This window comes from Ruegeria sp. A4 (assembly GCF_056543025.1).
Genome location: NZ_JBQGAW010000002.1, coordinates 113076 through 227899 on the forward strand (window position 1 = coordinate 113076; position 114824 = coordinate 227899).

The following is a 114824-nucleotide window of genomic DNA, read 5'->3' on the forward strand; positions in this document are numbered from 1 at the left end:
AACGCGGTGGCGCTGCCGTCGATTGTCCGGTCTCGGGGGGGTGTCATCGGGCGGATACCGGCAACATTTCGATTTTTGCCGGATGTGATCGCGCCGCGTTCGAACGTATTCTGCCCTTTCTGACCACGATGGGGCGTCGCATCCTTCATACCGGTGAACTGGGATCTGCTTCGGTACTGAAAGTGCTGACCAACTATCTGGCCACTGCAAACCTGATCACCTGTTCAGAGGCGCTTGTGGTCGCCAAGGCCGCCGGAATGGATTTGAATACGGCGTATGAGGCAATGAAGATCAGTTCGGGAACATCCTTCGTGCATGAAACCGAAAGTCAGGTCATCCTAAACGGGTCTCGCGATATCTCGTTCACGATGGACCTGGTGTTGAAGGATATCGGCCTGTTTCAGGAGGTGGCGGATCGCGCCGGGGTGCCGCTGGAGGTCAATCCGCTGATGATCGAGATTTTCAAGGACGGGATCGAGAAATACGGCCCTCGTGAGTTTTCCCCCAACATCATCCGCCGGCTCGAAGACAAAACCGGGCTGGATATCCGCGCGCCGGGGTTCCCATCGGAAATGCTGGACGATGAACCCGAAGAGCCCGGTTACGAAGTGATCCCGCAAGGATCTGACCTGAAGGCCGCCGAATAGGGCGGTGCGCGGCGGGCAGGTAACGGATCTACAGCATGGCGGATCATCATTCTTGCGCCGTTGCATTCGCCGACATGGGGGGATCCTGCATCACGCCTGAAGCAAATCGGCTGAAACTTCTGGCCGTCTTTCGTGCCGCCGTTTCTGAGCGGAACGGTTCGCTTTCCGCTGCCGGTGTCCGCAAGAAACCGGATGGGCGGGGCAGGTTGCGCAAGGTGCTCGATAACCGCCGCCCGTTCCACGAATAGGTCACATCATGTATCGCCGGCCATCACGCAAATATCCTTACGAGCCGCCTCCGGCCTGGTCCTGAAAAAGGCGACTTTATTCAGGAAAGGACAATCACGTGACGACCCAAGATGCGAACCTTCAGGGCACCACCAAGGCACGCCCCGCGCCCGGCCCCATGAGCCGCGAATGGCATTGGCACCCGGACTTGCCGGTGATATACGCCCCGTACTGGAACTGGCCGCCGAAAATCGGCGTCCTGGCGAAATGGGTTTGGCAGAACTGGCTTCAGTTCTCGGACCGCTCGATCTTTCTGGCCTTGGCCTTCCTAGTGGCCTTCTGGGTACAACCCGTCGATGCCGGGCAGGCCTCGTTTGCCTCGGGCTGGATGTCATGGGTATTCATTCGGAACTGGGTGCTGCTGTTGATCGTCGCCGGTGGTCTGCACATGTGGTTCTACGGCGTTGACGGGCAGGGAAAGCTGCTGAAATACGACCCACGGCCTTACATGAAGCGCCAGAACGCTTTGTACAAGTTCGGCTATCAGACCTGGGACAACATCTACCATTCGATGGTCTTTGGCGCGACATTCCTGTCGATGCTGGAGTGCTTTCTGCGCTGGATGTATGCCAACGACTATATCGCCACGCTCAGCTTCACGGCGCATCCGGTCTGGTTCGTGCTGCTGTTTCCGATCCTGGCGATCTGGCAGAGCTTTCATTTCTACGTGGTGCATCTATTTCTGCATCAGCCATTCATCTACAGACATGTTCACGCCGTGCATCACCGCAACGTCAACACCGGCCCATGGTCGGGCATGTCGATGCATCCGGTCGAGGCTTTGGGGTATCTCAGTGCCATCCTGATCGTGCTGGTGCTGCCCAGCAACCCGGTGCACATGATCTTTCTGGGGTATTGGCTGATGTTGGGTGCCGCCTCGTCTCATTCCGGGTACGAGGCCATCTGGGCGCGCGACCGTCAGGCGTTGTTGATCGGGGCGTTTTTCCACCAGTTGCATCACCGGTATTACGAATGCAATTACGGCAACGCGGAAATGCCCTGGGACAAGTGGTTCGGAACCTATCACGATGGCTCGGAAGAGGCCACGAAACGAACTCGCAACCGCAAACGTGACATGCACGCCAAATAGAGCGGCAGGCAACGCGGCGCGCGCAGGTGGCGCTGCCTCGGCCGATCATTTGTCTTGCCCGACAACGCTTGACTGAACCGACCCCGTTGGCGCAATCCTGACCCTGTACGAAACCGGGCGCGCGGGGCCGGATGGCATTTCCTTCGGGCCCGATTATACTGGGCAAATGAAAGATACCGCTCCAGACTGGTTTGAAACCTGTGTCAGCCGGCTGACCACGACAAGCACCCAGCGGGTGTGGTCTGTTCTGGTCACGATTTTCGGCGATCTGGCGCAGGATGGATCAGATCAGATCAGCGGATCACTCATCACCGCGCTTACGCGTCTGGCGGGGATCAGGGCCGAGGCCACGCGGGTTGCGTTGCATCGGTTGCGCAAGGAAGGCTGGATTGAAAGCACGCGGGTTGGTCGGAACAGTGTGCACAGGCTGACCAGCTTTGGCCGCCGTCAAAGCGTTGCAGCCGCACCGCGTATCTATTCCCGCGACCCGAACATGCCGGATATCTGGCATGTCCTCATCGCGAGCAACTCGGAAAGTTCCCGAAAGGAACTGTCGGACCTGATGCTGACAGGGGATTACTTCTCGTTGAATGCGACTACGGCCATGGCGCCCGGGCCGATGCCGGATGATCTTGAGGAGCTTCTGGGTTTCGAGAGCGACACGATGTCCGTCCCGAACTGGCTTCGCGACCTGTGCGGGCCGGAGCCGTTGAAAACCGCCTATGATCAGTTCTGGGATGCCATTCAGGTGGTTGAGCGGCTTTTGCCCGCAGAGGGGGCGGGCGATCCGATGCGGTCGGCGGTTCTGCGCGTACTGGTGGTGCATGCCTGGCGACGTATCGTTCTGCGCCATCCAAGCCTGCCGCCGGTTTTCCTGCCGGACGACTGGAAAGGCGCCGCATGCAGAGAAGCTGTCTCGCACTTGTTGGACAGGCTGCCGCGCCCTTCGCTATCGAGCTTGGAAGCCGAGCTGATGGACTGACCCACAGCGGGGCAAAGTTCGGGCGAGCTGTTGGATGTCCTGCCATCGCGAAGGGCTGCGTCGTCTTTTTTGCGGTCAAGAAAACCTCTTTGGTCAGCAGTCACCTTTAATGTTACAAGATGTGCGGCGCATGGGAAGATTGAGTAACATAAGACTTGCATCGAATCAGGGGAAGATTTATTAACCGACCAGACGGTTGATATTGTTCCACGGGAACAGGAGTACTCTAAGATGGACGCTTTCATTTGTGACGCGACGCGCACTCCGATCGGACGCTACGGAGGGGCGCTATCGTCGGTCCGCACTGATGATCTGGCTGCTCTGCCGTTGGCGGCATTGAAGGCGCGCAACCCTCAGGTCGACTGGGCCAGTGTTGACGACGTGATCTATGGCGATGCCAATCAGGCGGGCGAGAGCAACCGAAACGTTGCGCGTATGGCGGCACTGCTGGCGGGTTTGCCGATTGATGTGCCGGGAACGACGGTGAACCGTCTGTGTGCCAGCGGCATGGATGCCGTGGGAATGGCGGCGCGCGGCATCAAGGCGGGCGACTATGATTTGGTCATTGCGGGTGGCGTGGAAAGCATGTCACGCGCGCCGTTCGTGATGCCCAAGGCAAGTTCGGCGTTCACCCGCAGCAACGCGGTGTACGACACGACGATCGGATGGCGTTTCGTGAACCCGAAGATGAAGCAGGCATACGGCGTCGACTCCATGCCGCAAACGGCCGACAATGTCGCCGAAGATTATGGTATCAGCCGGGAAGACCAGGATGCCTTTGCCGCGCGCAGCCAGTCCCGCTGGGCCGCCGCGCATGCGGCTGGAGTGTTCAAGGATGAAATCACCCCGGTTTCGGTTCCCCAGCGCAAGGGCGATCCGATTGTCGTTGATACGGACGAGCACCCGCGCCCGGGAACTACGGCAGAAAAACTCGCGGGTCTGAAAGGTGTGAACGGGCCCGACAAAACCGTGACGGCGGGAAATGCGTCCGGTGTGAATGATGGCGCGGCGGCGATCCTGATGGCGAATGAGGCCACGACAGCCCAGAACGGTCTGACCCCGATGGCCCGTGTGGTCGGCATGTCGGTTGCGGGTGTTGCGCCACGTGTGATGGGCATCGGCCCGGTGCCGGCCAGCCGCAAGGTGTTGGCCCGGGCAGGGCTGAGCGTGGATCAGATGGACGTGATCGAACTGAACGAGGCGTTTGCGTCTCAGGGCCTTGCCACCTTGCGCGAGCTGGGTCTTCCCGACGACGCGCCTCACGTGAACCCCAACGGTGGCGCAATAGCGCTGGGCCATCCCCTTGGCATGAGCGGTGCGCGTCTTGTGCTGACTGCGGCCTATCAATTGAAACGTACCGGCGGGCGCTATGCCCTGTGCACCATGTGTGTGGGTGTCGGGCAGGGTGCGGCCCTTATACTTGAACGCGTGTAACGGAGGAGACGGGACATGTATGCTCAGATGGTAGAATCCGAAGCGTCGAATGAAGATCCGGACAAGCTAGCTGAATTCCAGGCGCGGATCGACGCGGATATCAAGATCGAGCCAAAGGACTGGATGCCGCACGGGTATCGGAAGACGCTGATCCGTCAGATTGGACAGCACGCTCATTCCGAGATTGTGGGCCAATTGCCCGAAGGCAACTGGATCACGCGCGCGCCGACGCTGGAGCGGAAGGCGATCCTTCTCGCCAAGGTGCAGGACGAGGCCGGGCACGGTCTTTACCTGTATTGTGCCGCCGAAACGTTGGGTGTCAGCCGCGATGAACTGACCGAGATGCTGCTGGATGGCCGCATGAAATATTCGTCGATCTTCAATTACCCGACCTTGAACTGGGCCGATATCGGTGCCGTCGGGTGGCTGGTTGACGGGGCGGCGATCATGAACCAGGTGCCGCTGCAAAGAACGTCCTACGGGCCGTATTCGCGCGCCATGATCCGCATCTGCAAGGAAGAAAGCTTTCACCAGCGTCAGGGTTACGATGCCATTCGCAAAATGGCCGAAGGTACGCCCGAGCAACGCAAGATGGCGCAGGATGCGATGAACCGCTTCTGGTACCCGTCACTGATGATGTTCGGCCCCTCCGACAAGGACTCGGTGCATTCGGCCCAGTCGATGGCGTGGAAGATCAAGATCAACACCAATGACGAGCTGCGCCAGAAATTCGTCGACCAGACCGTGCCGCAGGCTGAGTATCTGGGTCTGACAATCCCTGATCCGGATCTGAAGTGGAACGAAGAGCGGGGGCATTACGACTTTACGGAACCCGACTGGTCGGAATTCTTTGACGTGATCAAGGGCAACGGCCCCTGCAACGTGGATCGGCTGGCCGCGCGCAACAAGGCTTGGGACGACGGCAAGTGGGTCCGTGACGGGCTGCTGGCCCACGCCCGCAAGAAACAGGCCGGCAATCTGGCTGCTGAATAAGCTTACCCTGAGGAGGATACCCGATGAATACCGAATGGCCCCTGTGGGAAATCTTCATCCGCGGTCAGCATGGGATGAGCCACCGACATGTCGGTTCGCTACATGCCCCTGACGCGGAAATGGCAATCAAGAACGCGCGCGATGTCTACACCCGCCGCAACGAAGGCGTCTCGATCTGGGTGGTCGAAGCCAACAACATCTCGGCGTCGTCGCCCAGCGACAAAGGCCCGCTGTACGAACCGAGCCAAAGCAAAGTTTACCGCCACCCGACTTTCTTCGACATTCCCGATGAAGTGGGGGCAATGTGATGACCCGGGACGAGGCATTTCTGCAATTCCTGCTGCGGATGGGGGACAACACCCTGATCCTCGGCCATCGTGTCAGTGAGTGGTGCGGCCATGCGCCGGTTCTGGAAGAAGACATAGCGCTGGCCAACACCGCGCTGGACCTGATTGGCCAGACCCAGATGTGGCTGGGCCTTGCGGGAGAGGCCGATGGTGGCAAAAGCGCCGACGAGCTGGCTTTCCTGCGCGACGCCTGGGATTTCCGCAACGTGTTGCTGGTCGAAGTGCCGAACGGCGATTTCGGCCGTACGCTGATGCGTCAATTCCTGTTCGATGCGTGGCACTCGATCATGCTGGGGCGCCTGATGGCTTCCTCGGACGAGCGGGTCGCGGCAATCGCCGCCAAGGCCAGCAAGGAAGTGACCTACCATCTGGAACGTTCGGGCGACACGGTTGTCGGGCTTGGTGATGGAACCGAGGAAAGCCATGCCCGGATGCAGGATGCTCTGGATTACCTGTGGCCCTATGTGGGCGAGATGTTTGCCAGCGACGAGGTGGACGCCCAGATGGTCGCCGCAGGGATCGCTCCGAATCCGGCGGATTTGCGAGAGGAATACGACGCTCTGGTTGAGCGGGTCCTCAATCAGGCAACTCTGACCATTCCGGAAAGCCGTTTTGCCCATAAAGGCGGCCGCGACGGGCGCATGCATACCGAACATCTGGGCCATCTGCTGACGCAGATGCAATGGCTGCAACGCGCCTATCCCGGAGCAAAGTGGTAAAAGCGGATGCGGGTCTCGACTGACCAGATATGGAGCTGGCTGGATGCCGTGCCCGATCCCGAAATCCCGGTGATCTCCGTCGTGGATTTGGGCATTGTGCGCGATGTGCGCTGGGACGCTGACACGCTGGTCGTAACCGTCACGCCAACGTATTCCGGTTGCCCGGCGACATCCATCATTAGTATGGATATCGAAACCGCCCTGCGCGATCACGGCATCGGGGATCTGCTCATAGAAACCAGCATTTCACCCGCCTGGACCACCGATTGGCTCAGCGAAAAAGGCCGCGCCAAGCTGGAAGATTATGGCATTGCGCCGCCGCAACCCGCGGGCGGCCCGGATCGCTGTCCCCATTGCGGCAGTAAAGCAGTCGAAAAGGTCAGCCAGTTCGGCTCGACCCCGTGCAAGGCCCATTGGCGCTGCGCGGACTGTCTGGAACCCTTTGACTATTTCAAGTGCATCTGAGGAGGAGCACCGGATGGCACGTTTTCACGACCTGAAAGTCACCGACATCCACAAAACCATCCGCGATGCGGTTGTCGTTACGCTTGAGCCCGTTAACGGCGCAGCGGAACAGTTCGACTTCGCCGCCGGCCAGTACCTGACGTTCCGGCGCGAATTCGACGGTGAAGAACTGCGCCGCTCCTACTCCATCTGTGCCGGCAAGGATGACGGTGTTCTTCAGGTTGGCATAAAACGTGTCGAGGGTGGCGCATTCTCAAGCTGGGCAAATGAAGAGCTCAACATAGGTGACGTCGTGCAGGCGATGCCGCCAATGGGCAATTTCCACGTACCCATCGATGCGGATGCGGAAAAACAATACCTTGGCTTCGCCGGCGGATCGGGGATCACGCCTGTTCTGTCGATCCTCAAAACCACATTGGCGCGCGAACCCAAATCCCGATTTACGCTGATCTATGCCAACAAGGGCATCAACACGATCATGTTCCGCGAGGAACTGGAGGATCTGAAGAACCTATATATGGGTCGGCTGAACGTCATCCACATTCTGGAAACCGACGCGCAGGAGATTGACCTGTTTACCGGTCTGGTAACGCAGGAAAAATGCCGCGAGCTGTTCAAGCACTGGATCGATGTCAAGAATGCAGACACCGCATTCATCTGCGGACCAGAGCCGATGATGCTGGGTATTGCCGCCGCTCTGCGGGAACACGGACTTGAGGACAGCCAGATCAAGTTCGAACTCTTCGCAAGCGCCCAGCCGGGTCGGGCCAGGCGCAAGACAGACGCCGCCGACGCAGGCACGCAGGCAAACCAGACCAGTGCTTCGATCACACTGGACGGCGCGACGCAGACCGTCACCTTGCCGAAGGATCAGTCCATTCTGGATGCCGCCCTGGAAAATGCCATGGACGCGCCTTACGCCTGCAAGGCCGGGGTCTGTTCAACCTGCCGCTGCCGTGTTCTTGAGGGCGAAGTCGAGATGCTCGCCAATCACGCGCTGGAAGACTACGAGGTCGAAAAAGGTTACGTGCTGAGTTGTCAGGCTTACCCGGTTACCGACCGCGTGGTCGTGGACTACGACCAGTAAAGGGAGAGGATCAATGACCGACGCCATGACACTTGACAGCTACCTGGCCGCAGGCGGAGTGCTGACCAATCCGACCAACGTACCGCCGCGTTACCGCGCCGAACTGATGAAACTGATGGCTACGTTTGTGGACAGCGAACTCGCAGGTGCCGCGGGCTTTGCTGATGTCATCAACCAGGGCCCCGGCATAAAGGAACGCATCGCGGCGGCGAAGATCGTGTTGGAAAAGACGGACCATGCGGATCGGGTTCTGAAAATCATGGGTGAGTTCGGCGCCGACACGGATCGTTATGCCACGCATCACCCGTGGACTGCCCGGTTGGATCGAAAAGCGGATATCGGCGCGACCCGCAGCGAACATGACATGCGGCTTGCGGTGTTCAATTATCCGATTTCCGGTTGGACTGATGCCGTCGTCATGAACCTGCTGATGAGCCGTGCCGTGGCAGAGCAACTGGCGGAGTTCTCGACCGTCTCTTACCAGCCACTGGCCGAGGCTTTCCGGCAGATCGCACCGATCGAGGCGCATCACGGCGAACTGGCGTTGGAAGGCGCTGTGAAGCTGGTTGAAAACGGAGCGTCGCAAGACATGCAAGACGCTGTGGACTATTGGTGGCCACGCGTAGCAGTGTCTTTCGGGAGGGATGACCCGAACCGATTTGAGCATCTGAGATCACTTGGTTTGCGCCATAGTACCAACGCTGCCCTTCGGGAACGTTGGGCTCGGTCAGCGGACAAAGCTCTGAATAGGCTGGGTTTGAAATCACCTTCATAGAGCCACGATGCATCCATTTTCACGGCACTTCAGGGTACACGTCCTAGAAAACAGAGCGGTGAAACGGGTGATCCTTTCTGGTTGACCGACGAGCAGGTGGCCAGGCTCGCTCCCTTCTTAGCGGAGTCGCTTGGCACGCCTCGGGTTGATGACAAACGGGTATTAAGCGGGATTATTTCCATCAACCGCAATGGTTCGCGGTGGCGCAACGTTCCCGATAAATACAGAGCGCACTACGCGCTTCACAGCCGGAGAAAGCGTTGGTGCGAGAAAGGTATCTTCGCCGGAATGCTGGCCGACCTTGTTGCCGGGCAGGGCGAGAAGAAGACTGTGATGATCCCTCTCGTGACATCATTGGCGTGCTACCCTGTTGGGCAATAGGCGCGACCTGTTCCAGGATCTTTCAATCAGCGATCGCACCCGCAGCAACAGTCGTTTACTGGTTAGGAATCGCGACCCCAGAGCCTGTTTTGAAGTTCATGGTTTTCTTTTCGTCGGTCGCTCCATTCTGATAGTTCTGTTTACATTTGCGCATCACCTTGCATACGATCCGGTTGAATTCTTTCGATTGTTCTAACGCAAAGGTTTGATGCCATGGCAGAAACGCTGGACCTGCATAAGTTCGAGAACCTAAGTCCTTTCCAGATCAAAGACGAACTCATAAAGCTGGCGCAGAGGGAGTCGCGCCAAATGGCACTGCCATATTTGAACGCAGGGCGCGGCAACCCGAATTGGATCGCTACCAAGGCACGAGAGGCGTTCTTCCTTTTGGGTCAGTTCGCGATGACCGAGGCACAGCGACATCGCAATGAACCACAAGTTGGACTAGCCGGTATGCCACAAGGGCCGGGATGTTACGAACGGCTCAAGGCATACTGCGCCGACACGTCGAAAAAAAACGGTCCTCCAGGCGCAGATACTTTGGTGGCCGTGGTGGATTTTGCGATTGAAAAATTTGGTTTCACAGCAGACGATTTCGTACTCGAATTGACCGACGGTATCATTGGCGACCACTACCCGATGCCGGACAGGTGCTTGGAACACAATGAGGCGATCGTCCACGAATACGTGATGTGGGCGATGTGCGCAGGCCATCGGCCCGACGCAAAGTTCGATATCTACGCAGTAGAGGGCGGAACTGCTGCGATGTGCTATATTTTCAAGGCGCTCAAGAACCAGCGGCTGCTTAATGCAGGCGACACAATTGCATTGGGCACGCCGATCTTCACGCCTTATCTGGAGATGCCAGTGCTTGAAGATTACGGGTTGAATACTGTGGATGTGTCTTCTGCTGAAGAAGATCATTTTCAACTTAACGACAACGATTTTGAACTGTTGGCCGATCCCAAAGTCAAAGCGCTGTTCTTGGTCAACCCAGGGAATCCATCCTCTGTCGCGATCAGCCCCGAAGTCATGACCCGACTTGTGGACTTCGTTAAAACCCGCCGTCCTGACCTGATCATATTGACAGATGATGTCTACGGCACCTTCGTACCTGACTTTCAATCGGTGATGGGGCATCTTCCTGAAAACACGATCGGGGTTTACTCCTACTCGAAGTATTTCGGTTGCACGGGCTGGCGTCTGGGCGCAATTCTGGTGGCCGAGAACAACATCTTCGACAAGATGATTGCTGAGGCACCGGACGAGACCAAAGCTGTGGTGAACGCCCGGTATGAATCGCTGACCCCCGACCCGTCCTCGTTCAAGTTCATTGATCGGATTGTCGCCGACAGCCGGGATGTCGCACTAAATCACACTGCGGGTCTGTCGGTGCCACAACAAGTGATGATGACATTGTTCTCGCTTGTTGAATTGATGGACCAAGAGAAAGTTTATCAGAAATTCTGTTGGGGTATCTTGAAGCACCGTTTTGATGAACTGGTCGACGGATTGGGCGTTGAAGTCGCCGACAACCCGTTGTTCGACAAGTATTATGGCATCATAGATTTCGAGTTCTGGCTGCGGAAATACGTCGGCGAAGATGTGGTCGAATGGATCAAGGAAAACGTTCACCCGTTGGATATCTCGTTCAAACTGGCGCAGGACCACGGAATCGTGCTGTTGAACGGGTCCGGTTTTGATGCGCCCAACTGGTCTGCACGCGTGTCTTTCGCCAATTTGGACGACAGTGCCTATCGCCAGATCGGTCGCGCTGTACGGGCTGTGGCCGTTGGATATGTGCAGGCTTATCGCGCGTCAAAAGGATTGCCGTTGCACGGTTAAAAACATGGCCGCTGAGGACGCAGGCGACCCAAACTATCAGCCTGTCTTCTCAGCGGGTCATGCCCTAGCCGCATGCCACATAGTCGCGATCGAAAGTTGAGGTAATTCTGAAGCGACTTACGGTACGAACGCCACAACGAGCGGGCCCCAGAGCGTCAAAAAGATATTTGCAACCGCATAGGTCATGGTGAACGCTGGCGTGGGGGTGGAGTTCCCTGCCTTTTCAAGCAACGTGGCAAACCCCGGGTTCCCGGACCGGGACCCGGTAACAACCGCGCAGGCTTCGACCGGGTTTTTGATGCGCAAGACATAGTAGTTAATAGGGAATTGAACAATCATTGGCATCATTGTGACCAGGACTCCCAACAGAAGCAGGGTAACGCCGTACTGTTGAATTGCTTCCAGAGCAGGTTTACCGGCATTCAAACCAACAACCCCGACGAATACCGCCAATCCGAAACTCTGCAGAAAATTTGCGGCCCCATGGTTGATCCCGCCGATCTTTGGTCGGCGAATACGCAAATACCCGATTATCAACCCTGTCACGAGGCACCCAAGGCCCGAGCCGAGCGACACTTTGGTTCCAGCGATCACGAAGCTGATTTCGCCAATCAAATAGCCAATTGCCACACCAATCCCCAGCGCGATGAAATTTGTGGCCGAAGCCAATGGCGGTACGTATCCCGCCTCTTTTGCCGCACGGTTCAAATCGTCTTTGTGGCCGACGATGCAGATCTCATCGCCTGCATGAATTTCGGTATTTTGCAACACCGGCACTTCGTGACCCATTCGGGTAATCTTTGAGATGTGAACGCCGCGTCGTTGATCGTCTGTCAGGGATTCGCGTAATTCGGCAAGAGTTTTACCTGTCAGTTTCCGATTAGTGACAACAACATTTCGACGTTCTTCCACCACCGTCAATTCAGGTGGGTACTCACCAATTTCTCCGCTTGCACTACCTTCGAACCGGGTCAGGGTTGTAACAAGCCCCGATACAACGATGACGTCTCCTGGGCTGATAACCATGTCCGGTTTCGGATCTAACGGGGCACCTTCATGCAGAATTTTCTCGACGATCAGGTCGCCGTCGTAAGTGTTTTCGATGGATTTAACTGACTTTCCTGCAATCGAGGCGTCGGAACCTACCTGATAGGCGCGGGCGTTAAAGCGGTTCATTGGGAGGAACTCACCTTCTTCCAGTTTGCGGCCACCTCCGCTGAGTTTTTGGGCCAGCTTAATCGCCTCTTTGCGCAGATCCACGCGCATTATGATTGGAATAACACTCACCGCCAAAATTGGCCCGATCGAGCCGAAGATGTAAGTGACTGAATATCCCACGGCGATGTTGGTTTTGAGCTTTTCCGCTTCGTCAGCGGCCAGCCCAAGCAGGTCGATGGCATTTCCAGCGGTACCAATGATTGCGGATTGCGTAAGCCCTCCTGCAGCCAGCCCAGCGGCCAACCCTTTGTCCAACCCAGCCAAACGGGCGACGACCACCACAAAGAAAAGTCCCCAGACAGTCATCATAAATGCAGCCAGTAACTTGGTAAGTGCGGTTCGGTTCAGAGCTGCAAAAAATTGAGGGCCACCATTATAGCCGACCATAAAAATGAAGAGAGAGAAGAAAATATTCTGGACATCGGTGCTTAGGTTAATGCCCCCGATTTGACCTACAAGAACGGCCACCAAAAGGGTTCCGGCGATGCCACCAAGTTCGAACTTGCCGACCCTGAACTTTCCAACGCCATAACCTAAGCCCAGACAAAGAAACAGCGCCATAATCGGGAAGGTACGAAGCTGCTCAGAAATCAATTCCATTTTGAAATCTCCTGCGTCTCTCTTCAGGGTCGTTCCGATCAAGATACAGTGACTAACTATATTGAAAACAAAAAAACAATGTGACTGACGTAGCGCGAGGATTTAAGAGCACAGCGCTTCGCATCTCTATTCCGGCGGAAAGGTTTCGAAAAAGAGCTAATGTACATGGGCGAAGATTCCCAGTCAGTGGATGACGGTTTCTTTGAGTGCGGTCGCTGATTGGAAGACCCCGGATCAACGGTGATGGCGGGTTGCCGCACGCCTCCAATTCTTAAGCCCGCCAAACATAGTCTCGATGCAGTTGCGGCGCTTGTCTTCCTTGACCTGGCATCACGGCCACGTTCCCCAAGCAGCCAATCCACAGTTGGGATGCTACTGAGCAGAGCCCGGGCGTCGATGCAATCACTGTCGCTCCCGCCGGTCACGAACAGGTTGAGCGGGCGACCCTGGCCATCGCAGGCGGGCATCAGCTTGGTATTCATGCCGCCCTTGGTGCGCCCGATCAGGCGGCCACGCCCCCCTTTTTTCGGCCATACTGGTCTCGGTGCCGTTTGCCATGAGATAGGTCGCGTCCATTGCCCGGCAGGGGATCGTGGTCTTCCTTTCGCCGTGCCCGGCAACCAGTTCGGCCAACATCCGGGCGGAGATACCCTTCTTGCACCGACGCTTCCACCGGCTGTTAAGCGTCTTGTGAGTTCTGTATTCCTCGGGAGTGTCGCGCCACCGCGAAACATTGCAGTTGATGAAGATAATCCCGCGTAACACCGGTTTGTCATCAACCCGAGGCTTGCCGTGCGACTTCACGAAGAAGGGGGCGTGCCTAGCCATCTGCGCGCCGGTCAACCAGAAAAAATGACGTGTGTCACCGCTTCGTTTTTCAAGCCGTGAACCGTGCCGCGCAGTGAATACGGATGCTTCATGGCATTATATGTGAAGTAGCTGCCGATTTTTTCGGTCTGCGAGTTGATCCGCCCTGTCTTCTGGATGATTGAACCCGGCCAGTTTCTCAAACTGAACCGGGCTTGCGACAGGGTTAGAGACACTCGGCCAGAGTTTTTGCCATGTTGAGAATAACTTGCGGGTAGAGACCGGCTCCGGGTTCCAGATCAGAGCCCAGCGGATCGATTACGCCCGTTTTCGCCTCGGTCCCGTCCAGCACGGTTTTGACGATACCGGGGTTGAATTGCGGCTCGGCGAGAACGCAGTTGATACCTTCTTCGCGGATACGGGTTTGAATCTCGGCGATACGAGCCGGGCTCGGGTCCGAGGCGTCGGCGATGGAAATCGCACCTGCGGCCGGAAAGTCAAATGCATCCTCGAAATACTGGTAGGCGTCGTGGAACACGACGAAGCTTCCTCCGCGAACCGGTCCAAGTGTCTCGGCCACATGTTCAGACAGCGCGGCCATTTCAGCGCGCGCGGCTGCGGCATTGGCAAAATATGCACCTGCATTGTCCGGGTCGGCAGACGACAGCTGCGCGGCGATCAGATTCAGCCAGGTTTCTGCATTTGCCGGTGAAAGCCACGCATGTGGGTCGTGCGCGCCATGCGCGTGATCATGATGCTCATCATGCTTGTCTTGATCGGCATGTTCTTCGTGATCGTGATCATCATCCTTGGCGTGGTCGTCGTGATCATGCTCGTGATCATCATCCTTGGCGTGGTCTTCGTGATCATGCTCGTGGTCATCATCCTTTGCATGGTCGTCGTGACCATGTTCATGATCATCGTGATCGTGCCCGTCGTCTTCGATGTGCTCATCATCATGATCATGTTCGTCTTCGCCGCCATGATCGTGTGCCTCGAAAACAGCGCTTTCGCGGAACTCCAGAAGAACGGTTCCATCCGCATCAAGAAGGGACGTGACAGTCGCACCGTCGGCAAGGGTTTCGATGGCACTTTCCATCCAAGGTGTCAGGTCTTCTCCTACCCAGAACACCAGATCGGCATCCTGCAATGCGGCCGCCTCGGACGGGCGCAGGTTGTATTCATGGGGCGAGGCACCGGGTGCGACGATCAGGGCCGGTGTTCCGACGCCGTCCATAACCCGGGAAACGAGCGAGTGGATCGGCGCGATATCGACCGCGACGTTCGGAACGTCTGCGATGGCCGTTCCTCCCATCAATGCAACCGTGATCGAAACTGGAAGAAGCTTTCTGGACATCAGACCCTCTGTGTGATTTTATAACGTTACGAGTGGCAATACATGATATGAAATAACATGACAAGCGATACGAACCCTGTCTCTGGCGATGAGGCGGCCCCGGTCGGGTTTCAGGAACATGACCATCAGAGTTGCGTCAAAACTGCGTTGGTATCCGCCGAGGCGCGCTGCAAGGGCGAGGGGCTGCGCCTGACGCCGGTTCGCCGCAAGGTCTTGGAAATGCTGCTGCAAGAGCATCGGGCCCTTGGTGCCTATGCAATTCTTGACCGCCTGCGAGAGGAAGGGTTCGGGTCTCAACCTCCGGTCGCCTATCGGGCGCTTGATTTCCTTGTTCAAAACGGCTTCGTTCACAAGATCGAGCGGCTGAATGCATTCGTTGCCTGCTCTCACCCCGGCGCGTCGCATTCGCCGGCATTCATGATTTGCAGAAAGTGCGATGCCGTTGCCGAGGCGCAGTCCATGCCGGCCAAAGGTGTTCTGGGTGCCGCTGCGCGCGCAGCGGGTTTCGAGATCGAGCGAACGGTTGTAGAAGCCGAGGGACTTTGCCCCGACTGCACCGAAAAGGCCTGAAAATGACGCTCGTCTCGGTCGAGAATCTCAGTGTTCGCTATGGTTCAAACACTGTTCTGAGCCATGTGGACATGGCTGTCGAACCCGGCGAGATCGTCACCATCGTCGGGCCGAACGGGTCGGGCAAAACCAGCCTGTTGCGCGCCATCATCGGTGCGACCAGGCCAAGTGCCGGGCATGTATCGCTGAAACCCGGATTGAAGATCGGGTACGTGCCGCAGAAACTGCACGTGGATCCCACGTTGCCAATCTCGGTCGAGCGATTCATGCGACTGACCGACCGTGTCTCCGGCCGTCAGTGTGTCGAGGCATTGGAAAAAGCGGGCGTCCCGGATCTGTTGAAACGTCAGATGTCGCAACTGTCCGGCGGGCAGTTTCAGCGTGTGTTGCTGGCGCGGGCGCTGATCAACCAGCCTGACCTTCTGCTGCTGGATGAGGCAACCCAGGGGCTGGACCAGCGCGGATCAGCGAGTTTCTATCAGCAGATTGAGGCCGTGCGCCGCGAAACCGGATGTGCAATCCTGATGATCAGTCACGAATTGCACGTGGTCATGAGCGCCTCGGACCGGGTGATTTGTCTGAACGGCCATGTGTGCTGTGAAGGATCGCCGGCGGTGGTCGCTTCGGCACCGGAATACCGGGCCTTGTTCGGAACGGGAACAGGCGGAGCGCTTGCCCTGTACCGGCACGAGCATGATCACCATCACGACCATGATGCAAATCCTCAGGAAGCGGCGGAATGATGCTTGACGATTTCATGATGCGTGCAACGCTTGCAGGTATTGGCGTTGCGTTTGCGGCGGCGCCTCTTGGATGTTTCGTGGTGTGGCGCCGCATGGCGTATTTCGGTGACGCAACCGCACATGCCGCGATTCTGGGCGTGGCCCTGTCACTGACCTTTCAGATGTCGATCTTCACCGGTGCGCTGGCTGTTGCGTTGATTATGGCGCTGACGGTCACTTTGTTGGCGGGTCGTGGCTATGCGATGGACACGCTGCTGGGGGTCCTGGCGCATTCCGCTTTGGCTTTCGGTCTGGTTGCCGTTTCGTTTTTGTCCGGCGTCCGCATTGATTTGATGGCATATCTGTTCGGCGATATTCTTGCGGTATCCCGTTCGGATCTGCTTGTGATCTGGGGCGGCGCGGCGCTTGTCGTGGCGCTGATCGCCTGGCGATGGGCTCAGCTTTTGACGGCTACATTGAACGAGGAACTGGCCTATGCCAGTGGGTTCGACCCGAGGCGGGAACAGTTGATTCTGACTCTGTCTCTGGCGGTGACCGTGGCTGTTGCGATCAAGGTCGTGGGGGTATTGCTGATCGCGGCGATGCTGATCATTCCCGCGGCGGCGGCACGAAATCTGGCCCGCTCGCCCGAATCAATGGCGTTGATAGCGGCAGCAATAGGCGCGATGTCCTCGATTGCGGGGTTACGGGCAGCTTATGTGTTCGATACTCCGGCGGGGCCATCAATTGTCTGCGTCGCCGCAGTCTTGTTTGCCTGTCTCAGCGTGGTGGGGTGGCGAAGACAGGGCAGGGCGTGATGGATCTGAGCTTGATTGCGCTGACCAGGTAAACTCATTCGTTGTTCGGCACCTCAGGTGAGCACAGCACAAAAAAGGGCCCGCACACGGATTGCGGGCCCTTTCCGTTCCTTGACGATACAGCTTACTGCGGAATTTCGCCTTCCAGCCCTTCAACATAGAAGTTCATGCCTGCCAGCGTGCCATCGTCAGCGGTTTCGCCTTCAGCCAGCCAGTCGCTGCCGTCCTGCTTCTTCAGCGGACCGGTGAACGCGTGATAGCTGCCATCTGCAAGCGCCGCCTTCAGGGCCAGAGCCTCTTCCTTGACATCTGCGGGAACCGCGTCCGAAATCTCGCCGATTTCAACCATTCCTGCTCCGATACCGTCCCAGGTGTTGGAAGACGTCCAGGTTCCGTCCATTACCGCTTTTGTACGCGCGATGTAATAGGGGGCCCAGTTGTCGATGATCGATGACACACGCGGAAGCGGTGCGTACTCGCTCATGTCCGACGCCTGACCGAAGGTGATCACATTGCCGGCCTCTTGCGCTGCTGCTTGCGGCGCTGTCGAATCGGTGTGTTGCAGGATTACGTCCGCACCCTGTTCGATCAAAACGGTGGCGGCGTCAGCTTCTTTCGCCGGGTCGAACCACGTATAGGCCCAGACGATCTTGAACTCGACATCCGGGTTCACCTTCTTGGCGTGGATATAGGCCGAGTTGATGCCGCGGATCACCTCAGGGATCGGGTAGGAGCCGATATAGCCGATGATGTTCGACTTGGTCATTTTACCGGCGATGTGGCCCTGAACCGCGCGACCTTCGTAGAAACGGGCCGAGTAGACCGAGACGTTGTCGGCGGTTTTATAGCCGGTTGCGTGCTCGAACTTCACGTCCGGGAATTTCTTGGCCACGTTGATGGTCGGGTCCATGTAGCCAAACGAGGTGGTAAAGATCAGATCCGCGCCTTCCAGCGCCATCTGAGTCATCACGCGCTCGGCATCCGGGCCTTCGGGAACGGATTCAACGAATACGGTTTCAACCTTGTCGCCAAACTCTTTTTCAACGGCCTGCCGGCCCTTGTCATGTTCATAGGTCCAGCCGCCATCGCCGACCGGGCCGACATAGACGAAACCGACCTTGGTCTTGTCTTCGGCCATGGCCCCCGAGGCCAGACCCAGCGCCATGGCGGCGCTCGTCAGAAGTGTAGTGAATTTCATGTGTTACTCCCCAAGTTGGTACTGTTGGCCCCTAGTGTGAGGCATGGAAGGTCCGGCCCAGCGAGGCAGGTGCGCTGCTCTTGTCGGCCGAAAGGATCACAAGCACAAGGATCGTGATGATATAGGGCGACATTGCCAGATACTCGACGGGAATGGCAACGCCCGCTGCCTGCAAATTAAGCTGCAAAACGGTAATGCCGCCGAACAAATAGGCACCCAGCAGGACACGCCACGGCTTCCAGCTTGCAAAGACAACAAGGGCCAATGCGATCCAGCCGACACCGGCGGTCATGCCCTCGGTCCACTGCGGCACGCGGATCAGGCTGATATAGGCCCCGCCCAGACCAGCGCAGGCGCCGCCGAACATGATGGCCAGAATGCGGATCTTGATCACCTTGTAGCCCAGCGCATGCGCGGCATCGTGGTTTTCACCGACTGCCCGCAGGATCAGACCAAGACGGGTGTATTTCAGCACCGCCCAGACGGCCGCCGTGATCGCGATGCCCACGTACAGGATCGGGTCATGTTGAAACAGGATCGGACCGACAACCGGAATATCGCTGATCAGCGGAATATGGATGTCGCCCATACTGGGGGGTTTGATCCCCACATAGCTTTGCCCCATCAACGCGCTGAACCCCAGACCAAACAGGGTCAGCGCCAGACCACTGGCCACCTGATTGGCCAGCGCAAACTGCGTCAGCAGGACGAACAGCAGCGATAGAACAGCGCCGCCGATCGCGGCAGCAACAAAGCCCAGCCAGGGCGAGCCGGTCTCGACCGAAATCGCGAAGCCGCTGATCGCACCGACAATCATCATGCCTTCGACGCCGAGGTTCAGAACGCCTGCTTTCTCTACGACTAGCTCTCCGATCGCGGCCAGCAGCAAGGGGGTCGCGGCCACCATCAGTGAAGCGACCAGAAGTACGGGATTGATTTCACCAAGGTCCATGGGTCACGCCACCTCGTTACGGGCCGCACGGATGCGGTAGTTGGTCAATAGGTCGAAGGCCAGCAGGAAGAACAGCAGCATGCCCTGGAACACCTGAATGGCAGCGGCAGGCAGGCCCAGCTGCGACTGCGCGATTTCACCGCCGATATAGGTCAGCGCCATCAGGCCACCGGCCAGCAGAATGCCCACAGGGTGCAGACGGCCCAAAAAGGCCACGATGATGGCAGTGAAACCGTAGCCCACGTTGAAATCGATGCTGACAACGCCTGAAGGGCCGGAAACCTCGAACATGCCTGCAAGTCCTGCAAGCGCGCCGGACAGACCCAGACAGAACAGGATCAACCGGGCCGGGTTCACACCCGCAAATTTCGCGGCGCGTGGTGCTTCACCGGTCAGGCGGATGTGAAAGCCCAGCATGTGCCGGTTCAGCAGGACATAGGCAGAGATCACTGCTATCAACGCGGTCACAACACCCCAGTGCATACCGGATCCGGCGATCAGTTCGGCATTGTGCGCACTGTCATAGGATTGCAAATTGCGGGACCCCGGAAAGCCGAACCCCTCGGGGTTTTTCAGCAAACCCAGAGAAACCGAGGCCAGCATCTGCTCGGCCACATAGACCAGCATCAACGAGACGAGAATCTCGTTGGTGCCGAAACGCACCTTCAGGAAGGCGGGGATCATGGCCCACAACCAGCCGCCGAAGGCGCCGGCAATCACCATAATCGGAAAGATATAGAAGGCATCCAAAGGATAAAAGGCCAGCCCGGCACCCGCACCGAAGATGGCGCCCATGATATACTGTCCCTCGGCCCCGATGTTCCAGATGCCTGCACGAAAGCCCAGCGACAGACCGATGGCGATAAGCACCAGCGGAGCGCCTTTCACCAGCAGCTGTGGGCGATAATAAAAGGCGAATTCACCAAAAAGAGGTTCCCAGAAGATGGTGCCGATGGCCTCAACCGGATTCTTGCCCAGTATGGCAAACAATAACCCGCCAAAAAACATCGTCGCCAAAACTGCAACCAACGGCGTCGCATAAGACCAGACCCTGGAAGGCTGAGGACGTTTCTCCAGCAAAATCATCAGCTCGTTCCCCTGACTTCTTCATCTTTTTTCAAATGCTCTCGCCGAAGGCGGCCCAACAGATCACACATGCGCCACCTCCATTCCGTGGGCACCGCCCATCATCAGCCCGATTTCGTCCACTGTCAGTCCGGTTGTCGGACGTGGCGCGCTCAGGCGGCCCTCGTTCAGCGCAGCAAAGCTGTCCGAGATTTCCATCAACTCATCCAGATCCTGAGAGATGCAGACAACTGCCGTTCCCTTTGCCGCCAGGTCGAGGATTGCCTGCCGGATGGCCGCCGCCGCCGCAGCATCCACGCCCCAGGTTGGCTGGTTCACCACCAGCACATCCGGGTTTTGCAGCACTTCGCGTCCGATCACGAATTTCTGCAGGTTCCCCCCGGACAAGGACCGCGCCGCGTTGTCCGGGCCGGGTGTCCTGACGTCAAAAATCTCGATGATCTTCTCCGCAAAGCTCTTGGTCTCGGTCCATTTGAGAAAGCCGTTGCTTTCCAGACCCTCTCGAACCGACCCGGTCAACAGGGCGTTTTCGGTCAGGCTCATGTTCGGGGCAGCGGCATGGCCCAGCCGCTCTTCGGGCGCGGTCAACACGCCAAGTTTGCGTCGCGCGGTCGGACCCAGCTTGCCGATCGCCTGACCGTTGAACTTGATCGCGTCGGCAGATGTCAGGATTTCACCGGACAGAACGCCCAGCAACTCATCCTGCCCGTTGCCCGCAACGCCGCCAATGCCCAGAACCTCGCCCTTGCGGACAGTCAAATGCACGTTGCGCAATGCAGTACCGAATTCTGACGGAGAAGGCACCGACAGCCCGCTGACATCCAGCGTCACTGCGCCAAAATCACGCCCCGAACGTTCCGGGGTTTGCAGGGTCGTTCCCACCATCAGTTCGGCCATGTCGCGGGCCGAGGTCTCAGAGGGGACACACTCGCCCACATTCTTGCCCAGACGCAGGATCGTGGCGTGATCACACAGGGTCCGTATCTCTTCCAGCTTGTGCGAGATATACAGGATCGATGTGCCCTCGGACCGCAACTTGTTCAGCGTCTCGAACAGGATCTCGACCTCCTGCGGGGTCAGTACCGAGGTCGGTTCGTCCATGATCAGCAGTTTCGGGTCTTGCAGCAGGCAACGGATGATTTCAACACGCTGGCGTTCCCCGGCGGACAGATCGCCGACAGTGCGGAACGGATCCAGCGGCAGGCCGTAGGTTTCCGACACTTCGCGGATGCGCGAGGCCAGATCACCCATGGCGGGCGGGTTTTCCATCCCCAAGGCGATGTTCTCGGCCACGTTCAGCGCGTCAAACAGCGAAAAATGCTGGAACACCATCGCAATCCCGTCGGCCCGCGCGGCGCGGGGCTCGGGCGGCGCAAAAGGCTGACCGCGCAACAGCATGGTGCCACTGTCAGGTTTCACCAGCCCATAGATCATCTTGACCAGTGTGGATTTCCCGGCCCCGTTTTCCCCCAACAGGGCGTGAACTTCGCCCTCTCCGATGTCAAAGGACACCTGATCATTGGCCACGACACCGGGATAGGCTTTGGTCAACCCTTGCAGGCTCAGCAATGGAGTGGTCACGCGCTCAGGTCCTTCTTCAACTCATTCTGCCGGGCCGGACGCAGCAGGTGCGCTGCGACGCCCACGGCGATCATCTGCGGGTGTTTGCCCAGCGACGGGTCACCAATCGGGCAGGTAATCCGGCTTATCCGGTCGGGCGGATGCCCAAGGGCCGCCAGCCGCGATCGGAACCGCGCCCATTTGGTAGCCGAGCCGATCAGTCCCGCAAAGCGGAAATCGTGCAAAAGCAGCCTGTTGCACAGTTCTAAATCCAGATTGTGTGAATAAGTCAGCACAAGGTGCTCGGCATTGGGCGGTGCATGTCGCACAAGTTCGGCCGGTTTCGTCGCGGGCAGATCGGTCACGCCTGCGGGAATCACGTCCGGAAAGCGCTCGGGGCCGGTATCGACCCAAGTGATCGCAAGATCGGGCAGGGGGGACAGAACATCCACCAGCGCCCGTCCGACGTGACCTGCGCCCCAGATCCACAGGTTTCGTGCCGGTTTATGCACCGGTTCGATCATCCAGCCGTCGATCAGGCGTGGTTCGGGCGCGATGCCTTGATTGCGTACTGCCGTCAGCACTCGCTTGACCGAAAGAGGCATGGTGCCACCGGATGCTGATCGTGCAATGATCGTATCATCCAGCGTTTCAACCTTCATGAGATCATAGACTTCGCTGAACAACGAGACCGCTCCACCGCAACATTGGCCCATGTCCGGTCCCAGCGTGTGATGCGTCAGGCGCGTGGCCACTGTTTGCGATCGTGCGGCCTCTGCGGCCTGGTATTCCAGCGTACCACCGCCGATGGTTCCGCTTTGCCCGTCCTTCCAGACCAGCATCGCAGCACCCACCTCGCGAGGGGACGATCCTTTGATCCCGGCGATGACCACCCGAACCACTTTCCCGTGGGTTTTGACCGTCTCCCTCAAAGCCTCAAGGTCAACTCCCATCAGATGCCTCCCTTCATCCTCTGGACACCGCGCCAAACCTCTTCGGCCGTGGCCGGAGCGTTCAGGGCCGGGTATCTGTCTCCGCAGGCGGCAACTGCGTTCGACAGCGCCAGCCAGGCCGAGATCCCCAGCATGAAAGGCGGCTCGCCCACAGCTTTCGAACGATAGATGGTGTCCTCGCGATTTTCGCCATCCCAAAGCGTGACGTTGAAGATGTCCGGCCGGTCCGAGCAGGCCGGAATCTTGTAGGTCGAGGGCGTGTGCGTGCGCAGGTTGCCCGTGTCATCCCAGACCAGCTCTTCGGTCGTCAGCCACCCTGCACCCTGTACATAGCCGCCCTCAACCTGACCTATGTCCAAAGCCGGATTCAGCGACGCGCCCGCGTCATGCAGGATATCCGTTCGCAGAATGCGGTTTTCACCGGTCAGAGTGTCCACCGCCACCTCGGTAACGGAAGCGCCGTAGGCAAAGTAGAAGAAAGGGCGACCGCGCCCGGCGATCCGGTCCCATTCGATCTTGGGCGTCTTGTAGAACCCGGTCGCCGACAGGCTGACGCGCCCCTGATAGGCCAGTGCGGCGGCTTCGGCGAAGGTGTAGCGTTCTTCTGAAACCGAGACCTGCCCATCCGAGAACGTGACCGTCGATGGATCGGCCTGATGACGTTCCGCAAGATAGGCGGCCATCCGGTCGCGGATCGTGTCGCAAGCGGCCTTCACCGCCATACCGTTCAGGTCACTGCCCGAAGATGCCGCCGTCGCAGACGTGTTCGGTACTTTCGCCGTGTCGGTTGCGGTGATTTTCACCATCTCCAGCGGTATGCCAAAGCGCGACGCGGCGACCTGTGCGACCTTCTGGAACAGGCCCTGGCCCATCTCGGTGCCGCCATGATTCAAGTGGACTGATCCGTCCTGATAGACATGCACCAGCGCACCCGCCTGATTGAGGTGGGTCAGCGTGAACGAGATACCAAACTTGACCGGGGAAAAGGCGATGCCCTTTTTGATTACACTGTTCTCGGCATTCCATTTCGCGACAGCCGTCTTGCGCGCGGCATAGTCGCTGGATTTCAGCAACGCCTCGGTCATGCCGTGCAGTTCGAAATCGCTGACCTCCATCCCATAGGGTGTGGTGTTCCCGCCGGCGGGCAGAGGACGCACCGGTGCGTCACCCATTTCAACGGCGCCGCGGCTGGTCAGGTCTTCGTGCGGATCGGGATGCCCCAGTGGTTTTTCTGTCGGTGTGCTCTCGGTCACGGCGTGCGCGGGTGCGTAGTAATTCCGGCGGCGCAGCTCGACGGGATCCAAACCCAGCGCATGCGCGGCATGGTACATGACCCGTTCGATGCCGACCATGCCCTGCGGGCCGCCGAACCCGCGATAGGCGGTGGCAGATTGGGTGTTGGTCTTCAAGCGGTGGCTTTCGATCCGGGCGTTCGGCAAAAGGTAGGCGTTGTCCGAGTGCAGCATCGCCCGGTCGGCCACGGGCAAGGACAGGTCCTGCGCCCAGCCGCAGATCGCATAGTGGAGGAATGAGACGCCCTGTATATGGCCATGCTCATCGAACCCGGCCTTGTACGAAATGCGGAAAGCGTGGCGTTTGCCCGTGATGATCATGTCATCGTCACGGTCATAGCGCATCTTGCAGGCCTTGCCGGTTGCGCGGGCGGCCACGGCGCAGGCCACTGCCAAAGCGTTGCCCTGACTTTCCTTGCCGCCAAACCCTCCGCCCATGCGGCGGGTCTCGACCCGGACGGCGTGCATCGGAACACCCAGAGCGTCGGCCACTTTGTGCTGAATCTCGGTCGGGTGCTGGGTCGAGCTGTGCACCAGCATATCCGCACCTTCATTCGGCACGGCCAGCGCGGCCTGACCTTCCAGATAGAAATGCTCCTGCCCGCCCAATTCAAACGAACCTTCGATCACATGCGGCGCACTGGCAATGGCCGCATCCGCATCGCCCTTGGCATAGATGCGTGGACCATCTTCAAACCGGCTGTTGGCAGCCAGCGCTTCTTCGATCGTCAGGATCGGCGTTTCCTCGGCATAGTCGACCTTGCCCAATCGCGCCGCTTTGCGGGCGGCCAGATGGCTGGTGGCAACGACCAGGAACACGGGCTGACCGATATAATGCACCGTGCCGTCCGACAGCAGCGGCTCATCGTGGATCGAGGGCGAGACATCGTTGGCAAACGGCAGATCCTCTGCCGTCATGACCATCACGACACCCTCGGCGTTTTTGACAGCCGACAGATCCATTGCGGTGATCTTGCCCTTGGCGATCTGGCTCAGGCCAAAGGCCAGGTGCAGCGTGCCCTTGGGTGTCGGGATGTCATCCACGTACCGTGCCGCGCCCGAAACGTGCAAAGGGGCGGCGTCGTGGGGCAGGGCTTGCGTCACACTCATGCTGACACCTCCAGCACATTGGTGATCTCGCCCTGATCTTCCAGGAAATACCGTTGAAGCATCGCCTTGGCGGTTTCCAGTCGATACAGGGCCGAGGCGCGCATATCCGTGAGTGGCGAAAAGTCGTCGGCAAAGGATGGCAGCGCGGCGTCAACGGTCTTGCGCGTCCACGGTTTGCCGATCAAAGCGGCCTCGACATGGGTTGCCCGTTTCGGAACAGCAGCCATGCCACCATAGGCGATGCGCGCCTGTGTGACGCTGCCCTCCGAAACGGTTATGTTGAAACAGCCGCAGACGGCCGAGATATCCTGATCGAACCGTTTGCTGAGCTTGTAAGCCTTCAGGCGATCTGGCTGGCGGGGGAAGCTGACGGCTTCCACAAACTCGCCCGGAACCCGATCCTGTTTGCCGTAGTCGATGAAGAACTCTTCCAGCGGGATCGACCGCCGCTCGTCGCCCTTGCGCAGGTGCAGTGTCGCGTTCAATGCGATCAGCACGGGCGGGTTGTCCCCGATAGGCGAACCGTTTGCGATATTGCCGCCCACGGTGGCCGCATGGCGGACCTGAACGCTGGCATAGCGGCGGATCATCTCGGCATAGGACGGATGCAGATCGGCCAATGCTTCTGCCATGCGATTCATGTCGACCATTGCGCCAAAGCGGACTTCTTCACTGCCGAGCGTAATCTTCTTCAAATCATCACAGCGGTTGAGGAAGATCACCGGGTCCAGTTCGCGCAGTTGCTTGGTGACCCAAAGGCCCACATCGGTCGCACCAGCGACCAGAGTCGCATTCGGGTTCTCGGCATACACGGCGGCCAATTCGTCGGATGAAGTTGGCAGCATGCGCGAAGCGGCAATCGTTGCAGGTGGTTTATCTTTGACCCAAACCGGAACGGGCTGTTCCTCGGCCGCTTTCGCCGCGCGAATGATCGGCGCATAGCCGGTGCAGCGGCACAGGTTGCCTGCAAGCAAAGTGTCATGGTCCGTTGCACCGTTCGTGTGCCCGGCCACCATCGACATCACGAAACCGGGTGTGCAGAAGCCGCATTGCGAGCCGTGCAGATCAACCATTGCCTGCTGAACCGGGTGCGCTTCGCCATTCGGGCCGCTGGCACCTTCGACCGTGCGCACCGCTTTGCCATGCAGTTGCGGCAGAAACAGAATGCACGAGTTCAGTGCCTTGGCGCCTTCGTCATCCGTCACCATCACGGTGCAAGCCCCGCAATCGCCTTCGTTGCAGCCTTCCTTGGTGCCGGTCAGGCCGCGATCTTCGCGCAGCCAATCCAGCAGGGTGGCTGTCGGATCGATATCAGCCAACTCCACTGTCTCTCCGTTCAGAAGAAACGTGATGTTCATTAGAGAAACCCATCGCCTTACCCGGTTGCGCCCTTGTGGCCCTCCTTCGATGCGACGTAGAAAGAGTGGCGGGCGAATTGCTTGCCATGAGATGTTAGAAACAGCGCGGCTTGTCTGGCAAGAAAAACCGCCTCTGTTATACACCATTAGACGTATACGGCCTGTGACCGTCTTTTCTGATTAATGAGCAGCCACTTGTAAATAAAGCGGTTTTTGATTGCGACGCCCAGTTAATCCCGAAGCACCTTCTGAAAAAGCCGAATAATCAATGGCGATTTTTTTGCGGCAAACGCGACGCGGTTCAGCCTTTTGCCGCGCAGCCGGCTGGGGTAGCTTGGGCGTCATGAGCAGTTCTCCACGATTCATCCACCTCCGCGTTCACACTGAATATTCCCTTCTGGAAGGCGCCGTGCGGCTGAAAAAGCTGCCGGGCCTGTGCGAGAAGATGGAAATGCCGGCGGTCGCCGTGACGGATACCAATTCGATGTTTTCGGCGCTGGAATTCTCGGTCACCGCAAGCGGCGCCGGGGTACAGCCGATCATGGGGTGCCAGGTCGATCTGACCTATGTCCAGGCCCAGCCGGGCGAGAAGCCGAAGATGCCCGTGCCTCTGGTGCTGCTGGCGCAGTCCGAGACCGGGTACGAAAACCTGATGAAACTCAGTACGTGTCTCTACGTGGACAAGGGCGGGCAACTGCCTCAGGTCACTTTGGAAGAACTGGCCGACCGATCTGAAGGGTTGATCTGCCTGTCCGGTGGACCTGACGGCCCGGTCGGAATGCTGTTGCAACAGGGTCAGCGCCCGGCGGCCGAAGCGTTGGTCGATCGGCTGGCGGCAATGTTCCCCAACCGGTTTTATATCGAGCTTCAGCGCCATCCGGGTGAAGATGGCCAACCCGAGGCCGAGCGCCTGACAGAACGCGGCCATGTCGAGATGGCCTATGCCAAGAACCTGCCGCTGGTCGCAACGAATGACGTCTATTTCCCGACGCCGGACATGTACGAAGCGCATGACGCGCTGATCTGCATATCGGAAGGGGCCTATGTCGACCAGCAGGAAGGCCGCCGTCGGCTGACGGCTCAGCACTACTTCAAGTCACAACAAGAGATGGCGACCCTGTTCGCCGACTTGCCCGAGGCCATCGAAAACACCGTCGAGATCGCCAGACGCTGCGCGTTCATGGCCTATCGACGCGACCCGATCCTGCCAAAATTTGCGGATGACGAGGTGGCCGAGCTGCGGCGCATCGCCAATGAAGGCTTGCAGAAACGTCTGGCCGTGATCCCGCATGCCGTGACGCCCGAGGAATACCAGGAACGTCTGGATTTCGAACTGGGCATCATCGAAAGCATGGGTTTCCCCGGCTACTTTCTGATCGTCGCGGATTTCATCCAATGGGCCAAGGATCACGACATTCCGGTCGGGCCGGGGCGGGGCTCGGGCGCGGGCTCGCTGGTGGCCTATGCGCTGACGATCACCGACCTTGACCCGCTGCGCTACAGCCTGCTGTTCGAACGGTTCCTGAACCCCGAACGGGTCTCGATGCCCGACTTCGACATCGACTTTTGCATGGACCGCCGCGAAGAGGTGATCCGCTATGTTCAGCAGAAATACGGCCGCGACAAGGTGGGTCAGATCATCACCTTCGGTGCCTTGCTGTCCAAGGCCGCCGTGCGCGACATCGGGCGGGTGCTGCAAATGCCCTATGGGCAGGTGGACCGCCTGTCCAAGATGATCCCGGTTGAGGGGGTGAAACCTGTTTCCATCGAAAAGGCGCTGAAAGACGAACCCCGCCTGCGCGAGGCCGCGCGCGAGGAAGAGGTGGTCAACCGCCTGCTGACCTATGGCCAGCAGGTCGAGGGGCTGTTGCGGAATGCTTCGACCCACGCGGCGGGGGTGGTGATCGGCGACCGGCCTCTGGACGCGCTGGTGCCGATCTATCAGGACCCGCGTTCGGACATGCCCGCGACCCAGTTCAACATGAAATGGGTGGAACAGGCCGGGTTGGTAAAGTTCGACTTTCTGGGCCTGAAGACCCTGACCGTGATCCAGAACGCGATGGACCTGATTTTCAAATCCGGGCGCCCGTTGCACATCGCCGCCGATGGCACCGAACTTTATGAGCCCGCCGAGGGGGCTGAGAACCAGATCAACGCCATCCCGCTGGATGATGAGGCGACGTACAAGCTTTATTCCGCGGCCAAGACCGTGGCGGTGTTCCAGGTTGAAAGCTCGGGCATGATGGACGCGCTCAAGCGCATGAAACCCACCTGCATCGAGGATATCGTGGCTCTCGTGGCGCTCTACCGCCCCGGCCCGATGGAGAACATCCCCACCTATTGCGAGGTCAAGAACGGCCAGCGCGAGATCACCTCGGTCCACCCGCTGATCGACCATATCCTCGAGGAAACCCAGGGCATCATCGTCTACCAGGAGCAGGTGATGCAGATCGCGCAGGTCATGGCGGGCTACAGCCTTGGCGGCGCCGACCTGCTGCGCCGTGCGATGGGCAAGAAGATCAAAGAGGCGATGGACGCCGAACGCCCGAAATTCGAGGCCGGCGCGGCCAAGAACGGGGTGGACGCCAAGAAGGCCTCCGAAGTGTTCGACCTCTTGGAAAAATTCGCCAACTACGGCTTCAACAAGTCCCACGCGGCGGCCTACGCGGTGGTCAGCTACCAGACCGGCTGGCTCAAGGCGAACCACCCGGTCGAATTCATGGCGGGCGTCATGAACTGCGATATCCACCTGACCGACAAGCTGGCGGTGTATTTCGAAGAGGTACGAAAGGGTCTGGGCCTGCCTTACGTGCCGCCCTGCGTGAACCGCTCGCTGGCGACCTTCGACGTGGTGGACGGCCAACTGGTCTATGCGCTGGGCGCGCTCAAGAATGTCGGCGTCGAGGCGATGAATCTGGTCGTGCAGGGCAGGGGCGACAAGCCTTTCGTCAACCTCTTTGACTTCGCCCGCCGGGTCGATCTGAAAAAGGTCGGCAAACGTCCGCTGGAAATGCTGGCGCGTGCGGGCGCTTTTGATGAGCTCGACAAGAACCGTCGCCGCGTGTTCGAAAGCCTTGACCGTCTGGTACAGTATTCGGCGGCGATCCATGAACAGAAGAACTCCAATCAGGTGTCTCTGTTCGGCGAGGCAGGCGACGACCTGCCCGAACCGCGCCTGTCGCCGACACCCGACTGGCTGCCGGCGGAGCGCCTCAGCGAAGAATTCAAGGCCATCGGCTTCTACCTGTCCGGCCACCCGCTGGACGATTACATGCCTGCGCTGAAACGCAAACAGGTGATGACGCTGGACGAGGTGACGGAAAGGGCCCGGTCTGGCCCGTTCATCGCCAAGATGGCCGGTGTGGTCGCCGGGCGGCAGGAGCGGAAATCGGCCAAGGGCAACCGCTTTGCTTTCGTTCAAATGTCTGATCCCACTGGCGCCTATGAGGTCACGCTGTTTTCAGACACGCTGGAGAAGTGTCGCGAGTTTCTGGAAACCGGCGCGCAGGTGGTTCTGAACGCCGAGGCAACGATGGAAGCCGATCAGCTCAAGCTGCTGGGCCGCTCGGTTGGCCCTGCGGATTCCCTCGTGGCCGAGGCCGGTGCGACCGGGTTGCGCATCTTTGTGGACGAAGCGCAGGTCGTACCAACGGTCGCCAAGGTGCTCGAGGACGCCGCCTCTGCCGCGAAAGGGGCTGCACGGGGACCAGTCCAGTTCATGTTGCTGGACCCCAGCCTGCCCGGCGATGTTGAGATGGAGCTGGGACGTGAATTCCCAATCAACCCGCAGATCAAGGGCGCGATCAAATCCCTGGAAGGCGTCATGACCGTCGAAGAGATATGATGCCACTTTGTTGCCAGACTGTTGGTGGCCCGCTAGGCTGACTTGACAGAGATGTCTTTAGGTCATGCCACGGGAGGGCGTTGTTATGACAATAGCAGGTCTCAAGTCCAGAAAGATATTATTCGGCGCAGCAGCGACGCTGGCTTTGGTTTCGGCCTCAGCTGGTCTGGCGGATGACAAGAAAAAAGAAAACACGATCAAAGGCGCCGTGATTGGCGCGGGTGTCGGCGCGCTGATCGGCGACGGCAAAGGTGCCGCCGCCGGAGCGGTGGCCGGTGCGCTGATCGGCGCGAATTCCAAGTAAGCGGAGGAGCACCCGGATGAGGACGAATTTGCTTATGCCAGCCGCCACCGCCTTAATGCTTGCAGCGCCCGGATTGGCCCTTGCCGACGAGGAAGCCGAGCAGATGATGCAGGACGCGCTGCCGCTGATGTATCACACCTGCACCTCTGTTATCGAAGAGGCTGATGGTAACGAAGAGTACATTCTGGACGTCGTTGGGAAGATGACGGCCCTTTCGCTTTACAACCGTCAGGTTGACATCGAAGCCCACGCGACTTCGGATGAGCAAAAGGCGGCTCTGAGAGAAACATTTGTGGCCGCCTTGAAAGAGGGCTGCACCGGGGACGAAAACGCCCTGTTGGGAGGTGTTGTGGACAACGCGGTAAAATCGACGCTTGGGCTTTAATTCATCAATAGTGAGGCGGTCGTTCGTCACCAAAGACAACGCCGCCTGAACCTTCCTGCGCCCGTTCTGCTTCGCGCTGCAACAGCATTTCAACCCGTTGGGTCAGCCGGTCGATTTCCGACTGTTGTCTGGTGACGACCGTGTTCAGCTCGTCCACGGTGCGGGTCAGATGGGCGATCTCTTCTTCCAGATGCTGCATGGGGGACTCCTGTCTTGCGCTGGTCATAGCGACACAGTCGGCCCAAGGCCAGAGAAAGCGCGCCTTGCCCCGATGCGGACCATGGGATAGACCGCGCGCGGAACAAGGACACTCCCAAGGACGCCCCACATGGCCAAGCCCAAGAAACAGCCCCGCCCCAAGGCCGTCACGCCGAAAGGGTTCCGTGACTATTTCGGCGAGGAAGTCACGCAGCGCACCGAGATGCTGCGGACGATTGCGGGCGTGTATCATCGTTACGGGTTCGACGCGCTGGAAAGCAGTGCGGTCGAGACCGTCGAGGCGCTGGGCAAGTTTCTGCCCGACGTGGATCGCCCGAACGAAGGCGTGTTCGCCTGGCAGGAGTTTGACGAGGGCGGCAACGGCGATTGGATGGCGCTGCGCTATGATCTGACAGCACCTTTGGCCCGGGTCTATGCCCAGCACCGCAACGATCTGCCCACGCCCTATCGCCGCTATGCGATGGGTCCGGTCTGGCGCAACGAAAAGCCGGGGCCGGGGCGGTACCGTCAGTTCTATCAATGTGATGCGGATACGGTGGGGACGGCCAGCATGGCCGCCGATGCCGAGATCTGCGCGATGCTGTCGGATACGCTGGAAACCGTGGGCATCCCGCGCGGCGACTATCTGGTGCGGGTCAACAACCGCAAGGTTCTGAACGGCGTGCTCGAAGTGATGGGTTTGGGCGAAGACGCAGCCGCCCGCGACGACGTTCTGCGCACCATCGACAAGTTCGACAAGGTGGGTGAGCAGGGCGTGCGCGAGTTGCTGACCAAGGGCCGGCTGGATGCCTCGGGCGCGTTCATCGATGGCGTTGGTCTGAGTGACGATCAGGCAGAGATTTGTATTCAGTTTCTGACAACGAAAGCAATGCTAGCGAATGCTGTAGAATTCCAACAGGATTTCATAAAGGCAGGCAAAGCAGGCACGCCAAATGCCATCAATTCAGCGGTAACTAAAAATCTTCGACGATTGGTACTGAATTCGGCTGTGGGGCTCGAAGGTGTTCAGGAGTTGGAGCAGATTGCAGAGCTACTTGAGCGGCAGGGCTACAACACCGATAGAATAACTCTTGACCCCTCGGTTGTGCGGGGGCTGGGATACTACACCGGGCCGGTCTATGAGGCCGAGCTGACCTTCGAGATCTTCGACGAAAAGGGCCGAAAGCGGCAGTTCGGGTCCGTCTCGGGCGGCGGGCGCTATGATGATCTGGTCAAGCGCTTCACCGGGCAGGAAGTGCCCGCGACAGGCATTTCTATCGGCGTTGACCGTCTGCTGGCCGCTTTGCGCGAAAAGGGCCGGATCAGTGCGCAGGCAACTGGCCCGGTCGTCGTCACTGTCATGGACCGCGACCGCATGGCCGATTATCAGGCGATGGTGGCCGAGCTGCGCAATGCCGGCATCCGGGCCGAGGTCTATCTGGGCAATCCCAAGAATTTTGGCAACCAGCTGAAATATGCGGACAAGCGGAATTCTCCGATTGCGGTGATCGAGGGCGGCGACGAAAAAGCCAAAGGCATCGTACAGATCAAGGACCTGATCCTGGGTGCCAAGATCGCCGAAAGCGCCACGCTCGAGGAATGGAAGGAACGCCCCAGCCAGTTCGAGGTGCCGCGCGGCGATCTGGTCGCCAAGGTGCGCGAGATTCTGGACAGTCAGGACTGAGTCATGCCCAACCGATCCCAGATTCAGGCCCGGGCCGCGATGATGCGCGTGCGCTTCGAGGCCGCCGGAGCGCAGGTCGTCGACCCGCCGCTGCTGCAATCGGCCGAGACGCTGCTGGACCTCTACGGCGAGGATATCCGCGCGCGCGCCTATGTCACCTCGGACGCGCTGCGCGGCGAACAGATGCTGCGCCCGGATTTCACCCTGCCGGTGGTGCAGATGCACATGCGCGACGGGGCCGAACCGGCGCGCTATACCTATTCGGGAGAGGTCTTCCGCCGTCAAGAGCATGACCCCGACCGCGCCAATGAATACATCCAGGTGGGCTATGAGGTCTTTGACCGCGACGATCCGGCAGGCGCCGATGCCGAGGTGTTTTCGCTGATGGCGCTTCAGCTGCGTGGGTTGCCCCTGCGTGCGGCGACCGGGGATATCGGTATCCTCACCGCCGCGGTCGAAGGGCTGCGCACGACCGAGCGCCGCAAGGCCGCCCTGATGCGGCATCTGTGGAGACCGCGCCGGTTCCGTATCTTGCTGGATCGGTTTGCAGGTCGCAAGGCGCCCTCGGAAGGGCGCGCCGCGCTGCTGGACGCAGCTGACCCGATGGCCTTTGACGCCCCCATGATCGGCAAGCGCCGCAAGGCCGAAATCGCAGCGCGCATCGAAGCCCTGCGCGAAGACCGCGATACGCCGCCGATTTCCGACAATGAGCTGGCCGGGCTGGAAACGTTGCTGAATGTGCGCGAGACCATGCCATTTGCGCTGGAACAGCTGCGCGACGTGGCGGTGGATCTGCCGCAGATCACGCCCGCCCTGGACCGGCTGGAGGCGCGCGTGGCTGCGCTGCAAGCGCGCGGCGTCGATGTCGAGCGGTTGGATTTCGAGGCCGCCTATGGCCGGACATCAATGGAATATTACGATGGTTTCGTTTTTGGGTTTTACGCGGAAGGTCGGCCTGACCTGCCTCCGATCGCCACGGGCGGGCGCTATGACGCGCTGACACGGCAATTGGGCCGCGGAGACGAAATCCCGGCTGTCGGCGGCGTGTTGCGCCCCGACCTGATGCTGGAGATCGAGGAGGGTGCTGTATGAGCCTGAAACTGGGTGTGCCCTCGAAGGGCCGGTTGATGGAAAAGACCTTCTCGTGGTTCGAAAAACGCGGCATCACCTTGTCACGCAGCGGGTCGGACCGGGAATATGCGGGCAAGGTCGAAGGGATCGACGGTGTCTCTCTGATCTTGCTGTCGGCGGGGGAAATCCCGCGTGAACTGGCGGCGGGGCGGATTCATCTGGGCGTCACCGGGATCGATCTGGTGCACGAGAAACTGCCGCGCTGGGAACAGCAGGTTGAAGAGGTTTCGCAGCTTGGATTCGGCAAGGCTGATCTGATCATCGCAATCCCGGCATGTTGGGTCGATGTCGATACGCTTGATGATCTGGACGCGGCAGCAGCTGCGTTTCGCAAAACCCATGGCCACCGGCTGCGGATCGCCACCAAGTACCACCGTCTGGTTCGGGAATTCCTGACAGACGCGGGCGTGGCCGATTACACGCTGGTCGACAGTCAGGGCGCGACTGAAGGCACGGTGATGAATGAAACCGCTGAAGCAATTGCCGACATCACCTCGACCGGAGAGACCCTGCGCGCGAATCACCTGAAGATCCTCTCGGACGGTCTGATCCTGCAATCACAGGCCACGCTGTGGCGCAGTCGGGTGGCAAAATATGATCCGACAGAAAAAGCGGTTCTATCCGAACTGCTGGATCGGTTGCGGTAACTACAGCACACCTATTTCTGCCAGGGCGCGGTTCAGATCATCGGGCAGGGCATCGTCCTGCTCGCGGTTTTTGGGCAAATCGGCAGGAGTATCTTCAGGCTTGAGATAACGCCATCCCTGAAACGGGCGTTTCAGGGCGTTCTGTGTGCGGTGCGGCTTGGGGTCCAGTACAATGGCACAGCGGCGGATGCCATCGTCTCCGATCACTTCATCCAGCCGCAGGATCCGCTGGCGGCACTGGATTACGCCCTTGATGACCCAATAGATCGATCCGCCGTTCAGAATTTCGGCTTCGCGCTTGGGCCACATGCGGGTGACGTGGCGTGGCAGGCCATCTGCGAACCGCTGGCGATAGCTGTCCTGCCAAGCCATCAGCGTGTCGACGCTTTCCGACCCGACCGAAAGTTTTATGAGGTTTACGTAATTATCCACAGCTTTCCCACAGAGTCGTCCCGAGGATCATCTTTATATTGTAGCTTGGTTCCAGTTGTCATCAAGGTGTTGTGGTGCGCATGTGATTTGAGGTAGTCTGGATACCTCTTTCAGCACAGGGAATCACCAATGAGCCGCTTTGCCGCCCCCATCGCCGAGCAGATCTGGGATATGAAGTACCGCTTTAAACAGGCGGATGGCACCCCCATCGATCAAACGGTTGAAGACAGTTGGCGGCGCATCGCCCGTGATCTGGCGCGGGCGGAAAACAACCCGGGGCACTGGGAAGAGAAATTCTATGAGGCGCTGGAAGATTTCAAATACCTGCCTGCCGGGCGGATCACAGCAGGTGCCGGCACCGCGCGTCAGGTGACCTTGTTCAACTGTTTTGTCATGGGCACGATACCCGACAGCATGGGCGGCATTTTCGACATGCTGAAAGAGGCCGCGCTGACCATGCAGCAGGGCGGGGGGATCGGCTATGATTTCTCGACCATCCGCCCGCGTGGCGCTGACGTGAAAGGCGTCGCGGCGGATGCGTCGGGGCCGCTGAGCTTTATGGATGTCTGGGACGCCATGTGCCGCACGATCATGTCGGCGGGCTCGCGCCGGGGCGCGATGATGGCGACCATGCGCTGTGACCACCCGGATATCGAACAGTTCATCACCGCCAAATCTGACCCGGCCCGCCTGCGCATGTTCAACATGTCGGTTCTGGTGACCGATCCGTTCATGGAAGCGGTCAAGGCCGATGCCTCGTGGGATCTGATCTTTGACGGCAAGGTCTATCACACGGTTCAGGCACGTGATCTGTGGAACAAGATCATGCAGGCCACCTATGACTATGCCGAACCGGGCGTGATCTTCATCGACCGTATCAACCAGGCCAACAACCTGAGCTATGTTGAAACAATCGCGGCCACGAACCCGTGCGGCGAACAGCCATTGCCGCCCTATGGCGCCTGCCTGTTGGGTTCGATCAATCTGGCGCGTTTGGTGGTTGAACCGTTTGAGGCAAAAGCCCGTTTGAATGAAGAGGCCCTGCAAGAACTTGTCGCCACGGCTGTCCGGATGATGGACAATGTCGTTGATGTGTCAAAATTCCCACTGGCCGAACAAGAGGCTGAAGCGCAGGACAAACGCCGCATCGGGCTGGGCGTGACCGGACTGGCGGATGCGCTGTTGATGCTGGGTCTGCGTTACGGGTCCGACGAGGCGGCGCGTCAGACCGATCGCTGGTTGCACGCGATCGCCCGCGCCGCGTATCTGGCGTCGGTCGACTTGGCCAAGGAAAAAGGGGCGTTTCCCCTGTTCGATGCCGAGAAATACCTGGCCAGCGGCACCATGCAGCAGATGGATGACGATGTTCGCGAGGCCATTCGCGAGCATGGCATCCGCAATGCTCTGCTGACCTCGATTGCACCCACGGGGACGATCTCGCTGTACGCGGGCAACGTGTCGTCGGGGATCGAGCCGGTTTTTGCCTATGCTTACACCCGCAAGGTCTTGCAGAAGGACGGCTCGCGCACCGAGGAAGAGGTGGTGGACTATGCCGTTCAGATGTGGCGCGACAAGTTCGGCGATGTCGAGCTGCCCGACTATTTCGTGAACGCCCAGACCCTGACGCCGGCCGAGCATGTCAAGATGCAGGCGGCTGCGCAGAAATGGATCGACAGCTCGATCTCGAAAACCATCAACTGCCCCGAGGACATCTCGTTCGACGCCTTCAAGGACGTGTATATGCAGGCCTGGGATCAGGGCTGCAAAGGCTGCACCACCTATCGCCCGAACGACGTGACCGGCTCGGTGCTGACCGTCTCGGAAAGCGACGACAAGGTGCCGGGTGAAAGTGCGGATGCGCCGCACGAGGTGGATGGCGGCGATGTCATCTACATGTCCGAACCGCTGGACCGGCCGCAATCGCTTGAGGGTTCGACCTACAAGCTGAAATGGCCCGACAGCGAACACGCGATCTATCTGACCATCAACGATATCGTCATCGGCGGCCGGCGTCGTCCGTTCGAGGTGTTCATCAACTCGAAGAACATGGAGCATTACGCCTGGACGCTGGCCTTGACCCGGATGATCTCGGCCGTGTTCCGGCGCGGTGGTGACGTGTCTTTCGTGGTCGAGGAGCTCAAGGCCGTGTTCGATCCGCGCGGCGGGGCTTGGGTGCAGGGCAAGTATATCCCCTCGATCCTGGCGGCGATCGGTGGTGTGATCGAGCAGCACATGATCGCGATTGGGTTTCTTGAGGGCGAAGGGATGGGGCTGAAATCCGACCCGCAAGCGCAAGTGGTCAACATGGACGCCCCCCGCGGGAAGGCCTGCCCGTCCTGCGGCCAGTATGACATGGTGATGATCGAGGGCTGCATGACCTGCCGCAGCTGCGGGCATTCGAAATGTGGCTGAGACGGGGGGTGGGGTTTCGCTGTGAAAACCAGCAACAGCCTGCAATTTAACCAGCTCAAACTGCATCGTTGACCACCAGAACTTTGCCATCGCGTTTCGAGGTGCTGGCTTTTTTTGATTTGGATTGTGTCGAGAGAGTTGTCAGCGCTTTAGCACGCTCCCGATAAAGTTGGCGGGTGCCAAACCGCATTGGTCCGCTTGGACCAATCAAAGCTTCGTTAGCCTGGTTGTGGTCTTCTGGCCATGCAGTGAAAAAAAGCAGGTGCCAAATTTAGAATGCAAGCGAAGACTGCAGAGAGTATTTGTTTGAAAGTGATTGATAAGTTTCAGAGATGGGCGGGGCCAGATGAGGCTATCCAGTCGAGAAATGCTTCAACAAGTTGAAGAATGCCAGCCGAGTTGCAACACGCTGCGACGTGCCCACCGAAAGCTCTTCGGATTCGTCGATTTCGCATCAACCCGTCTCTGGCTCAGCCATTAGTCAACATGAGCTAAATGATGTGAGAGATGGCTAAGGAGTAAATCCTTTCGGCACACCGAATATCGGCGAGTCCACGCTGCGACCTGTCAACGAATTCAGAAAAGCAATCAGGTTTTCTATTTCTAATTCCGTGAGTTGGATCGGATCGATATCAATTTTCTTGCGTTGACGTGCCATTTCATATCGGTCCTGCCAAACTAGGAAATCCGTTTTTTGCAACCATGGCACCTCGGGTAAGGCAGCCATTTGGGGGGTCCATTTGTCCAGGCTGGCCTGCGGATCCAAATGATGGCGAATGACGCTTTCAAGATCGGGGAAGGCGCCATTGTGACCGTATGGTGCGGTCAGGGCAACGTTACGGAGCATCGGGGTGCGGAACCTGTAGGCATCCTCAAGGCGGTTGCTTTCACCCATGCGGCCGACATCCCGGACGAAGGGATCCCACTGCCGGGTGCGACCCGGCCCAAAGGGAGGCAAGCCCAGTGCATGGAACTTCTGATCTGACATGAGCGGACCGGTGTGGCAGGCGGAGCAGCGGGCTTTGCCGTAGAACAGCTTCATCCCCTCGATTTGCGCAGGTGAAAGGGCATTCATGTCGCCCGCAAGATAGTGGTCAAACGGGCTGTCGGTGCTGCGCCACTCGATCGCCATGAAAGCGGCCAGAGCGTTGGCGACTTGCGCGATCGTGATGTCCTCGGTCGTCTCGACCTCATCAAAGACGGCGACGATGGCCGGACCATAGCGCGAATCGGTGCGGACGCGTTTCGCCAGAATGGGCCAGCCCTTGTCGATACGATCATGCACCGCGCCTGTGACTTCATTTTCGGCCACATTGCCCGCCATCTCGAATTGTGAGGTCAGGGGAAACAGAGCCTGTGCTGCCAGCAGGGAGTTCAGACCCTCGGGCAGCCACTCCTGCGCCGGGGAATTGAAGCCGTTGCCGTAGACGTCGGAAATGCTCAGCCTGCCGTCGTGAAAGACGGTGTGTATGTCCTTGGCCCCAAGATTCCACAGGCCCGGAGAGTTACGAGGGATGCGTTTGCGTATTCTGTTGGCCCCGGTGCCGGGTGTGCGGTCCGGCCCCAACCCCTGTCCGCCTTCTCCTATGCCCAGCGAAAACCCGTCCGAAGTGCCGAAATCCGGGTGGTGACAATGGGCGCAGGCGATGTTGCGGTTGCCTGACAGGATCGGGTCGTAAAACAGTTGATGACCGATGGCGGCCTGTTCCATATCAAAGGGGATAAAGTCATCATCGGTCAGCGGGCGCGGCAAATCCTGTGCCACAGCGGGCCCGACCCAGAAGAAGGCAACCATCCCATGCGCCAGCTTGTTTTTGCCCTTTGCGTATTTGCGTCTCCGGCTCTGGCTGAACTGGAACAAGCCCGCGATATGATGGAAGCCGGACAGTTTGCTGCCGCGCGTGAGGAACTTCTTCCAGCCGCGCGCTCGGGCAACGCCGAGGCTGAAGAGTTGATCGGCGTGATGTACGGGCTGGGTTTGGGGGTCGAGCAGGATTACGAACGGGCCTTTGAATGGTATCTGCGCGCCTCGATGAAGGGGCATCCGGGGGCGCAGTCGGGCGTTGGCTGGTATTACGAATTGGGTCTGGGCATGCCTGCGCCCGATCTGGTGCGCGCGTATATGTGGTACACGCTCAGCGCTATTGGCGGCGACCCCGATGCGGCAATCAGCCTTGAGGAAGTGGTCAAGAAAATGTCGCCGGAGCAGATTGAAAAGGCGCATGTTCTGGTCAACGACTACAAAGGGTGGATGTACCCGTTTCGGTGAGGGCCAGGCCGCAAAGCCCGGCCCAACCGTTCACTTCAGGTCCGCATCACGAGCAGCGTTGACGTCCGCCTCAGCCGCCGCGACCGCCTCGGTCAGTGCAGCAAAGATCTCGTCGCCTCGCGCAACGTTGGACTGGAACCAATCATAGACTGGCGTTGCGGCCTCTTTGAACGCAGCCTTCTGATCGGGTGTCAGCACATAGAGGTCTCCGCCACCGGCGACGAAATCCTCATAGGCTTGGATCGACTTGCGCTTGGGGGAGGCGAAAGTGGCCTGTTGCAGGGCATAGAACCCGTCGACCACGACGCGGCGCAGATCCTCGGGCATCTCCTGGAACTTGGCGTTGTTCATCCACCACAATGCGCCCATATAGGCGTGGCCGTCCAGCGTTACGTATTGCAGGCCCGCATCCGGGAATTTCATGCCCATGATGTCGGTGATGCCGTTCTTGGATCCTTCAACGACACCGGTCTGGAAGCTGGTGAACAGTTCCGGCCACGGGATTGGGGTGGGCGACGCACCTAGCGCCTTGACCAGTTCCTGCGGCAGGTCGGCGACGACGGTGCGGATTTTCAGACCTTCCATATCCGCAGGCTCGGCAATGCGGCGCTGTGTGTTGGCAAAGTTGCGCCAGCCGCCGGTGTTGCCGATGGTCATCAGACGGATCGCGCCGCCCGAGTCCTCAAGCGCCATGTCGCGCATTGTGCGGGTGAAATCGCCCGACAGGACATGCTCGGCAATGCGGTCATCGGCCATCAGATAAGGCAGGTCCAGAACCTGCACGTAAGGAAAGATGCCTGAGGCACCGCCCGAGGTCGAGATGTAGATGTCGATGGTACCGTCTGCCACACCCTGCAAGCACTCGGCCCCGTTCGAGCACAGTTGTGTACCGATGAACAATTCGACTTCAATCGCGCCGTTCGAGGCGGCCTCGACATAGTTCTTGAAGACGATCAGGCCGTCATAGTCCTCGTCGTTTTCGTTCGAATTGGCAGTGGCGCGCAGCGTGTAGTCGGCAGCTGTTGCCGCGATGGCAGACGCGGCCACAAGCGAAGTGGCCACCGCTGCGGTTTTGATGAAGTTTCTGAGCATGCGTTTCCTCCCTGTGGAACTCAGTTAGTTGGCAAATCCCGTTATCCTCGGGATCGTCATGGATAGTGCGGGGATATAGGTGATCAGGAAGATCACGATGATTTCGACCGCCAGGAACGGCAGGATCGCTTTGGCGATGGTTTCGACCCGTTCGCGCGAGACAGCAGCAGCGACAAACAAGACCAGGCCCATTGGCGGGGTGGCGAGGCCGACGGTCAGGTTGACGCTCATGATGATGGCGAAGTGGATCGGGTCAACACCGAGGCTGGTGAAGATCGGGCCAAGGATGGGACCAAGGATGATGATCGCAGGGCCTGCGTCCAGGAACATGCCAACGATGAACAGTAGCAGGTTGATCAGGAACAAAAGGATCAGCGGGTTTTCCGACAGGCTGAGGATCAGCGAGGCCAGTTGTTCCGGCGCATGGCTGAGGCTGACGACCGTCTTGAACGCCATCGCAGCACCAACCAGCAGCAGAACAACGGCTGAAGTCATGCCTGCATTGCTGAGCACCTCGGGGACCTCTTTCCATGTCAATGTCCGCAGGATGAAGAACCCGATGATGAAGGCATAGCCCACGGCGACTGCCGCAGCCTCGGTCGGTGTGAAGATACCACCCAGAATACCGCCCAGAATGATGACCGGTGTCATCAATGGGAAAAAGGCCTTCAAACTGGCCTGACGCCGCTCGGGCCATGTGTATTTGCGGCTGGCGATGGGGAAGTCATAGCGGTCGGCCATCAGTTTGATCATCAGCATCAGACCGACACCGACCATCACGCCCGGAACGATCCCCGCCAGAAACAACGCGGCCACGCTTTCGCCCATCACATAGGCGTAGATGATCATGATGCCCGAGGGCGGAATGATCGGCCCGATCACCGAACTCGCCGCCGTGATCGCGGCGGCGAATTTGCGGGTATAGCCCTGTTTCTCCATCGCCGGGATCAGCATCGACCCTAGCGCCGAGGTGTCCGCCACGGCGGACCCCGAGAGGCCCGCAAACAGAATCGAACTCAGCACGTTCACATGCGCCAGACCACCGCGCAGGTGCCCCATCAGGGCCTGCGAAAACTCGACAAGGCGGATGGTGATGCCGCCTCGGTTCATGAGCTCTCCGGCCAGCATGAAGAAGGGGATCGCCATCAGAGGGAAGCTGTCCATACCGTTATAGACATTGCGATACAGCAGCGTGATGTCGTTCGTCTGGCCGTTCAGCCACAGCAGGATTCCGGGCGCCGCCAGCAAAGCGAAAAAGACCGGCAGGCCGATCAGCAGGAAAATCAGGAAGGTGGGCAGGAACCAGATCAGCATTTATTCGGCCCCCACTGCCGCATCAGGAATTTCAGGCAACAGGTGGCCGCCGCCCAGCAGAGTGATGAAGGATCGCAGGATCAGCTCGATATTCACCGAGATCAGCAGGATGATCCCCACCAGCAGCGATGCCATCATCCAACTGCGAGGAATGCGATACCATTCGTCGAACCCGAAAGAGGTGGGCAGATACAGCGCGGCAGTGGCGAACTTGCCGCCAAAGCCGGTGACCTCGGACCAGCCGATATTGACGGCGACCAGCAGGACTGCGAGCGCGATCAAAAGCAGGAACAGATTCAGCGTCTGGCCGATGATGCGGGGAAGGAGGCGTTCCAGCATGTCGATGGCCACAAAACCGCCGCGCCGAAACGCGGTGGGCGCCATAAGACCGGTCATCCACAGCATGCAGAACCGCGCGGCCTCATCCGGCCACGGCAGCGCATTGCCCAGAACGTATCGGAAAAACACCTGGATCAGAATTGCGATCACCATGAGCGCAATCGCAACAACACCAACCGCGCGCCCCAGACGCAGCACGGTTTCGTTCACGAATGCAATCGGTGCAAGCACCGATGCCAGTCCGCCCATGCGGATCCTCCCTTGGTCAGCCGCGGGTGTCCCCCACGGTCATCAAATCGCGCTTAGACTTTCGCGAATTGGCCGAGTTTCCCGGCATAAAAGGTCAGCGCGTCTCCATCCGACATGCTGGCCCGTAGAACTTTTCCAACCACAATAACGTGATCGCCTGCATCGTGATACGCGTGCTGTTCGCATTCGAACCGCGCAAGGCAATCTGCCAACACCGGTGTCCCATTCTCACAGCGCTCGTGGCTGATGTCCCGCAGTGCAAAGGCGTCTTTCGAGCAGCCGAAACACAGCTCGGCCTGGTCCGAAGACAGCACATGCACGCTGAAATGACGGGCCTTGTGGAAATAGGGGAAGCGACGCGAGTTTCGGTCTCCGGCCCACATGATCAGCGGTGGGTCAAGCGACAGGGACGAAAAGCTGTTGGCGGTGATGCAGACAGGCCCATCCGCGCTGTCGCAGGTCACGATGGTGACACCGGTTGCAAATCGGCCGAAGGCGTCGCGCAGGGTACGTGTGTCGTCCTTATGTGGAATAAAGGTGCGGGTCATGTCCTTTGAGATTGCGTTCATCATGGTACCTCGTGCCCCAGCGCCGCCTCGTACAGGCGGAACCAGCTTTCGCGATCCAGTTTGACTTTCAATGCGTCAGAGGCGCGTTTAATCCGGTCCAGATTGTTGGTGCCCAGAACCGGCAGGATGTTGGCCGGGTGGGCCAACAGGAACGCCACTGCGACGGCGGCGCGATCCACGCCAAACCCGGCTGCGATTTCATCGGCGACGACCCCAATCGGCGGGTTTCCGGCCATCAACAGGCCTCCACCCAGCGGCGACCATGCCATCAACGGATGGCCATGCTGTTGGTGAAAGGCCAGATCACCGTTGGTGAAAGGGCTGATCTGACCCAGCGAAATTTCGATCTGGTTGGTGACCAACGGCGTATTCATCGCCGATTGCAGCAACGACCAATCCCACGGGCGGAAGTTGGACACGCCCACCGCGCCGACCTTGCCGCTGGCGACAACCTCATCCAGGGCGGCTCCGGTTTCATAGTGGCTCATCATGGGGTCCGGGCGGTGGATCAACAGCAGATCGATGTGGTCAATCGCCATTTCCGACAGCGACGTGTCGACTGATTTCAGAATGTGGGCACGTGAGGTGTCGTAGTATTTTACCTTCGCATCCGCGTAACGGCCAACCGGCGCGACGATGTCGCATTTGGTGACGATCTCCATCTTCTGACGCAGGTTTGGATTGGCGCGCAGGGCGGCACCCAGCACGGCCTCGGCCTGGTAGCCGCCATAGATGTCGGCCTGATCGAAGGTGGTGATACCCTGATCCAGACAGGTCTGAATCTTGGCCTCGACATGGCCCGCGGACGTGTCACTGTCATCGCCCAACCGCCACATGCCATAGACAAGGCGGCTCATCTCCAGCGAGTCAGATAGTTTCACACGTTGCATTAGCGGCGTTCTCCGTTGCCCAGCGGTGTGGCCGGGGTCGTTTTGGGAACCCTTCCGTAAGCTTCGGGAAGGGAACAGGTTTTCAAATTCGGCAACACGCGGGCGCCGAAATGGCGGGCTTCGTCCAGATGCGGGTAGCCCGAGAAGATGAAAGCGCGGATGCCCATCTTCTGGTATTCCTCGATCTTCGACATAACCTGATCCGTCGATCCGACCAGAGCGGCACCGCAACCAGACCGTGCCCGGCCAACACCGGTCCAGAGACCGGGTTCGACATAGCCGTACTCATCCGCCAGATCGCGGTTCCTGGCCTGATGCGCCACCCCCAGCGAGGTCGAATCCAGCGCCCGTTCGCGGATGGCGCGACCGTATTCGTCGTCCAGCTTCGAGACGATGTAGTCCGCGTATTCCTGTGCCTCAGCCTCGGTATCGCGAACGATCATATGGACACGCAACCCGTAATCCAGCGTGCGGTCGTAGTTTTCAGCGACGGCGTGAACGGCCTTCATCCGTTCGGCCAGTTGATCCTTGGTTTCAGGCCACATCAGGTAGACGTCGCAATGCTCGCCGCACAGATCCAAAGCAGAGGGAGAATAGCCGCCGAAATAAAGCAGCGGCCCGCCGGTCTGATATGGCTTGGCCGGGTCGGTGGTCAGGTCCGAGAAGTTATAGACCTCGCCTGCATGATTGATCTCATCCTGCGTCCAGGCTTGTTTCAGAATCTCCACCACTTCGCGCGAGCGCTGATAGCGGAACGCGCTGTCGGCCTTCTCACCGGGAAAGTCGGATGAGATGATGTTGACCGTCAAACGCCCCTTCAGCATGTGGTCCAGCGTTGCGATGGTGCGGGCCAGCATGATCGGTTGCATCTCGCCACAGCGCACGGCGGCCAGCAGGTTGATCCGCTCGGTGATCGGGGCGCAGCCGGCGACAAAGCTCAGCGTGTCTTGACCGACCTGATAAGAGGACGGGCAGAGGATGTTGCGAAAACCCTGCGCCTCGGCCTCTTTCACAATGTTCGAGCAATGCTCCCAACTCGACCGCAGGGCACCATCGGGAACGCCAAGGAACTGGTAATCATCGGAACACAGCGCAGCGAACCACGAAACTTCGGCCGCATCCAGATCGGGGGATGTGATGGGGACGATGCTCATTTGATTCACGCTCCGTACATCTTTGACTTTCCTCTTGCGTAGCAATCGCTTTGATGTAGATCAATAGTGTATCAATTTTTCCTGCGACCGAGTGAAGCGTCTGCCGTGCCTGCATCCAACCGAAACCCCAATGCCCTGCCGGTATATATTCAGATCGCGGAACTTCTGATCCGTGACATCGCGGCTGGTCGCCTTATTGACGGTGAACGATTGCCGCCCGAGCGCGAGATGGCCGCAGAGCTGAATGTCTCGGTTGGAACGCTGCGAAAATCGCTCTCAGAGCTAGAAAAAAAGGGGATGTTGGAGCGTATCCAGGGCTCGGGCAACTACATACGCGAGACCGGTACGCAAAACAGCGTCTATGCAATGTTCAGGCTGGAACTGCCGGAAGGGGGTGGCCTGCCTCGTGCGGATATCCTGTCGGTTGACCATCTGAAAAAGCCGATCAATCTGCCGAAATTCGGTGCTTCTGACGCCGGTTCGCGTGTCCGGCGGATGCGCTACCTGAATGATACAATCATCGCTGTCGAAGAAATCTGGCTGGACGAATCAGCGGGCCTAATCGACCAGAGCCTGCTGTCCGACTCGCTCTATCGCTACTATCAGCGCCAGTTGGGCTTTTGGATCGCAAGAGCCGAAGACAGGGTTTCGGTCCGGCCTCTACCGGACTGGACGCCTTCTGACTTCACCAAGCCAGCCGGCCAAGCAGTCGGTTATATCGAGCGGTTCAGCTGGTCGGAAAGCGCCGAACCCGTCGAATTCTCAAAAACTTGGTTCGACCCGGATCGGGCCAACTACGTACAACGTCTGAAGTAAAAGGAATTGCGCATGACCCGGACCATCAAATACGGGCTGATTGGATGCGGAATGATGGGGCAAGAGCACCTGCACAATATCGGATTGCTGGAAGGTACCAGTGTGGCTGCGATCTTTGAACTCGATCAGGAGATGGCAAAAGCCGCCAAGGCAATTGCGCCAACTGCTACCATGGTAGGTTCCGTGCAAGAGCTACTGGCGGTAGAGGAACTGGACTGCGTCGTCATCGTCAGCCCGAACCATCTTCATGTGGACCAGATCTGCGAAATCGCAGAAACACGTCCTCTGCCGCTTCTGGTAGAAAAACCATTGTTCACCGACCCGCAGGACGCGCCCCGGCTCGAACAGTTGCAGCGCGACTACCCCTGCCCGATTTGGGTTGCAATGGAATACCGGTACATGCCCCCTATCGCTGCTTTGATCGACAAGGCCGAGGCGACAGGTGGGGTAAAAATGCTGTCGATCCGCGAGCATCGTTTTCCCTTCCTCGACAAGGTCGGTCACTGGAACCGGTTCAACCGAAATACTGGTGGCACTTTCGTCGAGAAATGCTGCCACTTCTTCGACCTGATGCGTCTGATATTGCAATCCGATCCGGTGCGCATCACGGCAAGCGGCGGGCAGGCGGTGAACCATCTTGATGAAAGTTACGACGGTCAAACCCCGGATATTCTGGATCACGGCTATGTTCTGGTCGACTTTGCTTCGGGTGCGCGCGCGATGTTGGAACTTTGCATGTTTGCCGAAGGCTCACGCTATCAAGAAGAAATATCGGCCGTCGGACCGGACGCCAAGATCGAGGCGTTTGTCCCCGGACCCGGACGATTCTGGCCCGATCACTTGGGAGCCCCGCCATTGCCTCAGGTGATTTTGAGCCCGCGCAATCCCAAAGGTCCGGTATCAATGGACGTTCCGGTGGACCCCACCCTTTTGGCGGCTGGGGATCACAATGGGTCGACCTACTATCAGCACAAAGGATTCCTGGCCGTTCTTCGTGGCGAAAAGGCGAAACCGGATGTGAGTTTGAAGGACGGCCTCTGGGCTGTCAGGATGGGGCAAGCGGCGCAACAGGCAATTGAAACCGGTGAAACGGTTTACTTGGCCGACTGATCGGGGCCGGAGTCGCAGGTGCGTTTTGCGATCGCTAAAAGACGCCTTAGACTGTTGCTGGCAATGTCTTTCATCGTATGACTAGGACCACGATCGCTTGATTGGTTTGAGAGGGTCAAGCTCGCTGAAACTTCAATCTGCAGCGCGCTGTGTTTATGCAGAGCGCGGCGCTTCTGGAATGTCTGGTCTTTGCTTTTCTGTCTGGTCAAGCGCGTCACGGGGTTCTTAGCTTAGTCACTGTCGAAGATTCGCATTCTAAACTAAGTTGAGTTACAGATTATTGTGCCAACTCAAGTGCCGACAGGTAAAAAGGAACACATAAACTAAAGAATATCAGTATCTTATGCGCTTAATAACGAATTCTCTCTCACTGCTTTGTATTCTGGCCATCTTCTTGGTGACCTCTAGACCTTTGCAAGCTTGCTCAGTCTGCGTGACTTTGCCTGAGGCTTCGTCGGCTGATCACATTATTTCCGCGGACATTATCGTTCTGGCCGGTCCCACACCGGACAACCCGTTCCGGTTTTCTCCGGTTCACATTCTGAGAGGGACAGAACAGAAAATCTCAACGCTGCCGGAAATACCGTTTCTGATCGACAGCAAGACCCGCGCAGCTTTCCGGTCCAATCCAGAAAAGACGGTTCTCTTCACCTATGGCGCAACCGACAAGGATGGTGCAGGGCGTAGCATTTCACGAAGCTGGAAGCGCTTATTCATGATGACGCCAGATAGATCTCGGTTTGTTGAGGTTTTGACAGCTGTTGGAGGATCGTGGGCGTACGGCGACAATGACGGCTCGGAGCGTGTTATGTTCTTTGCGGGCTATCTAAGCCACGAAGATCATGTGCTGAGAAATATCGCTATGGTTGAAATCTACCGTGCCCCATATGAATTTGTTCATCCACTTCGGAACACGGTGCCCACTGAGCAGCTCCTGCAAGAATTTCGTAGTCTGAACAGGATCAGTTACATACCCGTCGCGGTGCGTCTGCTTGGCTTGCAATCTGATGAACAGGCAGCCTCTGTTGTGCGTTCGCGATTTGAACAGGTTTTGAAGAGCAATGGTCAAAACCTTTATGAATGGGCTCTCGCAGGTATCGAAATCGACGGCGCCCTTGCAATCGCTGCAATTGAGCGAGCACTGCAGCGCCCCGGCTGGCAACCGCCCGAAAAGCAATCCCTGATCCGGGCTTTGACCGAAGGCGGCACGGTTTTGCCTGAACTTCGCGCTCAGATTATTGGCATTTTCGCGAGTGAACTCGAAAAGGACCGAAATCTAGCGCCGCGGATCGCAGTTGCCATGCGGAACTGGGGCGAGACCGCCCTGAATCACCAATTTCAAGCGCTTATCGTGAGGGGTGAAATTGATCCCGCGACACAATTTGTTCTCGGAACAATAATCGGCGCGGGGCAGGTCACCGATTGAAAGTGAGCTGTGCGCTGTTCTTTGGCACAAGTAATGCGAGATGGATCTCGACCACCCGTTTTCAGAGTTTTTTGGCGTTGGTCTCTTTGTAACGGAGGCTCTGGTTCGGTTTACGTTTGAGTTAAAGTGGCAGCGGCTTGGTTCTGAAACCTTCGGTTTCTGATTGTTTGCTTCTTGATCTCCACTCTTATGTTCAGGAATTCGGCGCCTCGGCCATGGTAGACGTCGGCGGGCGTCAAGTTGGCCGGGGTCTTGGGGTAACAGTAGTTGTTGTGATCGACAAAGGTGCCGATCTGTCGCTCAAAACCTCCGGGTAGGAAGTAAATTTCCAAGAGAACCCAGTGCTTCTTAGTTTGGTACCAACGCTCGAACTGGAGTGGGGTTTGTGTGTGGTGCGGCGCACCGTGCACGTGATCCGAGACAGTCCGCCAAATCACCCGCGGCGTATGTCGAGCCGTTTTCGCTGAGCAGCCTTGGCTCGTGTGCGACCATGACGTGATCTCAGTCCGAGGTCTCAGGGGCGGTCACCTACCGAGCCGTGTCGCCCGCAAGACGGGCTCTCCAAGCTTCCGGGAACTCCTTCGACCAGAAGTAATAAAAGCTTTCGGTAATGCCCTCGCGGAGACACAGCGCCGCAATGCTATCCTCATCGCGCAGACCGGCCGGGACATTACCGACATTCTATTCGGCCCAGTAATGTTTGCGGGTCTTGCGTTTGATGTTCCTGACCAGCTTTTAATCTGCGTCTTTCTAAGTTCCGTATTTCTTGTTCATCTTAGCTTGCTAGTAGGTTCAATGAACTCGAACCCCTCCGCTACACAGATCCCTAAATCTACCCGGTGGGTGCTTAAGTCAGACAGCCAAAACTGGAAGATCCTTCGTCGCAGTTCGAGGCGAAAGATAAGCTTGAGTCGCTGCAATGCACGTTGCGCTTCGCGCCTGATTCAGCCTTGAGTTGGTCGTCGATTTTACTTGTCTGGCCGCACTGTCTACCGTTGAGAATGAACAGAAGGGAGTTGGCGACATGGTCGAGGGCGGCGGGCCGGACAGAACAACCGAACTGAGAATCGCTATAACGCCATTTTTCAACCTGGCGGCCACGATGTCATTTATCGATCCCTTTCGTGCCGCCAACTATCTCGAGGGAACAACACTGTTCCGATGGCAACTTGTGTCCGAGGCGGGCGGAATGGTGACGGCCAGCAATGGCGTCGAAGTCAACACTGCCAGGTTCTCAGAGGCTGGAATGAACAAAGCGGACATGCTTTTCGTCTCGTCAAGTTGGGAGCCGGAGCGCCATGTTTCTGCTGCGTTGCGCGCGAACCTCAGAAATGCCGCGAAACGTCAGGCAATCTTGGGCGGGCTAGATACAGGTGCCTTTGTTCTGGCCTATGCCGGGTTGCTGGAAAACTATACGGCAACAGTCCATTACGAACATATTGATGCGTTTCAAGAATTGTTCCCCAAGACGGGCATCAGTGAAGCGCTTTGGGTTATTGATCGCCGTCGTGTGACTTGCAGTGGGGGTGCGGCTTCGCTCGATCTTGCCCTGCATCTGATCCAGCAGTCTCATGGTAGCGCTCTTGCAAATGCCGCTGCACGCTATGTGTTTGCCCCCCCGATACGCGCCCACGGGGCATTGCAGTACCCCGAGAATATCGAGCCTTTGGGCAACTCTGTTCCAACAAATGTGCGTGCCGCAATTCGTGTCATGGAGGCAAACCTTGAAACGCCACTCTCCATTGCGGAGGTTTGCAGGCATGTTGGGTTATCACATAGGCAACTTGATCGGCTCTTTGCGCAATGCGTGCGAAAAACGCCAGCACTTTACTACCGCGATATCCGCCTCGACCGGGCCCGCGGCCTTGTAACCCAAACTGACCTGACCATGTCGGAGATTGCCTTTGCGAGCGGATTTTCAAGCCAGGTCCACTTTAGTCGGGCCTACAAGGACCGCTTCGGTCTCCCGCCGAGCAAGGATCGTGTGCAGGGACGCATTCCATTCGAGTTCCGAGCATGGCCAATGCACCGCGCACCAAAGCCTAAGGCGAAAAAGGTTAAGTAGTCGGCGATTCATGGTAAGTCTTGTGGTTTGATCCGCGAAATGCTGGTGCAGTGAGTTCCTGATTCCAGTCGTGAGGACAGCCATGACGCAGTTTCCAGATCAAAACGCGTTCGAAGCAATCAAGTCTGGCTTCGACCCAGATCCAAATCGTGCGCTTTCGTTGCGCAAAGAGGCTTACATTGACGCAAACTGGTTTGAGGTCGACCGTACGGAGATCCTTGCCAAGTCTTGGCAATGGGTTTGTCACGTCGAAAAGCTGCGTACGCCAGGGTCATACGTCGCCACACATATCGCGGGGCACCCAATCGCTGTCGTCAGGGATAGGGAAGGGGTCTTGCGCGCCTTCTACAACGTCTGCAAACACCGCGCCCATGAACTGTTGAGTGGCGAAGGCGAGACGACCCGTATCATGTGTCCCTACCATGCTTGGGTCTACAAGCTTGACGGTCAACTTGTCCGTGCACCTGAAACAGATCACCTGGAGGACTTCACGCCACGCGATATCTGCCTGGATGCTGTTCAAGTGGAAGAGTTTGCCGGTTTCGTTTTCGTCAACCTCGACACGCAAGCCGCCTCGCTGTCGGATCAATCCGGCAATCTGGAGACCGAAATCCGCCACTGGGCCCCTGATATCGAACAACTTACCTTCGGGAAAAGACTGACATACGACATCAAGTCGAACTGGAAGAATGTCGTCGACAATTTCCTTGAATGCTACCATTGCCCGACCGCCCACAAGGACTTTTGTGATCTTGTGGATATGGACACGTACAAAGTCACGACCTACGGTATTTATTCCAGCCACATGGCAGAGGCGGGGCAGAACGCCAATTCCGCCTACGACGTCTCCAACGCGACTGTAAAGACCCATGCGGTCTGGTGGCTGTGGCCCACAACTTGTCTGATGCGATACCCGGGCCGATCCAGCATGATCGTGCTGAATGTCATTCCGGTCGGACCAGATCGTACGTTGGAGACCTATGACTTTTTTCTTGAGACGCCCGAGCCTGATCCGATGGAAATCGACGCGATGCGCTATCTGGATGAAGTGCTTCAGGTTGAAGACATCAATCTGGTCGAAAGTGTACAGCGAGGAATGAAAACGCCGGCCTTTACGCAAGGTCGAATCGTGTCGGACCCTTCAGGATCCGGCAAATCCGAACATGCCGTTCATCACTTCCACGGGCTGGTACTTGATGCTTACGCAAAGGCCGCTCCATGACGCAGCCGAATATTGTTGTGGTGATGGCCGATCAGTTGGCACCACATTTCATTGGTGCTTATGGGCACAAGGGCGCCAAAACCCCGCACATGGACAAACTCGCGGCACGCGGGATGCGATTTGACGCCGCTTATTGCAACTCGCCGCTCTGTGCGCCGTCGCGATTTGCTTTCATGTCCGGGCAATATGTCAGCCGAATTGCGGCTTATGACAACGCGTCGGAATTCCGTGCCAGCGTGCCTACCTTTGCACACTATCTCAAGGCTCTGGGATATCGCACGTGCCTGTCAGGCAAGATGCACTTCGTCGGACCTGACCAGATGCATGGGTTTCAAGATCGGATTACGACCGATATCTATCCCGCCGATTTCGCTTGGACGCCGGACTGGGAAGCCCATGATGAGCGGATCGACAAGTGGTACCACAACATGCAGACCGTCAAGGAAAGCGGTGTGGCAATCGCGACATACCAAACGGATTACGATGACGAGGTCGAGTTCGCAGCGCGCCGGTGGCTGATCGAGCGCGGACGGGATCACGCAGCCGGCGACGTCTCTCCGTTCTGCTTGGTGGCGAGTTTCATCCATCCTCACGATCCATATGTGGCGAAGCCAGAATTCTGGGATCTCTACGCCGATTATGAAATCGACTTGCCGCAAGGCCTCTCTCTGGAAGAGCACGACCCGTTCTCACGCCGTGTGATGGATGGGATCGAAGCCTCCACTGTGCCGCTTTCGGATGAAGAAATCCGCCGCGCACGTCGCGCCTATCTGGCAAATGTGAGCTATTTCGACAGTAAAGTCGGCGCGATCGTCAAGGCGCTGGAAGAAACGGGTCAGATTGACAACACATTGATCATTGTGACCGCGGATCATGGAGACATGCTGGGTGAACGGGGTCTTTGGTACAAGATGACGTTCTTCGAACACTCTGCCCGTGTGCCCTTAATCTTCGCAGGCCCGGATGTGGCCGAAGGCGCGGCGCCTCACGCGTGCTCTCTCGTAGACTTGCTTCCAACCTTCCTGGAAGTTGCCGGAGGGACACCTGACATGCTGGGCGAGCCAGTTGACGGTCGGTCCCTGATGCCCTTGACGCGTGGGGAGGATGCACCAGAGGACATTGCCATCGGCGAATACTGCGCAGAGATGACACCTTGGCCTGTCTTCATGATCCGGCGCGGGACACTGAAGTATATTCACTGCGATGTGGATCCACCGCAGCTCTATGACCTGTCTCGGGACCCGGATGAGCGTGTCAACTTGGCGGATGACCCGGCCTACAGTGATGCAGCCGCTGCCTTTGCATGCGAAGTCGCTGAGAGATGGGACAGCGAAAGGCTCCGGGCTGATGTTATGCGCACCCAGAAATCGAGGCGTGCGCTTCATGCCGCGATGGAGGCCGGGGCAAGCGAGCCATGGGATTACAACCCGCCGCGCGACGCCAGTCAGGAATATGTTCGCAATCACATGGATTGGACTGCGGCAGCCGCGCGCTATCGCTTTCCACCGATGGGGGAAACAAACTGATGGATATTCAAGACGGCAAGGTGGCCCTTGTGACGGGCGGACGGGGCGGCATCGGCCGTGCGATCGTGGATCGGCTGACCCGAGAAGGTGCCGTTGTCTACGCAGCCGATCTCAGTGAAAGCGGATCCGTGTCCAACCCAGCAGGGGCCGATAGCCATTTTCTCCGACTTGATGTCACCTCAGAACCCGAGGCCATTGCAGCTATGGAGAGGATAAAGACTGAGCACGGCAAACTCGATATTCTCGTGAACGCTGCGGGCATCGAGATCGAAAAAACGATTGAGGATACAAGCCTTGAAGAATGGAACCGCTCGTTTGCGGTGAACGTGACAGGCACATTCCTGACGTCCAAATATGCGCTACCTTTGATGCGCAAGGCGGCAAAGAGCGGCAGTTCTGCCTCTGTCATTAACTTCGGATCATATGACGGTTTCATCGCAGATCCGGGACTGGCGGCGTATTGTGCAACGAAAGGTGCGGTTCATGCCCTGACCCGCGCGATGGCCTGCGATCACGGGCCCGAAGGCATCCGGGTCAACGCGATTTGCCCTGGCTACATCGACACACCGATGCTGCAAAGCTTTTTCACCGGCGACGGCTCGGGTGGCGGCGGCAAGACGATTGACCAGCTTCAGCAAGCTGTGCGCGATGTGCACCCGATGCGCACTTATGGAACGCCAGACGATATCGCAAACCTCGTGAACTGGCTCGCCAGCGATGAGGCCCGATATGCAAGCGGACAGCTTTGGGTGCTGGATGGAGGCCTTAGCGCTCAAGTCCAGCAGATGCGGCTATGAAATGCGCCGTCAACCCCAGGAAGGTCGCCGACAAGGGTGCTTTACGGCCACGCTATGCGCTTGGTGAACCCCCCGAGATTCACCTGATCTACCGACCCAAAGAGGTGCGTTACCATTTGCGCCGTGTTGTTTCGCAGGAGGCCCCGGAATGCCAAAATCCGTAATCATCACATGCGCACCGACCGGGGGCATCCACACCCCGACAATGAGCCCTCATCTGCCCATTACACCAACCGAGATCGCAACGGCCAGCATAGAAGCCGCCGAGGCCGGGGCCTCCATTATCCATTTGCATGCCCGCCATCCCGAGACCGGCAAACCCGATCCCAGGCCAGAATTGTTCCAGCAATTTATGCCTGTCATCAAACAATCCACAGATGCCGTGATCAACGTTTCAACCGGCGGTGGTCTTGGTATGTCCATGGACGAACGCATGTTGGCGGCCACGACAACAAGCCCCGAAATGGCATCCCTCAATGTGGGGTCGCTGAATTTCGGAATCTTCCCGATGCTTCAGAAATACACCGAGTTTCAGCATGATTGGGAACGCCCTTTCCTCGAAATGACCGAGGATTTCATCTTTCCCAACACGTTCGGGACAATTCGCTATGCCATCGAAAAGCTTGGGGGTGAACATGGCACACGGTTCGAATTCGAGTGCTACGATCTTGGCCATCTCTACAATGTAAAGTGGTTCGTTGATCAGGGTCTGATCAAGCCACCGTTTTTTATTCAGATGGTGTTCGGAATCCTCGGCGGTGTGGGCGCTGATCTCGACAACCTGATGCATATGCACACCATAGCCGACCGGCTGTTCGGGCCGGAGAACTACGAATGGTCGGTGCTGGCTGCGGGGCGCCATCAGATGCCATTTGCGACTCAGGCGGCCCTGTTGGGGGGCAACCTTCGTGTGGGGCTCGAAGACAGCCTGTTCATCGGCAAGGGCGAACTGGCGACATCCAATGCCCAGCAGGTCCGGAAAATTCGAGACATCGTGGAAAACCTCGGGCTTGAGGTTGCAGCACCTGCCGAAGCCAGAGAGCGGCTCGCGCTCAAGGGCGCGGACCGGGTGAATTTCTGATAGAAGGGAACGGGCATGCAAGGCAAATTGCTTATCAATGGGGAGATGGTGGAAGGGGAGGGTGAGGCCCTGGCCATTTTGAATCCCGCGACTGGAGAGAAGATTGGTCAGGTCGCAGAGGCAAGTTCGGACCAGGTAGAGGCCGCAGTAAGGTCATCTGAAGAGGCGTTCGAAACCTTCCGACATGTCCCGCCGGCCGAACGGGCCGCGCTGCTGATGCAAATCGCCGATATTATCGAAGCCAATCAGGATGAGTTGGCGGAGCTTGAAAGCCTTGATGTCGGCAAACCCTGGCCATCGGCACGCAATGATGAGTTCCCTCTTACCATCGACACATTCCGCTTCTTTGCAGGGGCGGCCCGGACCATGACGGGATCGGCCGCGGGCGAGTATGTCGCAGGCCACACAAGCATGATCCGCCGCGACCCCGTTGGCCCCGTGGCGGCGATTGCCCCTTGGAATTATCCGTTGATGATGGCCGCCTGGAAACTTGCAGCCCCTCTTGCAGCCGGCTGTACAGTTGTTCTGAAGCCTTCCGAGATCACACCTTTGTCCACACTGCGCCTTGCTGAACTTTTGCACGACGTCTTGCCCAAAGGGGTGCTGAATGTGATTCACGGGCGTGGTCCCACGATCGGGGATCAATTGATCAACAGCCCTCAAATGGAAGCGATCACTGTCACGGGGTCCCCGGCCACCGGCATGGCCGCCATGCGCGCCGCCAGCGAGCAAATTCGCCATGTGCATCTGGAACTGGGTGGCAAGGCCCCCGTCATTGTTTTTGATGATGCCGACCTGGACGCTGTGGCCGAAACGATCCGCTATGGGAGCTTTTTCAATGCCGGGCAGGATTGCGCGCAACCGTGCCGGATCCTGGTCCAAGACAGTGTGTATGAAAAATTCACGGCCATGGTCGAAGCGCAAGTAAAAGAAATAAAAGTTGGCGCACCCAAGGCCGAAGGCACCGAAATGGGTCCGATGGTTTCCGCAGGTCAGCGCGACCGCGTTTCCGCCTTTGTCGATCGCGCACGCCCTGGATGCGAGATCGTCACAGGTGGCGCAAGCGGAGATGGAAACGGGTTCTTCTATCAACCGACGGTGTTAGCAAACGTCGATAATTCAGCAGAGATCGCAACGGATGAGGTCTTTGGGCCCGTTGTGACGCTTTCCCGTTTCTCGGACGCGGATCATGCCGTAAAGGTGGCGAATGCAGGTCGATACGGACTGGCATCCTCGGTCTGGACGACCGACGTGGGACGGGCGATGTCGATTACATCTCGCCTGCGCTACGGGTTCACATGGGTCAATACGCATGGTGTCGGCACACCTGAAATGCCTTGGGCCGCGATGAAAGGCTCCGGCACGGGCTGTGATATGAGCGTCTATGCGCTCGACGCCTATACGTCGATCCGTCATGTGATGGTGGCGCACTGATGCGGCTTGCGGGAAAAAAAGCGTTTGTTACTGGCGGACGCCAGGGAATTGGACGCGCCATCGTCGGTGCTTTCCTAAAGGAAGGCGCCGAGGTAGTGACCTGCGGGCGGGGTGGAGCCCCTGACGGCCTGCCCTGTGAATGGCACGATCTGGACGTCAGTGATCCGGTGAACGTCCAAATGGTAGCCGAGGCTGTGGGTGCGTTGGACATTCTCGTCAACAATGCCGGGGTCCAGGTGGAAAAGACCGTGACGGAAAGCACCGACGCGGATTGGGATCTTGTGATCGGCGCCAACTGTCGAGGGGTGTTCAACTGCTGCCGTGCCTTTATTCCGACCATGAAATCCGGCGGGAGCATCATCAATATCGGCTCAATCTCTGGCAAGGTCGCGGACCCTTCGATGGCTCTCTACAATGCGTCCAAAGCTTTCGTGCATGGGCTCACGCGATCTATCGCCGTGGATCATGGCCCAAGCCTGCGGTGCAATGCGATTTGTCCGGGATGGATCAATACCGGCATGCTTGAGGCCGCGTTCGAACTTGCAAAGGATCCTGTCGCGGCAAGGCAAGACGCACTGGCCCGTCATCCCGTTCGTCGGTTTGGCGAGCCGGATGATATTGCATCCATGGCTGTCTGGCTCGCCTCTGACGAGGCAAGCTTCGCAACGGGTCAGTTCTTTACCGTCGACGGCGGCATGACGGCCGCGTCGCCACTCAACCCCGGAGTGTTCTGATGTCGGAGATCTCACATACTGCAATTCTTGGTGCCGGCGTTATTGGTGCAAGCTGGGCTGCGCTGTTTCTCGCGGCTGGTCGATCAGTTACTGTCTACGATCCGGCACCAAACTCTGAAGAGCAAACCCGCGCTTTCATTGAAACAGCTTGGCCCACGCTTGAAGAACTCGGCCTGACCGGCAGAGCCTCTCCGAACGCATTGGCGTTTGCAGAAACAGCAGCATCTGCGGTCGATGGTGCAGACTTCGTGCAGGAGAATGTTCCAGAAAGAGAAGCGATCAAACACGCACTCTATTCTGAAGTCGAACCAGCCCTGAGCGAGGAGGCGATCGTTTCCAGTTCCACATCAGGCATGACGCTGGAGGCTTTGCAAGCTGGTTGGCAAGACCCTACGCCTTTCATCCTCGGACACCCGTTCAACCCGCCTCATCTTATCCCCTTGGTGGAGCTCACCGCGAACGCGCAAACAGGTGATGGCGTTCTCGAACGAACTGAAGCGTTTTATCACGACATCGGCAAGGTCACGATCCGCATCAGGAAAGGCATGCCTGGCCATGTGGCGAACCGCCTTCAGGCAGCCGTCTGGCGCGAAGCGGTCCATATGGCTGTCGAGGGCGTTGCTTCGGTCGAAGACATTGACAAGGCTATGTGGGCGGGCCCCGGTCTGCGATGGGCGGCGATGGGGCCGACGATGTTGTTCAATCTAGGCGCGGGAGAGGGCGGTCTGCGCGCCTTTTGCGATCACTTCCGGGATACGTTTAACGGATGGTGGGACGGGTTGGGTCAGCCATACTTGAACGACGACGTTATCGAAACGTTGGTTCAGGGCATAAACGAAGAAGCAAACGGTCGATCCCCGCAGACACTCGCGGCCGAGCGAGATGCGCTTATTGTTGCCATGCAAAAATCCCTCAAAAGCATTCGACTAGAATCGAACACTTGAACGCTGCACATTCGTGACAGCGCATTGAGGAGGCACCACCGGCTGAATTTCGGAGCCCTGGCTGCGCAGTGTGTCGACAATCCGTTCCGCTGTGGCCGCGCCAAGGCCCTGTTGTAGCCTCGTGATGAGGTTGCCTTCGCGGGCGGCAAAGGTTTGGAACACCGAATGTACGACAAAGTTGGTGCTTTTGATTGTCTGGGTCTCTTCCTCGATCCCGACGTGCCAATTCTTCTGTCCGCCGCCTCCGGCATATTGTTTTCAGCTTGGGCATGCGCGGCATGACCCTGGTAAACGCCACTGCCTTTTCTGCGATCTTGCGCGAGACCCTGTAGAATTTCTACCGTTCCTAAAGCCTGGTTGCGCCCAAGAAAGCTGCGGTTACTAGGGGCTAGAAGATATCAGGGTCCCCTGCTGTGGTAGATTTCTGCCGGTTGGGATGAACTGAGCAAAAACAACCCGCGAAACGTTGCGGAAATCGTTGCGTGAAATACACTGAAAGCAAAAAAGCGCCCTTGGGCGCCTTGTTTTATTGGTCGGAGTGAGAGGATTCGAACCTCCGACCCCTGCCTCCCGAAGACAGTGCTCTACCAGGCTGAGCTACACTCCGACCGTGGCGGGTGATCTATACGCGGCGCGTCTGATGCGCAAGAGGATTCTGTATTGCGATCACCCGAATCTTTCGAACGCAATAACCAATAAAGGGCCGCGCACCGATGAGTTCGGAACCCGGTAATTTGAACAGGTCTTCACGCCTCGAAAAAACGAGCGTTTGCATGTACGCGTTCTTCTGGTTGACCAACGCGCAAGAGTGTCCGCCAACCTGTTCGCCCCTGCCGGACGGGTCACGATTGCACCGGTGCCAAGATGTCGAGAGGTTCACAGGCACGTTGAGAAACAAGGGAATCGCCCCCTTTGCGGCGGAAACCCTGTGGTTTTCTTGTCCGCTCTCGCCCGCGCAGCCATCGTCATGAATTGGTTGTGAAGCGTCCCAGGCAATCACGGCAAGGGGTCTGTTCGGTACAGACGAATTTTGGTTCCACCATGGTCGACGACCGGCCCTGGCGCCAGCAAAGGCAGGCGTGTGGCCCGGGCAAGCCCCGGAGCGCTGGTGATCACGCCGACCCGCCACCCCCGGAACCGGTTCATCAAGGTCTTGCCCATTGCACCATAGACCGAACGCAAGCGTTTTTCGTCACCAATCCGCGCCCCGTAGGGCGGATTCACAATGACCAGCCCCGCAGGACCTTCGGGGGGTTTTATGTCACTGACGGAACGCTGTTGAAACCGCGTCACAGCGCCGACTTGCGCCCTTTCGGCATTGGCGACCGCCGCGTCGACCGCGCCCGAATTGCGATCCGAGCCGTAGAAGGTAAGCGCGCATTCCGCCGTCTTCGTTTCCTGCCGCATTTCCTGCCACTGATCAGGGTCAAAGCCCGCCAGGTCCTCGAATGCAAAACTGCGGGAGCGGCCAGGGCGCAGACCCAGAGCGATCTCGGCGGCCTCGATCACGAAGGTACCCGATCCGCACATCGGGTCCAGTACGGGTTCATCACCCGAGTAGCCACACTCTCTGAGGAACATGGCGGCCATTGTTTCGCGCATTGGGGCCTTGGCAATGGCTTCCTTGTGACCGCGTTTGTGCAGCAGCTCGCCGGAACTGTCGACCGAGATCGTGCAGATGTCTTTCTCGATTCGAAGCAAGACCCGAAGGTTTGCCTCGGAGGAAATCGAGGCGCCCAATGTCTCGGATATTGCCCGCTCGATCCTCTGACGCGCTGCGCTGGCGTGATAAATTCTGGATTTGCGGCTGATGGCTTCGACCTTGACCGGCACGTCAGGACGCAAAACGGTGCCCCAGGGAAATTTCCGGGCACGTTTGTCCAATTGGGCAAGGTGCACGGCGGGGAAACTGCCCAGCCGCACCAGAACCTTGTTGGCGCCGCGCAGTGTCAGGTTGACGCGCCAGACCTCGGGCCATGAACCCCGGCATGTCACGCCGCCCGGTACAGTTCTGACCTGTGCGAATCCGTTGAATCGCGCCTCGTCAGCAAGAGGCGCTTCGAGGCCCGGCGTGGCAACCAGAAAGATTTCCAAATCTGTGTCTTTTTCCATTCCGTTTGCTTACACTGGAACCTTGGTGGGCGCGATATGCAATTATACGCCATGGATTCAGAAGAAATGACCGATCAATCGCAGGTTTGTGTGGTTCATCCTCAAGTTTTGGCGGTAACAGGTTTGCGTTTGTGACCTTCCCCGCGTAAAGGGTCCTTGATCGGAAATACGCCTGCGGATTTTGGACCGTTTTCGACGCTTTTGCGACGGAGGCTCGAAAAAACCGCGCTATTGCATGACCCCGAAAGGGCGTTGGCAGAGCTGGCGCAGAAAAGAGGCTTGGAAGAACGTAGCAACATGCAAACTTTCAAACTGAAAAAGGGGCTGGATCTGCCGGTGGAAGGCGCTCCTGACCAGACCATTCACCCGGGCCCGGAATACTCGACCGTAGGCGTTTTGGGCGGTGACTACATCGGCTTGAAACCCAAGATGCTGGTGCAGGAAGGCGACAGCGTCGTACGTGGCGCGCCGCTGTTCTGTCACAAGGACGCGCCTGACGCGATGATGGTCGCACCGGTAAGTGGCAGGGTCGTCGCGATCAACCGTGGTGCCCGTCGGGTGCTGCAAAGCGTCGTGATCGAAGTGACAGATGCCAATGACGCCGGTGTTGATTTCTCGGGCATAGGGGATGCCGACAGCGCCGAAGGCGTGACGGCCAAGCTGTGCGCCGCCGGCCTGTGGACGTCGTTCCGCACGCGTCCCTATTCGAAAATGCCGAATCCCGGCGTCAAGCCGGATGCGATCTTTGTCACCGCCATGGACAGTGACCCGCTGGCCGCTGACGCTGCCACGATCATTGCCGAGGCGGCCGAAGAATTTGCCGCCGGTTTGGCGGCAGTCAGCACATTGACCGAGGGCAAAACCTATCTTTGCCAGAAAGAGGGTGACACGATACCCGGCGCAGATGTCGCCGGTGTCGAAACTGCATCTTTCGCAGGCCCGCACCCATCGGGGCTGGCCGGAACGCATATTCACTTCCTCGAACCCCTTGCAGGCGACAAGCAGGTCTGGACCATCGGGTATCAGGATGTCATCGCCATTGGCCGCCTGATGCAGACCGGCCATCTGGATCCGAATGTCGTGATTGCCCTGACGGGGCCGGGTGCGCGTCAACCGCGTTTGATCCGTACCGTGATGGGCGCATCAACTGACGATCTGACCCGTGACGAAGTCGATGTGGACGGCACGCCCCGTATCATTTCGGGATCGATCCTGTCGGGCCGGCACGCAGAAGGCCCGACCGCTTTTCTGGGCCGGTTCGCGCGCCAGATCAGCATCATCCGTGAAGATCCCGATCAAATCCCGTTGGGCTGGATTCGTCCGATGCCGTCGAAATACGCGGTCCAGCCTGTATTGGGTTCGGCATTCGCCAAGAAGCTGTATGCCTTCACATCCAACCTGAACGGAGGGCGTCGGGCCATGGTGCCCACAGGTGTCTTCGAAGACCTTATGCCGCAGGACTATCTGCCCACTCAGTTGCTGCGGGCGCTGCTGGTAATGGATACGGACACTGCCCAAGCCCTGGGTGCGCTGGAGCTGGACGAAGAGGATCTGGGCCTTGTGGGCTTTGCCTGTCCGGCAAAATATGAATACGGGCTGGCGCTGCGCGACTGCCTGAGCAAAATTGAAAAGGAGGGCTGAGCCGAATGGGTTTGCGCAGCTTCTTTGACAGGATCGAGCCGAACTTTACCAAGGGCGGCAAGTACGAAAAGTACTTCCCCATCTACGAGATGGTGGAAAGCTTTATCTACACTCCAAAAACCGTGACCACGGTGGCGCCGCACGCGCGGTCCTATGTGGATATGAAGCGGATCATGACCTATGTCGTGATCGCGACGATCCCCTGCATCCTGTGGGGGATGTGGAACACCGGCTATCAGGCGAACTCGGCGATTGCTTTGCTGGGTCCGGAATCGGCCACCGGCTGGCGGATTGCTTTGTTGCAGATGTTCGGGATTTCGCTGGACCCGTCCAGCATCTTTGCCAACGTCATGCATGGTCTGATGTATTTCCTTCCGATCTACATCGTCACGCTGGTCGCGGGCGGTATCTTCGAGGTCATCTTTGCCACCGTTCGCGGCCATGAGGTGAACGAAGGCTTCCTTGTTACATCAATGCTTTACACGCTGATCATGCCTGCTTCGACGCCCCTGTGGCAGGTGGCTTTGGGCATCATCTTCGGTGTTGTGATCGGTAAGGAAGTGTTCGGGGGCACCGGCAAGAACTTTCTCAACCCCGCGCTTGTGGGGCGGGCGTTTTTGTACTTCGCCTATCCGGCGCAGATGTCGGGGGATGCAGTCTGGACACCCGTTGACGGGTTCTCGGGCGCAACTGCATTGGGCGTGTCTGCGGCCGAAGGTGTGCAGGCACTGGCCGCCGAAGGCATCACTTGGTCGAGCGCGTTTTTCGGCACCATTCAGGGCAGCTTTGGCGAAACATCGACATTGGCCTGCATGATCGGTCTGGCTTTCCTGTTGATGACCAAGATCGCCAACTACCGCCTGATTGTGGGCTGTCTGGCGGGCACCATCGGCTTTACCCTGCTGTTGAACCTGATCGGATCGGATACCAACCCGATGTTCGCGATGCCATGGTACTGGCACATCGTGTTGGGCGGTTACGCCTTCGGGCTGGCCTTTATGGTGACGGAACCGGTTTCGGCCAGCCACACCAATGTAGGGCGTTATATCTACGGCGCTCTGATCGGTGTCATGGTCGTGATGATCCGCGTGATCAACCCGGCTTTCCCCGAAGGCATGATGCTGGCCATCCTGTTCGGCAACGTCTTTGCACCGCTGATCGATTATTTCGTCGTGCAAGCCAACATCAAACGGAGGGCGCGTCGCCATGTCTGATACGCAATCCCCAGATCAAAACGAGGCACCCAAGGGCGCATTGGCCAAGTTCCTGGCGGCCTCGCCGGATTCTGTTGGCAAGACGATCTTCATCGCCGTTGCCGTCTGTCTGGTCGCCTCGATGGTTGTGTCCGCGGCCGCAGTCAGCCTGCGCCCGGTGCAAGAGGCCAACCGCCTGAAGGACAAACAGGTAAACGTTCTGCAAGTTGCGGGCGTGTTCGAGCCGGGCATCGACGTGACAGAGGCTTTTGCCGCCTTCGAACCACATGTGCTGGAGCTGTCCACAGGCACCTTCGTCGATGATCAGTTTGATCCGACCACGTTTGACGACATCGCCGCCGCCAGCGATCCAGAGCTGAGCGTCGCGCTGGACAATGACCCAGCCGGTATCGGACGCAAATCCAAGTACCGTGTTATCTATCTGCTGCGCGATGATGCGGGGGATCTGGACAAGGTGATCCTGCCTCTGCACGGATACGGCCTGTGGTCGACGCTCTATGGATTTATCGCGCTTGAAAACAACGGCAACGATATCTACGGCCTGCAATTCTATCAGCATGGTGAAACACCGGGTCTCGGGGCCGAGGTGGACAACCCGCGCTGGAAAGCCTTGTGGAACGGGAAAAAGCTGCGCGACGAAGCAGGTGATCTGCAAATTACCGTTGCCAAATCGCAGCCCGCAGCCGGGCCAGATTTCTATGTGGATGCGTTGGCGGGGGCCACGCTGACCTCGGTCGGCGTCGATAACCTTGTGAAATTCTGGATGGGCGATGCGGGCTATGGTCCCTTCCTGGCCAAACTTCAAGCAGGAGAGATTTGATGTCCCAGACCAAGAAAGAGATGCTGGTCGACCCGCTTGTCGACAACAATCCGATCACATTGCAGGTGCTGGGCATCTGTTCGGCGCTTGCGGTGACATCATCGCTGCAAGTGTCGATGGTAATGGCGCTGGCGGTGATCTTCGTGACCTCGTTTTCGTCCTTCTTCATTTCATGCCTGCGCAACCAGATCCCCGGTTCGATCCGGATCATCGTTCAGATGGTGATCATCGCGTCGTTGGTGATCCTGGTGGACCAGATCCTGAAAGCCTATGCTTTCGAGATTTCGAAAACCCTGTCGGTTTTCGTCGGCCTGATCATCACCAACTGCATCGTGATGGGCCGCGCCGAGGCGTTTGCGATGAAGAACCCTCCGGTTGCGTCCTTCATCGACGGAATGGGCAACGGCATGGGCTATGGTCTTATCCTGCTGCTTGTCGGCTTCATTCGTGAGCTGTTTGGCGCGGGGTCGCTGTTCGGCGTCACCATTCTGGAAACCGTCAACAATGGCGGCTGGTACGTGCCCAACGGCATGTTGCTGCTGCCGCCCTCGGCGTTCTTCATCATCGGTCTTATCATTTGGGCTTTCCGCACATGGAAGCCGAACCAGGTGGAAGAGCGTGAATACAAAATTCAGCAGGTAGAGGCCCACTGATGGAAGGTCTGATCTCACTGGCCGTAAAGGCCATCTTTGTCGAAAACCTTGCGCTCAGCTTTTTCCTTGGCATGTGCACTTTCATCGCCGTGTCCAAGAAGATTTCGACAGCGCTGGGGCTGGGGATTTCGGTCATGGTCGTGCAGGCCATCACCGTGCCTGCCAACAACCTGCTGCTGAACTATCTGCTGAAACCGGGCGCGCTGGCCTGGGCCGGGTTCCCGGATGTGGACCTGACCTTCCTTGGCCTGATTTCCTATATCGGCGTGATCGCGGCGATGGTGCAGATACTCGAGATGGTTTTGGACAAGTATTTCCCACCGCTTTACAACGCGCTGGGGATCTTTCTGCCACTGATCACGGTGAACTGCGCCATCCTTGGCGGGTCGCTGTTCATGGTGGAGCGTGACTATAACTTTGCCGAAGCAGCGACTTATGGCTTGTCTTCCGGTTTTGGCTGGGCACTGGCAATCACCGCAATGGCCGGAGTACGGGAAAAGCTGAAATATTCGGACATTCCCGATGGTCTGCAAGGTCTGGGCATTACTTTCATTACCGCAGGTCTGATGGCTATGGCCTTCATGTCCTTCTCGGGCGTGAAACTGTAAGGGGGCGTTAATGGAAACCTTTACCTTAGGCGTAGCTCTTTTCACCGTAATCGTTCTGGCATTGGTGGCCATCATCATGGCCGCCCGATCCAAGCTGGTATCGACTGGAAACGTCAACATTACGATCAACGGCGAAAAGACGATTTCCGTTCCGGCAGGTGGCAAGCTGCTACAGACACTGGCTGCCGAGAAGTTGTTCGTTCCTTCAGCCTGCGGTGGCGGCGGCACCTGTGCGCAGTGCCGGGTGCGGGTGCATTCGGGGGGCGGATCGATCCTGCCAACCGAAGAAAGCCATATCACGAAACGTGAAGCGTCATGTGGTGATCGCCTGTCTTGCCAGGTGGCCGTCAAGCAGGACATGGATATCGAAGTTCCGGAAGAAGTCTTCGGCGTCAAGAAATGGGAATGTACCGTTCGGTCGAACGAAAACGTAGCGACCTTCATCAAGGCGTTGATCCTGGACCTGCCCGAGGGCGAGGATGTGAACTTCCGCGCCGGCGGCTACATCCAGATCGAAGCACCTGCACACCAGTTGAAATACACGGATTTCGACATTGAAGAGGAATATCGCGAGGATTGGGATCGCTTCAATCTGTGGCAATATGAATCGGTGGTGACCGAGCCCATCGAGCGCGCCTATTCGATGGCCAACTACCCGGACGAAAAGGGCATGATCATGCTGAACGTCCGCGTGGCCTCGCCGCCGCCGGGGTCCGAAGGCATTCCGCCGGGTCAGATGTCGTCCTACATCTTCAACCTGAAGCCGGGTGACAAGGTCACCATTTCAGGCCCATTCGGCGAGTTCTTTGCCCGTGAAACTGACAAAGAGATGGTCTTCATTGGCGGCGGCGCCGGTATGGCGCCCATGCGCAGCCATATCTTTGATCAGCTCAAGCGTCTTCAGAACCGCAACCGCAAGATCAGCTTCTGGTACGGTGCGCGGTCGAAGAAAGAGATGTTCTTTGTCGAAGACTTCGACAGTCTGGCTGAAGAATTCGACAATTTCGAATGGCACGTGGCCCTGTCGGATGCACAGCCCGAGGACAATTGGAAAGGCTATACCGGCTTCATCCACAACGTTCTGTACGAAGAATACCTCAAGAACCACCCCTCGCCCGAGGATTGCGAGTTCTACATGTGTGGCCCGCCGATCATGAACCAGTCGGTCATCAACATGCTGCTGGATCTGGGCGTGGACCGCGAAGACATCATGCTCGACGATTTCGGCGGGTAAGGAACAAAAAAGAACCGGCGTTGAAGACGCCGGTTCTTTCATTTGGCGATAGGCCTACGTTATTTTCCGTAATAATCTCGGTACCACGCAACGAACTGGGTGATGCCGTCTTTCAGGTCTGTCCGGGGACGATAGTTCGTCAGTCTTTGTAGCAGCCGATTGTCCGCCCAGGTGGCATGAACATCACCCATCTGCATCGGCATGAAGTTCTTGATCGCCTTCTGCCCCACGGCCTGTTCGATGGCTTCGATGAAATCCATCAGGCGCACTTTTTCTCCGTTGCCGATATTCACGATGCGGTAGGGCGCGACGGGGGACAGGCTGTCTCCGTCCTCGATATCCTCACGGCTGGCTGGCCGCACCGGAGGCACGTCGATCAGCAATCTGATGCCGCGTACAAGGTCTTGGACATGGGTGAAATCCCGGTACATGTCGCCGTGATTGTAAATGTCGATCGGGCGACCATCCAGGATGGCGGCGACAAACTTGAAATACGCCAGATCCGGTCGTCCCCAGGTGCCGTAGACGGTAAAGAAGCGGAACATGGTCGTCGGCAAATCCCACAGATGCGCATAGGAATGCCCCATCGCCTCATTCGCCTTTTTGGTCGCGGAATAGATGGTCAGCTGAGTGCCGGCTTTTTCCGTCTCGGTAAACGGCATGTCTTCGTTGGCACCGTAAATGGATGAGGTCGATGCCATCAAAAGGTGATCCACCTTATGCTGACGTGCAATTTCCATCACGTTGAATGTTCCAACGACATTCGATTCAACATAGCTGCGGGGATGTTCCAAACTGTGTCTCACACCGGCCTGAGCCGCCAGATGAACGATGACTTCCGGCTGAAATTCCTCGGCGACCTGCATCAACCGATCAAAATTTTCCAACCGATCCTCGGCTGCCGTGAACCCGGGTGTCTGAAGCAGAATTTGATGCCGACGCTGTTTCAAGACCACATCATAGTAATCCGTCATCCCGTCGTATCCATGCACGCGGAACCCTTCCTCTAACAGCAGCTTTGCCAGATGGAACCCGATGAACCCCGCAGAGCCCGTAATCAAAACCCGTTTCATAGAACCCTCAAAACGCCCTGCACGATCATCGCCGAACAAAAGGTTCTGCCCCTGATGCCGGGTCAAACATTTTGAACTGCGCCGAAGGTCATATCGAACATCCAGACGTCATTGGTCAACTCTTTGCTGATTCAATCAGATGCTCATTGCCGCCAATGGACGAGAAGGATAGGGATCACCATGTATGATTACGAACTGGATCAGACGATGGTTCGACCGCAGGGCGGGGCGGACAACGAACGCGGTGTCTTGCGACATCGCTCCGGCCGAGAAAGTGACGGCCGTGGGCGATATCCACGGTCGTCTGGACTTGTTGCAGGCGTTGTTGCCCAGACTGGACGATCAGAGCTTGCTGGTGTTTGTCGGAGATTACATCGACCGAGGGCCATACAGCGCGCAGGTCCTGCGCCACCTGTTTCACCTGAGCGAGACGTCAGGAGGACGCGTTCAATGTCTTCTTGGAAACCACGAAGAGTTTCTGTTGCAATTCCTGGAGGCGCCGGAACGCAACGCCCGGCTCTGGTTTCAAAATGGGGGTGTACATACGCTGGCGTCTTTCGGGTTGAAACCGCCCGGGGATATCGACAACAACCAGCAGGTTCGAAAACTGGCGGATGATCTTCGCCTGAAGATGGGGGAAAGCCTGATCAACTGGCTTGCCGACCGGCCTTTGACCTGGACTACCGGCAACGTCACTTTCGTTCATGCGGCGCTGGACCCCCGACTTCCGATTGAGGCCCAGGATCGCCAGATTTGCCTCTGGGGACATCCCATGTTTCCCAGGCTGGCTCGCAGCGATGGCCAATGGGTGGTGCATGGCCACACCATCGTGGACCTGCCCCGGATCAGGAACCGGGTGGTATCGATTGACACGGGCGCTTTCGCTTCGGGTCGATTGACAGCCGCCGAGATCAACGTCGGAAGTGTTCGGTTCACCTCGACCGGATGAACAGTGGGCCTTTAGCCGACGATCATTTGCTTCATGCGAAGCGCTTCATATTCCAACTCTTTGAGACGGAAGTGGACAACGTCTCCGATCGTGATGACGCCGCACAAGTTACCGTCGCGCAGCACCGGCATATGGCGAAAACGGCCCTCGGTCATTGTTTTCAGAACTTCATTCAGCAGATCATCCGGTGTGCAGGTCTTAACATCCCTGGTCATGAGGTCTTCGACCGATTGCGGAAGGGTCTGGCCGGGTGTATCTGCCATGCGCCGAACGATGTCGCGCTCTGACAAAATCCCCTGCAATGCCCCGTTCTGATCCGTCACGAGAACAGCGCCGATCCGCTTTTCCTTCAGCGTGTTGACCACAGAATGGATGGTGTCATTTGGCCGCACCGAAAACACCGCGTCCCCTTTACCTTCCAGCAGCTTGGCCACGGTTGTCTGCGAATGCGACAGGTTCGATTCCGCTGACTGGCTGTACGTCGTCTTGTCTGACTTGTCGCCACGCGAAGGCGACTGGTAAGAGGTTGGAGCCATGGGCAATCTCCTTGTGGTTCTTGCAAAGTCTTTCCCTTTTACCTTAGCGCAGCTAAACGACCTGTATAGGGTGCAATTGCGCCGATCGGCAAAAACGCGGGCCCGGAAAGGACGTTCAAGCCATTGAGTGAACTCTATCTTACGCCACCCATAGCGGCATTGATCTTCTTTGCCGTTGTTGTTTGTGGCCACAATTTCCGCATGGCGTGGAAGCAGCAGCCGCCGGGTTGGCAAAAACGTGCGTGGTTGTTCGGCGTGCCGGCGGGGGTCGGCCTTTTGGTGCTGGGTTTCCTGCCGCTGAAGATGTGATCGCAGTTTGACTCTGGCGGGGGGCACTGGCATATGCCGGGCACAGAATTTCCCGGAGATCGCCCGATGCGTCTTATGCCTTTACTGGCCATTGCCACCCTTCTTTCCGGCTGTTTGTTCGACAAAGAACCCGAGGTGGTTCGTCTGTCGGGCGAAACGATGGGCACGACCTTCAACATAACCGCGATCGGTGAAGATCTTGATGAGGCCGCATTGGCCGCGGCCGTCGAAGAGACGCTGGCCGAGGTGAACGGCAAAATGTCCAACTGGGATCCAGAATCCGAGGTGTCCGTTTTTTCGGCTTCAACCAGCACGGCCCCCGTTCCGGTCTCGGACGAACTCGCATTGGTCCTTTCGGCCGCCAATGACGTGCACGAAAAAACCGGTGGGACCTTTGATGTAACTCTGGGCCCGCTGATCGAACTTTGGGGCTTTGGCCCACGCAAGCCCGAGGATCCGGTGCCATCGGATGCCGAAATCGAGGCCGCGTTGAGCGGCGTCGGGCAAGCCCGTTTGCTGACGCTCGACACCGAAGCCGGCACGCTGTCGAAGGCTGATCCGCAGGTGGGCATCAACCTGTCGGCGATTGCAAAGGGCTATGGCATCGATGCGGTTGCCGGCGCTTTGCAGGATGCCGGTATCGACGATTACCTTGTCGAGATCGGCGGTGATCTTGTTGCCAAAGGCAAAAACGAGCAGGGCGAAGCCTGGCGCATTGGCATCGAAAAGCCTGAAACGGGTGCTCAGAGCATTCAATTGATCGTTTCCCTGGATGATCGCGGCATGGCCAGCTCGGGCGATTACAAGAATTTCTTCGAACAGGACGGTGTGCGGTATTCGCATATCATCGATCCGACAACGGGACGCCCGATCACACATCGCACGACCTCTGTCACGGTCCTGGCGGAAAACGCAATGTTGGCGGATGCCTGGGCAACGGCCATGCTGGCTTTGGGTCAGGAAAAGGGAATGGACATCGCGGAAAAGCATAAACTTGCCGTGTACTTCATTTCGCGGGATGTGACAGGCGGCGAAGATGCCTATATTACGTCGCACAGCACCGCGTTCAAAGACGCTTTGGGAACCAACTGACAGGCAGGAACCGAGATGAGCACTTTTATTCTGGCCTTTATTCTTTTGGCGCTTGTCATGGTCGGTATGTCATTGGGTGTCATGCTGATGGGCAAGACCATCAAAGGCAGCTGCGGTGGCCTGAATGCGATCTCGGGCGCCGATAAATGCGTTGTGTGTCAAAAGGATGTCGATCCGGACAGCCCGCTACGCGATCAGTTGCAGTGCAAACGTGCCAGGAAGATGCTGGAACGGATGGAACATCAGGCCTGAAGCAAGTTTTGCTTCGCTCTGCGGACGGAAGTGGCTAACTAGGTCCCTATGACTTTCGGGGAGGCACCGCGTTGGCCAAGGCAAAGAACATCCTGTTTATCATGTTCGACCAGCTGCGCTGGGATTATCTGAGCTGTTACGGGCACCCACATCTGCATACTCCGAATATCGATCGTCTGGCCGCCCGCGGTGTCCGCTTTGACCGGGCCTATATCCAGTCGCCGATATGCGGCAGTTCCCGCATGTCGACCTATACCGGGCGCTATGTGCATTCCCATGGAGCCTCATGGAACAACATTCCCCTCAAAGTGGGTGAGATCACGTTGGGCGACCACCTGCGCAAGGCGGGAATGGATTGCTGGCTGGTCGGCAAGACACATATGGCCGCCGATGCCGAGGGGATGGCCCGTCTTGGGCTGGAGCCCGACAGCATCATCGGGGCCCGCGTCGCGGAATGCGGGTTTGACGTGTTCGAACGCGATGACGGGTTGCGCGCAGAGGGTCCGGACGGTTTCTATGACCCAGACGGGGCAAAGAAATACAACCATTACCTAGCAGACAAGGGATACGAGAGCGACAATCCGTGGCATGATTTTGCCAATTCCGGTCTGGATGCCGATGGCAACGTGCTGTCAGGGTGGTTCCTGAAGAATTCATCCGAACCTGCAAATATCGCGGAAGAGGACAGTGAAACACCATATCTGACCACCCGTGGAATCGAGTTCATGGACAGCCATGACGGACCGTGGTGCTGTCACCTCAGCTACATCAAGCCTCACTGGCCTTACATCGTGCCGGAACCTTACGCTTCGATGTACGGGCCCGAACTTGTCGTGCCCGTGGTCCGCTCGGAAGCTGAGCGAAAGAATGCCCATCCCGTCCTGAAGGCCTTCATGGACACCAAGGTCGGGCAGGCATTTTCGCAGGAGGATGTCCGCGAGGCGGTGATCCCGGCTTATATGGGGCTGATCAAACAAGCGGATGACCAGATGGGTCGTCTGTTCGACTGGATGGAGAAAACCGGGAGGATGGACGACACGATGATCGTGCTGACCTCGGATCACGGTGATTTTCTGGGTGACCACTGGATGGGTGAGAAGACTTTCTTCCACGATGTGTCAACCAAAATGCCGCTGATCATTTATGACCCGTCTCCCCAAGCGGACGTCACGCGCGGTACCACCTGCGACGCGCTGGTCGAGTCGATCGATCTGGCGCCGACGTTTCTGGAACTGGCAGGCGGCGAAAAGGCCGGGCATATTCTCGAGGGGCATTCTTTGCTGCCGATCCTGCATGGCCAGTCCGACAAAACGCCCCGAAAGGTCGCGATCTGCGAATATGACTATTCCGCGTCTCCCATCGCGCAGCGGTTGAATGCATCGGTTCGCGATGCGGTCATGTTCATGGTCGCGAATGAAAAGTGGAAGCTCATCCATTGCGAGGGCGGGTACAGGCCGATCCTGTTCGATCTGGAAAACGACCCCGATGAACTGGTGGATCTGGGTGACAGTGCGGATCATTCGGATGTCATCGCGCAAATGTACGATCACCTGTTTGCCTGGGCGCGCCGCCCGTCACAGCGCACCACCCGGTCCGAACAGCAGTTGATCGATATGCGGACCCGAAGCGGGGGCACGGGCATCATGATCGGCATCTACGACGAAAACGACACGCCGCTGGAACTGACGGTCAAATATCGCAACCGCAAGGCGAAGCCATACACGCGTTACCTCAAAGACTAGTCTTGTCCGGGTTTTTCACCGATAAAACCATGATGGCTTTGCGTCGAAAAATGCAGCGGCTCATTGTCCTCCGGCGATGGGCCGAAGCCGCCAGGCCGTTTGATTAATTCTGCGTAAATTGCCGCAAAGATGGTTCACCCCTTGCCGGCCAGACGCTAGAAGAAGACCCAAGAGCAGTAATCGGAGATTTTCAATGCCAACCCCCAAACCCGTTGTTCTGTGCATTCTTGATGGGTGGGGCGTGTCAGACGACACACAGGCGAATGCGCCCTATCTGGCGAACACGCCGACCTTTGACGCGATCATGGCCAAATGCCCGCACGCCACGCTGACAACGCATGGCCCGGACGTAGGTCTGCCCAGTGGGCAGATGGGTAATTCCGAAGTCGGTCATACAAATATAGGTGCGGGCCGCGTTGTTGCCATGGATCTGGGGCAGATCGACCTAGCCATCGAAGACGGTTCGTTCTTTGGCAATGAGGCATTGCAGGCATTCATTTCCAAGGTCAAATCCTCAGAGGGGACGGCTCATCTCATGGGGTTGGTCTCGGATGGTGGTGTTCACGGGCACCTGAATCACATCATCGCTGCAGCCAAGGCCATTACGGATGCCGGTGTTCCGGTCGCCCTTCATTCGGTCACGGACGGGCGCGACGTGGCCCCAAAATCTGCGCTGACCTATTTTTCCCAGTTGGAAGAACGGCTGCCCGAGGGGGCACGTGTCGTCACGGTAAGCGGTCGCTATTTCGCCATGGATCGCGACAATCGTTGGGAACGGATCGCAGAAGCTTATGACGCGATGATCAACGGCAAGGGCAGGGCGGCCAGCACCGCACTTGATGCCGTGGACCACGCCTACAACCAGTCTGAGTCTGACGAATTCATTACGCCGACCGTGTTGCAAGGTTACAAGGGCGTCACCGACGGCGATGGTTTTTTCTGTCTAAATTTCCGCGCAGATCGTGCTCGCGAAATCCTGCGCGCGATTGGTGAACCGGGCTTTGCCGAGTTCGAAACCGGGCCGCGGCCGAAACTGTCGGCGCTGCTGGGCATGGTAGAGTATTCGGACGGTCACAACGAATATATGACCGCGGTTTTTCCGAAACGGGCGATTGTGAACACGCTCGGGGAATGGGTCGCCAAGCAGGGGTTGCGTCAGTTCCGGCTGGCTGAAACCGAAAAATACCCCCATGTCACTTTTTTCCTGAACGGGGGCAAGGAGACCCCCGAAAAAGGTGAAGACCGCTATATGCCCAAATCACCCAAGGTTGCGACCTATGATTTGCAACCCGAGATGTCCTCGGCCGAGGTCACAGCCAAGTTTGTCGAGGCGATCGAACAAGGTTACGACCTCATCGTAACCAATTATGCCAACCCTGATATGGTCGGGCATACCGGCGACCTTCAAGCTGCGATCAAGGCATGCGAGGCCGTTGATGCAGGATTGGCTCAGGTCGTTGCTGCCGTGGAGAAAGCAGGCGGCGCAATGATCCTCACTGCCGATCACGGTAACTGTGAAGTGATGGTTGATCCGGAAACCGGCGGTCCGCATACGGCGCACACGCTGAACCCGGTGCCCATAGCTTTGGTCGGAGGGCCAGAGGGCGCGCAGGTGCGTCAGGGGCGGTTATCTGATCTGGCGCCGACTCTGCTTGATTTGATGAACCTGCCCAAACCGCCGGAAATGACCGGAGAAAGCCTGCTGTCATGAGGCTGACCGCCCTAGCGATTATGCTGCTTTCAACTTGTCAGGCCTTTGCCCAGGACGACGCTTCTCGGGCGGCACTGGATGCGGCAAGGATGCTGGAACAGGCGTCGATCTCGCTGAGCGAAGCAGACGGCGCAAGGGATCGGGTGCGGGCGCTGACCGAAACGATACAAGCCTATGAGGCCGGGCTGAGCGCGATGCGGACTGGTCTGCGCAAGGCTGCAACACGCGAAGCGCAACTGAGCGCGCAATTGAGCGCGCGTGAAAAGGACGTCAGGCAGTTGCTTGGCATATTGCAGACCATTGAAACGACCGCACCGCCAGTGCTGATGCTGCACCCGTCAGGCCCATTGGGCGCGGCGCGGGCCGGAATGATGCTGTCCGAGGTCACGCCTGGTCTTAACGCAAAAGCGCAAGCGCTGGCACAGGACCTGCAAGAGGTTCAGACCCTGCGTCTGCTGCAACAAAGTGCCTCGGAAACTTTGACCGAAGGGCTGCGCGGTGTGCAGGATGCCCGCACGCGGTTGAGCGAAGCGATTGCCGACCGAACTGATTTGCCGCGTCGGTTTGTCGAAGACCCGGTGCGCACGGCCATTCTGATTTCTTCGACCGAGACTCTGGATGGCTTTGCAAGCGGTCTGTCAGAGATTTCAGAAGGCGAGATCATTGAAACCGACGCAAGCATCCTGGATCAGAAAGGACAGATTCCTTTGCCGGTGCAGGGCGTTTTGCTGCACAAGGCCGGTGAACCGGACGCTGCTGGGGTCGCCCGCGCTGGTCTGGTCATCGGCACCCGTTCCCGTGCGCTTGTAACATCCCCCACTGCGGCCACGATCCGCTATCGCGGGCCACTGCTGGATTTGGGAAACCTTGTCATTCTGGAGCCGCAACCGGGCCTGTTGTTCGTGTTTTCGGGCTTGCAAGAGGTCTATGGTCAACCCGGGCAGGTGATCCCCAAAGGCACTCCGGTTGGCCTGATGCCGGGTGAAACGCCGGAAATCGGCGCAATATTGTCAACAAGCGGTGATGGCACTGGAACTGATCGCCCAGAAACGCTCTATATAGAGGTAAGAGAAGATAACACCCCGGTGGACCCGGAAACTTGGTTTCGGACCGACAAGGATGGATAAACGAGTATGAAGAAATTTGTGATGGCCGGTTTGGCCGGAACTGTGGCAGGCATTCTTGCGACAACACAGATCGCAGGCCCCCTGCTGGCGCAAGAGGCTGTGAACAAGGCTAGCGTCTATGAACAGCTTGACCTGTTTGGTGACATTTTCGAACGCATCCGTGCGCAATATGTCGAAGAGGTCGAGCCCGAAGAACTTATCGAAGCGGCAATCGATGGTATGCTGACCTCTCTTGATCCGCATTCCAGTTATCTTTCGCCTGATGATGCCGAGCAGATGCGCGTGCAGACCCGGGGCGAGTTCGGTGGACTGGGTATTGAGGTCACGCAGGAAGACGGTTTTGTCAAAGTCGTGTCTCCCATCGACGACACGCCCGCTGACGAGGCCGGGATCGAAGCCGGAGATTTCATCACGCATGTGGATGGCGAAAGCATTCTGGGCCTGACGCTGGACAAGGCGGTGGATCTGATGCGGGGTCCGGTCGGCTCCGAGATTGTTATTACCGTCGTGCGCGAAGGCGAACCTGATCCCTTCGATGTCACCATTATCCGTGACACGATCAAACTGACCGCCGTTCGCGCCCGCACCGAGGGCACAAGTGTCGTGCTGCGGGTAACGACCTTTAATGATCAGACTTTCCCCAACCTACAGGAAGGGTTGAAGGAACAGATCGAAGAAGCTGGTGGCATCGACAAGGTCAATGGTGTCGTACTGGACCTGCGCAACAACCCGGGCGGTCTGTTAACACAGGCCATCAAAGTTTCGGATGCGTTCCTGAACGAAGGGGAAATCGTCTCGACCCGTGGACGGGACCCGGAAGAGGGTGAGCGTTTCAACGCCACCCCCGGCGATCTGGCGGAAGGCAAACCCATTGTCGTGTTGATCAATGGTGGTTCGGCCTCGGCATCTGAAATCGTCGCGGGCGCACTTCAGGATCATCGCCGGGCCATCGTCGTCGGCACCAAAAGCTTCGGCAAAGGGTCGGTTCAGACGGTGATGCCGCTTCGGGGTGATGGTGCGATGCGCCTGACCACGTCCCGGTATTACACCCCATCAGGGCGGTCGATTCAGGCTCTGGGTGTCAGCCCTGATATTATCGTGGAACAACCCCGTCCGGCGCCAGAACCGGAAGAGGAAGAAGCCAACGCCCGTTCGCGCTCCGAGGCCGATCTGCGCGGTAGCCTCAACAATGACAGTCTGAGCGAAGATGAGATCCGCCAGATCGAGGAAGATCGCGCCAAGGCCGAGGCAACCGCAGAGCTGAGGGAAGAGGATTACCAGCTGGCCTATGCCATCGATATCCTGAAGGGGCTGTCGGCCTTCAACCCCAACGGGCCGTCACAGTAAAACGGTAAGGGCTGCGGATGTCGCAGCCCTTGGCTCCCGGCTTCAGCTTTCGATCCGGTGCAGTTTTTTTTCGTCGAGAAGCAGCGCCAGAACGAGACCGACCGAGACGGACAAGGCCGAAAAGACGAAAGCCATACTCATCCCGCTGTCAAACGCCGCCGACAATGCCCGTTGAACCGTCTCTGCTTCGCTGGATGACAACCGGCTGATAACCGCATGGGCGGACGGCGTATCAAGTGTTCCGCCGTTGATCGTGCGAAGCTCTGCTTCGGTCAACTTGATGCCCGAAGCGGCCACATACTGGCGAAGCTCAGACAGGCTGACGACGTACATAATGGCGGTGGCACAGGCGACAGAGATTGCGCCGTAAACCAGGTGGGTCATGAAGCTCAGGCCGCCAACCAGCCCAGCCCGTTCCGGCTTTACGGCACACATTGCAGCAGTTCCGGACGGCCCAACCGTCAATGTTGCGCCCAGCCCGATCATCGCCATGCCGGGCAGGATGCGAAAGTACCCCAGATCACCGGGCAGCACGACAATGGTCGCAGCGCCGATCGTTGCGATCAGATATCCCCAAAACAGCAGCCGCTTGGGGCCGAAATCATTGTAAAGCGTGCCCGAAACAATTGATCCCACGGCAAGCAACACGGTCAGCGGCGCCAAGCCCAGTGCCGATTCAAACGTCGACCAGCCCAGCACCTTTTGCATGTATTGGGGAAAATACAGCAGCCCCACAAATGCCGCGGACACGTTGAACATGTTCAGGCCAAGGGTGATGCGAAACTCGCGGTTTTGCATCATCTGCGGCAAAAGCAGCGGCTCTGTCACGCGTTTCTCGACTTTGGGGAACAGAATGAAAAGCGCAGCGCTGGTGAAAAACAGCATCAACAACGGAACGGACGTCCACCCCCAGTCCGCGCCCACATCCAAACCGTAAAGCAGCAGCAAAACGGCAAAGGACAACACACCCATTCCGGCGAGGTCGAGGTGTTCATCCGGTTTGTGCTGTGTTTCGCGCTCCATCAGGATCAGCGCGGTGGCCATCGAAATGCAGGAAAAGACCACATTGGCGAGGAAAAAGTAGCGCCACTCTCCCAAGTTCACGGCCAATCCGCTGAGCATCGGACCAAACACGTTTCCGGTGGTCACACCTGCTAGAATTAGCCCCATCACCAAGGCTCGATGTTCTGGCTTTGATACTTTGGTTGCCCCGAAGGCCAGCGTGCAGGGCCACACACAACCCGCGCCGATGCCTTGCAGCGCACGCGCAATGACAAGAAAATCAAGACTGGGCGAAACAAAGCACATGACCGAGGAAAACAGAAAGATCGACAGGCCAAAAAGCATCATTCTGCGGTGGCCATACATGTCGCCAAGCCGTCCGCCTGCGACCATGGTCATGGCGAAAAACAAGGCATAGATGTTCAGAACCCATTGGGTGCTGGTGATGTCGGCGTCAAAGCTGCTTTCGATCGCAGGCACCAGCATCAGGGCGCCGGTAAAATCAATACCGATGCCAAATCCGGTAACCATCAAAGCGATGACTTTGACTATGCTGCTGCGATCCATGACAAGGCGCGATCCGCTCTGAAAACGCCAATGATGCACGAATCTGGCAAGATTGACAGGAAAACTAGCAGGAACGGATTAGGGGTCGTCTCGGCAAATCCGGCGGAAAGCGCGTTTCAGCATATCCAGTTCAGCCCGCAGCAAATCAATTTCGGCCCTTAGATCATCTGCGGCGGGCTCACCGGCAATCACCGTGAAGCTTCCCAGTTTTTCGGTTGTGGCTGCATCTGCAACGACGAACGTGTGCACGCCTTCGGATAGGGCTGCAACAGGCACCTGTATGCGCAAGTCCCATCCGTCTTCTGCGGGCGACAGGTCAACATCGCTCAGGGTTTCGCCCTGATAGCTTACCTCGGGGTTAGGCGTACTGCTGGCTTGAATGTGGCCTTGCCAGACTCCGTTTTCGAACCGTATGAAGGTTAGCTTGGTCTGCGTCATGACTGATCTTCTCACAAATCGGCACGATGAAAACGGCAAAACGTAAGATCCCGCACCACCGTGCGGTTCATCTCGGGCGTTTCAAAAATCAAATCCAGCCAGATTTTTTCGATCCTGCGCTCATTCAGGGGGAGATGCGCCAGATCAAAATCCACGGCCTTTGATACCTCGCTGGGATCAAGGCTTCGCAACACCTGTTCCATATTGGGCCCGTGCTGAATGTTGAGGCGCGCGAAAACGCCCGATGGCTTTTCACACTCGATCAGGGTTTCCAGCCTCACAAGATGCTCGCGCGTTAGATGAATTGCAGCATCCACAGGCAATTCAACCGAAACGGACAGGAAGGACCCCCCAAAGCTGAAAACCTCGATCACGAGACTGAACGGAGCCAGATCTCTGTCCCCTCTATTCCGGACTTGCCGAACGGCAATTTCAGAAAGCGGGCAGTCGTGGAACACGCTGACCTGACTGTCCAGAACGGTCTTTCGCGGGGCCGAAGCCACACCCGGTTGCGTCAGGGGCGCACGCCATAGGTCGGGGCGGCAGCTCCAGTCTGTTCCGACGGGTTTGGGAAACTGCGTTGACCCAATCGTTGGCCGGATCAGGCGACTGTCCGCCTGCTGAATCAGATGATCAAGATGCCTGCGCAAGCCGCGGGCCTGATCCCGTTGCAAGCGCAAATCTGCCTGGCTGGCATACGGCGCCTGATGCGCGGCTCGACGCCAGCGCCCCAGAATCTTGCGATGAAAATAGCGATCCAGAATCCTGCCCATGGCCACGTCGTCCGATAATGCCCGGCCTTAGTCAAGGACAACAGCATGAACAAAGCCGCAATAACGGAATTGCTATCGAAGCCTTGTGTTTTCCTGTTGGGGTCCCTCCATAATTTGGTTAGGCGCAACATGCTGAAACTGAACCGGTCTATTCTTGCAATGTACCGGGTCAGTGCTTACCGTTTGGCTCCTGCAAAGTGGGTCATCCCAAGAACAGCCACACAACAGTTTAGCGCATGACAAGGCCAGGTTATGGAGTCCACTTTATTTGCCTTCATTTGGAAGTATTCGAAGAAACAGCAACTTGTTCTTCTTCTGCTGACGGTCCTGTCGTTCCCGTTTCTTTACGCCTCGCTGGAACTGCCCAAACAAATCATCAACGACGCAATTGGCGCGCCGGGTGACACGGTAACCATATGGAACTTCACCGTGACGCAGGTTCAGTATCTGATGATACTGTGTGTTGCGTTCCTGGCGACGGTGATCGTGAGCGGTGTCATGAAGATGCGCATCAACACGATGAAGGGCGTCCTTGCCGAGCGCATGCTGCGGCGCCTGCGCTATACGTTGATCCAACGGTCGATGCGGTTTCCGAAATCCTATTTTGCGACCACCAGCCAGGGTGAGCTGGTATCGATGATCACGTCCGAGGCCGAACCGATGGGTGGCCTGATGGGGGATGCCATCGCGCAGCCGGTTTTCCAGTTCGGCCAGATGATGACGATCGTCACCTTCCTGTTCATGCAAAGCGTTTGGTTCGGACTTGCCAGTATCGCGCTGATCCCGCTTCAGGCCTGGCTGATCCCCAAGCTTCAGCGGCAAATCAACCTTCTGAACAAGGACCGCATTCAGGAAGTTCGACGTCTGAGCTCGGAGATCGGCGAAACTGCGGCGGGTATCAGCGATCTGCGGACCAACGGAGGGTGGCGCTATCGCCTTGCGCAATTCAGCCATCGGCTGGGGAAGCTGTTCGAGATCCGCTTCAAGATCTACAACAAAAAATTCTTCATGAAGTTCCTCAACAACCTGATAACTCAGATGACACCCTTCCTGTTTTATTCAGTGGGTGGATATCTGGCGATTACCGGTGAGGTGACCGTAGGTGCGCTGGTTGCCGCGTTGGGCGCCTACAAGGATCTGAGCGGCCCATGGAAGGATCTGCTGACCTATTACAATCAGGTACAGGACATGTCTTTGCGGTGGGAAATCGTCACCGAGAGATTTGCGCCGGACAACATGATGCCGGAAGAGCTTTTCGAGGGTGAGCCTGAAACCATTCCGCGTCTGACTGGCGACATAGAGCTGCGAAATGTGACGGTTCGCGACAGCGATGGTAAAACCGTTCTCGAAGATCTCGATCTGACCATTCCGCGCGGCGCGCGCGTCGCAATTCAGTCTGGACAGGCGTCGGAACGCAGTGCGTTGGGACAGCTTCTGACTCGTGAGGTGTTGCCGGCTCAGGGTGAGGTGATCATAGCCGGGCATAATCTGCGCGGTCTGCATCAGGCCGTCATCGCGGCCCGGATCGGCTATGCCTATTCGCGCCCTTATCTGTTTGACGGGACATTGGGCGACAACCTCATGATGCCTTTGCGCACGCATCCACGACACCAAGTAGATTCGCTCAAGGCCCCGACGCGGTGGCAGATCGAAGCTGTTCGTGCAGGCAATTCACCGGATTCACTGGACGATGAGTGGATTGACCCGGGCCTTGCCGGTCTTGACGATATCGACGACATACGTGACTGGTGGTTCCAGCTGGTGGAAGCGATGGGTATCGACGAGTTCATGTTCCGCCGCACTTTGCGTACGCAGTTCGACCCGGAAATTCACCCGATCCTGGCACAGGAAGTTGTCAATTTACGAGGGACCATCGCCGAGCGCCTGGCAGAAAAGGGGCTTGATCGATATGTGTACCGGTTCGACCCTGATCGCTTTAACCCGGCAGTTCCGCTGGGCGGAAACCTGTTGTTCGCGGCGCCATCCAAGGACATTTCTCCGGATATTTTGGCGGGTGACGAACGGTTCGTTCAGATGCTCAGATCCCATGATCTGGTTGACGACGTGATCAGCATCTCTCAGGCCGTCATGGACACGCTCAGCAAGACCTTCGGGCGGGACGGGGCGGATCACCCGCTTTTCCTTAGGCTTGGCATGTCCAAGGACATGTATCACAAATTGCTGGATATCGAAGAACGGCGCAAAGCCAAAGGTGATATGGCCGTGAGCGACCAGGAGCGCGCATTGCTATTGACGGTGCCGTTCCTGTTGACGGCGGAGCAGATCGGCCCAAACTTCCCGGAAGAATACAAGGAAAAGATTCTTTCCATCCGCAAAAGTCAGGCCAAGCGGCTGCGGGATGCGATGGGCGGCATGTTCATGTCAGTTGCGCCGGACATCTATGTGCCACGTCTGACCGTGATGGAAAATGCGATCTACGGCCGGGTTTCGTTGATGGCCGGTGCACACGCGGACGAAATAGAAGACGTTGTGGCCGAAGCCATGAACGAAGCCGGCCTGCGACGCCGTGCAGCTGCCATCATCTACGATCTGCCAGCAGGCCTGGGCGGGAACAATCTGCCGACCGTCTTTCAGGAGCGTGCCGCATTCTCTCGCGCGGGTATCAAACGGCCTGACGTCCTGATTCTGGACAGGGCCCTGGCAAGTCACGATTCCGAAAGCCGGTTGCGCACCCGCCTGAAACTGCGGGAATTGTTGCCGGATTCCATTATGATATTTATGGAAGATCACTTTGCACATCCCGAAGCGTATGATCTGTTTGTGGAAATCAAGGATGGCCGTATCGATGGTGTGTCACGATCCAAATCCCCGCAAGAAGACAGCACGTCGGACGATCTGAGCCGCAAGCTCGAGATCATTTCGGCGACCGAGTTGTTTTCCGGCGTGGATGGCCGCAACCAGCGGCTGCTGGCTTTCTCAGCGCAATGGTACGAAGCAGCAGCGGGGCAAGTCATCTTCTCGCGTGGTCAGGCGCCCGACGCGGCGTATCTGTGCGTCTCAGGGCAGGCCAGGCTGGACTGGCCCACGGATGATGGACAAAAACGCCCGATCTCGATAATCGAGCCCGGGCGACTGATCGGTGATCTCTCGATCATAACAGGAGAGCCCAGACAACTGGATCTGGTCGCCACCGAAGATTGCAGGTTCCTGCGTATCGGCGCCGAGGAACTGCGTGCCGTGGTCGAAAGCGACGCTTCGGTTGCTACGCAATTGCTACAGACTGTTGCGGGATATCTGACTACGTTGTCCACAAGAATCAATGCGGCGCAGAACCCCGAAGAGCTGCTCCCGACGATTACGGATCAGGCGATTCAGGAAAGCACGGATTATAATGCCTAAAGCATATTCCGCTCATGACCATCTGGTCGAAACCGCGCGCGGCAAACCGGAAATCTGGCGCCTGTTGCTGGGGCTCTTGCTGGTTGCCGTGCTGGTCAGCGTTCTGAACATGGTGTTTTTTACCGTGGTTGCCGGGATGGGTCCGGAAAGCTGGGCGCAGACGCTTCTGTTGGGCGGTTCACCCCTCGCGTTGCTGTTGCTGTTGGCCAGTTTCGGATTCATCATTCTGGGCGTGGCCGTCGCCGCGCGGCAGGTTCAGCACAGGTCTTTGGTGTCCATCGTGGGCGGGTACCGATTGGCTGCGGGCCAATTCCTCAAAGTGTTGAAAGCACTGCTTATTTTGGGCGCTGTCGGGTTCCTGCTGCCGCCTTATGGCTTTGGCGGATCTCTGTCGCAGAACCTGCCATTGTCAACCTGGCTTCTTCTTTTGCCGGTTTCGGCCTTGGTTGTTCTGGTGCAGACCAGCGCCGAAGAGCTGTTGTTCAGAGGCTATATTCAGCAAACCCTGGCAGCCAGATTCCAATCGCCTGTCATCTGGATGGGGGTACCATCCATCCTGTTTGCAGTTGGACATTACACACCGGACATGGCTGGCGACAACGCGTTGCTGATTGCGCTGTGGGCTTGCGTTTTCGGTCTGCTGACATCGGACCTAACGGCACGGGCGGGAACATTGGGGCCAGCTATCGCCTTGCATTTTTTCAACAACATCATTGCGTTGCTGTTCATCTCGTTGCCCGACAATCTGAACGGGCTGGCGCTGTTCACCCTTCCGTTCGATGCATCCGACGCCGAACAGCTTCGCCCCTGGCTTCTGGTGGACCTTGCCGTGATGTTCGTTTGCTGGCTGGCCGCGCGACTTGCGCTCAGGCGTTGATTGCAATTCCTTCCGTGGCGTCCTATTTGACGTCAACACCGCACAAGCCAAGGTTCCGACATGAACTGGATCACAAACTACGTCCGCCCCCGGATCAACTCGATCTTCTCACGCCGCGAAGTGCCTGAAAACCTCTGGCACAAATGCGACGAATGCGGAACGATGCTGTTCCATCGCGAGCTGGCGGAAAACCAGAATGTCTGCACACAGTGCGACCACCACATGGCGATCACACCGCGAGAGCGGTTCAAGCACTTGTTTGACGGCGGCATCTTTACCGAACTTGAAGTACCCGCGCCAAAAGACGACCCGTTGCAATTCCGCGATCAGAAGAAATACCCCGACCGCATGAAAGCAGCGCAGAAGAAGACCGGCGAAAAGGAAGCCATGCTGGTCGCCTTGGGTGAAATTGGCCGCACCCCCATTGTGGCCGCCGCGCAGGATTTTTCGTTCATGGGCGGATCGATGGGCATGTATGTCGGCAACGCGATCATCGCCGCCGCGCAGGAGGCGGTGAAACTCAAACGGCCGCTTATCCTTTTCTCGGCAGCCGGTGGCGCCCGTATGCAGGAAGGTATCCTCAGCCTGATGCAGATGCCGCGCACCACCGTGGCAGTCGAGATGCTGAAAGAAGCCAACCTGCCATATATCGTGGTACTGACTCATCCGACAACCGGTGGCGTTACTGCGTCTTATGCGATGCTGGGCGATGTCCATATCTCGGAACCCAACGCGCTGATCTGTTTTGCCGGGCCTCGCGTGATCGAGCAGACGATCCGCGAAAAACTGCCCGAAGGCTTTCAACGCGCCGAATACCTGCTGGATCACGGGATGCTGGACCGTGTCACCAGACGTACCGAAATGCGCGATGAACTGATTACCATCACGCGGATGCTGATGAATCTGCCGCCGGCGATCAAGGGCGATCTGCCTGCACCGGAACCAACCGACGCAATCGAGGCCCCCGCCGAAGAGACAGATCAGAAATGACGGCCAAGACGTCCGACGCCATCCTCGACCGGATGATGGCGCTGCACCCCAAGATCATTGATCTGACCTTGGACCGTGTCTGGCGTCTGCTGGAAGCACTGGACAATCCGCAGCTGAAATTGCCGCCGGTCATCCATATTGCCGGGACCAACGGCAAGGGCTCAACTCAGGCGATGATCAGAGCGGGGCTGGAAGGGGCGGGGCGCTTGGTACACGCCTATACCTCGCCGCATCTGGCCCGTTTTCATGAACGTATTCGATTGGCCGGAGTGCTGATCTCGGAGCCAGAGCTGACGGCGGTTCTGGATGAATGCTACTCTGCCAATGGCGGCGAAAACATCACTTATTTCGAGATCACCACATGCGCCGCCCTGTTGGCCTTTGCCCGCGCCAAGGCAGATTTCACATTGCTCGAGGTCGGGCTGGGCGGGCGTCTGGACGCCACAAACGTGATTGAAAACCCGGCCGTCACGGTTATTACCCCCGTATCCATCGACCATGAACAGTTCCTGGGTGATACTTTGGGCAAGATCGCGGCGGAAAAAGCGGGCATCATCAAGCCCGGCGTTCCGTGCATTGTCGGCCCGCAACAGGACGAAGCGCTTGAGGTCATCGAATACACGGCCGCCCGATTGGGTGCGCCTTTGTTGGTTCATGGTCAGCACTGGCACGTGCAGGAAGAAAACGGGCGTCTGATCTATCAGGACGAAACCGGTTTGCGGGATGTGCCTCTGCCCAACCTTCTGGGCGCACATCAGATTCAGAATGCGGGCGCAGCGTTGGCTGTTCTGCGCCATCTGAACATGGGCGACGACGCATACGAAGCTGCCGTGACCAAGGCCGAATGGCCGGCGCGAATGCAGCGTCTGAAATCCGGCCCGCTCGTCGATCAGGCCCCGCAGGCCGAGATTTGGCTGGATGGTGGTCACAACGCCGCCGCCGGAATCGCGTTGGCGGACGTGCTGACGAACCTGCCGCAAAAACCCACGCACATGATCTGCGGCATGCTCAACACCAAGGATGTGACAGGGTATCTGGCACCTCTGGCAGAAAAGGCGACAAGTCTGACAGCCGTGTCCATTCCGGGTGAGACCGCAACGCTCAGCGCGGAAGAAACCGCTGCGGCTGCGGCCAGGGTCAACCTTCCCGCAACCACCGCAGACAGCGTAGCAGACGCATTGAAAGTGATCACGGACACTGACCCGCAGGCGCGGGTTCTGATCTGCGGCTCGCTCTATCTGGCTGGAAAAATTCTGCAAGAAAACGGGTAGGCGCGTTCCGGCCTCATGATCTGGCTGGCACTGTCTTGGATGCGGCGCGGGCGATACGGGCGGATCAGCGCCCCTGTCGCCCCCAATCCTGATCCTGCATTTCCCGCAGGCGTGATGCCGTGCGTTCAAATTCGAAGGTTCCTTCACCTTCGACATACAGCATCTCGGGTTCCGCCGCAGCCGAACAGATCAAACGCACCCTGGCTTCGTAAAGCGCATCAATCAGGGTGACGAAACGCTTGGCCTCGTTGAAATTGTTGCGCGACAGGCGCGGGATGTCCTCAAGCACCAGCACCTTTACCTCTTCAGCGATCGCCAGATAATCACCCGGCCCAAGCATGCGGCCACACAGATCATAGAATGAAGCCCGCGCCACCCCGTTGCGAAAGGCGGGCAATTCGACGGCCCGGCCTTTGACGTGCAACACAAGCGGATCAGCGGGTCCGCCGGCAAGATCTGTCCAGACCTCTCTGATCTTCTGCCGGGCTTCTGGGCCAATCGGAGTGAAATAGACCGGGGCACCCTCCAACCGGTTCTGCCGATAGTCCGTGGGCGACACCAATTCCCACACCTGCAACTGCTCTTTGATATGGGCGATGAAGGGCAGGAACAGCTGCCGGTTTAGCCCATCCTTGTACAGATCGTCGGGATGCCTGTTCGACGTGGTAACCACGACCACGCCGCCCTCGTGCAGCAAGTCAAACAGCCTCCCGACAATCATTGCGTCCGTAATGTCGGTGATCTGCATTTCGTCAAACGCGAGCAGGCGAACTGAATTGACCACCTCCTGCGCCACCGGTGCCAGGGCATCCTCGACATTCTGTTGCCGGGCCTTGTGCATTCCAGCGTGAATTTCCTGCATGAAAGCGTGAAAATGCACGCGTCGTGCCGGGATATTGTCCAGTGTGTCGACGAACATGTCCATCAGCATGGATTTCCCACGCCCGACACCGCCCCACAGGTACAGTCCTTTGGGTGGCGGAGGCGCCTTGCGGAAGAGCCCGCGTTTTACCGGCTTGGACAGCGCCGCCCGGATACGTTCGAATTGGGGCAGAACGGCCTCTTGCGCGCCGTCGCGTGTCAGCGTTCCGTCCGCGATGCGGGCCTCGTAAAGCGAAATAAGATCCGTCATGAATCCGAGCCTTACCCGTCGCCTCGGCCGTTGAAAAGAAGCCATTTTTGGCGACACATCAATTTTGTTTATCCGTGACCGCAAATCTGCTGAATTGACGGTGACACCAAAAGTAATACGGTCCTTCGGACGTAACGCCTGAGGTCCCATGTCCCGATCCGCCCGCTTGTTGAATCCGATTCTGATTGTCGGATGTATCATCATAACGGTCAGCTTCGCCGTTCGTGCGTCGTTCGGTGTATTCCAGATTCCGATAGCCGATGAGTTCGGCTGGCTTCGGACCGATTTCTCGATGGCGATTGCAATTCAGAATCTGGCCTGGGGCATCGGGCAGCCGATCTTTGCCGCGATTGCCGAAAAGGTGGGCGACCGCCGAGCCATCATCCTCGGCGCTCTCACCTACGCGGCCGGCATGGTGCTGACGGCGTGGTCCGTTACGCCGTTCGAGCATCAGATATACGCGTGGCTGGTGGGTTTCGGCATCGCCGGGACCGGGTTTGGTGTGGTTCTGGCGGTTGTCGGACGCGCGTCCACCGATGAAAACCGGTCCATGTCGCTGGCCATTGTTACCGCCGCGGGCAGCTTTGGGCAGGTTCTGGGGGCGCCGACCGCCGAATGGCTGCTGACTTTCCTGCCTTGGCAGCAGGTTTTTGTCCTGTTCGCCGCGGCAATTCTTGCCCTTGTGCTGACCTTGCCCTTCATGCGCGCACCCCAGCCCGTTTCGAAAGCAGAGATGCAAGAAAGCATGAGCGAGATTCTGGGCAAAGCGTTCCGCGATCCTTCCTATGCGCTGATATTTCTGGGTTTTTTCAGCTGCGGATACCAGCTGGGCTTCATCACCGCGCATTTCCCGGCTTTCGTGACCGAGATGTGTGGACCAATCCAACCCGGAGGCGTACTGCACTCCATCGGGATCACCTCCACATCCGCACTTGGTGCGGTGTCGATTTCCTTGATCGGTCTGGCCAATATCGGCGGCACGCTACTGGCGGGTTGGGCCGGCAACCACTTTCCGAAAAAATACCTTCTGGCAGCGGTTTATACGGGCCGGACGATTGCGGCGGCTTTGTTCATCGTGTTCCCGATCACACCCCTTACGGTCATCGTGTTCTCGCTGGTGATGGGATCGCTTTGGCTGGCCACCGTGCCGCTGACTTCGGGGCTCGTCGCGCATCTATACGGTCTGCGCTACATGGGAACGCTCTATGGCTTTATCTTCTTGAGCCACCAGATCGGCAGCTTCCTGGGCGTCTGGCTTGGCGGACGCATGTATGACCAGTATGGCGACTACAACATGGTTTGGTGGATCGGGGTCGCGATCGGTGCCTTCAGCGCCATAGTCCACCTGCCGATCCGCGAGAACCGAACAGCAGTTCCTGCCTGAGGAACATCAATACGCCACAGGCAGGGAACCAATCGGGCAAAGGTGTTACCGAAGTTCGGCCTCGGTGTTGCCGCCATCCACAGTCACGACATGACCGGTGGTGCGTTCCATCAGCGCCAGCGCAACAAAGGCGTCCGCGACATGCTTCGCCTCGACTTCGCGGCCCAGCAGGTTGCCTGACATATAGGTCTCCTCGGAAACGCCACGTGCGGCAGCGCGTTCCTGAATGAACCCATCCGTCAGCAGGCCAGAGCGAATTCGGTCTGCATTCACCCCGTTCACACGGATTCCATATTCGGCCAATTCAAGCGTCAACTGGCGCGATAGGAACAGGGTGGCGGCTTTTGGCGTGCCATAGGCCCCCATGTTCCGCCCCGGGTTGATCGCCTGTTTAGAGATATTGAACAAGATCTGACCGCCGCGGCCCTGAGCTTGCATCACTCGGGCAGCCTGTGTCGCAAATGCCTTGTGCGCGAAGAAATTCAGTTCAAAAGCCGCACGGAATTCGTCGTCGCCAAGATCCAGCAAAGCGCCCGAAGTCGCCGACCCGGCATTCGATACCATTACATCGATTCCACCAAACCGGTGTATCGCCGCCGCAATCGCGGCATCTGCGGCGCCTCTCTCGGTTACGTCGCAGGCATATGTCGAATGCCATGTGCCAAGTGTCGATTTGGCTTCGGCCAACGCACGTTCATCCTGGTCCACCAGAACGACATTTGCACCGGCGTCAGCAAAGGCCCTGGCGGTGGCCAGACCTATCGCCCCTGCACCGCCGGTCACCATCACAATCCTGCCCTGAAGCGGAGGTGGTGAGCTTTTGCCCAGCTTCGCCTGTTCCAAGGACCAGTATTCACAATCAAAGCGATCTTTTTCATTGATGGGAAAAAAACCGCCCGCGTCTTCGCCCACTGTTCGAACCCGCAGGTTTTGTTCCGCAAGATCTGCCGCTGCCGAGGCAGCCTTTGCGTTCGGGCCCATTCCCAGGATCCCCACGCCCTCGATCCAGGCATGCTTGGGGTCTTGGGGCAGCAGTTTCTTGGGTTCGTCAGCCTGCGGCGCCTGCCGTTCAAAATACGCCCGATAGTCTTTGGCAAATTCTTCGACCTTTGCCTTGATCCGCGACCGCCCCCCAGACAAATCCGGCGCGCGCAATACAAGCGGGCAGCCTTTTGTCCGCAACACGTGATCCGGCGACGCCATGCCCCGCTGGGCCAATGAATCAATATCCGGACGATCGAAAAACTGCATGACATCCGGCCCGTTGCGGAGGTCAAAAACCGGCATCGGGTCATCCCGTTGGGCCGCCACTTCGGCGATGACCCCGCGCAGGATCGGCAATGCCTCAAGATTTTCAGCCGGATCGCGACGGCCAATTGTCGTCAGGTCCTTCATTCCGAAATAGGCAGCAACCTCGTTGGTATGCGCCACGATCCGGTCATAGCTTTCCTGCGCCGTCGCACCGAACGTGAAATGCCCGTGCTGAAGCAGCAGAAGCCCTTCGACATTCGGGTTTTCGTCAAATACCTCGGCCGCCTTTTTGGCCAACCCGAAGCCAGGCATGATATAGGGCACAATGCCCAGTCGGTCGCCAAAAATCTCGCGGCAGACGTCCTCGGCATTTGGCAGATTGGCAAGCACCAGAAAGGGTGTCGCATGCGTATGATCCACATATTTGTGCGGCAGAAATGCATGCAACAGAGTTTCCACAGAGGGGTTCGGAGAACCCGAATCCAACAGATTGGCGCGCTGAACATTGACCATCTGCGCATCTGACAGATGGTCCAGTGCGCGCAGTTTCATCAAAGGATCAAGCCACACGCCCGGCAGGCCCGGTGCCTCGATGCTGTCCAGATCCCACCCAGATCCCTTGACGTGCAGAACGCGCTGTGGATCGCCGAACAGATCAGGGCGTTCCAGTTTGACCGACGTGTTGCCTCCTCCGTGCATCAGGAGGTCCGGGTTCTGACCGATCAGCCGCGAGGTATAGACACGTTCGCCCAGTTCCTGATCTGCGGGGTCTGTTCCGGCCCGATCACGCCATTTCCGTGCCTCGTCGGCCCTGTACCAGTTTTCAATCATCATTCATTCTCAGCAAGTTAAGCGGGTGCATGATCTGCGGGGGCGATTGCACAATTCAGGACTGTGCTAAACAAAGTGTTAACCAGCCCGTTCGGGAAACAACCGGGCAAGCCCGTCGGCAGACGCCTCGCTGACGCCTCGCTCGGTGATAAGCCCCGTCACCAGCCGGTTTGGGGTGACATCAAAGGCAGGATTGCCACCTTCCGTGCCGTCTGGTGTCACGCGTACATCCGAGATGTTCCCCTGCCCATCAACCCCCATGACATGGGTGACTTCCCTGGCATTACGTTCTTCGATCGGGATTTCGGCCACACCGTCGCGAACGGTCCAGTCAATCGTAGGAGAGGGCAGGGCGACGTAAAATGGCACACCGTTGTCCCGCGCAGCCAAAGCTTTCAGATAGGTCCCGATCTTGTTGCAAACATCACCTTGGGCCGTAGTTCGGTCCGTGCCTGTAATCACCAAATCAACCAGGCCGTGCTGCATCAAATGACCGCCGGCATTGTCCACGATGTAACGGTGGGGAATGCCATGTTCGCCCAATTCCCAGGATGTCAGCGCGCCCTGGTTGCGCGGTCTGGTTTCATCCACCCAGACGTGCAAGGGGATGCCCGCGTCATGTGCGTGATACATCGGGCTTGTGGCCGTGCCCCAATCCACGGTCGCCAGCCATCCCGCATTGCAATGCGTCAGCAACCGAACCGGTTCACCGGCGGGTTTTCGGGCCGCGATATCCTTGATCAGTTCCAACCCGTGCCGGCCGATTGCGGCGTTGATCTCGACATCTTCGTCTGCAATCTCCTGCGCCAGCGACCAGGCGCGCTCGGCACGGTCACCCGGAGCAAGCGGCATCAGCGCTTCTCGGCATCTGTCCAATGCCCAGCGCAGGTTGATTGCCGTGGGTCGGGTTGCATGCAAAACGTCATACGCGGCGTCAAAGGAGGCTTCGGAGCTGTCCCGAGACATCTGCTCGGCAATTCCAAACGCAGCGGTCGCGCCTATCAAGGGTGCGCCCCTGACCCACATATCCCGTATCGCAGCTGCAAATTCATCAAGCGTTTTCAGGGTTACGACCCGAAAATCATGCGGCAACCACCTTTGGTCTATGATCCGAACCACGCCTTCCGGTTTGTCCCACCAAATAGACCGATAATGGGTGCCTTGTACTTTCATAACGCAGTCTCCGTATTCGAAAAGCCTGATCGGAATTCAAGCACAGGGTGCGTTCTAATGAGGTACTTGTAAACGGGCGTTTCGGTATTCGGGTTAGTATTTGATCTGGCAAAAGGAATGGTCATCCCTTTCTGGCGGCACGTATTTCTCGTTCCAAGGCGTCCAGAAACCGCGAGCGGTCGGCTTTGCCGAAGGGTCGCCCACCGCCGCCGGTTCCCAACGGATTGGCCGCGCGCAGATCGGCCATCAAGTCACGCATTGCCAGTTGTTGGCCAATATTTGCCGCAGTGAAGGTTTCACCATTCGGGCGCAGCACGCGTGCACCCGCTTTGACGCATTTTGCGGCCAAAGGGATGTCGGAAGTTATGACGACATCCCCTTGTCCACAGCGTTCGGCAATCCATTTATCGGCCTCATCCGCGCCTTCGGAAACGACAATGACCTGTACCAGCGGGTTGGCCGATGGACGAAGCCCGCCATTGGACACCAGCGCCATCGGCACTTTGTGCCGCGTCGCGACCCGTTCGGCCTCGGCTTTTACGGGACAGGCATCGCCATCGACATACAACGTCGTCACGCCTTCTTTGCCTCTTTCTTTGCTGGTTCCACCGGTTTCTTTTTGACTTTGAATTCCTCGGGTATAGGCATGCGGTTGAACGCATCCAGGCCCGCGATTTTATACGCTTCGGCAAGTGTCGGGTAGTTGAACGTGTTCTGAACGAAGTAGTCCACCGTACCTTTCAGGTTCAGCACGGCCTGCGCGATATGGATCAACTCCGTCGCGCCTTCGCCAACGATCTGGACACCCAGCACCCTGCGGGTCTTGAGCGAGAACAGCATCTTCAACATGCCGTGTTCCAGCCCCATGATATGCCCGCGAGAGGTCTCGCGGAATCGCGCGACGCCGACCTCGTAGGGGATGTTGCGCTCCTGCAATTCTTCTTCCGACATTCCGCAGGTTGATATTTCGGGCACTGAATAGATGCCATAGGGGTACCACGGGCTTTCCGGCAGCGTGGGCGTTTCAAGCGCGTGACAGGCAGCCACGCGCCCCTGCTGCAAAGAGGTCGATGCCAGCGACGGATGTCCGATGACATCGCCCGTGGCATAGATATGCGGTACCGCCGTTTGATATGTCTTGCGGTCTACCTTGATCCGGTTGCGGTGGTCCGTCTCCAGTCCGACGGCATCCAGATTGAGTTTGGACGTCGCCCCCATGCGTCCGGCCGCAAACAGAAGCATTTCAGCGCGAACGTGGCGACCGTTTTCAAGGGTCACTTCCACATGTTCACCGGCGTCTTCAATCTTCTCGACAGCCGAGCCCAAACGCAGGTCGACACCGTTTTCCCGGATCTGATGGGTAAAGTCGTGGATCAACCGGCTGTCGATGAAATCCAGAAACGTGTCGCGCGGTTCAATCAGCGTTACACGCACGTCCAGGGCTGAAAACATCGTGGCATATTCCACGCCAATGACCCCGGCACCGATAACGACCAGCGAGCGCGGAATCTCTGCCATTTCCAGAAATTCGTCACCATCCACCACCGTCTTGCCGTTGAACGGGACATAATCCGGGCGATAGGTTTTCGTGCCTGTCGCAATCAGGAACTTCGCGGCCGTCACGCGCGTTGTTTCCCCGGCATCGGTTGCGACCTCTACTTCGTGCGGCCCGACAAATCTGGCCAGACCGTCCAGGGTTTCGACGTGGTTCCTGTTGAACTGATGCTCCAACACATCGACTTCATGGTCGAGGGTCATATGCAGGCGGGCTTTCAAGTCTTCCGCCCGGATCTGATCCTTTACCCGGTATGAACGCCCGTAAAAGCTGCGCTCGCGCCAGCCCGACAGGTTCAGAACGGTTTCGCGCAGGGTCTTGGACGGAATCGTACCGGTGTGGACAGAGACGCCACCAAAACGGTCTTTGCGGTCGATGACCAGCACACGCCGTTTCAGTTTGCCTGCCTGAATCGCCGCAGAACGCCCTGAAGGCCCCGACCCTATGATGATCAGGTCATAATCGTAATTGCTCATCCCTCAGTCTCCGTACAGGGCCTCGGCATGGAAGATGACGTGATCTTCCATAAACGTGGACACAAAGAAGTACGAATGATCGTAACCCGGCTGGAAGCGATACGTCGCTGGCTGGCGGCGTTCGGCGATGGCTTGCGCCAACGCTTCGGGGCGCAGAAGATCCATGAACTGATCGTTTGCACCTGTGTCGATCAGGATCGGGCCGTCAAAGCCGGTTTTCTTCATCAACAAGGACGCATCGTGTTTTGCCCAAAGCGCTTCGTCGTCACCGAGATAGGCACTCAGCTGTTTGCGTCCCCAATCCGCTCCGGACGGGTTCGAGATCGGCGCAAAGGCTGACACCGAACGGAAGCGTCCCGGCAGGTTCATGGCAAGTGTCAGGGCGCCGTGCCCCCCCATGGAATGGCCCGTAATGGCCTGACGTTCGCTGTCGATGGCGAAGTTTTCGAACAGCAGGGCGGGCAGCTCTTCGGCAACATAGTCCCACATCCGGAAATGCGGCGCCCAAGGTTCCTGTGTCGCGTTCACATAGAATCCCGCGCCCTGACCCAGATCATAATCTTCGTGATCTGCGACGCCGTCACCACGCGGCGAGGTATCCGGAAAAACCACGGCGATCCCTTGTTCCGCAGCCCACGCCTGAGCCCCGGCCTTGGTCATCGCGTTTTCATGGGTGCAGGTCAATCCCGACAAATACCAAAGAACCGGGACCGGGCCGTCCTTGGCCTCGGCTGGAAGAAACAGGCCAAAAGTCATGTCACACTTGCACGACGAGGAGGCGTGGCGGTACACGCCCTGCACACCACCGAAACAGGCATTTTCCGAAAGGGTTTCCATCAGGCACCGTCCTTGTTTTCGAGTCGCAACATGGCTAACGATCCGCGGACCCGGCGTAAAGTCTGTGCGCCTTCGGTGAGAGTATTTTTCGAAAAGGTGAAGGTCAGAAAGTGCCCACCCAGGCGATCACCATCGGCACGGTGAGAATACTGACGATCGTGGATAGAAGGATTGCCGCCGACGCGCGATGCGGGGCAATGCCGTAATGCGCAGCCAGCATGTAAACATTGCCCGCAACAGGTAAAGCCGCGGCAGAGATGGCTACAGTTGCCGGAAAAGTTTCAATCGGTATCAGCCATAGCAGTGCGACCGCAACGCAGGCCGGATGGATCACCAATTTGCAGAAACTCAACCAAGCCGCGATCTGGACACGTTCAGCCGACTTGTCCGCCAATGACGCGCCAATGGCGAACAATGCACCCGGAGTTGCTGCCCCACCGAGAATGATCAGAAAATCGCCAAGAGGTTCAGGAACAGGCAATTGCAGCGAGGACCAGATGAGACCGGCCGAGATGGACACGATCATGGGATTGCGGACCAAACCCATTCCGATCAGCTTGAAGGTGGTCGGGGTCAATCTGCCGTCACGGCCGCCGTTGATCAGGATCACGATCAGGGAAGAGAACACGACCAGATCGACGGTCAGGACCAGCATCACAGGCCCGATCGCAGCCTCGGAAAACAAAAGCGAAAGCATGGGCAGCCCGAGGAACCCGACATTGCCGATGGCCGCGCACTGAGCCTCGACTGCAGCGGTCGGAATGTCGAGCCCGCGAAGCCAGGCGATGGTCGACGCCAGAACGTAAACGGTCATGGTTCCCAGCAAATATCCAAGGATGAGCCGGGCATTGAAAATCTCGGCAAATGGAAGGGTGGCGGCAAAGCGAAACAGCATCGCCGACAGCGCAAAGAAAAAGACGAACTTGGTCAGATATGCCGTGGCTTCAGCCGAGAAGAACCGTGTGCGCCCCGCCCAAAAGCCCAGGCCGATAATCGCGAAAAACGGAAGGGTGCGCAGAAAGATTTCGACCATGGGCCCAGTCCTAGCACGGTTTGAACGCGCTGCAAGTCCCAGGCATCAAAGCAAATGCAACCTCCGCTTCGCTGAAATATTCGAGAATCGTTGTATCTAAACCGAACGGTTTATAAACTGGCGCGGCTATCGATCGAGGAGAAGACATGACCCAGACCGCCACCATTCTGCGCACCGGCCGGAAATTCGACCAGGTTCTGCGCGGGGCTCGAGAGGTTTTCATGGCGGATGGGTTTGAAGGGGCAAGTGTGGATGACATTGCCCGCGCGGCTGGCGTGTCAAAAGCAACGCTTTACAGCTATTTCCCGGACAAGCGCCTTTTGTTCATGGAAGTGGCCCAGACAGAATGCTGCCTGATGGCCGAGCGGGTCATCTCGATGATCGACGAAACCAAGCCTGCCCGCGAAGTGCTTCAGATCACGGCGACGCAATTGACGGCCTTTCTTGTGTCGGATTTCGCGCAGCAGGTTTTCAGGATCTGCGTTGCCGAGCGCGACCGGTTTCCCGAGCTTGGTCGTGCGTTCTATGAGGCAGGGCCGCAAAACGGCCAGCGACAGATGGCCGAGTATCTGGAAAAAGCCGTGGCAAAGGGCGAATTGGCCATTGATGATGTACATATCGCTGCCGAGCAGTTTTCCGAACTGTGCAAAGTGCGGATCTGGACCCGGGCGGCTTTTGGTATTCAGAACACGTTCACTCAGGAAGAAATAGATCAGGTCGCTGCTCAGGCTGTTGACATGTTTCTTGCCCGTTACGGGGTCTGACCCACAAAAGTGATGGCCCGCGCCCGGAACAGGGGCGCAGACCACCGCTCACTCACCAAAACACTCGATACACAACAGTTTAAAGCTGTAAGTCTTGTAAAACCCTTTACTCGATGAAAGTTCTGGCCAGACCCTCGCTGACAGGCTGCGCCAGATACGCAATCATCGCGCGTTCGCTTGTGTTGACGAACAGGTCTGCGGGCTGGCCGGGGACCAAGTTCAAAGCCGCCCGACCGACAACGCTCAGTTCGCTGGAATACGAGACTTCTTCGGTCGCCAGATTCTGGGTGATGACTACGGTCGCGTCGCCGGTGGCTTTGCTGTCCGAGGTCGGTCCCGGCTCTTGCTCCGCGTTCAGGCTGCCGCTCAGGGTGACGGTGAGAATGTCACCCTTGGCCAACCAGATCGAAAAGCTTGAACAGGAATTGGGAACCGGTCTGTTCCTGCGCCTCAACAACGAGGTGCGCCCGACACTGTACGGTGCCCGTGTCGTTGAACGGGCTGGGCGCCTTCTGAACAATGCGCAGAAAATCCGTGACACCGCGACCGAGTTCCGCGACCCCGAAACAGTTCCTTTGACTGTCGGAATGAATCCGACTCTGGCCCCTTATCTGACCGGGTATCTCCCTGAACCCTTCAGCTCGCTGTTTCCGTGGATGCGGGTCACGCTGGTCGAGGGTCTGCCTGAAAACATGTTGCGTATGGTCGATGATCACTTGCTGGACATGGCGCTTGCGGCGAAGATTAACAGCAGCGCAACTTTGGATTTCACTTCAATCTGGTCTGAACCATTGTTTCTGGCCCTTCGAAAAGGGCACCCGCTTTGCACCTTGCCATCCATCACCCCAGAGGATGCTCCGCCGTATGATTTCATCCGGCTTACACACTGTTTCGGATACGAACTTGAGGTGAGGCTTCCCAAACAAGATGGATCAAGCCGCATCAGCAAAGGTTTCGACCTGACCACGCTGAGGTTCGAGTCGATCTGCCGCCATATTTGCCGTTCCGACGATTGTACAATTGTCTCTGCCCTGGCCGCTGAACAAAGAGAACCAAATCTCGGCTGCTTCGAAAGCTGAGCGGGCAAAGGTGACTGCCACGACAGTCAGGAAGGTGGGGTCGAAGCGATAAGGTTTTGCTCCTATGTCAAAACCTGTTCGGTGCTCTGGCCTCAATACGTGGTGCGCATCTGGTATCCCTGATGGAAAGTCATGCGCACGAAAGTAACCGGATCGCTTCGAAACCATGTCGTACGTTCCAGCTGAAACAACGGTGTGCCGGGCGGTACCGCCAGAAACTCCTGCAAATGCCCTGTTGCCGGGACGGCAGAGAAGGCAATTTCAGCGTTTGAAAACGGCACCTCGGACAGCAGCCACTCATTCGGCCCGGTGGTCAGGAAATCTTCGTCGAGAACCTGAGGCACGGTGCTGACGTTGATCCAGCGTTCCTCGAACTGGAATGGACGGTTGTCGGCGTGGTGCATACATTGCAGATGGACGACCTGCGCACCTTCCGGGATGTTCAGCTTTGCCTGCAACCACGCGGGGCAATCGATTAGTATCCGGCTGACCAGAGCATAACGGTATTCGGCGTTCATTTCTTCAATGGTCTGCCGAACGACAGTGATCGGCAATTTCGCCTGCTTTACCGGTGTGGTCACGACACGCGTGCCGCCCTTGCGTTTGCGGGTGACAATTCCCTGTTCGGCAAGTTCCCGCAGCGCCCGATTGACCGTCGCCCGTGCAACGCCGAATTCGGCTGCCAGTTCCATCTCGGTGGGCAACAGGCTGCCCTGTGGCCAGACACGGGTTTGAATGCGGTTCACGACTTCGTCCCGAATGTCCTGAAAGCCGAGAGGTTTTTGATCGGTCACGTGGTGTTCATCCAATTACGTACAAACATATTATTATTATGAGGCCATTTTTGTCAGCCCGTAAAGGCGACAGCAAGCTCAAAGCCTCGGCATGAGATCAGCCATGGCCTGTCGATAGTCGGATACGATCCGATCCCGAGCAATATGACGGCCCCGGCGTACCTGATGGCGGCCAGCCGACCACAGATCGGTCACTACGTGGTCCTTCGCGGCAAAGACCAACCCGTCGAGCAACTGTTCAGGACGCAGGGCACAAAGTGCCGGATCCTGGCTGTCAATGGCAACAAGATCCGCCAGCATCCCTTCTGCGATCTGGCCCGCCGCGCGACCCAGGGCCTGCGCACCGCCCAAAGCCGCATTGCAATACAGTGTCTGTCCTACCGAACCGTCCCCTTCCACGAGGACATTGCGCGACAGGTCTCGCAGGCGTTGGGAATACTCCAGCGTACGCAGTTCCTCTGTCATCGAAACCAACACGTTTGAATCCGACCCAACCCCGAAACGACCACCGGCTTCAAGAAAGACGGCCCCATTGAAAGGGCCATCCCCCAAATTGGCCTCGGTGATTGGGCAAAGCCCCGCGACCGCGCCCGTTGCGGCCATATCGCAAGTTTCCTTTTCCGTCATATGAGTGGCGTGGATGAGACACCAGCGATGGTTTACCGTTGCATTGTTCAGCAGCCATTCCACCGGGCGGGCGCCCAAACCCTCGTGAACCTGCTCAACTTCCATGGGTTGTTCCGCAATGTGAATATGGACAGGTCCCGTCTTTTTTGCGTTCAGAACCCGGGCAAGATCTTGCGGTGATGTCGCGCGCAAGGAATGTGGGGCTATGCCTATCTGACAGTCATCCGGCAGATCGCCCAGTGCCGCCTGCGCCTGTTCGACCAACGCCAGATAGCGGTCCACATCATTGCCAAATCGTTGCTGTCCCGCTTCCAACGGTTGCTCGCCGACCCCTGCGTAAGAATAAAGTACGGGCAGATGCGTCAGCCCGATTCCCGTCTCGGCCGCAGCAGCCATGATCCGCTGGGACAGCTCTGCAAGATTGCCATAAGGTGTGCCGTCTGGTTGGTGATGCAAATAATGGAATTCACCAACCGAGGCGTAACCGGCTTCCTGCATCTCCATATAGACCAGAGCGGCAATCGCCTGCACCTGATCAGGCGTCAGGTGCTGGGTGAAACGATACATCAGTTCCCGCCACGTCCAGAAACTGTCGCGACCGGCCTTTCGGTATTCGGTCATGCCTGCCATCGCGCGCTGAAATGCGTGGCTGTGCAGATTGGCCAATGCGGGCAGCAAAGTGTCGACGCAAGTGTCACCCTCTTGCGCCGTCGCGCCCTGTTGCAGCGACACTATCAGCCCTTGCCTGATTTCTACCCGCAGGTTCGTAGCCCAACCGGTGCTCAGTAATGCGCGATTAGCGAAGATAGCCATTTTTTACCTCATTTTATGCATAGACATATAAATGATAGAAATGTACTAGAAAAGCAGGAAATGCATGGAGGGTGCGAGTCACATGCAGACGCAAACGCAGGTTTTGACGGATCTTGATGCCGCAACGATGACCGAAGGCGGCGCGCCATACGGTTTGGTCCCGGATGCCGCGATCGCGTTGCAGGACGGACAAATCGCATGGATCGGAGCTGTCGCTGACCTTCCTTCAAGATTCGCCGACCAGCCGCGGACTCGACTCGGTGGACGCCTGGTTACGCCTGCGTTGATCGATTGCCACACTCATGTGGTTCACGGTGGCCATCGCGCCGCAGAGTTCGAAATGCGCCTGAACGGCGCGAGCTATGAAGAGGTCGCCCGCGCCGGGGGTGGGATCATCTCGACGGTAAAGGCCACGCGTGCAGCCGGAGTGGAGGAGTTGGTCGCACAGGCATTGCCGCGAGTTGATGCGATGCTGGCCGAAGGGGTGTCGGTCATCGAAGTGAAGTCCGGTTACGGATTGGATGACGATACCGAATTGAACATGTTGCGCGCGGCTCGGGCGGTGCCGGATCATCGTCCCGTCCGCGTTCTGACCAGCTTTTTGGGGGCTCATGCGGTGCCTCGGGACTATGAGGGCAGGGCGTCGGACTACATTCATCAGGTCTGCATTCCCACGCTTCGCGCCGCACATGCCGAGGGATTGGTCGATGCGGTTGATGCCTTCTGCGAAGGCATCGCCTTTCAACCGGAAGAGTTGATCCCGCTTTTTGATGTCGCGACAGATCTTGGCTTGCCGATCAAGATCCACGCCGAACAATTGTCGAATTTGGGTGGCGCAAAACTGGCTGCCGGATACGGCGCGCTTTCGGCAGATCATATAGAATATCTTGATGAAGCAGGTGTTTTGGGCATGGCGCAGGCCGGTACCGTCGGCGTTATTCTGCCGGGGGCGTTCTACACCTTGCGCGAAACACAGGCGCCACCGATTGACCTGTTGCGCCGGCATGCTGTGCCCATGGCGCTTGCCACGGATTGCAACCCCGGTTCGGCGCCGATGACCTCGCTGTTGCTGGCGATGAACATGGGGTGCACCCTGTTTCGCCTGACGCCAGAAGAGGCCCTGCAAGGCGTGACGGTTCACGCGGCCCGTGCTCTCGGGTTGGCTGACTGCGGTCAGATCTCAGTCGGGCGGCGCGCTGATCTGGCGGTTTGGAATGTCGAACACCCTGCGGAATTGGCCTATCGCATCGGCTTCAACCCTCTTCATACCCGCATATTCGGAGGTATATTTTGACGACCCTCACCCTTACCCCGGGCACCGTTACCCTGTCGCAATTGGAACAGGTCTTTCGCGAAGAGTGCGCAGTTCGGTTGGACCCCGCCTGCCGCCCGGCCGTCGAAGAAGCGCACAAGCGCATCGCCGATGCGGCGGCGGGAGAGGCCGCCGTATATGGCGTGAACACAGGGTTCGGGAAACTGGCAAGCGTCAAAATCGCGGCCGAGGACACGGCAACCTTGCAGCGCAACCTGATCCTCAGCCATTGCTGCGGCGTGGGCCCTGCGATCCCGCGCGCCCTTGCCAGATTGATGATGGTTCTGAAATTGCTGAGCCTGGGGCGCGGGGCCTCGGGGGTTCGGCCAGAAGTGATCACCCTGCTGGAAGGGATGTTGTCCAAAGGTGTGACCCCGGTGATCCCGGCGCAGGGGTCGGTCGGGGCTTCGGGTGATCTTGCGCCCTTGTCCCACATGGCTGCCGTCATGATGGGCGCTGGTGAGGCCGAGTTTGGCGGCGATGTGATGCCCGGTGACGCTGCGCTGTCCAAAGCGGGTCTGCACCCGATCGAACTGGGCCCCAAAGAAGGGCTGGCGCTGATCAATGGCACCCAGTTTTCGACGGCCTTTGCGCTGTCCGGCCTGTTTGGTGCGTGGCAGGCGGCGCAAAGCGCGCTGGTTACCTCGGTGCTGACGACGGATGCGATAATGGGTTCGACCGCCCCGTTGCAACCGGAAATCCACACGTTGCGCGGGCATCGCGGGCAGATCGAGGCCGGCGTGACCATGCGAGCGCTGCTGGCCGGGTCGGTCATTCGTGAAAGCCATCGGGATGGCGATACCCGGGTTCAGGATCCGTATTGTATCCGCTGCCAGCCTCAGGTGGTGGGGGCCGCGATGGATGTGCTGAGGCAGGCCGCTACAACGCTGGAAATCGAGGCCAACGCGGCGACGGACAATCCTCTGGTTCTATCGGAAACCGGCCTGATCGTTTCGGGCGGGAATTTTCACGCCGAACCCGTTGGGTTTGCCGCAGACATGATCGCGCTTGCCGTGGCCGAGATCGGGGCAATTGCGCAACGCCGCATTGCGTTGATCGTCGATCCGGCGCTCAGCTTTGATCTGCCGCCTTTTCTGACGCCCAATCCGGGCCTGAATTCGGGCTATATGATCGCTGAGGTGACGACCGCCGCACTGATGAGCGAAAACAAGCATCTGGCCAATCCATGCGTGACGGACTCGACGCCCACATCGGCCAATCAGGAAGATCACGTTTCGATGGCGGCCCATGGCGCGCGGCGATTGGGGCAGATGGTTGCCAATCTGGAACGTATTCTGGGGGTCGAACTGCTGTGTGCCACGCAAGGGGTCGAGTTCCGCGCGCCGCTGCCTACGAGCGATACGTTGCAGGCCGTAATGGCACGGCTGCGAGCCGTGGTGCCGGCCTTGGGTGACGATCGCTATATGGCACCCGAGATCGAAGCAGCCTCGGCCCTGATTGCCAGTGGTGAGATTGCCCGTGGCACGGGCATCGCCATGCCGGAACTTGGCGCATGAGCGGCCCGGTCGAGATTTCGCGCGGTGACAGTCCGATCGTGCTGGGTCTGCCGCATACCGGCACCCATGTTCCGGCCACGATCGAGGCAAAGTTGAATACGCGGGGCAAGGCTCTGGCGGATACGGATTGGCATGTTCATACCTTGTATGAAGGGCTTCTGCCCGGTGCGACCACGGTTCGGGCGACCTTCCACCGATATGTGATCGACGCCAACCGGGACCCGTCGGGCGTGTCGCTTTATCCCGGCCAGAACACGACCTCTCTTGTGCCGCTGACGGATTTTGACGGCCAGGGCATCTGGGACATCCCGCCTTCGGAAAAGGATATCCTCGAACGACGGGAAGCTTTTCATGCACCGTATCATGCCGCCCTGAAGGCCGAGCTGGAGCGCGTGAAGGCGGCCCATGGGGTTGCGGTGCTGTATGATTGCCACTCGATCCGCAGCCATATTCCTTTTCTGTTCGAAGGTACTCTGCCCGATATGAGCATCGGCACGAACAATGGGGCGACCTGCGCGCCGGAAATCGAAGCCATAACGCATGAATTCGCGGCGTCCTCGCCCTATACGGCTGTTCTGAATGGGCGGTTCAAGGGCGGATGGACAACGCGCCATTATGGGCGCCCCTCGGAAGGGGTTCACGCGATCCAGATGGAGCTGGCTCAGTCGACCTACCTGAAAGCTGAAGCGCCGCCCTGGGCTTTTGACACCGACAAAGCCGACCGCCTGCGCCGGTGGCTCAAAGACATACTTGACGCTATCCACGACACTGCATTGGAGCTTGCCCGATGACCGATCCTCGTAAAAATACCCGTGACATCTATCCCCCGACAGGGCCCGAACTGAACGCCAAAAGCTGGATGACCGAAGCCCCGATGCGGATGCTGATGAACAATCTGCACCCGGATGTGGCCGAGAATCCGCATGAACTGGTTGTCTATGGCGGGATCGGCCGTGCCGCGCGGACGTGGAAAGATTTTGACACCATCGTTGCCAGCCTCAAGGACCTCGAGGAAGATGAAACGCTGGTGGTGCAATCCGGCAAACCGGTCGCCATCGTTCGGACGCATACCGATGCACCTCGGGTGCTGATCGCGAACTCGAACCTCGTGCCGCATTGGGCCAACTGGGACCACTTCAACGAGCTCGATAAGAAGGGCCTGATGATGTACGGCCAGATGACGGCCGGTTCGTGGATCTATATCGGGACGCAGGGCATCGTTCAGGGCACCTACGAAACCTTCGCCGAGGCGGGACGCCAACACTATGACGGGGACCTGACCGGCAAGTGGATTCTGACTGGCGGTCTGGGCGGCATGGGTGGCGCGCAACCCCTGGCGGCGGTCTTTGCAGGGGCGTGTTGCCTGGCCGTCGAGTGCAATCCAGACAGCATCGATTTCCGCCTGCGCACCAAGTATCTCGACGAAAAGGCCGAGACGCTGGACGAAGCGCTGGAAATGATCGACCGCTGGACCAGGGCGGGCGAAGCGAAATCGGTCGGTTTGCTGGGCAATGCGGCCGAGATTTTCCCCGAGATCTACCGGCGGATGCAGGCGGGCAGGATGCGCCCTGACATCGTGACCGACCAGACCAGCGCCCATGATCCGGTCAACGGCTATCTGCCATTGGGCTGGAGCATGGCGCAGTGGAAAGACAAGAGGGAAAGCGACCCCAAGGCCGTGGAAAAGGCAGCCCGAGCGTCGATGAAGCAGCACGTGGCCGCCATGGTCGATTTTTGGAACGCGGGCGTGCCAACCCTGGACTATGGCAACAACATCCGGCAGGTGGCACAGGACGAAGGCTTGGAAAACGCCTTTGCCTTCCCGGGTTTCGTGCCCGCCTATATCCGCCCGTTGTTCTGCCGCGGCATCGGCCCGTTCCGCTGGTGCGCACTGTCGGGCGATCCCGAGGATATCTACAAAACTGACGCAAAGATGAAGGAACTGTTCCCCGAAAACACCCATCTGCACAACTGGCTCGACATGGCGCAGGAGCGCATCGCCTTTCAGGGCCTTCCCGCGCGCATCTGCTGGATCGGACTGGGCGACCGCCACAAGGCCGGTCTGGCGTTCAACGAGATGGTCAAATCCGGAGAACTGAAGGCGCCGGTCGTCATTGGTCGTGACCACCTCGACAGCGGCTCGGTCGCGTCGCCGAACCGCGAAACCGAGGCGATGAAGGACGGCTCGGACGCCGTTTCGGATTGGCCGCTGCTGAACGCGCTGGTCAATACCGCCTCGGGCGCGACATGGGTCTCGCTGCACCACGGAGGCGGCGTTGGCATGGGCTTCAGCCAACATGCGGGTGTCGTGATTTGTGCCGACGGAACCGATGCAGCGGCCAGACGTCTCGAACGGGTTCTGTGGAACGATCCGGCTTCTGGTGTCTGGCGTCACGCAGATGCGGGTTATGAGGACGCCCAGGCCTGCGCACGTGAACACGGGCTACGTCTGCCGGGGATTCTGGGCTGATTTGCCATTCATCTTTGAATTTGTCTGCATGGCTTAGCGCTAACGTCTCATTTTCCGGTTTCGAACCGGGGATGTTTCCGCTAGGGCTAAGCCGTTAAGCAGCCCGCCAGGCTAACGACAACTGACAAAGGTGGCTCGCCCGTTGCTCGATATTACACAAGTCCGCACTGTTCTTTCGGACGTCTATGACCTCGCCCCATCGGCCACGTTGGCCAATGAGATGAAAGACACGTTTGCCCGTATGGATCGTGTGATCAGCCCGCCGGATTGGGCGATCTATGCGCCCTATGTGCGGGCGATCAACGCGCTTAAGAAAGAGCGTAACGCCGTGATCCTTGGGCACAATTACATGACACCGGAAATCTATCATGGTGTGTCCGATTTCGTGGGTGACAGCCTGCAACTGGCGATCAAGGCCAGCGAGGTGGAAGAGGATGTGATTGTTCAGGCCGGGGTTCATTTCATGGCCGAGACATCGAAAATTCTGAGCCCCGGGAAAACGGTTCTGATGCCCGACATGGATGCGGGGTGTTCGTTGGCAGAATCGATTACGGCCGAAGGAATCGACGAAATGCGGGCCAAATACCCCGGCGCGCCGGTTGTGTCTTACGTGAACACCACTGCCGAGGTCAAAGCGGCCTCGGACATCTGCTGCACCTCGTCGAACGCCTTGCAGATCGTGAATGCGATGGAGAGCGACACGGTCATCATGACGCCGGATCAGTATCTGGCTCAAAACGTGGCCAATGAAAGCCACAAGAACGTGGTGTTCTGGCCTGGTTCCTGCATCGTGCATGAACAATACACCGCACAGGACCTGCGCGACTTCCGGGAATGGAACCCCGGAACGCGCCTGATTGCGCACGCGGAATGCCCGCCGGATGTGGTGGCCGAGGCGGATTATTCCGGTTCGACCAGCGGGATCATCAAATATGTGCACGATGAGAAACCCGAAAAGGCGATGCTGATCACCGAATGTTCGATGGCGTCGAATATCGCGGATGAACTGCCCGAGGTCGATTTCGTAGGGCCGTGCAATATGTGCCCGTACATGAAAAAGATCACGCTGGAAAAGATCCTCTATGCGCTGCACACGATGGAAGGCCAGGTCGAGGTCGCTGAAGACGTGGCAGAGAAGGCCCGCAAATCTGTTCAGGCGATGATTGATCTGTCCCGCAAGCTCGGCATCTGATCGGCAATGACCGACATCACCACGGATCGCGTCGTTATTGTCGGGGCCGGGATCGGCGCGCTTTATGCTGCGCTGAAACTGGCGCCGCGCCCGGTGGTGATCATCTCGCCTGATCCTTTGGGCGAAGGTGCAAGTTCGGCATGGGCGCAGGGTGGCGTGGCGGCGGCGATGGACCTGGCCGATAGCCCGGAAAGCCACGCCGTTGACACCGTCAATGCCGGGGCGGGCACCGTCGAGCCTGACGTTGCGGATTTGGTGACCCGAGAGGCGCGGGACTATATTCTGGACCTGACCACTTTGGGCACACCATTTGATCGCACCGAGGGTGGCGGGTACGTCCTGTCCCGAGAAGCCGCGCACAGTTTTGCCCGTGTCGTGCGGGTAAAGGGCGATCAGGCCGGCAGTGAAATCATGGCCGCCCTGATCGAACGAGTGCGCGAAACTCCGTCGGTGCAGGTGTTGGAAGGGGTCCTTGCCGTTGCGCTCAAAGTGACGGATGGGCGCGTGGTGGGCGTGGTTTTGCAGGACGCCTCGGAAAGCGGATCCGCGCCCGTGACGCTTCGTGCGCCTGCCGTATTGTTGGCGGGTGGCGGTTCTGGCGGGCTTTATGCCCTGACGACCAATCCGGCCCGCATCCGGGGGCAGGTCATCGGAATGGCCGCACGGGCGGGGGCGCTGATCGCCGATGCCGAATTCGTGCAGTTTCACCCCACGGCTATGGACGTGGGTGAAGATCCGGCCCCGCTGGCGACCGAGGCCCTGCGCGGAGAAGGGGCAATACTGATAAACAAGCACGGCGAGCGTTTCATGCAGGCCGTTCACCCTGATGCCGAGCTTGCTCCGCGCGACGTCGTGGCCCGCGCGATTTTTGCCGAGGTACAGGCCGGCAACCGACCGATGCTGGACACCCGCAAGGCTTTGGGCCCGCAAATCAATGAACTTTTCCCGGCGGTTGCCGCATATTGCGCGCGCAACGGAATCGATCCGGTCCGGGATGCGATCCCGGTTGCTCCGGCAGCGCATTACCACATGGGCGGGATTGCCACAGGCACTGATGGCCGCGCGACGCTGGATCGGTTGTGGGTGTGCGGCGAGGCGTCTTCGACCGGCCTTCACGGCGCCAACCGGTTGGCCTCGAACGGTTTGCTCGAAGCGTTGGTGTTTGCACGCATCTGTGCCCAGGACATTGCGCGTTCGATACCGGACACTTCTGCGTCGGAACCTGTGGCCCTTCAATTTGATCAAGCTGACATCCCTGATACGTCTGATGCGGTCAGTATGTTGCGCACGACCATGTCGCGCGATGTTGGCGTGGTCCGGGACCGCGCCGGGTTATGCCGGGCATTGCACAGGATTGCCACGCTCGAAGAGCGGTATGGCACATGCCCGTCCTTCAGAAACATGTGTGCCACAGCAACCTTGATCGCCGCGGCGGCATTGCAGCGCGAAGAAAGCCGCGGCGCGCATGAGCGATCCGACTTTCCGGAAACTGCCGATGGCCCCGGCAAACGATCCCGGATGTATCTTAGCGACGCGCTGCACATTCGCGCCGAAGCCTGCAAGGAAAAATCATGAGTTTTGCGACCCTGCCCGATCTGATCCTCGAACCCGTCATCCGCGCGGCGCTGATGGAGGATCTGGGAGCATACGGTGACGTGACCACCCGCGCGGTGATCCCGCCGAACGCTACTTATACGGCCCGGTTGAATGCGCGTGAGGATGCCGTCGTTTCGGGTATGCAGGTGGCAACGATTGCGTTCCGGCTGGTCGACCCGACGCTTGAGGTTGAGGTGCTTGTCAAGGATGGCCAGCCTTGTCGGCGCGGCGACACGCTGATGACCATCAAAGGTTCCGCGGCCTCGATCCTGTCGGGTGAGCGGGTCGCGCTGAATTTTGCCGGTCGTCTGACCGGTATTGCCACAAAAACTGCCAGCTTTGTTCAGCAGACAAAGGGCACGAATGCCCGCATGACCTGTACCCGCAAAACCACGCCGGGACTTCGCATCGTCGAAAAACAGGCCGTGCTGCATGGCGGCGGTTTCAATCATCGCTACTCTTTGTCCGACGCGATCCTGATCAAGGACAACCACATCGCCGCCGCCGGGGGTGTGCGTCAGGTTCTTGAGGCCGCCAAAACGCAAGCCAGCCACATGATGGCCGTCGAGATCGAAGTCGATCGACTGGACCAGCTGGCCGAAGTCCTCAGGATTGGCGGCGCGTCCGTCGTATTGCTGGACAACATGGATGACGAGATGCTGCGCGAAGCGGTTGCCATGGTGGACGGGCGGATGAAGACCGAAGCCAGCGGTAATGTGACGTTGGATCGGGTTGCATCAATTGCGGCGACCGGGGTCGATTACATCTCGTCCGGGGCGCTGACGCATTCCGCCCGAACCGTTGATCTGGGGCTTGATTTCTGAAAAGCGCGGCATTTCCGCTTGATTTGGGATCGTTTGCGCCAACACGGTTGCGCCTTCAGATTTTATCGATAATAAATCCACGGCAACGCAAGCTGCAGGAAGTTTTATAGATAAAATGATCATCCCTCATTCCGGCTGGACCCGAAAGTCTGCGCAAGCTGTTCATGACCTCCCGTTGATGGACCTTCTGTTCCGGGCACAGACCGTGCACCGCGAGAACTTTGATCCGAACAACATCCAGACCTCTAAGCTGCTGTCGATCAAAACCGGCGGGTGCGCCGAGGATTGCGCCTATTGCTCGCAATCGGCCCGCAACGGATCCACCCTGCCTGCATCTAAACTGATCGAGGTTCAGCGTGTACTGGCCGAGGCCAAAAAGGCCCGCGACGGTGGTGCGACCCGGTTCTGCATGGGCGCCGCCTGGCGCGAGCCCAAGCCGCGCGATATGCCTGCCTTGGTTGCCATGGTGGAAGGCGTCAAGGCGATGGGCATGGAAACCTGCATGACGCTGGGCATGCTGGATGACACCCAGGTCGTTCAGCTGCGCGATGCCGGGTTGGACTATTACAACCACAACATCGACACGTCCGAACGCTATTATTCCGAAGTGATCACCACCCGTACTTTCGCTGACCGGATCGACACGATGAACCGGGTGCAGGAAGCCGGAATCAAGGTCTGCTCGGGTGGTATTCTGGGGATGGGTGAACATACCGGCGACCGTATCGATATGTTGCTGACTTTGGCCAACATGACCCCGCCGCCGGATTCGGTGCCGATCAACATGCTGATGCCACAGGCGGATACTCCGCTGGCTGATGCGGAACCGGTTGATCCAATCGACTTTGTGCGGATCATCGCAACCGCTCGCATCCTGATGCCCAAAGCCTATGTTCGGTTGTCCGCCGGGCGCAGCGACATGAGCGACGAGATGCAGGCGATGTGCTTCTTCGCCGGAGCTAATTCCATCTTTGTCGGTGAAACTCTTTTGACGGCGGAAAACCCCGAAGAAGACACCGACTCGATCCTGTTTGCAAAACTTGGCCTTCAGGCCGAAACGGCTGAAGACCATAAGCGCACGGAAGCCGCCGAATGAAAGCAGTCGAACGACTGGAATCCATGCTGGGTGCGCTGGAAGCCCGGCACCGCCGCCGGGTTTTGATCCCGGCGCGCGGGCTGGATTTTGCGTCCAACGACTATTTGGGGTTGGCCGGGTCAAGCCTGTTGCAAGAGGCCGCACAGGCGGCGCTGGCCCGCGGCGTGCCCGTAGGCTCGGGCGGCTCGCGGCTGCTGCGGGGGAATCACCCAGAGCATGAGGCGCTGGAACACGAAGCAGCTGTGTTCTTTGGGGCCGAGGCCGCATTGTTCATGGGTGGAGGGTTTCAGGCCAATCAGGCAATCTTTTCCACCCTGCCGGCGGCCGGGGATCTGGTTTTGTATGATGAACTGGTTCACGCCAGCGCCCATGAGGGGATGCGCGCCAGCCGAGCGGACCTGCGCGCTTTCCGTCACAACGACGTCGCGGATGCGCGCAACGTTCTGACCGAATGGCGATCCGCTGGTGGGCAGGGTCAGGTATGGGTCGCTGTTGAAAGCGTCTATTCCATGGAGGGCGATCTGGCTCCGCTGGAAGATTTGTCATGTCTGGCGCGTGAAGCCCAAGCTGTTCTGATCGTGGATGAGGCGCACGCCACCGGCGTTTTCGGGGCAAATGGGAAAGGTCTGGCGCATGATCTGAACGCTGACCTTCTGACCCTTCACACCTGCGGCAAGGGGCTTGGAGTTTCCGGCGGGCTGATCTGTGGCCCACCGGCGATGATCGATACCCTGATCAACCGCGCAAGGCCCTTTATCTTTGCAACGGCGCCGTCCCCTCTGAATGCTGCGCTGGTACGGGCTGTCTTGCGTGAATTGGCCGGGAATGACGATTTGGTCACTGCTGCACGCAAACGTCTGCGCCATGCACATGAGGTGGCCCGTGAAACAGGGTTGCCTGACGCGGCCTTGAACAGCCAGATCATTCCCGTCGTTCTTGGGGATGAGGCCCGCACGATGGCGATGGCACAGGCTTTGCAACATCAGGGGTTTGACATTCGCGGCATTCGCCCGCCTACCGTTCCAAAAGGCACATCCCGTCTGCGCGTCTCGATCACCGGGAATGTCAGTCCCGAGGACATTTCGGCCCTGTTTGCAACCATCTCCAGCCATCAGTCGGAGGCGGCATGAGCGCTCTGGTCATTGTCGGAACCGATACGGGCGTCGGAAAAACAGTTTTTTCGGCTGGCCTGACGGCGGCCCTGAACGCCACTTACTGGAAGCCGGTTCAATCGGGGCTCGAGGATGCGACGGACACGGAAACCGTCTGCACCTTGTCCGGTGTGGACGTGTTGCCCGAGGCGTATCGCCTGAACATGCCTGCCTCACCCCATCTTTCTGCCGAGGATATGGGCATAGAGATCGATCTGTCCCGGCTCGCGCTGCCGCAGGTTGACGGGCCGCTGGTTGTGGAAGGGGCAGGGGGGCTGATGGTGCCTCTGAACCGCAAATCCTACTATCTGGATCTGATTGCCCAATGGCAGGCCCCGGTCGTTCTGGTCGCGCGCACGGCGTTGGGAACGATCAACCATACCACGTTGTCCCTGATGGCGCTCCGAGGCGCTGGGTGCGAAGTGGTCGGCGTTGCCTTTGTCGGAGACCCGGAGCCCGACGTGGAACAAACCATCGTCGAAATGAGCAAGGTGCGACACCTCGGACGTCTGCCTTATCTTGGCGACCTGACGCAGCAAAGTTTGTCAGAAGCTTTCTCGTCCATAGACGTGGCGACCATACGGAGGTTTCTGTGACCCCGCTGGAGTTTGACGCCCACCACCTTTGGCATCCCTATACCAACGTGGCCGATCCCGGTGCGATGCACCTGATTGACCGGGCCGAGGGCGTGTATCTTTACCGGGAGGACGGCGCAAAGATGATAGACGCCATGTCGTCATGGTGGTGCGCCATCCACGGCCACAAGCATCCCGAAATCACGTCCGCAATGCAGTCCCAGCTGGAAAAGATGCCTCATGTGATGTTCGGAGGGCTGACACACCACCCGGCCATTGATTTGGGGCGCAGAATGGTCGACATGTTGCCCGAGGGGCTGGACCGCATTTTCTATTGCGACAGTGGGTCTGTCTCGGTCGAAGTGTCGATGAAGATGGCGGTGCAGTATCAAATGGCGCATGGCCGCACCGACAAATTCGAATTTGCCACAATTCGGGGCGGCTATCACGGTGACACGTGGAAAGCGATGAGCGTCTGTGACCCTGTGACGGGTATGCACGGGCTGTTCCGAGGGGCTTTGTCGATCCAGCACTTCCTGCCGCGTCCCCAGGTTCGGTTGGGGGATGACTGGCCCGAAAACTCGGCGCTGAACGGATTGGAGGCGCTGGAGCGACTGTTGGCCGACAAGGGCGATCACCTCGCGGCCCTGATCCTTGAACCCGTGGTTCAAGGCGCTGGGGGCATGTATTTCTATCATCCCCAATGGCTGCGCGCGGCACGCGCCATGTGCGATGCCCATGACGTGCTGATCATTTTTGACGAGATCGCAACCGGATTTGGCCGAACCGGCAAGCTGTTCGCCACCGATCATGCGGGCATCATCCCGGATATAATGTGTCTGGGCAAGGCATTGACCGGGGGGCATATCTCGTTTGCTGCTACCGTGACCAGCAAGCAGGTGGCGTATGGCATTGGCAACAGTGAGGCCGGAGTGTTCATGCACGGCCCGACCTATATGGCCAACCCTCTGGCCTGTGCCGCTGGTTCGGCCAGCCTCGGACTGCTGGCCGAAGGGAACTGGCAACGCCAGGTGGCTGATATCGAAGGCCAGATGCGGACCGAGCTGGAGCCAGCGCGCAGTTTGCCGGGCGTTGCAGATGTCAGGGTTCTTGGCGCTGTTGGCGTTATCGAAATGAAGGAAACGGTTGATCCTTCGGTTGCTCATCGGCTGGCCCCTGAAACCGGAGTGTGGCTGCGCCCCTTTGCGCGCAACATCTATTGCATGCCGCCTTACATTGTTTCTCCTGATGAGCTCGGCCGGATCACCAGCGCGATGGTCGCTTTGGCCGGGGGGCAGCAATGAAACACCAGTGGCTGGCGCAATCGGATGACAGCAAGCTGACACTGGTCTTCGGGGGGTGGGCGCTGGGTGCTGCCCCGTTCCGCGGGCTGACCGGAGGCGGATCTGTTCTGCTGGTTGATGACTATAACCAGCTTGATGATCCCTTGCCCGATCTGGCCGGGTTTGACTGCGTCGAAATGCTTGCGTTTTCCTTCGGTGTCGCATCCGCGGCCCATTGGCTGGCCAGCACAGGGTTTCGCCCTGACCGGCTGGTTGCCGTCAGTGGTACGTTGCATCCTGCCTGCGCAGACCGGGGCATCGCGCCCGATATTGTCCGGGCCACGGCGGATCAGCTGTCATCGGCAAGTTTCGTCAAATTTTGCCGACGCGCCGGACTGTCTGCTGACATACCTGAACTGGACATCGAGCAGGCAAGAAAGGAACTTCATGCGGTCATCGAGCGTGGCTCGGCGCCTGATCCCGGCTTTGATCGGGTTTGGATATCAGAGCGGGACCGGATCATTCCGACCAATGCTCAGAGGACGGCCTGGGCCGCAACCCCTGATGTGGTCAAGGGCGTTGCCGCTCCGCACGTGCCATTTGAACCGGGCCAAAGCTGGGCGGAGTGGATGTCATGACGGCGCAATTGGCGGACAAGGTGCAGCGAAGCTTCAGCCGAAGCTTCCAGACTTACAATGATACAGCCAGCCAGCAGGCCTGGGTTGCCCGCAAGCTGGTTTCCGAGATGCACCGGGTTGGCGCGCCGAACCGGTTTGATGTGGCCTTCGAGCTGGGATGCGGCACTGGCCATCTGACCCGGTTGCTGCGGCAGAACTTTGACCTTCCCGATTTTCACGTGAACGATATAGCGCCGCAGGCTCGGGCGACGGCAGATGCGGAAAATGCGGCCTTCATTGCCGGAGACGTCCGCCTGGTCGAATGGCCCGCAAAGCTGGATTTGGTCGCATCGGCCTCGATGATCCAATGGATGGAGGATCCGGCTGGTTTGCTGCAACAGGTTGCCGAGGCGCTTGAACCCGGAGGGTGGCTGGCGATTTCCGGGTTTGGTCCATTGCAATATCAAGAGCTTGCGCAAATCGGATCGACAGCCCGTGCACCGGGCCTATGCCTGCCTGACACCTTTGCAACCGCCATAGATGGGCAGTTCAAGATTCTGACGGTTGGCCAAAGTGTTCGGCCATCCTATTTTGACACGCCCAGAGATGTGCTGAAACATTTGCGGAGTACAGGGGTAAATGGCCGGGCTCAGGGTGCATGGAGCCGGTCCACCTTGGCCCGGTTCGAAGCTGACTACGTTCAGAAGTTCGGAACTGACGGCAGGGTTCCTCTGACTTACCACCCGGTGTGGGTCATTGCCGAAAAGCGTTAGGCGCTTATTCGGCGACGACAAGGTCGATTTCATTCGCCGACAGCATCTGGCAGATATCCTCGGGCGGGGTCACATCTGTAAAGAACAGATTGATCTTGTCGGCAGGTTCCAATGTGACCGGCGCGCGCTTTCCCAGCTTTTCGCCATCGGCCACGACAATGCGGACCTGTGCGTTTTGAATGGCGACGCGGGCCAAGTTTGCTTCTTGCAGGTCGTGCAGCATAAAGCCCGGGTCCGCGTTGACCGCCC

Annotated in this window: 105 protein-coding genes, 1 tRNA gene and 4 pseudogenes (2 of these 110 cut by a window edge); 70 read left to right on the plus strand and 40 right to left on the minus strand. The window is 58.2% G+C overall.

Going from position 1 to position 114824, the window contains the following annotated elements:
• The 13 genes and pseudogenes from ACR0E2_RS09790 to ACR0E2_RS09850 form a co-directional block, all read left to right on the plus strand.
• Positions 1-647 carry the 3' portion of an NAD(P)-dependent oxidoreductase gene (locus ACR0E2_RS09790; protein WP_480446262.1) on the plus strand. It extends 319 nt beyond the left edge of the window, so only the last 647 of its 966 coding nucleotides appear in the window; its start codon lies beyond the left edge, outside the window; its stop codon occupies positions 645-647.
• Between the two features lie 35 nt (positions 648-682).
• A complete protein-coding gene (locus ACR0E2_RS09795) occupies positions 683-895 on the plus strand; it encodes a hypothetical protein (protein ID WP_480446263.1) in 213 nt (70 codons plus the stop codon).
• Positions 896-993: 98 nt separating this feature from the next.
• Entirely contained in the window at positions 994-2025 is a 1032-nt protein-coding gene (locus tag ACR0E2_RS09800) for a sterol desaturase family protein (protein WP_480446264.1), read from the plus strand.
• 166 nt (positions 2026-2191) lie between these two features.
• Positions 2192-3007, plus strand: coding sequence for a PaaX family transcriptional regulator C-terminal domain-containing protein (locus ACR0E2_RS09805; RefSeq protein WP_152460121.1), 816 nt, complete (start codon positions 2192-2194; stop codon positions 3005-3007).
• A 231-nt stretch (positions 3008-3238) separates the two neighbouring features.
• Positions 3239-4441 (plus strand): 3-oxoadipyl-CoA thiolase, encoded by a 1203-nt coding sequence (pcaF, locus tag ACR0E2_RS09810; RefSeq protein WP_480446265.1) that lies wholly within the window; start codon positions 3239-3241, stop codon positions 4439-4441.
• A 15-nt stretch (positions 4442-4456) separates the two neighbouring features.
• Positions 4457-5434 carry a 1,2-phenylacetyl-CoA epoxidase subunit PaaA gene (paaA, locus tag ACR0E2_RS09815; RefSeq protein ID WP_171118422.1) on the plus strand — a complete coding sequence of 326 codons (978 nt, stop codon included), beginning with the start codon at positions 4457-4459 and terminating at the stop codon, positions 5432-5434.
• A gap of 23 nt (positions 5435-5457) precedes the next feature.
• Positions 5458-5742, plus strand: a complete 285-nt coding sequence (gene paaB, locus ACR0E2_RS09820; RefSeq protein WP_171118424.1) for a 1,2-phenylacetyl-CoA epoxidase subunit PaaB — start codon at positions 5458-5460, stop codon at positions 5740-5742.
• Positions 5742-6500 carry a 1,2-phenylacetyl-CoA epoxidase subunit PaaC gene (gene paaC, locus ACR0E2_RS09825; RefSeq protein ID WP_171229246.1) on the plus strand — a complete coding sequence of 253 codons (759 nt, stop codon included), beginning with the start codon at positions 5742-5744 and terminating at the stop codon, positions 6498-6500. Before paaB ends, paaC begins: the two co-directional genes overlap by 1 nt.
• 6 nt (positions 6501-6506) lie before the next feature.
• Entirely contained in the window at positions 6507-6965 is a 459-nt protein-coding gene (gene paaD / locus ACR0E2_RS09830) for a 1,2-phenylacetyl-CoA epoxidase subunit PaaD (protein WP_171229245.1), read from the plus strand.
• A gap of 13 nt (positions 6966-6978) precedes the next feature.
• On the plus strand, positions 6979-8052 hold the full coding sequence (paaE, locus tag ACR0E2_RS09835; RefSeq protein ID WP_171363207.1) for a 1,2-phenylacetyl-CoA epoxidase subunit PaaE: 1074 nt from the start codon (positions 6979-6981) through the stop codon (positions 8050-8052).
• Positions 8053-8065: 13 nt separating this feature from the next.
• Positions 8066-8827 (plus strand): Phenylacetic acid catabolic protein, encoded by a 762-nt coding sequence (locus tag ACR0E2_RS09840; RefSeq protein ID WP_480446266.1) that lies wholly within the window; start codon positions 8066-8068, stop codon positions 8825-8827.
• A 15-nt stretch (positions 8828-8842) separates the two neighbouring features.
• Positions 8843-9166: pseudogene (locus tag ACR0E2_RS09845) on the plus strand (transposase); the annotation flags it as partial.
• Between the two features lie 255 nt (positions 9167-9421).
• Complete coding sequence (locus tag ACR0E2_RS09850) at positions 9422-11053, plus strand: bifunctional aspartate transaminase/aspartate 4-decarboxylase (protein WP_480446267.1); 1632 nt, start codon at positions 9422-9424, stop codon at positions 11051-11053.
• Between the two features lie 117 nt (positions 11054-11170).
• Here the strand turns inward: ACR0E2_RS09850 and aspT are convergent, their stop codons facing one another.
• From aspT to ACR0E2_RS09870, 4 genes and pseudogenes are all read right to left on the minus strand, one after another.
• Positions 11171-12871, minus strand: coding sequence for an aspartate-alanine antiporter (aspT, locus tag ACR0E2_RS09855; protein ID WP_480446268.1), 1701 nt, complete (start codon positions 12869-12871; stop codon positions 11171-11173).
• Positions 12872-13105: 234 nt separating this feature from the next.
• Positions 13106-13699 (minus strand): annotated as a pseudogene (locus ACR0E2_RS09860) (transposase family protein).
• Positions 13700-13710: 11 nt separating this feature from the next.
• A complete protein-coding gene (locus ACR0E2_RS09865) occupies positions 13711-13914 on the minus strand; it encodes a hypothetical protein (protein ID WP_480446269.1) in 204 nt (67 codons plus the stop codon).
• The gene (locus ACR0E2_RS09870; RefSeq protein ID WP_480446270.1) at positions 13905-15035 is read right to left on the minus strand and encodes a zinc ABC transporter substrate-binding protein; all 1131 of its coding nucleotides are present in this window, start codon (positions 15033-15035) and stop codon (positions 13905-13907) included. Before ACR0E2_RS09870 ends, ACR0E2_RS09865 begins: the two co-directional genes overlap by 10 nt.
• A gap of 57 nt (positions 15036-15092) precedes the next feature.
• Between ACR0E2_RS09870 and ACR0E2_RS09875 the strand changes: the two genes are divergently transcribed.
• Genes ACR0E2_RS09875 through ACR0E2_RS09885 form a run of 3 tightly spaced genes read left to right on the plus strand, consistent with a single transcriptional unit; the run spans position 15093 to position 17145 of the window.
• Positions 15093-15605 (plus strand): transcriptional repressor, encoded by a 513-nt coding sequence (locus tag ACR0E2_RS09875; protein ID WP_480446271.1) that lies wholly within the window; start codon positions 15093-15095, stop codon positions 15603-15605.
• Positions 15606-15607: 2 nt separating this feature from the next.
• Complete coding sequence (locus tag ACR0E2_RS09880) at positions 15608-16348, plus strand: metal ABC transporter ATP-binding protein (RefSeq protein WP_152460133.1); 741 nt, start codon at positions 15608-15610, stop codon at positions 16346-16348.
• Positions 16348-17145 (plus strand): metal ABC transporter permease, encoded by a 798-nt coding sequence (locus tag ACR0E2_RS09885; protein WP_152460625.1) that lies wholly within the window; start codon positions 16348-16350, stop codon positions 17143-17145. Before ACR0E2_RS09880 ends, ACR0E2_RS09885 begins: the two co-directional genes overlap by 1 nt.
• 124 nt (positions 17146-17269) lie before the next feature.
• On the opposite strand, the gene ACR0E2_RS09890 is transcribed toward ACR0E2_RS09885, so the two are convergent.
• The 8 genes from ACR0E2_RS09890 to ACR0E2_RS09925 all read right to left on the minus strand — a co-directional run bounded on the left by ACR0E2_RS09890 (position 17270) and on the right by ACR0E2_RS09925 (position 26999).
• The gene (locus ACR0E2_RS09890; RefSeq protein ID WP_152460134.1) at positions 17270-18343 is read right to left on the minus strand and encodes a BMP family ABC transporter substrate-binding protein; all 1074 of its coding nucleotides are present in this window, start codon (positions 18341-18343) and stop codon (positions 17270-17272) included.
• Between the two features lie 31 nt (positions 18344-18374).
• Positions 18375-19295: an ABC transporter permease gene (locus ACR0E2_RS09895; protein ID WP_171232333.1), complete on the minus strand. Its 921-nt coding sequence runs from the start codon at positions 19293-19295 to the stop codon at positions 18375-18377.
• Positions 19296-19298: 3 nt separating this feature from the next.
• Entirely contained in the window at positions 19299-20381 is a 1083-nt protein-coding gene (locus ACR0E2_RS09900; RefSeq protein WP_480446272.1) for an ABC transporter permease, read from the minus strand.
• A 63-nt stretch (positions 20382-20444) separates the two neighbouring features.
• The gene (locus ACR0E2_RS09905; protein ID WP_480446273.1) at positions 20445-21962 is read right to left on the minus strand and encodes an ABC transporter ATP-binding protein; all 1518 of its coding nucleotides are present in this window, start codon (positions 21960-21962) and stop codon (positions 20445-20447) included.
• A complete protein-coding gene (gene xdhC / locus ACR0E2_RS09910; protein ID WP_480446274.1) occupies positions 21959-22894 on the minus strand; it encodes a xanthine dehydrogenase accessory protein XdhC in 936 nt (311 codons plus the stop codon). Before xdhC ends, ACR0E2_RS09905 begins: the two co-directional genes overlap by 4 nt.
• Positions 22894-25296 carry a xanthine dehydrogenase molybdopterin binding subunit gene (gene xdhB, locus ACR0E2_RS09915; protein WP_480446275.1) on the minus strand — a complete coding sequence of 801 codons (2403 nt, stop codon included), beginning with the start codon at positions 25294-25296 and terminating at the stop codon, positions 22894-22896. Before xdhB ends, xdhC begins: the two co-directional genes overlap by 1 nt.
• Entirely contained in the window at positions 25293-26654 is a 1362-nt protein-coding gene (gene xdhA, locus ACR0E2_RS09920; RefSeq protein WP_480446276.1) for a xanthine dehydrogenase small subunit, read from the minus strand. Before xdhA ends, xdhB begins: the two co-directional genes overlap by 4 nt.
• A gap of 180 nt (positions 26655-26834) precedes the next feature.
• On the minus strand, positions 26835-26999 hold the full coding sequence (locus ACR0E2_RS09925; protein WP_480446277.1) for a hypothetical protein: 165 nt from the start codon (positions 26997-26999) through the stop codon (positions 26835-26837).
• Here ACR0E2_RS09925 and dnaE point away from each other — a divergent pair.
• The 3 genes from dnaE (at position 26998) to ACR0E2_RS09940 (ending at position 31187) form a co-directional block, all read left to right on the plus strand.
• Positions 26998-30498: a DNA polymerase III subunit alpha gene (dnaE, locus tag ACR0E2_RS09930; protein ID WP_480446278.1), complete on the plus strand. Its 3501-nt coding sequence runs from the start codon at positions 26998-27000 to the stop codon at positions 30496-30498. The two genes, ACR0E2_RS09925 and dnaE, sit on opposite strands and share 2 nt — an antisense overlap.
• A gap of 85 nt (positions 30499-30583) precedes the next feature.
• A complete protein-coding gene (locus ACR0E2_RS09935) occupies positions 30584-30802 on the plus strand; it encodes a YMGG-like glycine zipper-containing protein (RefSeq protein WP_480446279.1) in 219 nt (72 codons plus the stop codon).
• A 16-nt stretch (positions 30803-30818) separates the two neighbouring features.
• Positions 30819-31187, plus strand: coding sequence for a hypothetical protein (locus ACR0E2_RS09940; RefSeq protein ID WP_480446280.1), 369 nt, complete (start codon positions 30819-30821; stop codon positions 31185-31187).
• 4 nt (positions 31188-31191) lie between these two features.
• Here the strand turns inward: ACR0E2_RS09940 and ACR0E2_RS09945 are convergent, their stop codons facing one another.
• Positions 31192-31386 carry a SlyX family protein gene (locus tag ACR0E2_RS09945; protein WP_152460143.1) on the minus strand — a complete coding sequence of 65 codons (195 nt, stop codon included), beginning with the start codon at positions 31384-31386 and terminating at the stop codon, positions 31192-31194.
• A gap of 129 nt (positions 31387-31515) precedes the next feature.
• Between ACR0E2_RS09945 and hisS the strand changes: the two genes are divergently transcribed.
• Genes hisS through hisG form a run of 3 tightly spaced genes read left to right on the plus strand, consistent with a single transcriptional unit; the run spans position 31516 to position 34847 of the window.
• Positions 31516-33069 carry a histidine--tRNA ligase gene (hisS, locus tag ACR0E2_RS09950; protein ID WP_480446281.1) on the plus strand — a complete coding sequence of 518 codons (1554 nt, stop codon included), beginning with the start codon at positions 31516-31518 and terminating at the stop codon, positions 33067-33069.
• 3 nt (positions 33070-33072) lie between these two features.
• Positions 33073-34161 carry an ATP phosphoribosyltransferase regulatory subunit gene (locus ACR0E2_RS09955; protein ID WP_171119086.1) on the plus strand — a complete coding sequence of 363 codons (1089 nt, stop codon included), beginning with the start codon at positions 33073-33075 and terminating at the stop codon, positions 34159-34161.
• Entirely contained in the window at positions 34158-34847 is a 690-nt protein-coding gene (hisG, locus tag ACR0E2_RS09960) for an ATP phosphoribosyltransferase (RefSeq protein WP_152460146.1), read from the plus strand. Before ACR0E2_RS09955 ends, hisG begins: the two co-directional genes overlap by 4 nt.
• On the opposite strand, the gene ACR0E2_RS09965 is transcribed toward hisG, so the two are convergent.
• A complete protein-coding gene (locus ACR0E2_RS09965) occupies positions 34848-35279 on the minus strand; it encodes a DUF1489 family protein (RefSeq protein ID WP_480446282.1) in 432 nt (143 codons plus the stop codon).
• Between the two features lie 129 nt (positions 35280-35408).
• Here ACR0E2_RS09965 and ACR0E2_RS09970 point away from each other — a divergent pair, with 129 nt between their 5' ends.
• Positions 35409-37691 (plus strand): adenosylcobalamin-dependent ribonucleoside-diphosphate reductase, encoded by a 2283-nt coding sequence (locus ACR0E2_RS09970; protein ID WP_480446283.1) that lies wholly within the window; start codon positions 35409-35411, stop codon positions 37689-37691.
• 359 nt (positions 37692-38050) lie between these two features.
• Positions 38051-38172 (plus strand): annotated as a pseudogene (locus tag ACR0E2_RS09975) (IS5/IS1182 family transposase); the annotation flags it as partial.
• Positions 38173-38202: 30 nt separating this feature from the next.
• On the opposite strand, the gene ACR0E2_RS09980 reads toward ACR0E2_RS09975, so the two are convergent.
• Entirely contained in the window at positions 38203-39486 is a 1284-nt protein-coding gene (locus ACR0E2_RS09980; RefSeq protein WP_480446284.1) for a cytochrome-c peroxidase, read from the minus strand.
• A 3-nt stretch (positions 39487-39489) separates the two neighbouring features.
• Between ACR0E2_RS09980 and ACR0E2_RS09985 the strand changes: the two genes are divergently transcribed.
• Positions 39490-39960, plus strand: coding sequence for a tetratricopeptide repeat protein (locus tag ACR0E2_RS09985; RefSeq protein WP_171230701.1), 471 nt, complete (start codon positions 39490-39492; stop codon positions 39958-39960).
• A 30-nt stretch (positions 39961-39990) separates the two neighbouring features.
• Here ACR0E2_RS09985 and ACR0E2_RS09990 read toward each other — a convergent pair whose 3' ends face one another.
• Genes ACR0E2_RS09990 through ACR0E2_RS10015 form a run of 6 tightly spaced genes read right to left on the minus strand, consistent with a single transcriptional unit; the run spans position 39991 to position 45567 of the window.
• A complete protein-coding gene (locus ACR0E2_RS09990) occupies positions 39991-41052 on the minus strand; it encodes a TRAP transporter substrate-binding protein (protein WP_480446285.1) in 1062 nt (353 codons plus the stop codon).
• Positions 41053-41076: 24 nt separating this feature from the next.
• Positions 41077-42366 (minus strand): TRAP transporter large permease, encoded by a 1290-nt coding sequence (locus ACR0E2_RS09995; RefSeq protein ID WP_171364655.1) that lies wholly within the window; start codon positions 42364-42366, stop codon positions 41077-41079.
• Positions 42367-42954, minus strand: a complete 588-nt coding sequence (locus ACR0E2_RS10000; RefSeq protein WP_171230703.1) for a TRAP transporter small permease subunit — start codon at positions 42952-42954, stop codon at positions 42367-42369.
• 53 nt (positions 42955-43007) lie between these two features.
• Positions 43008-43523 (minus strand): flavin reductase family protein, encoded by a 516-nt coding sequence (locus tag ACR0E2_RS10005; protein WP_371808053.1) that lies wholly within the window; start codon positions 43521-43523, stop codon positions 43008-43010.
• A complete protein-coding gene (locus tag ACR0E2_RS10010; protein ID WP_480446286.1) occupies positions 43523-44413 on the minus strand; it encodes an aldo/keto reductase in 891 nt (296 codons plus the stop codon). The genes ACR0E2_RS10005 and ACR0E2_RS10010 overlap by 1 nt, the downstream gene beginning before the upstream one ends.
• A complete protein-coding gene (locus ACR0E2_RS10015; RefSeq protein ID WP_480446287.1) occupies positions 44413-45567 on the minus strand; it encodes an LLM class flavin-dependent oxidoreductase in 1155 nt (384 codons plus the stop codon). Before ACR0E2_RS10015 ends, ACR0E2_RS10010 begins: the two co-directional genes overlap by 1 nt.
• Positions 45568-45672: 105 nt before the next feature.
• Here ACR0E2_RS10015 and ACR0E2_RS10020 point away from each other — a divergent pair, with 105 nt between their 5' ends.
• The 3 genes from ACR0E2_RS10020 to ACR0E2_RS10030 all read left to right on the plus strand — a co-directional run bounded on the left by ACR0E2_RS10020 (position 45673) and on the right by ACR0E2_RS10030 (position 48919).
• The gene (locus ACR0E2_RS10020) at positions 45673-46383 is read left to right on the plus strand and encodes a GntR family transcriptional regulator (protein WP_480446288.1); all 711 of its coding nucleotides are present in this window, start codon (positions 45673-45675) and stop codon (positions 46381-46383) included.
• Between the two features lie 12 nt (positions 46384-46395).
• The gene (locus ACR0E2_RS10025) at positions 46396-47493 is read left to right on the plus strand and encodes a Gfo/Idh/MocA family protein (protein ID WP_480446289.1); all 1098 of its coding nucleotides are present in this window, start codon (positions 46396-46398) and stop codon (positions 47491-47493) included.
• A 433-nt stretch (positions 47494-47926) separates the two neighbouring features.
• Positions 47927-48919 carry a hypothetical protein gene (locus tag ACR0E2_RS10030; protein ID WP_480446290.1) on the plus strand — a complete coding sequence of 331 codons (993 nt, stop codon included), beginning with the start codon at positions 47927-47929 and terminating at the stop codon, positions 48917-48919.
• Positions 48920-49029: 110 nt separating this feature from the next.
• On the opposite strand, the pseudogene ACR0E2_RS10035 reads toward ACR0E2_RS10030, so the two are convergent.
• Positions 49030-49651: pseudogene (locus ACR0E2_RS10035) on the minus strand (hypothetical protein).
• Positions 49652-49874: 223 nt separating this feature from the next.
• Here ACR0E2_RS10035 and ACR0E2_RS10040 point away from each other — a divergent pair.
• The 8 genes from ACR0E2_RS10040 to ACR0E2_RS10075 all read left to right on the plus strand — a co-directional run bounded on the left by ACR0E2_RS10040 (position 49875) and on the right by ACR0E2_RS10075 (position 58722).
• Positions 49875-50984 carry a GlxA family transcriptional regulator gene (locus ACR0E2_RS10040; RefSeq protein WP_480446291.1) on the plus strand — a complete coding sequence of 370 codons (1110 nt, stop codon included), beginning with the start codon at positions 49875-49877 and terminating at the stop codon, positions 50982-50984.
• Positions 50985-51066: 82 nt separating this feature from the next.
• The gene (locus ACR0E2_RS10045) at positions 51067-52206 is read left to right on the plus strand and encodes an aromatic ring-hydroxylating oxygenase subunit alpha (protein ID WP_171331077.1); all 1140 of its coding nucleotides are present in this window, start codon (positions 51067-51069) and stop codon (positions 52204-52206) included.
• Positions 52203-53732 (plus strand): choline-sulfatase, encoded by a 1530-nt coding sequence (betC, locus tag ACR0E2_RS10050; protein ID WP_480446292.1) that lies wholly within the window; start codon positions 52203-52205, stop codon positions 53730-53732. Before ACR0E2_RS10045 ends, betC begins: the two co-directional genes overlap by 4 nt.
• Positions 53732-54529 (plus strand): SDR family NAD(P)-dependent oxidoreductase, encoded by a 798-nt coding sequence (locus tag ACR0E2_RS10055; RefSeq protein ID WP_152460175.1) that lies wholly within the window; start codon positions 53732-53734, stop codon positions 54527-54529. The genes betC and ACR0E2_RS10055 overlap by 1 nt, the downstream gene beginning before the upstream one ends.
• Positions 54530-54677: 148 nt before the next feature.
• A complete protein-coding gene (kce, locus tag ACR0E2_RS10060) occupies positions 54678-55610 on the plus strand; it encodes a 3,5-dioxohexanoate:acetyl-CoA acetone transferase (RefSeq protein WP_480446293.1) in 933 nt (310 codons plus the stop codon).
• Between the two features lie 15 nt (positions 55611-55625).
• Positions 55626-57044: an aminobutyraldehyde dehydrogenase gene (locus ACR0E2_RS10065; protein WP_480446294.1), complete on the plus strand. Its 1419-nt coding sequence runs from the start codon at positions 55626-55628 to the stop codon at positions 57042-57044.
• Positions 57044-57778: an SDR family NAD(P)-dependent oxidoreductase gene (locus ACR0E2_RS10070; RefSeq protein ID WP_480446295.1), complete on the plus strand. Its 735-nt coding sequence runs from the start codon at positions 57044-57046 to the stop codon at positions 57776-57778. The genes ACR0E2_RS10065 and ACR0E2_RS10070 overlap by 1 nt, the downstream gene beginning before the upstream one ends.
• On the plus strand, positions 57778-58722 hold the full coding sequence (locus ACR0E2_RS10075) for a 3-hydroxyacyl-CoA dehydrogenase NAD-binding domain-containing protein (protein ID WP_480446296.1): 945 nt from the start codon (positions 57778-57780) through the stop codon (positions 58720-58722). The genes ACR0E2_RS10070 and ACR0E2_RS10075 overlap by 1 nt, the downstream gene beginning before the upstream one ends.
• 530 nt (positions 58723-59252) lie before the next feature.
• Here the strand turns inward: ACR0E2_RS10075 and ACR0E2_RS10080 are convergent.
• Together ACR0E2_RS10080 and ACR0E2_RS10085 are read right to left on the minus strand one after the other, a co-directional pair.
• Positions 59253-59329, minus strand: a tRNA-Pro gene (locus ACR0E2_RS10080).
• Between the two features lie 389 nt (positions 59330-59718).
• Positions 59719-60834, minus strand: coding sequence for a THUMP domain-containing class I SAM-dependent RNA methyltransferase (locus ACR0E2_RS10085; protein WP_480446297.1), 1116 nt, complete (start codon positions 60832-60834; stop codon positions 59719-59721).
• A gap of 297 nt (positions 60835-61131) precedes the next feature.
• Between ACR0E2_RS10085 and ACR0E2_RS10090 the strand changes: the two genes are divergently transcribed.
• Genes ACR0E2_RS10090 through nqrF form a run of 6 tightly spaced genes read left to right on the plus strand, consistent with a single transcriptional unit; the run spans position 61132 to position 67004 of the window.
• Positions 61132-62475: a Na(+)-translocating NADH-quinone reductase subunit A gene (locus tag ACR0E2_RS10090; protein WP_480446298.1), complete on the plus strand. Its 1344-nt coding sequence runs from the start codon at positions 61132-61134 to the stop codon at positions 62473-62475.
• Between the two features lie 5 nt (positions 62476-62480).
• Entirely contained in the window at positions 62481-63689 is a 1209-nt protein-coding gene (locus ACR0E2_RS10095; RefSeq protein ID WP_480446299.1) for an NADH:ubiquinone reductase (Na(+)-transporting) subunit B, read from the plus strand.
• Positions 63682-64509, plus strand: coding sequence for a Na(+)-translocating NADH-quinone reductase subunit C (locus ACR0E2_RS10100; RefSeq protein WP_171636238.1), 828 nt, complete (start codon positions 63682-63684; stop codon positions 64507-64509). Before ACR0E2_RS10095 ends, ACR0E2_RS10100 begins: the two co-directional genes overlap by 8 nt.
• Positions 64509-65162 carry an NADH:ubiquinone reductase (Na(+)-transporting) subunit D gene (locus ACR0E2_RS10105; RefSeq protein WP_152460184.1) on the plus strand — a complete coding sequence of 218 codons (654 nt, stop codon included), beginning with the start codon at positions 64509-64511 and terminating at the stop codon, positions 65160-65162. The genes ACR0E2_RS10100 and ACR0E2_RS10105 overlap by 1 nt, the downstream gene beginning before the upstream one ends.
• Positions 65162-65770, plus strand: a complete 609-nt coding sequence (gene nqrE, locus ACR0E2_RS10110; RefSeq protein ID WP_050603817.1) for an NADH:ubiquinone reductase (Na(+)-transporting) subunit E — start codon at positions 65162-65164, stop codon at positions 65768-65770. Before ACR0E2_RS10105 ends, nqrE begins: the two co-directional genes overlap by 1 nt.
• 10 nt (positions 65771-65780) lie before the next feature.
• Positions 65781-67004, plus strand: a complete 1224-nt coding sequence (gene nqrF, locus ACR0E2_RS10115; RefSeq protein WP_152460186.1) for an NADH:ubiquinone reductase (Na(+)-transporting) subunit F — start codon at positions 65781-65783, stop codon at positions 67002-67004.
• 59 nt (positions 67005-67063) lie between these two features.
• On the opposite strand, the gene ACR0E2_RS10120 is transcribed toward nqrF, so the two are convergent.
• Positions 67064-68077: an NAD-dependent epimerase/dehydratase family protein gene (locus tag ACR0E2_RS10120; RefSeq protein ID WP_480446300.1), complete on the minus strand. Its 1014-nt coding sequence runs from the start codon at positions 68075-68077 to the stop codon at positions 67064-67066.
• Positions 68078-68261: 184 nt separating this feature from the next.
• On the opposite strand from ACR0E2_RS10120, the gene ACR0E2_RS10125 reads away from it, so the two are divergent.
• Positions 68262-69026, plus strand: coding sequence for a metallophosphoesterase family protein (locus ACR0E2_RS10125; RefSeq protein ID WP_480446301.1), 765 nt, complete (start codon positions 68262-68264; stop codon positions 69024-69026).
• Between the two features lie 11 nt (positions 69027-69037).
• On the opposite strand, the gene ACR0E2_RS10130 is transcribed toward ACR0E2_RS10125, so the two are convergent.
• Positions 69038-69562 (minus strand): CBS domain-containing protein, encoded by a 525-nt coding sequence (locus ACR0E2_RS10130; protein ID WP_171230375.1) that lies wholly within the window; start codon positions 69560-69562, stop codon positions 69038-69040.
• Between the two features lie 123 nt (positions 69563-69685).
• Here ACR0E2_RS10130 and ACR0E2_RS10135 point away from each other — a divergent pair, with 123 nt between their 5' ends.
• The 7 genes from ACR0E2_RS10135 (at position 69686) to ACR0E2_RS10165 (ending at position 77142) form a co-directional block, all read left to right on the plus strand.
• The gene (locus tag ACR0E2_RS10135; RefSeq protein ID WP_170345279.1) at positions 69686-69871 is read left to right on the plus strand and encodes a hypothetical protein; all 186 of its coding nucleotides are present in this window, start codon (positions 69686-69688) and stop codon (positions 69869-69871) included.
• Between the two features lie 66 nt (positions 69872-69937).
• Positions 69938-70963 carry an FAD:protein FMN transferase gene (locus ACR0E2_RS10140; protein WP_480446302.1) on the plus strand — a complete coding sequence of 342 codons (1026 nt, stop codon included), beginning with the start codon at positions 69938-69940 and terminating at the stop codon, positions 70961-70963.
• 15 nt (positions 70964-70978) lie between these two features.
• Complete coding sequence (gene nqrM, locus ACR0E2_RS10145) at positions 70979-71215, plus strand: (Na+)-NQR maturation NqrM (RefSeq protein WP_480446303.1); 237 nt, start codon at positions 70979-70981, stop codon at positions 71213-71215.
• Positions 71216-71286: 71 nt separating this feature from the next.
• Positions 71287-72957: a sulfatase-like hydrolase/transferase gene (locus ACR0E2_RS10150; protein ID WP_480446304.1), complete on the plus strand. Its 1671-nt coding sequence runs from the start codon at positions 71287-71289 to the stop codon at positions 72955-72957.
• Between the two features lie 193 nt (positions 72958-73150).
• Positions 73151-74668, plus strand: coding sequence for a 2,3-bisphosphoglycerate-independent phosphoglycerate mutase (gene gpmI, locus ACR0E2_RS10155; RefSeq protein WP_480446305.1), 1518 nt, complete (start codon positions 73151-73153; stop codon positions 74666-74668).
• A complete protein-coding gene (locus ACR0E2_RS10160) occupies positions 74665-75795 on the plus strand; it encodes a murein hydrolase activator EnvC family protein (RefSeq protein WP_480446306.1) in 1131 nt (376 codons plus the stop codon). The genes gpmI and ACR0E2_RS10160 overlap by 4 nt, the downstream gene beginning before the upstream one ends.
• Positions 75796-75801: 6 nt before the next feature.
• A complete protein-coding gene (locus ACR0E2_RS10165; RefSeq protein WP_171169475.1) occupies positions 75802-77142 on the plus strand; it encodes a S41 family peptidase in 1341 nt (446 codons plus the stop codon).
• A 42-nt stretch (positions 77143-77184) separates the two neighbouring features.
• Here the strand turns inward: ACR0E2_RS10165 and ACR0E2_RS10170 are convergent, their stop codons facing one another.
• The 3 genes from ACR0E2_RS10170 to ACR0E2_RS10180 form a co-directional block, all read right to left on the minus strand.
• On the minus strand, positions 77185-78711 hold the full coding sequence (locus tag ACR0E2_RS10170; protein ID WP_480446307.1) for an MFS transporter: 1527 nt from the start codon (positions 78709-78711) through the stop codon (positions 77185-77187).
• A gap of 78 nt (positions 78712-78789) precedes the next feature.
• Positions 78790-79149 carry a hypothetical protein gene (locus tag ACR0E2_RS10175; protein WP_480446308.1) on the minus strand — a complete coding sequence of 120 codons (360 nt, stop codon included), beginning with the start codon at positions 79147-79149 and terminating at the stop codon, positions 78790-78792.
• An 11-nt stretch (positions 79150-79160) separates the two neighbouring features.
• Positions 79161-79922, minus strand: a complete 762-nt coding sequence (locus ACR0E2_RS10180; RefSeq protein ID WP_480446309.1) for a DUF6478 family protein — start codon at positions 79920-79922, stop codon at positions 79161-79163.
• Between the two features lie 252 nt (positions 79923-80174).
• Between ACR0E2_RS10180 and ACR0E2_RS10185 the strand changes: the two genes are divergently transcribed.
• The 4 genes from ACR0E2_RS10185 to ACR0E2_RS10200 are packed head-to-tail and all read left to right on the plus strand — an operon-like array spanning position 80175 to position 86420.
• On the plus strand, positions 80175-83282 hold the full coding sequence (locus tag ACR0E2_RS10185; RefSeq protein ID WP_480446310.1) for an ABC transporter transmembrane domain-containing protein: 3108 nt from the start codon (positions 80175-80177) through the stop codon (positions 83280-83282).
• A complete protein-coding gene (locus tag ACR0E2_RS10190; RefSeq protein WP_480446311.1) occupies positions 83275-84159 on the plus strand; it encodes a CPBP family intramembrane glutamic endopeptidase in 885 nt (294 codons plus the stop codon). The genes ACR0E2_RS10185 and ACR0E2_RS10190 overlap by 8 nt, the downstream gene beginning before the upstream one ends.
• Before the next feature lie 60 nt (positions 84160-84219).
• Positions 84220-85149, plus strand: a complete 930-nt coding sequence (gene accD / locus ACR0E2_RS10195; RefSeq protein ID WP_171205075.1) for an acetyl-CoA carboxylase, carboxyltransferase subunit beta — start codon at positions 84220-84222, stop codon at positions 85147-85149.
• Positions 85146-86420 (plus strand): bifunctional folylpolyglutamate synthase/dihydrofolate synthase, encoded by a 1275-nt coding sequence (locus ACR0E2_RS10200; RefSeq protein ID WP_480446312.1) that lies wholly within the window; start codon positions 85146-85148, stop codon positions 86418-86420. The genes accD and ACR0E2_RS10200 overlap by 4 nt, the downstream gene beginning before the upstream one ends.
• Positions 86421-86484: 64 nt before the next feature.
• Here ACR0E2_RS10200 and zapE read toward each other — a convergent pair whose 3' ends face one another.
• Entirely contained in the window at positions 86485-87552 is a 1068-nt protein-coding gene (zapE, locus tag ACR0E2_RS10205) for a cell division protein ZapE (RefSeq protein WP_480446313.1), read from the minus strand.
• A gap of 148 nt (positions 87553-87700) precedes the next feature.
• Here zapE and ACR0E2_RS10210 point away from each other — a divergent pair, with 148 nt between their 5' ends.
• Positions 87701-88936, plus strand: a complete 1236-nt coding sequence (locus tag ACR0E2_RS10210; RefSeq protein ID WP_480446314.1) for an MFS transporter — start codon at positions 87701-87703, stop codon at positions 88934-88936.
• Positions 88937-88981: 45 nt separating this feature from the next.
• Here ACR0E2_RS10210 and ACR0E2_RS10215 read toward each other — a convergent pair whose 3' ends face one another.
• From ACR0E2_RS10215 to ACR0E2_RS10240, 6 genes are all read right to left on the minus strand, one after another.
• Positions 88982-91021 carry a bifunctional aldolase/short-chain dehydrogenase gene (locus ACR0E2_RS10215; RefSeq protein WP_480446315.1) on the minus strand — a complete coding sequence of 680 codons (2040 nt, stop codon included), beginning with the start codon at positions 91019-91021 and terminating at the stop codon, positions 88982-88984.
• A 75-nt stretch (positions 91022-91096) separates the two neighbouring features.
• Positions 91097-92191, minus strand: coding sequence for an S-methyl-5-thioribose-1-phosphate isomerase (gene mtnA / locus ACR0E2_RS10220; RefSeq protein WP_480446316.1), 1095 nt, complete (start codon positions 92189-92191; stop codon positions 91097-91099).
• Positions 92192-92312: 121 nt separating this feature from the next.
• The gene (locus tag ACR0E2_RS10225) at positions 92313-92768 is read right to left on the minus strand and encodes a YaiI/YqxD family protein (protein WP_480446317.1); all 456 of its coding nucleotides are present in this window, start codon (positions 92766-92768) and stop codon (positions 92313-92315) included.
• Positions 92765-94222 (minus strand): Si-specific NAD(P)(+) transhydrogenase, encoded by a 1458-nt coding sequence (gene sthA / locus ACR0E2_RS10230; protein ID WP_171230389.1) that lies wholly within the window; start codon positions 94220-94222, stop codon positions 92765-92767. Before sthA ends, ACR0E2_RS10225 begins: the two co-directional genes overlap by 4 nt.
• 3 nt (positions 94223-94225) lie before the next feature.
• A complete protein-coding gene (fghA, locus tag ACR0E2_RS10235) occupies positions 94226-95059 on the minus strand; it encodes an S-formylglutathione hydrolase (protein WP_480446318.1) in 834 nt (277 codons plus the stop codon).
• Positions 95060-95162: 103 nt separating this feature from the next.
• A complete protein-coding gene (locus tag ACR0E2_RS10240; RefSeq protein WP_480446319.1) occupies positions 95163-96092 on the minus strand; it encodes an AEC family transporter in 930 nt (309 codons plus the stop codon).
• A gap of 146 nt (positions 96093-96238) precedes the next feature.
• Between ACR0E2_RS10240 and ACR0E2_RS10245 the strand changes: the two genes are divergently transcribed.
• On the plus strand, positions 96239-96856 hold the full coding sequence (locus ACR0E2_RS10245) for a TetR/AcrR family transcriptional regulator (RefSeq protein ID WP_171169500.1): 618 nt from the start codon (positions 96239-96241) through the stop codon (positions 96854-96856).
• Positions 96857-96962: 106 nt separating this feature from the next.
• Here the strand turns inward: ACR0E2_RS10245 and ACR0E2_RS10250 are convergent, their stop codons facing one another.
• Entirely contained in the window at positions 96963-97256 is a 294-nt protein-coding gene (locus ACR0E2_RS10250) for a hypothetical protein (protein WP_480446320.1), read from the minus strand.
• Here ACR0E2_RS10250 and ACR0E2_RS10255 point away from each other — a divergent pair.
• Positions 97240-97935, plus strand: a complete 696-nt coding sequence (locus tag ACR0E2_RS10255) for a LysR family transcriptional regulator (protein ID WP_480446321.1) — start codon at positions 97240-97242, stop codon at positions 97933-97935. The two genes, ACR0E2_RS10250 and ACR0E2_RS10255, sit on opposite strands and share 17 nt — an antisense overlap.
• Before the next feature lie 92 nt (positions 97936-98027).
• Here ACR0E2_RS10255 and ACR0E2_RS10260 read toward each other — a convergent pair whose 3' ends face one another.
• Both ACR0E2_RS10260 and ACR0E2_RS10265 read right to left on the minus strand, forming a co-directional pair.
• Positions 98028-98729: a GntR family transcriptional regulator gene (locus ACR0E2_RS10260; protein ID WP_480446322.1), complete on the minus strand. Its 702-nt coding sequence runs from the start codon at positions 98727-98729 to the stop codon at positions 98028-98030.
• Positions 98730-98807: 78 nt separating this feature from the next.
• The gene (locus ACR0E2_RS10265) at positions 98808-100169 is read right to left on the minus strand and encodes a formimidoylglutamate deiminase (RefSeq protein WP_480446323.1); all 1362 of its coding nucleotides are present in this window, start codon (positions 100167-100169) and stop codon (positions 98808-98810) included.
• An 82-nt stretch (positions 100170-100251) separates the two neighbouring features.
• On the opposite strand from ACR0E2_RS10265, the gene hutI reads away from it, so the two are divergent.
• From hutI to ACR0E2_RS10330, 13 genes are all read left to right on the plus strand, one after another.
• Positions 100252-101463: an imidazolonepropionase gene (gene hutI / locus ACR0E2_RS10270; protein ID WP_480446324.1), complete on the plus strand. Its 1212-nt coding sequence runs from the start codon at positions 100252-100254 to the stop codon at positions 101461-101463.
• Positions 101460-102998 carry a histidine ammonia-lyase gene (gene hutH / locus ACR0E2_RS10275; RefSeq protein ID WP_480446325.1) on the plus strand — a complete coding sequence of 513 codons (1539 nt, stop codon included), beginning with the start codon at positions 101460-101462 and terminating at the stop codon, positions 102996-102998. Before hutI ends, hutH begins: the two co-directional genes overlap by 4 nt.
• Positions 102995-103789 carry an N-formylglutamate deformylase gene (gene hutG / locus ACR0E2_RS10280; RefSeq protein WP_480446326.1) on the plus strand — a complete coding sequence of 265 codons (795 nt, stop codon included), beginning with the start codon at positions 102995-102997 and terminating at the stop codon, positions 103787-103789. The genes hutH and hutG overlap by 4 nt, the downstream gene beginning before the upstream one ends.
• On the plus strand, positions 103786-105468 hold the full coding sequence (gene hutU, locus ACR0E2_RS10285) for a urocanate hydratase (RefSeq protein ID WP_480446327.1): 1683 nt from the start codon (positions 103786-103788) through the stop codon (positions 105466-105468). Before hutG ends, hutU begins: the two co-directional genes overlap by 4 nt.
• A gap of 142 nt (positions 105469-105610) precedes the next feature.
• A complete protein-coding gene (nadA, locus tag ACR0E2_RS10290; RefSeq protein WP_480446328.1) occupies positions 105611-106660 on the plus strand; it encodes a quinolinate synthase NadA in 1050 nt (349 codons plus the stop codon).
• Positions 106661-106666: 6 nt separating this feature from the next.
• Complete coding sequence (locus ACR0E2_RS10295) at positions 106667-108235, plus strand: L-aspartate oxidase (protein ID WP_480446329.1); 1569 nt, start codon at positions 106667-106669, stop codon at positions 108233-108235.
• The gene (gene nadC, locus ACR0E2_RS10300; protein ID WP_480446330.1) at positions 108232-109080 is read left to right on the plus strand and encodes a carboxylating nicotinate-nucleotide diphosphorylase; all 849 of its coding nucleotides are present in this window, start codon (positions 108232-108234) and stop codon (positions 109078-109080) included. Before ACR0E2_RS10295 ends, nadC begins: the two co-directional genes overlap by 4 nt.
• 115 nt (positions 109081-109195) lie before the next feature.
• Positions 109196-110176 (plus strand): biotin synthase BioB, encoded by a 981-nt coding sequence (gene bioB / locus ACR0E2_RS10305; RefSeq protein WP_480446331.1) that lies wholly within the window; start codon positions 109196-109198, stop codon positions 110174-110176.
• Complete coding sequence (locus ACR0E2_RS10310; protein ID WP_480446332.1) at positions 110173-111306, plus strand: 8-amino-7-oxononanoate synthase; 1134 nt, start codon at positions 110173-110175, stop codon at positions 111304-111306. The genes bioB and ACR0E2_RS10310 overlap by 4 nt, the downstream gene beginning before the upstream one ends.
• Positions 111303-111923 (plus strand): dethiobiotin synthase, encoded by a 621-nt coding sequence (gene bioD, locus ACR0E2_RS10315; protein WP_171232255.1) that lies wholly within the window; start codon positions 111303-111305, stop codon positions 111921-111923. Before ACR0E2_RS10310 ends, bioD begins: the two co-directional genes overlap by 4 nt.
• Positions 111920-113206 (plus strand): adenosylmethionine--8-amino-7-oxononanoate transaminase, encoded by a 1287-nt coding sequence (bioA, locus tag ACR0E2_RS10320; protein WP_480446333.1) that lies wholly within the window; start codon positions 111920-111922, stop codon positions 113204-113206. Before bioD ends, bioA begins: the two co-directional genes overlap by 4 nt.
• Positions 113203-113823 (plus strand): pimeloyl-ACP methyl esterase BioG family protein, encoded by a 621-nt coding sequence (locus ACR0E2_RS10325; RefSeq protein WP_480446334.1) that lies wholly within the window; start codon positions 113203-113205, stop codon positions 113821-113823. The genes bioA and ACR0E2_RS10325 overlap by 4 nt, the downstream gene beginning before the upstream one ends.
• Positions 113820-114575 (plus strand): methyltransferase, encoded by a 756-nt coding sequence (locus ACR0E2_RS10330; protein WP_480446335.1) that lies wholly within the window; start codon positions 113820-113822, stop codon positions 114573-114575. Before ACR0E2_RS10325 ends, ACR0E2_RS10330 begins: the two co-directional genes overlap by 4 nt.
• A 4-nt stretch (positions 114576-114579) precedes the next feature.
• On the opposite strand, the gene ACR0E2_RS10335 is transcribed toward ACR0E2_RS10330, so the two are convergent.
• A protein-coding gene (locus ACR0E2_RS10335) for a DeoR/GlpR family DNA-binding transcription regulator (RefSeq protein ID WP_480446336.1) crosses the window boundary here: on the minus strand, positions 114580-114824 show its 3' end. Its footprint extends 529 nt past the window's final position; the window shows 245 of its 774 coding nt (coding positions 530-774); the start codon falls outside the window, past its right edge — the gene reads right to left on this strand; it ends in the stop codon at positions 114580-114582.

What these genes read in the sequence shown, in the direction of transcription:
- ACR0E2_RS09895 (WP_171232333.1), bottom strand. Translation starts at nt 19,295, where the DNA reads ATGGACCTTGGTGAAATCAATCCCGTACTTCTGGTCGCTTCACTGATG.
- ACR0E2_RS09880 (WP_152460133.1), top strand. Translation starts at nt 15,608, where the DNA reads ATGACGCTCGTCTCGGTCGAGAATCTCAGTGTTCGCTATGGTTCAAAC.
- ACR0E2_RS10075 (WP_480446296.1), top strand. Translation starts at nt 57,778, where the DNA reads ATGTCGGAGATCTCACATACTGCAATTCTTGGTGCCGGCGTTATTGGT.
- ACR0E2_RS10120 (WP_480446300.1), bottom strand. Translation starts at nt 68,077, where the DNA reads ATGAAACGGGTTTTGATTACGGGCTCTGCGGGGTTCATCGGGTTCCAT.
- ACR0E2_RS10070 (WP_480446295.1), top strand. Translation starts at nt 57,044, where the DNA reads ATGCGGCTTGCGGGAAAAAAAGCGTTTGTTACTGGCGGACGCCAGGGA.
- betC (WP_480446292.1), top strand. Translation starts at nt 52,203, where the DNA reads ATGACGCAGCCGAATATTGTTGTGGTGATGGCCGATCAGTTGGCACCA.
- ACR0E2_RS10065 (WP_480446294.1), top strand. Translation starts at nt 55,626, where the DNA reads ATGCAAGGCAAATTGCTTATCAATGGGGAGATGGTGGAAGGGGAGGGT.
- gpmI (WP_480446305.1), top strand. Translation starts at nt 73,151, where the DNA reads ATGCCAACCCCCAAACCCGTTGTTCTGTGCATTCTTGATGGGTGGGGC.
- ACR0E2_RS10265 (WP_480446323.1), bottom strand. Translation starts at nt 100,169, where the DNA reads ATGGCTATCTTCGCTAATCGCGCATTACTGAGCACCGGTTGGGCTACG.
- hisS (WP_480446281.1), top strand. Translation starts at nt 31,516, where the DNA reads ATGGCCAAGCCCAAGAAACAGCCCCGCCCCAAGGCCGTCACGCCGAAA.
- bioD (WP_171232255.1), top strand. Translation starts at nt 111,303, where the DNA reads ATGAGCGCTCTGGTCATTGTCGGAACCGATACGGGCGTCGGAAAAACA.
- ACR0E2_RS09870 (WP_480446270.1), bottom strand. Translation starts at nt 15,035, where the DNA reads ATGTCCAGAAAGCTTCTTCCAGTTTCGATCACGGTTGCATTGATGGGA.
- ACR0E2_RS09840 (WP_480446266.1), top strand. Translation starts at nt 8,066, where the DNA reads ATGACCGACGCCATGACACTTGACAGCTACCTGGCCGCAGGCGGAGTG.
- ACR0E2_RS10125 (WP_480446301.1), top strand. Translation starts at nt 68,262, where the DNA reads ATGATTACGAACTGGATCAGACGATGGTTCGACCGCAGGGCGGGGCGG.
- ACR0E2_RS10190 (WP_480446311.1), top strand. Translation starts at nt 83,275, where the DNA reads ATGCCTAAAGCATATTCCGCTCATGACCATCTGGTCGAAACCGCGCGC.
- ACR0E2_RS10090 (WP_480446298.1), top strand. Translation starts at nt 61,132, where the DNA reads ATGCAAACTTTCAAACTGAAAAAGGGGCTGGATCTGCCGGTGGAAGGC.
- nadC (WP_480446330.1), top strand. Translation starts at nt 108,232, where the DNA reads ATGAGTTTTGCGACCCTGCCCGATCTGATCCTCGAACCCGTCATCCGC.
- ACR0E2_RS10325 (WP_480446334.1), top strand. Translation starts at nt 113,203, where the DNA reads ATGAAACACCAGTGGCTGGCGCAATCGGATGACAGCAAGCTGACACTG.
- paaD (WP_171229245.1), top strand. Translation starts at nt 6,507, where the DNA reads ATGCGGGTCTCGACTGACCAGATATGGAGCTGGCTGGATGCCGTGCCC.
- ACR0E2_RS09805 (WP_152460121.1), top strand. Translation starts at nt 2,192, where the DNA reads ATGAAAGATACCGCTCCAGACTGGTTTGAAACCTGTGTCAGCCGGCTG.
- xdhC (WP_480446274.1), bottom strand. Translation starts at nt 22,894, where the DNA reads ATGGGAGTTGACCTTGAGGCTTTGAGGGAGACGGTCAAAACCCACGGG.
- ACR0E2_RS09945 (WP_152460143.1), bottom strand. Translation starts at nt 31,386, where the DNA reads ATGCAGCATCTGGAAGAAGAGATCGCCCATCTGACCCGCACCGTGGAC.
- ACR0E2_RS09925 (WP_480446277.1), bottom strand. Translation starts at nt 26,999, where the DNA reads ATGACGCCCAAGCTACCCCAGCCGGCTGCGCGGCAAAAGGCTGAACCG.
- nqrE (WP_050603817.1), top strand. Translation starts at nt 65,162, where the DNA reads ATGGAAGGTCTGATCTCACTGGCCGTAAAGGCCATCTTTGTCGAAAAC.
- ACR0E2_RS10000 (WP_171230703.1), bottom strand. Translation starts at nt 42,954, where the DNA reads ATGGGCGGACTGGCATCGGTGCTTGCACCGATTGCATTCGTGAACGAA.
- paaE (WP_171363207.1), top strand. Translation starts at nt 6,979, where the DNA reads ATGGCACGTTTTCACGACCTGAAAGTCACCGACATCCACAAAACCATC.
- ACR0E2_RS10140 (WP_480446302.1), top strand. Translation starts at nt 69,938, where the DNA reads ATGCGTCTTATGCCTTTACTGGCCATTGCCACCCTTCTTTCCGGCTGT.
- nqrM (WP_480446303.1), top strand. Translation starts at nt 70,979, where the DNA reads ATGAGCACTTTTATTCTGGCCTTTATTCTTTTGGCGCTTGTCATGGTC.
- paaC (WP_171229246.1), top strand. Translation starts at nt 5,742, where the DNA reads ATGACCCGGGACGAGGCATTTCTGCAATTCCTGCTGCGGATGGGGGAC.
- nqrF (WP_152460186.1), top strand. Translation starts at nt 65,781, where the DNA reads ATGGAAACCTTTACCTTAGGCGTAGCTCTTTTCACCGTAATCGTTCTG.
- sthA (WP_171230389.1), bottom strand. Translation starts at nt 94,222, where the DNA reads ATGAGCAATTACGATTATGACCTGATCATCATAGGGTCGGGGCCTTCA.
- ACR0E2_RS10015 (WP_480446287.1), bottom strand. Translation starts at nt 45,567, where the DNA reads ATGAGCATCGTCCCCATCACATCCCCCGATCTGGATGCGGCCGAAGTT.
- hutG (WP_480446326.1), top strand. Translation starts at nt 102,995, where the DNA reads ATGAGCGGCCCGGTCGAGATTTCGCGCGGTGACAGTCCGATCGTGCTG.
- ACR0E2_RS10215 (WP_480446315.1), bottom strand. Translation starts at nt 91,021, where the DNA reads ATGATGATTGAAAACTGGTACAGGGCCGACGAGGCACGGAAATGGCGT.
- aspT (WP_480446268.1), bottom strand. Translation starts at nt 12,871, where the DNA reads ATGGAATTGATTTCTGAGCAGCTTCGTACCTTCCCGATTATGGCGCTG.
- ACR0E2_RS10310 (WP_480446332.1), top strand. Translation starts at nt 110,173, where the DNA reads ATGAAAGCAGTCGAACGACTGGAATCCATGCTGGGTGCGCTGGAAGCC.
- kce (WP_480446293.1), top strand. Translation starts at nt 54,678, where the DNA reads ATGCCAAAATCCGTAATCATCACATGCGCACCGACCGGGGGCATCCAC.
- ACR0E2_RS09995 (WP_171364655.1), bottom strand. Translation starts at nt 42,366, where the DNA reads ATGCTGATCTGGTTCCTGCCCACCTTCCTGATTTTCCTGCTGATCGGC.
- ACR0E2_RS10055 (WP_152460175.1), top strand. Translation starts at nt 53,732, where the DNA reads ATGGATATTCAAGACGGCAAGGTGGCCCTTGTGACGGGCGGACGGGGC.
- ACR0E2_RS10005 (WP_371808053.1), bottom strand. Translation starts at nt 43,523, where the DNA reads ATGAACGCAATCTCAAAGGACATGACCCGCACCTTTATTCCACATAAG.
- ACR0E2_RS09900 (WP_480446272.1), bottom strand. Translation starts at nt 20,381, where the DNA reads ATGATTTTGCTGGAGAAACGTCCTCAGCCTTCCAGGGTCTGGTCTTAT.
- ACR0E2_RS10010 (WP_480446286.1), bottom strand. Translation starts at nt 44,413, where the DNA reads ATGCAACGTGTGAAACTATCTGACTCGCTGGAGATGAGCCGCCTTGTC.
- ACR0E2_RS09955 (WP_171119086.1), top strand. Translation starts at nt 33,073, where the DNA reads ATGCCCAACCGATCCCAGATTCAGGCCCGGGCCGCGATGATGCGCGTG.
- ACR0E2_RS10095 (WP_480446299.1), top strand. Translation starts at nt 62,481, where the DNA reads ATGGGTTTGCGCAGCTTCTTTGACAGGATCGAGCCGAACTTTACCAAG.
- pcaF (WP_480446265.1), top strand. Translation starts at nt 3,239, where the DNA reads ATGGACGCTTTCATTTGTGACGCGACGCGCACTCCGATCGGACGCTAC.
- ACR0E2_RS10180 (WP_480446309.1), bottom strand. Translation starts at nt 79,922, where the DNA reads ATGGGCAGGATTCTGGATCGCTATTTTCATCGCAAGATTCTGGGGCGC.
- xdhB (WP_480446275.1), bottom strand. Translation starts at nt 25,296, where the DNA reads ATGAGTGTGACGCAAGCCCTGCCCCACGACGCCGCCCCTTTGCACGTT.
- ACR0E2_RS10085 (WP_480446297.1), bottom strand. Translation starts at nt 60,834, where the DNA reads ATGGAAAAAGACACAGATTTGGAAATCTTTCTGGTTGCCACGCCGGGC.
- zapE (WP_480446313.1), bottom strand. Translation starts at nt 87,552, where the DNA reads ATGACGGATCTTATTTCGCTTTACGAGGCCCGCATCGCGGACGGAACG.
- dnaE (WP_480446278.1), top strand. Translation starts at nt 26,998, where the DNA reads ATGAGCAGTTCTCCACGATTCATCCACCTCCGCGTTCACACTGAATAT.
- ACR0E2_RS09940 (WP_480446280.1), top strand. Translation starts at nt 30,819, where the DNA reads ATGAGGACGAATTTGCTTATGCCAGCCGCCACCGCCTTAATGCTTGCA.
- bioB (WP_480446331.1), top strand. Translation starts at nt 109,196, where the DNA reads ATGATCATCCCTCATTCCGGCTGGACCCGAAAGTCTGCGCAAGCTGTT.
- ACR0E2_RS10160 (WP_480446306.1), top strand. Translation starts at nt 74,665, where the DNA reads ATGAGGCTGACCGCCCTAGCGATTATGCTGCTTTCAACTTGTCAGGCC.
- fghA (WP_480446318.1), bottom strand. Translation starts at nt 95,059, where the DNA reads ATGGAAACCCTTTCGGAAAATGCCTGTTTCGGTGGTGTGCAGGGCGTG.
- ACR0E2_RS10105 (WP_152460184.1), top strand. Translation starts at nt 64,509, where the DNA reads ATGTCCCAGACCAAGAAAGAGATGCTGGTCGACCCGCTTGTCGACAAC.
- mtnA (WP_480446316.1), bottom strand. Translation starts at nt 92,191, where the DNA reads ATGAAAGTACAAGGCACCCATTATCGGTCTATTTGGTGGGACAAACCG.
- ACR0E2_RS09935 (WP_480446279.1), top strand. Translation starts at nt 30,584, where the DNA reads ATGACAATAGCAGGTCTCAAGTCCAGAAAGATATTATTCGGCGCAGCA.
- ACR0E2_RS10200 (WP_480446312.1), top strand. Translation starts at nt 85,146, where the DNA reads ATGACGGCCAAGACGTCCGACGCCATCCTCGACCGGATGATGGCGCTG.
- hutI (WP_480446324.1), top strand. Translation starts at nt 100,252, where the DNA reads ATGCAGACGCAAACGCAGGTTTTGACGGATCTTGATGCCGCAACGATG.
- ACR0E2_RS10100 (WP_171636238.1), top strand. Translation starts at nt 63,682, where the DNA reads ATGTCTGATACGCAATCCCCAGATCAAAACGAGGCACCCAAGGGCGCA.
- ACR0E2_RS09850 (WP_480446267.1), top strand. Translation starts at nt 9,422, where the DNA reads ATGGCAGAAACGCTGGACCTGCATAAGTTCGAGAACCTAAGTCCTTTC.
- ACR0E2_RS10175 (WP_480446308.1), bottom strand. Translation starts at nt 79,149, where the DNA reads ATGACGCAGACCAAGCTAACCTTCATACGGTTCGAAAACGGAGTCTGG.
- ACR0E2_RS09890 (WP_152460134.1), bottom strand. Translation starts at nt 18,343, where the DNA reads ATGAAATTCACTACACTTCTGACGAGCGCCGCCATGGCGCTGGGTCTG.
- ACR0E2_RS10025 (WP_480446289.1), top strand. Translation starts at nt 46,396, where the DNA reads ATGACCCGGACCATCAAATACGGGCTGATTGGATGCGGAATGATGGGG.
- ACR0E2_RS09990 (WP_480446285.1), bottom strand. Translation starts at nt 41,052, where the DNA reads ATGCTCAGAAACTTCATCAAAACCGCAGCGGTGGCCACTTCGCTTGTG.
- ACR0E2_RS10185 (WP_480446310.1), top strand. Translation starts at nt 80,175, where the DNA reads ATGGAGTCCACTTTATTTGCCTTCATTTGGAAGTATTCGAAGAAACAG.
- ACR0E2_RS09795 (WP_480446263.1), top strand. Translation starts at nt 683, where the DNA reads ATGGCGGATCATCATTCTTGCGCCGTTGCATTCGCCGACATGGGGGGA.
- paaB (WP_171118424.1), top strand. Translation starts at nt 5,458, where the DNA reads ATGAATACCGAATGGCCCCTGTGGGAAATCTTCATCCGCGGTCAGCAT.
- hisG (WP_152460146.1), top strand. Translation starts at nt 34,158, where the DNA reads ATGAGCCTGAAACTGGGTGTGCCCTCGAAGGGCCGGTTGATGGAAAAG.
- ACR0E2_RS10170 (WP_480446307.1), bottom strand. Translation starts at nt 78,711, where the DNA reads ATGGATCGCAGCAGCATAGTCAAAGTCATCGCTTTGATGGTTACCGGA.
- ACR0E2_RS09875 (WP_480446271.1), top strand. Translation starts at nt 15,093, where the DNA reads ATGACAAGCGATACGAACCCTGTCTCTGGCGATGAGGCGGCCCCGGTC.
- ACR0E2_RS10295 (WP_480446329.1), top strand. Translation starts at nt 106,667, where the DNA reads ATGACCGACATCACCACGGATCGCGTCGTTATTGTCGGGGCCGGGATC.
- ACR0E2_RS10245 (WP_171169500.1), top strand. Translation starts at nt 96,239, where the DNA reads ATGACCCAGACCGCCACCATTCTGCGCACCGGCCGGAAATTCGACCAG.
- ACR0E2_RS10255 (WP_480446321.1), top strand. Translation starts at nt 97,240, where the DNA reads ATGTCACCCTTGGCCAACCAGATCGAAAAGCTTGAACAGGAATTGGGA.
- paaA (WP_171118422.1), top strand. Translation starts at nt 4,457, where the DNA reads ATGTATGCTCAGATGGTAGAATCCGAAGCGTCGAATGAAGATCCGGAC.
- ACR0E2_RS10045 (WP_171331077.1), top strand. Translation starts at nt 51,067, where the DNA reads ATGACGCAGTTTCCAGATCAAAACGCGTTCGAAGCAATCAAGTCTGGC.
- hutU (WP_480446327.1), top strand. Translation starts at nt 103,786, where the DNA reads ATGACCGATCCTCGTAAAAATACCCGTGACATCTATCCCCCGACAGGG.
- ACR0E2_RS09985 (WP_171230701.1), top strand. Translation starts at nt 39,490, where the DNA reads ATGCGCCAGCTTGTTTTTGCCCTTTGCGTATTTGCGTCTCCGGCTCTG.
- ACR0E2_RS10210 (WP_480446314.1), top strand. Translation starts at nt 87,701, where the DNA reads ATGTCCCGATCCGCCCGCTTGTTGAATCCGATTCTGATTGTCGGATGT.
- ACR0E2_RS10330 (WP_480446335.1), top strand. Translation starts at nt 113,820, where the DNA reads ATGACGGCGCAATTGGCGGACAAGGTGCAGCGAAGCTTCAGCCGAAGC.
- xdhA (WP_480446276.1), bottom strand. Translation starts at nt 26,654, where the DNA reads ATGAACATCACGTTTCTTCTGAACGGAGAGACAGTGGAGTTGGCTGAT.
- ACR0E2_RS09970 (WP_480446283.1), top strand. Translation starts at nt 35,409, where the DNA reads ATGAGCCGCTTTGCCGCCCCCATCGCCGAGCAGATCTGGGATATGAAG.
- ACR0E2_RS10130 (WP_171230375.1), bottom strand. Translation starts at nt 69,562, where the DNA reads ATGGCTCCAACCTCTTACCAGTCGCCTTCGCGTGGCGACAAGTCAGAC.
- ACR0E2_RS09980 (WP_480446284.1), bottom strand. Translation starts at nt 39,486, where the DNA reads ATGGTTGCCTTCTTCTGGGTCGGGCCCGCTGTGGCACAGGATTTGCCG.
- ACR0E2_RS10240 (WP_480446319.1), bottom strand. Translation starts at nt 96,092, where the DNA reads ATGGTCGAAATCTTTCTGCGCACCCTTCCGTTTTTCGCGATTATCGGC.
- ACR0E2_RS09885 (WP_152460625.1), top strand. Translation starts at nt 16,348, where the DNA reads ATGCTTGACGATTTCATGATGCGTGCAACGCTTGCAGGTATTGGCGTT.
- ACR0E2_RS10165 (WP_171169475.1), top strand. Translation starts at nt 75,802, where the DNA reads ATGAAGAAATTTGTGATGGCCGGTTTGGCCGGAACTGTGGCAGGCATT.
- accD (WP_171205075.1), top strand. Translation starts at nt 84,220, where the DNA reads ATGAACTGGATCACAAACTACGTCCGCCCCCGGATCAACTCGATCTTC.